Consider the following 112,282-nt stretch of genomic DNA (forward strand, 5'->3'; position numbering starts at 1 on the left):
CGACCAGATAGGCGAAGAGGATGGCCAGCAGCAGCATGCTCAGCAGCAGGCCGGACTCCAGGAAGACCTGGCGCTGCACGTCCGAGCGGAGGTCGTCGGCCAGGGCGACCACGTCGCGGTCGAACTTCGACTCCGCGGTGCGATGCAGGTCGGCGTACGCCACCATCGCCGCGTCCCACTGGTTGGCGTCGAACGGCGCGCCGGCCAGGGTGTCGCTTCTGTTGGTACCGGTTACCCAGCTGCTGTACTGGAGCGCCTCGCGCCGGTCGGGACCGGCGATGGTGCGCAGGTAGAAGTCGGTCTCGGCCTGGTTGGCGACCACATCGAAGCTCTGCTTCGCCTGGGTCTGGCCGGTGGCGCTGGCGATGTAGTCGTTCCGCAGGGTCGCGGTGAATTCCTTGCGGATCAGCGCCAGGTGCACCACGTTCCGCTGCTGGGAGAGGGCCTCCTTGCCACGGGCGGTGGCGGTGGCCGCGCGCATCCGGTCGCTCAGGTTGTTGTCGCCGGCGAGCTGGGTGGCCGAGTCCCGGACAGCGAGGATCCCGTTGATCAGCTCGTCGTAGCTCCGCTGCGCGTCGACGAGCCCCTGCTTGCCGTTGAGCACCTGACTGCGGGCGGCGGGCAGGTCCCTGAGCAACTGGTCGATCTCGTCGAGATGCCCGTCGAGGCTCGACGGCAGGTCCTCGAGCTCGGTCCGCTGGGAGGAGTAGGGCACCCGCGCCTGGTCGACCCGACCGCTCGCCTGGTTGTACGCGTCCTTGAACGGGTCCGCCTGCGCCGGCGGCGCGCCGAGCAGCCGCAGCGCGGCCGTCCGCTCGTCCTGGAGGGTGTCGACCAGCTCCCCGGAGTAGCCGACCAGGCTGGCCAGCTCGCCGGCCCGGTTGGCGTTGTTGAGCGTCTGCAGGTGGTCGACGAGACCACTGGTACCCACGACGACCGTGGCGATGGTCGGCACGATCATGATGAGACCGAGCTTGGACCAGATCGGCATGTCGCGGAGCCGACCGGCCGGCCGGCGCAGCCGCGACAGGAAAGAGCCCGCCGTCTTTGGCCGTTTGCTCACGTCACCGCCCTCGCGATTCAGCGTCCGCGTTGCCCTGGGCAACGCCTAGCGGCCGACCCGGCGGGTCGGACCATCCGAGATTCCATCACGCCGCCCGGCAAAGAGAAAGCCCAGGTTGGCCGTCGCGGACGGTGTGATGAGATGTTGATGCGATTTGATAGCAATCCGTCTGGCCGGAGTCACTGAAGGTAATGAATCACCCCCACCGCGTCGTGCTGCTCGCGGGCCCCTCCGGGTCCGGAAAGTCGTACATAGCGCAGCGAACCGGGCTTCCGGTGCTGTGCCTGGACGACTTCTACAAGGACGGTGATGACCCTACGTTGCCGCGACGAAACGGCCAAGTGGACTGGGAGTCACCGCTGTCCTGGGACGCCGAGGCGGCGGTTGCGGCGATTACCCGGCTGGCCAGGGAGGGTCGGGCGGATGTGCCGGTCTATGCCATCGAGGCTGATCGTCGGGTGGCCACCCGGTCATTTGACGTCGCCGGTTCGCCACTTTTCATCGCCGAAGGCATTTTTGCCGCCGACATCGTCGAGGAGTGCCGGCGACGGGGGGTGCTCGCCGGGGCGTACGCCCTGCGGCGGCCGCGCGGCGCGACCTTCGTCCGCCGGCTGGCCCGCGACCTCGCCGAGCAGCGCAAGGCTCCCCGGGTGCTGATCCGGCGCGGGGTGGCGCTGCTGCGCGCCGAGCCGGCGGTACTGCGCCGGCAGACCGGCCTGGGCGCGGAGGCGGCCCGGGCCCGCCAGGTGCTGCGCGGGGTGGCCGGCCTGCTCGCCGGCCACCCGCACCGCCGGTGATCAGGGCAGCAGCTTGGCGTACGCCGGCTTGATCACCTCGTCGATGATCCGCAGCCGCTGGTCGAACGGGATGAACGCGCTCTTCATCGCGTTGATGGTGAACCACTGCAACTCGCGCCAGCCGTAGCCGAACGCCTCCACCAGCAGGGCCATCTCGCGGGACATCGAGGTGCCGCTCATCAGCCGGTTGTCGGTGTTCACGGTGACCCGGAAGCGCAGGTCCCGCAGCAGCCCGATGGGGTGCTCGGCGATCGACGGGGCGGCCCCGGTCTGTACGTTCGAGGACGGGCACAACTCCAGCGGGATCCGCTTGTCCCGCACGTACGCGGCCAGCCGGCCGAGCGTCGGCTCCGGGCCTGGGGTGATGTCGTCCACGATCCGCACCCCGTGGCCGAGCCGGTCGGCCCCGCACCACTGGATCGCCTGCCAGATCGACGGCAGCCCGAACGCCTCGCCAGCGTGGATGGTGAAGTGGAAGTTCTCCCGCTGGAGGTACTCGAAGGCGTCCAGGTGCCGGGTGGGTGGGAAGCCCGCCTCGGCGCCGGCGATGTCGAAGCCGACCACCCCGGCGTCCCGGTGCCGCACGGCGAGCTCGGCGATCTCCTGCGAGCGGGCCGCGTGCCGCATCGCGGTGAGCAGCGTGCCGACCCGGATCGGCGTGCCCGCCTCGGCGGCCAGCGCGCTGCCCTCGGCGAAGCCGGCCAGCACCGCCTCGACCACCTCGTCCAGGGTCAGGTCCCGCTCCAGGTGCTGCTCCGGGGCGAACCGCACCTCGGCGTAGACCACCCCGTCGGTCGCCAGGTCGAGCGCGCACTCCCGGGCCACCCGGCGCAGCGCCGGGGCGGTCTGCATCACGGCGACGGTGTGCGCGAAGGTCTCCAGGTAGCGCTCCAGCGAGCCCGAGTCGGCCGCCTCGACGAACCAGCGGCCGAGCGCCTCGGGATCGGTGTTGGGCAGCTCGTGACCGACCTCGGCGGCCAACTCGACGATCGTCGCCGGCCGCAGGCCGCCATCGAGGTGGTCGTGCAGCAGCGCCTTGGGAACCTTGACGATGTCCTCGTACCGGATTGTCGCGACCATGCTCAGACCCTAGTCGGCCGCGCCGGATCGGCCGACGGGACCGGCACGGACCGGCGACGGATGTGGCCCCCGCCGGTACGGCGGGGGCGACATCCGCGGCCGTTCCGGCCGGGACGCCCCGCGTCGCCCCGCCGGAGCCGCCGGCATGGCCCGGCCGGCACCGGCCCGGCGCCGGTCAGGGACGCCAGCCGTACACCCGGTCGACGGCGAGCCGGAGCACCAGCCGGCCGTCGGCGACCATCGCCGCCCGGTAGTCGGCCCAGTCGGGGTGCTCGCCGCGGATCCGCCGGTAGACCTCGACCAGTTCCTCGACCGTGGCGTCGTCGGGCGCCGCCGCCGGCGGCGTCAGCACTGCCGTCCCCTCCGCCACCGCGTACGCCCCGCCGTCGGCGGTGGTGACGTGGAAGCTGACCCGGGGGTCGCGGAGGAGGTTGCGCACCTTGGCCCGGCCGGCGGTGGTGGAGCAGCGGATCAGGCCGGGCTCGGCCAGGTAGTCGACGTTGGAGAGTTGGGGACGGCCGTCCCGGCGCAGGGTGACCAGGACGCCCCGGCCGCGCTCGCCGAACAGCTCCCACAGCCGGGCGGTCACGCCGTCACCCGCAGCGGAGCGAGCGCGGTGGCCAGCCGGGCGACCTCGTCGAGCATCCCCTTGGCGGCGGCGTCGCGCCCCGGGTCCGGCACCAGTTCCCCGGCGTCGTCGAGCGCTTGGCGCAGGAACACGGTCACCGCCTCGTTGGCCGGCATCATCTTGAGGGTGGTCACCACCTGCTTGATCATCTGGACCGCGCGCAGGCCGCCGGAGGTCATGCCGTAGCTGACGAAACCGACCGGCTTGTACTGCCACTCGGTGTAGAGGTAGTCGATCGCGTTCTTCAGCGGTGCGCTGAAGCCGTAGTTGTACTCCGGCATCACGAAGACGAAGGCGTCGCCGGCGGCGACCGTGGCGCTCCACTCGCGAGTGTGCTGGTGCAGGTAGCGCCCCTCGGACGGGTGGTGCGGCTCGTCGTGGAAGGGCAGGGCCACCTCGGCGAGGTCGACGAGGCGTACGTCGTCGAAGGCACCGTGCGCGGTGGCGACGGCGGTGAACCAGTCGCCGATCCGGCGGCCCACGCGGCCCGGTCGGGTGCTGGCGACGATGACGGTCAGGCGGGGCATGGCGAGGTCACTCCTGTGGTGGCGGGCTGGCTCTGGGCCGGCACGGTGAACTTCGGGATGAGGTACTGGGCCAGCGGCCCGATGCTGACGGCGAAGAGGACGGTGCCGGGACCGACGGTGCCGCCGAGCGCCCAGCCCAGCGCGAGCACGCCGAGCTCGATGGCCGTGCGGACCCGCCCGATCGGCAGGCCGCGGGCGGCCAGCCCGGTCATCAGGCCGTCGCGCGGCCCGGGCCCGAGGCGGGCTCCGAGGTAGAGGGCCGTGGCGAGCCCGTTGAGCAGGATGCCGGCGACCAGCAGGCCGATCCGGCCGGCGACCGAGGGCACCGGCGGCAGGACGACGAGCGCGGCGTCGGCGGCGAACCCGACCACCACCGCGTTCGCGAGGGTGCCGACCCCGGGGCGCTGCCGTAGCGGGATCCAGAGCAGCAGCACGGCCACGGCGACCAGGTTGACCACCTGGCCGAGGGGTAGCCCGGTCCGCTCGGCGAGTCCCTGGTGCAGCACGTCCCAGGACGCGAGGCCCAGGTCGGCGCGGACCATCAGGGCCACGCTGACGCCGAACAGCACGAGGCCGGTCAGCAGGCGGGCCAACCGGCCCGGCAATGTGGTTGACATGTCACTCACTCTAGGAGCTGGTTGATGACATGTCAACCAGATGGCTACGATGGCCGACATGGAGCAACCACGCTGGCTCAGTGAGCAGGAACAGCGCGCCTGGCGGGGCTACAACCAGATGCGCCGCCTGCTCACCCTCGAACTGGCCCGCGAGCTGATGCGCGACGCGGGGCTGTCCGAGCCCGACTACGACGTCCTCTCCGACCTCTCCGAGACGCCCGACCAGCGCCTGCGGCTCAGCGAACTGGCCGACCGGATGCTCTGGTCGCGCAGCCGGCTCTCCCATCACCTGACCCGGATGCAGCAGCGCGGCCTGGTCACCCGCGAGGAGTGCGCGACGGACGGGCGCGGCGCGATCGTCGTGCTCACCGCCGAGGGCCGGCGGGCGATCGAGGCCGCCGCACCCGGCCACGTGGCGGCCGTCCGGCGGCACCTGGTGGATCTGCTCACCCCCGACGAGATCGCCGCGCTCGACGCGCTCACCCACCGCGTCGTCGACCACCTGACCAGCCTCGACCGGCCACGCGGCTGAGCCGGGGTGGTGCGGGCCCGGCCGGGCCGACGACGGGGTCCGGCCGACCGCCGCCGACGACGCCACGGCGATGCCGACCCGGTGCGCCTGGGCTGGCCGGCGGCTGGCGGCTCGCCGCCCTCGACGGCCGGGTCCGGATCCACTCGCCGCCCTGAGGGCCTACGGTGGTCGACGTGGAACTGCCGTGCGACCAGAGAAGGCGGTCAGCGGGCAACCCAATCGCCGGCCGGCTCAGCCCGTGCGACCGACGGAACGGCCACCGCCGGGTACGCGCGGTGCTGACCTACCTGGACGCCTGACGTGGACGCCCGCATCGTCGACCGGTTGCGCTGCCCGGTCTGCGGCGAACCGCTCGCCGAGGCGACCGCCGGCACCGCCCGCGCGCTGCGCTGCCCGCGCCGGCACAGCTTCGATGTCGCCCGGCAGGGTTACGTGAACCTGCTCGCCGGGCGCGCCCCGCACGCCGGGGACACCGCCGAGATGGTGGCCGCCCGGGCCGACTTCCTGGCCGCCGGGCACTACGACGTCATCTCCGCCGCCCTCGCCGAGGCGGCGACCGAGGCGGTGGCCCGGGTCGCGGCGGCGCCGGACGCCGGGGCGTACCCCCTGGTGGTGGACGCGGGGGCGGGCACCGGCCGGTACCTCGCAGCGGTGCTGGCGGCGCTGCCGGACGCCGTCGGCCTGGCCCTGGACGTCTCGAAGCCGGCGCTGCGCCGGGCGGCCCGGGCCCACCAGCGCGCCGCCGCGGCGCTCGCCGACACCTGGCAGCGGCTGCCGCTGGCCGACGCCTCGACCGCGGTGCTGCTGAACGTCTTCGCGCCGCGCAACGGCGCGGAGTTCCACCGGGTCCTCGACCCGGCCGGGGCGCTGCTGGTGGTCACCCCGGCCGGCGACCATCTCGCCGAGCTGGTCGGCGCGCTCGACCTGCTCCGGGTCGACCCGGCCAAGTCCGACCGGGTGGCGGAGAGCCTCGGCGGCCGGTTCACCCCGGACGGCGGGACCGCGCTGCGCCGGGAGCTGGCGCTGACCGGTCCGGAGGTGGCGACGCTGGTCGGCATGGGACCGAGCGCCTGGCACACCGACCCGGCCGGCCTCGCCGCCCGGGTGGCCGCGCTGCCGGAACCGGTCCGGGTGACCGTGTCGGTCCGGCTGACCGTCTGGCGCCCGACCCCCGGCTGACCCCTGACCCACCCCTCCCGGCACCGCGCCGGCCCGACCCGCCGACGCCGCGCCAACCCGACCGACACCGTGCCGGCGGGCGACAGCTGCCGACCGGTCAGGTGGAGAGGTCGACCTCTTCCCAGCCCGGAGGCTCGTCGTGGTAGGGGCCGCGCAGGATCACCGCCCACTCCAGCGCCCAGCGCCGCTGCCCGATCGCGTTGGCGTCCACCAGGCCCGGCGGCTTCCGGCCGGCCCGCTGCACCTCCAGGTACGCCCAGTCCAGGCAGTAGTGCAGGTCGAGCAGGGCCGCCGCGTCGGCGGGATGCTGCGGCGCGGCCAGGATCCGCGAGCGCCACTGCCCGAAGGTCTCGCCACCGGGGATGTACGGCATCCGCTCCACCAGCCGCTCGTCCACCGGCACCGTCGGGTCGAGCTGCTTGGTCAGCCCGAGCACCCAGGCCAGCGCGAAGAGCGCGTCGTGGTGCAGCACGAACGAGCGGTGGTCGCCCCGGCCGCCGGTGACGAACTGCCATTCCGGCGGGGTGACCATCTCGACCAGGTGCGAGGCGAGCAGCCAGCTCATCGCCGCCTGCGGCGGCATCCCGAAGCAGCGCGCCAGGATCAGGTGCAGCACCGCGATGCGCGCCTCGATCTCGGCCGTCGGGCGTAGCTCGATCTGGTCGCCGGGCTCCCAGACCAGCGGGAACTGCGGCGGAGGCAACGGCAGGCGCAGCCGGGACAGCTCGTCCAGGCTGGCCTCGCGCACCTCTCGGGGGTCGGGGGCAGCAACGATCACGGCCGAAAATTCCTGTCTGCTCGCGACGGCTCAGCGCCGGTGTTCCCCCCTGGCCTGGGAGAATAGCGCTCCCAGGTGACCAGCACCATGCCGGCCGGCGAGCCTGCTCAGCCGATCCGCTCGATCACCAGCGGAGTCGCGGCCGGGGGGTTCGGCGAGATGCGCACCGCCCGCTCCGCCTCCGCCAGCGCCGCCGGGATCCGCCCGGCGTGCTCGGCGCGCAGCTCGTAGAGCGGCTCGCCGGCCCGTACCGGGTCACCCGGGCGCTTGTGCAGCAGCACTCCGGCCGGCACGCTGACCGGGTCCTCCTTGCGGGCCCGGCCGGCGCCGAGCCGCCAGGCGGCCACCCCCATGGCGTACGCGTCGACGGCCGCGACGAAGCCGTCCGCCTCCGCGCGGACCACCTCGACCTCGTTCGCGGTCGGCATCGGCGCGTCCGGGTCGCCACCCTGGGCGCGGACCATCGCCCGCCAGGCGTCCATCGCCCGGCCGTCGCGCAGCGCGGCCGCCGGGTCGGCGCCGGGCAGGCCGGCCGCGTCGAGCATCTCCCGGGCCAGCGCCAGGGTCAGCTCGACCACGTCGGCGGGGCCGCCACCGGCCAGCACCTCGACCGACTCGGTCACCTCCAGCGCGTTGCCGATCGCCAGGCCGAGCGGGGTGGACATGTCGGTGAGCAGGGCGACGGTACGCACCCCGTGCGCCCCGCCCAGCTCCACCATGGTCCGGGCCAGCTCGCGGGCGTCGTCGACCGACTTCATGAACGCGCCGGAGCCGACCTTGACGTCGAGCACCAGCGCGCCGGTGCCCTCGGCGATCTTCTTGCTCATGATCGAGCTGGCGATCAGCGGGATCGCCTCGACAGTGCCGGTCACGTCGCGCAGCGCGTACAGCTTGCGGTCGGCGGGGGCGAGCCCCTCGCCGGCCGCGCAGATCACCGCGCCCACGTCGCGCAGCTGGGCGATGAACTCGTCGTTGGTCAGCGCGGCCCGCCAGCCCGGGATCGACTCCAGCTTGTCCAGGGTGCCGCCGGTGTGCCCGAGGCCGCGCCCGCTGAGCTGCGGTACGGCCGCGCCGCACGACGCGACCAGCGGGGTGAGCGGAAGGGTGATCTTGTCGCCGACGCCGCCGGTGGAGTGCTTGTCGACGGTCGGCCGGTCCACCGCGGAGAGGTCGAGCCGCTCTCCGCTGGCGATCATCGCGGCCGTCCACCGGGCGATCTCGGCCGGGGTCATGCCGCGCAGCAGGATCGCCATGGCCAGCGCCGACATCTGCTCGTCGGCGACCAGCCCCCGGGTGTACGCGTCCACCACCCAGTCGATCTGCCCGTCCGACAACACCCCGCCATCCCGCTTGGTCCGAATGACGTCAACCGCGGTAAAAGCACTCACCTTGAAGTTCCTATCAGTCTTTACGCGAGCGGCCGGCGAACCCCAGCCGATGAGGACGGACGTTTCACCGTGAGTGGGGCCGACCACGGCCGGCAAACCCCAACCGGTAAGGGCGGACGTCTCGCCGTGAGCGGTCCGCGGCGCATGAGCACGACGGGCCGGGGCCGACCGCGCCCGGCGGAGGGATCAAGCCTGACCGCCCGGAGCCGGGCGTGGTCGGCCCCGGCCCTGAAGCCCAGCCCGCCAACGAGCCCGGACCGACCCCCAAGCTCAGCCACCTGGGACCGGACAACCAGGCTCACGCACCGGACCAACGAACCGGGATCTCCAGCGGCGGCTCACCCTCACCCGCCCAGAAGATGGTCCCTGCCGCGTCCACCACCACCACGCGCGGCGTCCGGGCCAATCCCCAGGTGATCGCCTCCGCCGGGTCGTCCCAGCTCGGGCCCTCCTCCAGCACCCCGGTCTCGGCGCCCGCGTCGGTCCCGGCGGACCGCTCCCAGTACGCCGTCCAGACCTGCTGGCCGGCGGAAAGGTCCGGGTGGACGAAGACGCTGCCGCGGCCCCGCCAGGCGGCCAACCGCTCCGGCACGACCGGCACCGGCGTCTCGCCGGTGACGGCCTCCAGGTCCTCCACGCCGAACGCGTGCGGCAGCAGTTCGGCCATCCGCAGCGGCCGGCCCTTCGCCTCGATCAGGCACTCCGGGCCGCCGTTCTCCCAGAGCAGCTGCCGGCACCGGCCGCACGGCATGAGCGGCTCGCCGGTGGCGTCGACGCAGGACAGCGCGACGATCCGGCCGCCGCCGGTGGCGTGCAGGGAGGAGACCACCCCGCATTCGGCGCAGAGCACCACCCCGTACGCGGCGTTCTCCACGTTGCAGCCGACCACCACCCGGCCGTCGTCGACCAGGGCGGCCGCCCCGACCGGGAACTTCGAGTACGGGACGTACGCGTGCCGCATCACCTCGGTGGCGGCGGCCCGCAGCCCCTCCCAGTCGATCTCCATGGTGCGCTCCCGTCAGCCCTTGATGTACGGCTTGCCGTCCGCGGCCGGCGCCCGGACCCGACCGACCAGGCCGGCCACTGCCAGGATCGTCGCCAGGTAGGGCAGCATGGCCAGGAACTGGCTCGGGATCACGCTGTTGATCGCGCCGAGGTAGGTGCCGAGCTGGTCGGCGAAGCCGAAGAAGAGCGCCGCGAGCAGCGCACCGGTCGGGCTCCACCGGCCGAAGATCAGCGCGGCCAGGGCGATGAAGCCCTTGCCGCCGATCATGTTCTTGGTGAACGAGTAGAGCGCCAGCGTGTAGGAGGCGCCGCCGATGCCGGCCACCACCCCGGCGAGCAGCACGTTGCGGTAGCGCAGCCCGAGCACCCGCACACCCAGGGTGTCGGCCGCGGTCGGGTGCTCGCCGACCGCCCGGGTACGCAGCCCCCAGCGGGTGCGGAACAGCGCGATGTGGATCACCAGCACCAGCAGCAGGCCGAGGTAGAGGAAGATGTTGCCGCGGAACAGCGCCGGGCCGAGCACCGGGATGTCCTTGAGCAGCGGGATCTCCCAGTTGGAGAACCGCGGCGCGCTGTTGTACCGCTGCGCGTTGGTCTGCATCAGCCGCTCGTAGAGGAAGCCGGTGATGCCGACCGCGAGCAGGTTCAGCACGATGCCCATGACGACCTGGTCGACCAGGTAGCGGATGGCGAAGATGGCCAGCAGCAGCGAGATGAAGGCGCCGCCGATCGCCGCCGCGACCAGGCCCACCCAGACGCTGCCGGAGATGCTGCCGAAGAGCGCGCCGCTGAAGGCGCCCATCAGCAGCTGGCCCTCGATCGCCACGTTGACCACGCCGGAGCGCTCACAGAGCACGCCGGCGAGCGCGCCGAAGATCAGCGGCAGGGCCAGCACGAACGTGCCGCGCACCATGTTCACCAGCGGCATGAAGTTCTGCCCGGCGGGAGCCGCGGAGACCTGCCAGCAGAGGAAGGAGAGCACGAAGCCGACCAGCCCGATGCCGAGCACCAGGGTGAACCAGCGCTTCGGCAGCCCGGCGAGCATCGCCGCGCCGGCGGCGATCGCGACCACGCCGAAGAGGATCGCGCCGACCGTGCCGTTGATCTTCAACGCGGCGCCGGCGGCGTCCTCGCTCAACGTGAAGCGGGCCGGCTGGTCGGTGGCGAGCGCGCCGAAGAGCACCGCGCTGATCAGGCCGAGGCCGAGCAGGGTCAGGCCGACCTTGCGGGTACGGGTCCAGAAGCCCTCGTCGACCGGGGCGACCGCGATGTCGGGGACAGCCATGGTGGACATGAGTTACCAGCCCTTCGCCAGGCTCGTCTGCAACCGGGCGGCGCGCGCGGCCCGGAGCTGGAAGATCGCCTTCACCAGGGCCGGCGCGGCGATGAAGATGACGATCAGCGCCTGGAGCACGGTGACCAGCTCCAGCGAGATCCCCGAGTAGGACTGCATCCGGTTGCCGCCGGCCTGGAGCGCGCCGAAGAGCAGCGCGGCCAGCGCCACGCCCCACGGCTTCACCCGGCCGAGCAGCGCCACCAGGATGCCGTCGAAGCCGATCTGCGCGACCACCAGCGGGGTCAGCGCGCTGGCGGTGGAGCCGAGCACCATGTTCGAGCCACCGAGGCCGGCCAGGATCCCGGAGAAAACCATGATCAGCACGTACGTCCGGGTGACGCTGATGCCGGCGGTCCGCGCGGCGTCCGGGTTGGCGCCCACCGCGCGCAGCTCGAAGCCGAGCGTGGAGCGGTTGAGCAGCCAGGCGACCGCCCAGGTGGCCAGCACCGCCACCAGGATGCCGGCGTGCACCCGCAGGTTGTCACCGAGCAGCCGGGGCAGCTGGGCGGAGGCGTCCACCGGCCGGCTGATCGCGTCGGTCCGGTTCGGGTCCTGCACGCCGTTCTGCACGATCAGCCAGGTCAGGAAGTACGTGGCGATGTAGTTGAGCATGATCGTGTTGATCACCTCGTGGGCACCGGCCTTGGCCTTCAGGATGCCCGGGATGAAGCCCCAGATCGCCCCGCCGAGGGCGCCGGCGAGCACCGCGACCAGCACGTGCAGGCCGGGCGGCAGCGGCAGCAGGAAGCCGGCCAGCGCGGCCAGGATGACGCCGATGGTGGCCTGGCCCTGGGCGCCGATGTTGAACAGGCCGCCCCGGAAGGCCAGCGCGACCGAGAGCCCGGTGAAGACCAGCGGCGCGGTGTAGGTGAGCGTCTCGGAGATCGGCGCGAGGACCGCCTCCCAGCCGTTGCTGCCGTTCAGCCAACCGGAGAACGCCTCCGGGTCGAAGACGGCGCCCTTGAACAGGTTGGCGTACGCCTCGCTGACCAGCGTCCAGCTGGCGTTGATCGCATCCGACGGCCGGGCGGTGATGTAGCTGTAGGTGGCCAGCACGTCCGGATCCGAGACGATGATCAGGACCGCGCCGACGAGCATCGCGAGTACCAGCGACAGCAGGGTCACCGTGAAGGTGTTGGCGGCCCAGAGGTTGTCCAGGAACAGCCGGCCCAGTGACGGCCGGCCCCCGTCGCCCGGCTGCTTCGGCGTGGTCGCCGTCTCGGCCTGCTCGGTGTTGCCGAGCGCGGTCTGCGCGGCCTGCGCCTCGGTCGCCGGCTCCTTGTCCGGGGAGCCGGAGGGATCTGCGTTCGTCATGCCTTGTCCTCGCTGCCTGGGACCTCGGGGGCCGGAGCCGCCGCGCCGTCCGGGGCCGTGGCGCCGCCAGAGGTGCCGGGGGTGCCGGTCGCGTCGGGGGTGATGCCGGCCATCAGCAGGCCGATCTCCTCGCGCGGGGTGTCCGGGCCGACCACGCCGATGATCCGGCCGCGGTACATCACGGCGATCCGGTCGGCCAGGCCGATCACCTCGTCGAGTTCGCTGGAGACCACCATGACGGCGGTGCCGATGTCCCGCTCGCGGATGACCCGGCTGTGGATGAACTCGATGGAGCCGACGTCGACGCCGCGGGTCGGCTGGGCGGCGATGAAGAGCTTCAGCGGCCGGGACAGCTCCCGGGCCACGATCACCTTCTGCTGGTTGCCGCCGGAGAGCGTGCCGACCGGCGCCTCGGCGGAGGAGGTACGGACGTCGAACTGCTCGATCCGCTCCTTGGCCGAGCGGGCGATCTCGTCCGGCTTCAGCGCCAGCCCGGCGCCGAACGGCGGCTGGTCGTAGATGTCCAGCACCAGGTTCTCCGCGACGCTGAACTCCTTGACCAGGCCGTCGACGCTGCGGTCCTCGGGCACGTAGCCGACGCCGGCGCGGAGCACCTTCTTGGTCGACCAGCCGTGCACCGGCTGCCCGTCGAGGGTGACCGTGCCAGCCAGCAGCGGACGCAGACCCATGATCGCCTCGATCAGCTCGGTCTGGCCGTTGCCCTGCACGCCCGCGATGCCGAGCACCTCGCCCGCGTGCACGGTGAGGTCCACTCCGTCCACCGCGCGTACCTGCCGGTCGTCGTCGACGACCAGGCCGGCGACCTCCAGGACCGGGCGGCCCGGCTCGGCCGGGGTCTTGTCGACGGTGAGCCGGACGCTGCGGCCGACCATCAGCGCGGCCAGCTCGTCCCGGCTCGCCTCCGGCGAGGCGGTGCCGACGGTCCTGCCGCGTCGGATCACAGTGATCCGGTCGGCGATCGCCTTGACCTCGCCGAGCTTGTGGGTGATGAAGACGATCGACTTGCCGGCGGCCTTGAGCGACCGCATCACGGCGAGCAGTTCCTCGGTCTCCTGCGGGGTGAGCACCGCGGTGGGCTCGTCCAGGATCAGCAGGTCGACGTCGCGGGTGAGCGCCTTGACGATCTCCACCCGCTGCTGGATGCCGACCGGCAGGTCCTCGATCACCGCGTCCGGGTCGACCCGGAGGTTGTACCGCTCGGAGACCTCGGCGACCTCGCGCCGGGCCCGGCGCCGGTCCAGCAGGCCGGCGATGCCGCCGCGCACCTGCTCGGCGCCGAGCATGATGTTCTCCGCCACGGTGAAGACCGGCACCAGCATGAAGTGCTGGTGCACCATGCCGATCCCGGCCGCGATCGCGTCCGACGGGCCCTTCAGCTTCAGCGGCTGGCCGTCGACCAGGATCTCGCCCTCGTCGGGCTGGTAGAGCCCGTAGAGCACGTTCATCAGGGTCGACTTGCCGGCGCCGTTCTCGCCGAGCAGGGCGTGGATCTCTCCAGGCTCCACCGTCAGATCGATGTGGTCGTTGGCGACCAGATCACCGAACCGCTTGGTGATGCCGCGCAGTTCGAGTCTCAGCGCAACCTCCTGGAGTGCGAAGCGATGGTGCAGCGTAGCTGCCGGCCGGTCGCGGCGCGGGGCCGGTCGTCGGGTGGAGCGGATCGGCCGCCCCGGCGCCGCGGGTGAAGTCCCGCGGTGCCCGGGGCGGCCGGATCGTGGTGCTGTCCCGCTCGCCGGCCTACCCGGGTGATCGTCTCACCGCGGGTGGCCGGCCGAGCGTCACTTCGGCTGGGCCTTGGAGGTGACCGTGACGGTGCCGGCGGCGATGTCCGCCTTCAGCTTGTCGACCTCGGCCTTCAGCTCCGCCGGAACCTTGCTGTCGAACTCGTGGTACGGGGCCAGCGAGACACCGTTGTTGGCCAGGGTGCCCAGGAAGCCCGGGTTGGCGCTGAGCTTCTCGCCACCGGCGGCCTTCAGCACGGCCTCCTTGACGGCGTCCGGGATGTTCTTGACCACGGTGGTGATGATCGCCGGGCAGTCCGGGGTGCTCTCGCAGCCGTCGACGTCCACCCAGATGGTGTTGTACTTGCCGCCCGAGGCCTTCGCCGCACCGGTGGTGCCGAGGCCGGCGCCGCCGGCGACCGGCATGATGATGTCGGCGCCCTGCGCGACCAGCGCGTCGCTGACCTTCTTGCCCTCGTCCTGCTTGACGAAGTCGTTGGTGAAGGAGCCGTTCTGGGTGGCCTTGTCCCAGCCCAGGACCTTGACGCTCTTGCTCTTGGTCTTGTTGTAGTGGGCCACGCCGTCGACGTACCCGTCCATGAAGATGGTCACCGGCGGGATCTTCATGCCGCCGTAGGTGCCGACGGTGCCGGACTTGGTCATCCCGGCGGCCAGGTAACCGGCCAGGAAGCCGGCCTGGGCGGTATCGAACTGCATCGGGTAGACGTTGCTCTCCGGCAGCTTCGCGTCGACGATGCCGAACTGCTGGTTCGGGTTCGCCTTGGCGATCTTCGAGGTGGCGTCGCCCATCAGGCCGCCGACCGCGAGGATGAAGTCGCACTTCTGGTTCACGTACTGGGTCAGGTTCGGCTCGTAGTCGGCCTCGGCCTTCGACGCCACGTACTTGATGTCGATGTTGCCGTTCTCGGCCTTGGCGGCCTCCAGGCCCTGCCAGGCCGAGGTGTTGAACGACTTGTCGTCGATGCCGCCGACGTCGGTCACCATGCAGGCGCTGTACTTCTTGCCGCCGTCACCGGCGCCGTTGTTCTCCTCGGGGGCCTCGCCACACGCGGCGGCGCTCAGCACGAGCCCACCCACCGCGAGGATCGAGGCGATCCGCATCCCACGCACCGAGCGCAAGACGTCTCCCTTCCATTGCTCACCGCGGGTCGCGCGGTGGCAGCCCATTAGCCGGCCTGGCGACTTGCCGCCGGCGTCCCACGTTACGGACGGGAGCGTACGCCCGCGCCCACCCAACGGCCGACAATCGTGCACGACTGTTGAGTGCCTGTTACCCCTACGTAACCCTGGGGTGGGCCAGGTCACTCTCGGCACCGACGGGTGGGCGTTCCGACGTCGCGAACGTCCGTTTTCCGGGGCCGTCCCCCTGTCGGGGACGTTACCGCCAGAAGACCGCCACCGCCGCGTTGACCAGGGTCAGACCGACGATGGCGAGGAAATGGCCGCGGTTGACCGCCTCTCGCTTGCGGGAGAAGAAGACCATGACGAAGATCAGCAGCGCGAGCACCAACTTGGTAACAAGCTTCGCCGGGTCGGGCTCGTCGCCGTCGCGCAGCGGCGCGGAGAGGCCGATGCCGGTGAGCAGCATGATCACCGAACCCCACAGCATCGACGAGTTGATCCGCAGCCGCCCGCTGACGTACTGGACGATCGCCCCGCCCAGCAGCAGCGCGAAACCGATCAGGTGGACGTAGCGAAGTATCAGTCTCAGAGCTTCCACGGCGACCATCTTCCCCTATCAACGACAGTTTGTAGTAGGGGGCGCGGCGGAGACCGGGCCGCGGGTCAGCCGGCCGCGGCCCGGGCCGGCCGGAGGGCGGCGACCGGCTCGTCGGCCGGCGCGGGTGCAGGCCGGGCCAGTAGCAGCAGGGCGAGGCCGAGCACGGCGTACCCGGCGAGCACGGCCAGCGGGGCGCCGGCCCCGGCGCCGTCGAAGAAGGCCGCCGAGCGCAGCAGCGTGCCGCCGGCGCCGACCGGCAGCCACTGACCCACCGTGCCCCAGGGCTGCGGCAACAGCTCGGGGGCCGCGGCGACCGCCGAGAGCGGGTTGCCGACCAGGAAGACCAGCAGCGCGCCCAGCCCGATCCCCGGACGGCCGAGCAGCGCGCCGAGCCCGGCGACCACGGCCGCGGTGGCCAGCCCGAAGAGCCCGATCACGGCCGCCTCGGCGAGCCAATCGCCGCCGAGCAGGCCGAGCCAGCCGTGCAGCACCGCCACCCCGACCCCGCCGGCCAGCACGGCGTACGCCGCCAGTCCGGCCAGCCGGGCGGCCCGGCCGGTGACCAGCAGGACGAGCAGCACCCCGGCGAGCATGCTGGTCAGCGCCAGCGGCAGGAAGCCGGCGGCGAACCCGGCGCCCCGGGGGTCGTCCGGGTCGGCGGGCACCACCTCGACCACCGGCACCGGTCGCCCAGGGGCGAGCTGGCTGGCCGCCTCGGTGAGCAGTGCCGCCACCGTAGGGCTGGCGGCCGCGGCGGTGTGCAGGGCGATCCCGTCCGGGCCGGCGACGAAGGCGGCGTAGACCTCGCGGTCGCGCAGCGCCCGGTCGGCCGCGGCCGCGTCCGGCAGGGTGGTGACCTCGAACGCGCCGGGCCGGGCGGCGGCGAGCCGGCCGGCCAGTTCGCCGGTTGCGGGCGCGGGGCCGGCGACGGCGACCGGCAGGTCGCGTGGCGCGAGGTGGGCGGCCGGTGCCGCGAACAGCGGTACGAGCAGCGCCTGCACGCCCACCACCAGGGCGGCGGCCAGGACGGCGAGCAGTAACGGCGAGCGGGTACGGGTCGACATGTCCCATCTCCTAAAACGAATGCTCGTTCTCTTTGCGTCCAGGCTCCTCCCGCCCCACTCCGCTGTCAAGAACGAACGCTCGCTTTACGATGTATCCCGTGCCACGTGTCTCGGCCGAACACCTCGCCGCCCGCCGCCGCCAGATCGTCGACGCGGCCCGGCGCTGCTTCCTCCGGGAGGGTTTCCACCGCACCTCCATGCAGGACGTGATCGCCGAGGCGGGCCTCTCGGTCGGTGCCGTCTACCGCTACTTCCCGAGCAAGAACGACCTGATCAACGCCATCGCCGAGGAGGCGGTCAGCGGGGCCGGGGAGGTGCTCGCCGGGTTGGCCCGGCACGACCCGCCGCTGCCGCTGGTCGAGGCGCTGGACCGCGTCCTGACGTACGTGGAGACCCAGCTCGGAGCCGACGGGGTGCTGCGCATCGCGATCCAGGTCTGGGGCGAGGCGCAGCGCGATCCGGCGCTGGCCGCGTTCGTCGCGGAGAAGTACACCGGCTTCCGCAGCCAGTTCGGGCTGCTGGTGCGCCGGGCCCAGCAGGCCGGCGAACTGCCCGCGGGCACCGACCCGGACGCGATCGCCGCGGCGCTCTTCGCCCTCGTCCCGGGCTGGTTCACCCAACGCATCCTGACCGGCGGGCCGGACCGGCGGACCTATCTGGCCGGGGTGCGGGCCCTGCTCGGCGCGACCCCGCTGGACTAGCTGTGCCGCCCCCGCCCGGCCGGGCGGTCAGCGACCCTCGGCGGTCGAGACCGGCCGACCACCCGGCGCCCGCGCGTCGGCTGTCGAGGGCTCCGGGTCCCCGCCGGCCGGCCCCGCCACCTCCGCCGGCCCCGCCACCTCCGCCGGCCCCGCCAATTCCGCTGGCGGCGGCTCGGTGACCGCCGGCTCGTCGCTCCGGTCGGCGCTGACCGCGACCGCCACCCAGCCGGCGCAGCTCAGCGCCGCGAGCAGGACGGCCAGCACGGCGACCCGGGCCGCCGAGGTGCGCAGCCACCAGTCGATGTCGTTCGGCCCCAACGCGTAGGTCAGCGTGAGTGCGGCCAGGTAGTACCCGCAGAGCGCCCACAGCCAGCCGTCCGACCCGAGCCCGGCCCGTCGGCGGTGCCGCCGCAGGAAGAGCGCACCCAGCACCGCCACGGCCAGCGCGCCGGCCGCCACCGGCCCGACCACGTCGCGTAACACCCGCAGGGTCACCCGGAACCGCTCGACCGTCTCCGGGTCCCAGCCGGACACCGCGCCCCGGCCGGCGTGCCCGGTGATGTCGGAGCGGGCACCCAGCAGCCGGGCCAGCAGCGCCCAGCCGACCCCGGCCAGCACCGGAAGCCAGACCAGCCCGACCCGCCGCAACTGGGCCCGGGCCCGCACCGTGGCCAGTACCGCTACCGCGCCGGCGACCACCAGGCCCTCGTTCTTGGCAAGCGCGGCCACAGTGAGCAGCAGCAGGGCCAACGCCGGCCGGCGCAGCGGATCCGCCGCGAGGAGCAGGGCGACCACGGCGCCGGCCGCGGCGGCCGACCAGAGCGGATCAACGTAGCCGCTGGTGAGCGCGTGTGGCGCGGTCGCCCAGGTGGCCAGGCCGACCCCGATGGCGAGCGGCCAGGCGACCGGGGCAGGGGCGAACGCGAGCACCCGTCGCACCAGGTGCACCAGCATGGCGATCGCCGAGAAGCCGATCAGGACCCCGACCGCCTGCGCGGTGCGGAAATCCGGCTCGGCGACGCTCCACACAGCCGCCAGCGGAGCCGAGGCCAGCGGCGGATAGTCGGTGTGCGAGAAGGCGAAGCCGGCACTGCCGATCGCCTCCCGGGCGTACCCGCCGTCGTGCGACAGGTAGCCGGCGCGCAGCCACCAGATGGAGTGCGGATCCCAGCGGACCGCTGGTTCCCCCATGAAGAGCAGCGGCGGGAGCAGCGGGAGGGCGGTCAGCAGCGCGGACGACCAGCCGCCGTACGGCACCGGCTCGCCGGGCCGGCGCAGCAGCCACCACGCCAGCGCCGCCGCCGCGGGCAGCACCAGTGCGAGCCAGAGCACCAGTGGCCCGCCGGCGAGCAGCATCAGGATCACCGCGGCGGTGCTCAGCAGCGCCGACACCAGGGGCGCCAACAGCACGGCGAGGTACGGGCTGCGGAGCAGCGCGTACGCCAGCGGAAACCCGCCGACCAGGAGCGACAGTCCGGCGACGACCGGCGTCATCGCCCGGCCCCCCGCACGACCAGCCGGACCCGCGGGCCGGTCGGCCCGGGTCGCTCCACCACACCGACGCTCACCAGGTGGTCCGCGGCGTCCGGCGTGCCGACGACCAGGCTGCCGGTCAGCGCCGCGAACTCGGCCAGCCGCTGCCGCCACAGGGTCCGGTCGGTGGCCGCCGGCACCGGGTAGACCCGGCTGCCGGGCGGCACCTGGTCGGCGAACTCCCGGCGCAGCGATTCGAAGTCCACCTGGGAGCGCCGGGCCCCCGGGTTGTGCTCGGGGTCGCGCAGGTAGGCGACCCCGTGACCGGTGGCCTGCCAGGCCCCTTCACCGGTCACGACCAGACAACCGACGCCGAGGGTCGCCACGGCGACCCGGACGACGAGGCGACCGACGGCCCCCGCACAACGCTCTCCCGCCATCACGACCGGCCGCGCTCAGTGGGCAGGGGTACCGGTGGGACGGCGGCGGGTGCGCTCGCGGCCGAGGATCCAGAGCGCCTCGACCCCGTCCCGCCAGGTGATCTTCTTGCCCTCCTCGCGGCCCCGGGCCCGGTAGCTGATCGGCACCTCGTACGGCCGGATCCGGCGGCGCAGCAACTTGCCGGTCACCTCGGCCTCCATCCCGAAGCCCCGGGAGCGGATGTCGAGCGAGCGGTAGAGCGCCACCGGCATCAACTTGAAACAGGTCTCCAGGTCACTGATGTAGGAGTTGAACAACACGTTCGCCGCCATCGTGACGCCCTTGTTGCCCATCACGTACCAGAAGCTGTAGGCGCTGTGGCTGCCGAAGGTGCGATTGCCGTAGACCACCGTCGCCCGACCGTCGAGCACCGGGTCGAGCAGCTTGGGGATGTCCTGCGGGTCGTACTCCAGATCCGCGTCCAGGATCACCATGTAGTCGCCCTCGGCGCTGTCGACGGCGGTCTTGATGGCCGCGCCCTTGCCCGCGTTACGCGCATGGGTGATCACCCGTAGTCGGGCGTCGTCGGCCCGACGCAGAATCTCCCCGGTGCCGTCCCGGCTGCCGTCGTCGACCACGACGAGTTCGACCGTGCCCGGGTAGTCGACCGCCAGCGCCTGCTTCACGGCATCCGCCACGCGTGCCTCTTCGTTGTAGACGGGCATGAGGACCGACAACTTCACGGGAATCTCCCAACAACCGACGGCGCTGATGGCACCGGCTCGCGGGTGACCGACAGGAAGGCGTCAGTGAAACAGATTGGACATCGGGTCGCCGCCCCTATGGAAAAAGGACCCATAACGGAAGCGGCGCCCCCGAAGGAATTGCGATCCACGCCGCCGATTCGACCCTGACCAGCGCATCTAGCGAGGGTGAACGATCAGAATCGGTGACACTGGACGGCAGGTTGCACGTCGTTCGGGTAATTGTTGAAGACGTTCGTCCGTTCACTCATTCCGCCGGAACGGCAATTCGCCACGGAGGCGTGCCGAGAAAGTCGGAAATCCGCGATCGGCACCGCCGTCAGAGCCGCCACACCTGGAAGGTCGGGCCGTCACCCGGCAGGGTGCACGCGCCGTCCGCGTCCGGGCGCAGCGCCGGCGCTCCGCCGTAGACGTTCCCGCCGCCCGGCAGGCCGGTCAGCCGGACCGGCGCGCCGGCCGCCCGACGGGCCAGCACCAGCACCGACCCGGTCGGCGCCTCGCGCAGGAACACCAGCGTGTCGGCGTCGACGTACAGCCAGCGCAGCCCACCCCGGCGCAGCGCGGGCTCGGCGTGGCGCAGCGCGATCAGCGCCCGATACGTGGCGAACGTGCCGGCGTCCCAGCGCTCCGGCCGGTGCCACGGCATCGGGGTACGCGACCCCTCGCCGTTGTCGCCGGTCAGCCCCAGCTCGTCCCCCGCGAAGATCATCGGAATGCCCGGCATGGTGGCGAGCAGGCCGGCGGCGACCTCGTGCCGGGCCGCGTCGCCGACCACCGTGCGGATCCGGGCCGAGTCGTGCGAGCCGAGCAGCTGCCACGAGTGCACGTACGACCGCCAGGAGACCAGCGACCGGTAGGAGTTCATGGTGGCGAGCACGGCGTCGGCGTCCCGGCGGGCCACCCCGCCCGGAGTGCCGAGGAAGTTCGGCAGCGGCTGGTCGCCGTGGCGCAGCCAGGACCAGACCGGGTCGGTGAACCCGACGTAGTTCATCGTGCCGTGCCAGCCGTCCCGGTCCAGGTCACCGGTGTGGTCGTGACCGTGCTCGGCCATCAGCAGCCCGTCGGCGCGGGTCTGCGCGACCACCCGGCGCAGCAGCGCCGCCACCTCGTGGGTGTACGCGTCCGCGCCCCGCCGGCCGGTCATGTTCGCCACGTCCACCCGCCAGCCGTCCAGCCCGTACGGCGGGCGCAGCCAGCGGCGCAGCAGCGCGTCGTCGGCGGTGGCGAAGCGCCGGCGCAGCTCGGCGCTGCCCCAGTTCAGCTTCGGCAGCGACTTGACCCCGTTCCAGGACTCGTAGTCCCCGGTCACCTGGTCGAAGTAGTACAGCTCCCGTTCGGCCGCGCGCACGTCCGAGCTGGCGGCGGTGAACCACTCGTGCGCGTCGCCGGTGTGGTTGCTGGTGATGTCGCCGAGCAGCCGCCAGCCCCGGGCCCGTACCGCGTCGGCGAGGCGGACCAGGGCGGCGTCCCCGCCGAGCAGCGGGTCCACCGCGTCGAAGCTGGCCGCGTCGTAGCGGTGGTTGGAGCGGGCCGGAAAGATCGGGGTCAGGTAGACGGTGTTCACGCCGAGCCGGGCCAGGTGGTCCAGTCGTTCGGTGACGCCGTCCAGGTCACCGCCGTAGAACTGGCGCGGGGTCTCCGGGCCGCGCCCGATCACCGGGGTGTCCCAGTCGCACGGGATCGCCCAGTCGGGCAGCGGCCGGCCGTCGGCGGCGGCCGAGCGGGCGAACCGGTCCGGGAAGATCTGGTAGACCACCGCGTCGCGGGCCCAGGCCGGCGGCGGGTCGTACGAGACCAGCCGGAAGTCCCCGTGGTCCGGCACGTCGTGGTCGACCAGCCCGGCGGCGTTCAACCAGCGGCGGTCGCGCGCGCCGGTGAGCAGGAACCGGTAGTTGCTGACCGGGTTGCGCACCTGCACCGCGGCCCGCCACCAGACCTCGCCGCCGGCCGTGCGGTCGACGACCGCCTCGGCGAACCGGGGCTCGCCGTCGCCGGTGGTCCGCACGTGCACCTGGCGGACGTCGGCGCCGGCCGGCACCCGGACGAAGACGTCGACCGTCTGGCCCAGCGACGGCTCCTGCTCGGGGACGTACAGCTCGGACCCGTCGTGGTGCGGCTGGAACGGCATGGTCGGACCTTTCGGGTTGGGTCGGCCGGGGAGAGGAAGGGGCGTCCGCCGCGGCCGGTTTCCCGGCCGCGGCGTTCGGCCCGTGACTGCTCCGGTGTACGTCGACACGACGCCCTTGCCGCAGCTCGCACCGACGCCGGGGGCGTGGTGCGGGGGGCCGCCACTCGTACGGACGGCGCCGGCCCCTCAGCGCAGTGGCACCGCTCGCCGCGCCCACGACGACGAGCGGCCACCCCTGCGGGTCATCCCTTGACGGCTCCGGCGGTGAGCCCGGAGACGATGTAGCGCTGGAGGAGTTGGAACACCAGCACGGTGGGGATCGCGGTGAGCAGGGTGCCCGCCGCGAACATCCCAAAGTTGTTGTTCCGCTCGCCGGCCACCAGGCCGAACATGCCGACCGCCAGGGTCTTCGACTCGGTGTCGGTGAGGAACACGTTGGCGATCATGAACTCGTTGATGGTGCCGATGAAGGAGAGCAGCGCGGTCACCGCCAGGATCGGCGCCACCAGCGGCAGCATGATCCGGAAGAAGACCTGGGCGTGGGTGGCGCCGTCCATGGTGGCCGACTCGTCCAACTCCCGGGGCAGCGTGTCGAAGAAGCCCTTCATCAGCCAGGTGTTCACGCCCAGCGCGCCGCCCATGTAGAGCAGGAACAGTCCCCAGGGCGTGTTGAACCCGATGCCCGGCCACAGGTCGGTGACCGTCGTGAAGATCAGGAAGATCGCCACGATCGCCAGGAACTGCGGGAACATCTGGATCAGCAGCAGGGTGAGCAGCCCGATCCGGCGGCCGGCGAACCGCATCCGGGAGAAGGCGTACGCGGCCAGCGCGGACAGGAAGATCGACACGAAGCTCGCCGTGCCGGCGATCAGCAGGCTGTTGAGGAACCAGTGGCCGAAGGCGGTCCGCTCGAAGAGGTTGCCGAAGTTCTCGAACGACACACCTTCGGTCGGCACCAGTTCGGTCGAGGAGAGCGTGCCGCGCGGGTTCAGCGCCGCGGAGAGCACGAACAGGATCGGGAAGAGGCTGAACGCCACCGCCAGCAACCCGACCACGTGCCGCCAGCCGACCTGGCGGAGCCACTGGCCGCGCCGCCCGCCCCGGGCGTTGCGGTTGGCGACCGGCGCGCCGCCGGCCGTGTCGCCGGCGGCCCGGACACCGCTGAGGGTGGTCACCGGAGCCACCTGCCGATCGCGACAGCGGGGCTCGCAAGCTCACTCCTCGCGCTCACCGGACCCACCTTCCGTTCGCGACTGCGGGGCTCGCAAGCTCACTCCTCGCGCTCACGAGTACACCTCCTCCTGCTTGCGGGTGCGCCGGAAGCTGATCGCCGAGACCGTCGCGACGATCGCGAAGATGAAGATCGACACCGCGGCGGCCATGCCGAACTCGGCGCCCTGCGCGCCGAACGCCAACCGGTAGGTGTAGGTGATCAGCAGGTCGGTGGCTCCGTTGGTCGGGTTGTCGGCCGGGAACGGCCCACCCTCGGTGGTCAGCCAGATCGCGTTGATGTTGTTGAAGTTGTACGCGAACGACGCGATCAGCAGCGGGGAGAGCGCGACCAGCAGCAGCGGCAGGACGACCGCCCGGAACGACTGCCAGGGCGACGCGCCGTCGACCGAGGTGGCCTCGGTCAGCTCGCGCGGGATCGCCTGGAGCGCGCCGGTGGTCACCAGGAACATGTACGGGTAGCCGAGCCAGAGCTGCACCAGCAGCACCGCGGCGCGGGCCGACCAGTCCTGGCCGAACCAGTCCACGCCCAGCCCGAACAGGTTGTTGATCAGGCCGAAGTCGGTGTTGAACATGTCCCGCCAGACCAGCAGCATGGCGAACGACGGCATGGCGTACGGCAGGATCAGCAGCACCCGGTAGAGGTTGGTGCCGCGCATCCGGGGCGAGTGCAACGCCAGCGCGATGCCCATGCCGAGCAGGAAGGTCAGCCCGGTCGAGCCGATCGCGAAGGCGAAGTTCCAGACCAGCGTGCCGAAGAACGGGCCGGAGATGGCCGGCTCGGTGAGCACCCGGGCGAAGTTGTCGATCCCGACGTTGACCTTCCAGCCCTGCGCCAGCCGCTCACCGTCGGCGGCCACGAAGGCGCCGCTGGACTCGTCCGCGGTCCAGATCCTGCCGCTCTCGGCGTCCCGGACGCAGTCGCAGCCCGCGTCGTACGCCCGCATGGCCTTGCCCTCGTAGGCGCGGGTGAGACCGGTGGAGCGGATGGCGCCACCGGCGGTCGGCACGATCAGGTCGGTGATCTCCTGGCTGCGGGCGCCGGCCTGGCCGAAGTTCAACACGGTGTAGCCGTCGGCGGCGGTGACCTTGCCGCCCGGGGCGACGGTGACGTCGGCCGGGTCGAGTCGGCGCAGCCCCTCGGCGTCGCCGACCGAGACCACTCCGGTGGCCGGGTCAGTGACCAGGAAGACCAGCGGGCCGGTGGCCGGGTCGCCGGTGGTGGCGATGGAGAGCGCGTACTCGGTGGAACCGGGCACCTGCTTGACCGAGGCGGTCTGGATGGCGACGACCGCGTCGTCCTTGCTGCCGCGGTGCCCGTCGCCGAAGTTCGTGAAGGCGGTGCTCGCCGTGTAGAGCACCGGGAAGACCTGGAAGGCGATCAGGAAGAGCGTGCCGGGGACCAGGTACTTGGCCGGGACGTGCCGGCGGGTGAGGTAGAGGTAGAACAGTCCGGCGGTGGTGACCGCCAGCAGGGCCAGCCCGGCCCACTTCTCGGCCTCGATGAGCGGGAAGGCCGCCCAGATCGCGATCCCGGCCACCAGGCCGAGCAGGACCACCTTGACCAGCAGACCGGTCACGGTGATCGGCGCGTGGTTCCGCGCGGTACCGGACGAGCGCGGGAGCCCGGAGCCGACGGGCTCCCGGCCCGGGACCTGCTGGGCAGGTCCCGGGCCGGACAGCGGCGTGCTCATTACTTGATCTGGCCGGAGATGGTCTTGCCGGCCGCGGTGATCGTCTTGGTCGGGTCGGCGCCGCCGATGATGGCGGCCTGCGCCTTGCCGAACGGGTCCCAGATCGCGGCCATCGCCGGGATCGCCGGGAGCACCTGGCCGTTCTTGCCGGCCTCCTGGAACTTGGCCAGGTCCGGGTCGGTGCCCTTGACCTGGTCCAGCGCCGCGGTCAGCGCCGGCGGGCGGGGCTCGGCGTTGTACAGCGCCACGGCCAGCTCGGGGGTGGTGACGTAGTTGGCCACGAACTCCTGGGCCAGCGCCTTGTTCTTGCCCTTGGCCGCCACGTAGAAGGACTGGACACCGACGAACGGCTGAGCCTCCTTGCCGCCGGCGAAGCCGGGGACCGGGGAGATGTCGTAGGAGATGTTCGCCTTCTTGGCGTCCGCGATGGCCCACGGGCCGGAGACCAGGAAGGCGCACTTCTTGGCGCCGAAGTTGGCGATCGAGTTCTCGGCGGTGATGGAGCGCTTCAACGCACCCTCACCCTTCTCGCCGAGCGCGGCGATCTTCTTGAACGCCTCGATCGACTCCGGCTTGCCCACGCCCAGGTCCTTCGGGTCGTAGTCGCCGTTGGCCGCAGTGCCGAAGAGGTAGCCGCCGGCCGAGGTGTACAGCGGGTAGATGTGGTACGCGTCGCCGTTCTGGCCGGACTGCAGGCAGAGGATCTCGCTGGCCTTCTTCTCCGCCTTGAGCTTCTTGCCGGTGGCGACCAGTTCCTCGATGGTCTTCGGCGCCTCCGGGGCCAGCGCGGTGTTGCGGATCAGCGCGAGGTTCTCCATCGCGTACGGCACGCCGTAGAGCTGACCGTTGAACGTGACGGCCTTGACGGCGGTCGGGTTGAAGCCGCTCTTCTGCTCGGCGGTCAGCTGCACCGGGTCGATGGCGCCGTTCTGCACCAGGTTGCCGATCCAGTCGTGCGCGCCGACCACCACGTCCGGGCCACTGCCCTGCTGGTGGGCGGTGACGAAGTTGGTCTGCAGGTCCTTGGAGACGGCCTGCACCTCGACGGTGACGCCGTTCTCCTGGCCGAACTTCTCACCGAACGGCTTGAGGGCCGCGGCCCGCTTGTCGTCGGCCCAGATCACCAGCTTGCCGCCGGCGGCTGCCTTGGGGGACTCGTTGGCGGCCGGCTCGTCGCTGCCGCCGCAGCCGGACGCGGCGAGCGCCAGGGCGAAGGCGGCGACCACACCCGCGGTACGGATGCGCATCGGTACTCCTGTCGTCATGGCGGTCCGCCGGGGGAAGGGCGGCCCGCCAGTGGAAACCTCTGTAAGTTCTTGCCAACCGGCGCTAGGGTGCCGCGCCGCTGCTCTCGCATGTTGCGGGGACGTTAGCAAGGCGTTTCAGAGAATGGAAGGGCTTGCAAGAGTGTACGCAAGAACTTGCCAGTGAGCTAAAGTGCCGCCATGCGCGCTCGACTGTCCGACATCGCCCAACAGGCCGAAGTCAGCGAGGCCACGGTGTCGCGGGTGCTCAACGACCGCCCGGGCGTGGCCCCGGAGACCCGGCAGGCCGTCCTGACCGCCCTCGACGTGCTCGGCTACGAGCGCCCGGCCCGACTGCGCAAGCGCAGCGCCGGCCTGGTCGGCCTGGTCGTCCCGGAGTTGGACAACCCGATCTTCCCCGCCTTCGCCCAGGTGATCGAGTCGACGCTGGCGCAGAGTGGGTTCACCCCGGTGCTGTGCACCCAGACCGCCGGCGGCGTCACCGAGGACGAGTACGTCGAGATGCTGCTGGATCGGCAGGTCTCCGGGATCGTCTTCGTCTCCGGCCTGCACGCCGACACCGCCGCCAACCACGACCGTTACCGGGCGCTGATCGCCCGCCCGCTGCCGGTGGTGATGATCAACGGCTACGTGCCCGGCATCGCCGCGCCCTTCGTCTCCTGCGACGACGGCGAGGCCGCCGAGCTGGCGGTGGCCCACCTGGTCGCGCTCGGGCACCGCCGGATCGGCCTGATCACCGGCCCGGACCGGTTCGTGCCGGTGCAGCGGAAGGTGGCCGGTTGGCGCAGCGCGATGAGCCGGCTGGCCAGGCTCCCCGCCGCCGACCTCGACGAGCTGGCCGAGCTGTCGCTGTTCGGTGTGGAGGGTGGCGAGGCGGCCGCCGGCCGGCTGCTCGACCGGGGCGTCACCGGCATCGTCTGCGGCTCCGACCTGATGGCGCTCGGCGCCATCCGGGCGGCCCGGCAGCGCGGCCTGTCGGTGCCGGCCGACCTGTCGGTGGTCGGCTACGACGACTCGCCGCTGATGGCGTTCACCGACCCGCCGCTGACCACCATGCGCCAGCCGGTGGCGGCGATGGCGGTGGCCGCGGTGCGGGCCCTGGTCGACGAGATCAACGGGCACGCCGCCCCGCACTCGGAGTACCTGTTCCGCCCGGAGCTGGTGGTACGCGGGTCGACCGCGGTCGCCCGGGCGGCCGGCGGCCGGCCGGGCAGCGGCGAGGTGAGCGGGCAGCGGCCCGCGCCGCCCGCGCTCGCCGTGCCAGCCTGATCCGGTGATTGGCGTCATTTCTTGCGCAAGGACTGCTTGACTCTTGCAACATCGGAGCGGCATCCTGCTCAAACACCCGTGCGTCCACCGCCACGCCCGCACCGGGTGCCGCTGTCCCGCGCCACAGAACGGGGAACGCCTCGATGACCGCCAGCCACCCCACCCCGCAGACCTCCGACGCCGACTGGTGGCGCTCCGCCGTCGTCTACCAGGTCTACGTCCGCAGCTTTGCCGACAGCGACGGCGACGGCATCGGTGACCTGCGCGGCATCCGGGAGCGCCTGCCGTACCTGCGCGACCTCGGGGTGGACGCGCTCTGGTTGACCCCCTTCTACACCTCGCCGATGGTCGACGGCGGCTACGACGTGTCCGACTACCGCGACGTCGACCCGATGTTCGGCACCCTCGCCGACTTCGACGCCATGATCACCGACGCGCACGCGCTCGGCCTGCGGATCATCGTCGACCTGGTGCCCAACCACACCTCCAGCGCGCACCCGTGGTTCCAGGCCGCCCTGGCCGCCGGCCCCGGTTCCGCCGAGCGGGCGCGCTACCTCTTCGCCAACGGCAAGGGCGAGCACGGCGAGCTGCCTCCGAACGACTGGGAGAGCATCTTCGGCGGCCCGGCCTGGACCCGGGTGCCGGACGGCCAGTGGTACCTGCACCTGTTCGACCCGGCCCAGCCGGACCTGAACTGGCGGCATCCGCAGGTGCGCGCCGAGTTCGAGGACGTCCTGCGGTTCTGGCTGGACCGGGGCGTGGACGGCTTCCGGATCGACGTGGCGCACGGAATGATCAAGGCCGAGGGCCTGCCGGACGTCGGCTTCAGCACGATGACCACCGGCCAGCGCCAGGTGGAGCTGCTCGGCAAGGGCCGGCTGCCCTACTTCGACCAGGACGAGGTGCACGACATCTACCGCGCCTGGCGGCCGATCCTGGACAGCTACCCGGGCGGCCGGATGGCGGTCGCCGAGGCGTGGGCCGAGACGCCGCAGCGGCTGGCCCGCTACATCGGCCCGGACGAGCTGCACCAGGCGTTCAGCTTCGACTTCCTCGATGCGACCTGGTCGGCCGAGTCGTTCCGCAAGGTGATCGACACTGCGCTCGCCGAGGCCACCATCGTCGGCGCGCCCACCACCTGGGTGCTCTCCAACCACGACAAGCAGCGGCACGTCACCCGCTACGGGGACGGCCCGGAGGGGCTGCGCCGGGCCCGCGCGGCCACCCTGCTGATGCTCGCCCTGCCCGGCTGCGCGTACCTCTACCAGGGCGAGGAGCTGGGCCTGCCGGAGGTGCTCGACCTCCCCGACGAGCTGCGCCAGGACCCGGCGTTCCTGCGCACCGGCGAGAGCCGGGACGGCTGCCGGGTGCCGATCCCGTGGAGCGGCGAGCTGGCCCCGTACGGCTTCGGGCCGGCCGGCAGCGAGCTGAGCTGGCTGCCCGCCCCGGAGACCTGGCGGGCCCTGTCGGTCGCCGCCCAGACCGGCGTGCCGGGCTCGACTCTGGAGCTCTACCGCACGGCGCTGCGGATCCGCCGGGAACACCCGGCGCTGGCCGCCGACGCCGGCGAGGTGACCTGGCTGGAGACCGCGCCGGGCGTGCTGGCCTTCAGCCGCGCCGCCGGTGACACCGTGCTGACCTGCGTGGTCAACATCAGCGGTGCCCCGGCCCTGATCGACGGGTACGGCGAGCCGATCGCCGCCAGCGAGGCGCTCACCGGGCAGGGCTCCGGCCATCTGCTCGGAGTCGACGCGGCTGCCTGGTTCGAACGGCGCTGAGCGGGTAACCCGTCATCGACCTGGTCGTCCGTTGTGCCCCGCGCCGACGGGCGGCTGGGCCACCGACCCCTTGTGGTGGGGGGTGAGGTGGCGCCGGCGCCTCGTGGAGTCCGCTCCGCGAGGCGCCGGCGTCCATCGGCGGACGTGTCGCCACTGCCCGCGGGGGTAGGAGTTGCCATGACGGTTCCCCCTCCCGGAGGTGATCCCCCATGGCACGGGTGGCGCAGTACACCCTCGACGTGACGGACGTCGACCGGATGGCGACGTTCTGGTCCGCGGCGCTCGGCTACCGGGTCGAGCAGGGCGGCGACGGCAGCGCCAAGCTGTATCCGCCGCCGGACGCGATCGGCGCGCCCACGGTCTGGTTGCAGGGGTCGGGCACGCCCAAGCGCGACAAGAACCGGCTGCACCTCGACCTGGTCGCCGACGGCGAGCCGGCCGACGAGGTGGACCGGCTGGTGAAGCTGGGCGCCCGGCCGGCCGACGTGGGACAGACCGGCGAGGAGGGCTTCGTCGTCCTCGCCGACCCGGAGGACAACGAGTTCTGCGTGCTGGACGGCCCACCGCGCCGGCGCTGACCGGCGCACCGCCGGGCCGCTCCCGCCCGGGCCGCGCCCCGACAGTCGGCGGTCCCCCGCCGGCGGCCGGACGGCCCGGCCCGGGTCGGTCGCCCCGCCGCGCTCAGGACGCGGTGCCGGTGAGCTTCGCGGCGATCCGGCGGAAGCCCTCCCGCAGCTCGGCCTCGCTCGGCGGGCGGGTCGGCTCGGTACGCTGGTCCGCCGCGGCGGCCGCCTCCAGTTCCTCGTCGATGGTGTCCTCGTAGTCGCCGTAGAGGTCGGCCTCCTCGACCTGCGCGATCTCGTCCTCGGCGGCGATCTGCGCGGCCGCGATCTCGCCCCGGATCTCGTCCGCGGAGACCGCCGGCAGCAGCGGCTCGACCACCGCCATCAGCTGTTCCTCGGCCACCACCGCCTCGGCCAGCGCCAGCGCGTGCGCCCGCTCGTACGGGCCGCAGACCACCGGCTCCCACTCGTCGGCGTCGCCGAGCGGGCCGAAGGTGATGATCCAGGGCAGGCCGAGCATCGGCGAGTCGTCCGGCAGGTCCAACGTCACGAGTGCGCCCACCGGCCCATCATGGTCCGTCCCGCCGGAACCCTGGGCGGCAATCGCTCTATTCACGTTCGGACACGGCCACCTGGGAGCGCCAGCGGGCGGTCCAGTCCTCCCGCAACCGACCCAGCGCCGCGTCGTCCAGTCCGTACGCGCTGTTCGATTCGAGCATCGGTCTTCTCCTGTCGTCGTCAGCCCGGCCGGGCCGCGTCCAGCGCGGCACGGACCAGGGCGAGCGCCGCCGCGGGTGGCACCCCGAGCCGGCCGGCCTGCGCCGCGTAGTCGGCCGCCGCCCGCTGCAACCGGTCCATCGCATCGTCGCGCCCGGGTGCGACAAACGTGCCGTGCCGACCCCGGGTGCGCAGCAGGCCGGCCGCCTCCAGCTCCCGGTAGGCCCGGGCCACCGTGTTGGCGGCCAGGTTCAGGTCCGCCGCGAGCTGCCGGACCGTGGGCAGCCGGGTGCCCACCGGCAGCCGGCCGTCGCCGACCATCTCCGCGAGCTGCCCGCGCACCTGCTCGTACGGCGGCACCGACGAGTCCTGGTCGACGACGATCAGCACCGGCTTCTCCATCCCGCTCATCCGGCCCCGCCCGGGGTGCCGGGATCGGTGTCCACGTCGAGGTCACCCGGCGGCGGGCCGCCCGCCGCGAGGTCCACCACCCGCCCCCGGGTGCTGGTCGCGGCGAGCGCCGCGCCGAACAGCAGCAGCTGGTTGAGCAGGTAGAGGTAGAGCAGCAGGCCCACCGCGCCGGCCACCACGGTGTACGCCGGGTTCCGCTCGGTGCGCACCACGTAGTAGCGCCCGACGGTGTTGAGCAGCGTGATGCCGACCGCGACCAGCAGCACCACCGGGCGTAGCCGGACCCGGCTCATCCGCAGCCGGGGCACGGCGACCAGCAGCAGGGTGGCCAGCACCGCGTTGATCAGCACGCTCAGCACCGCGCTGACCGTGGTGAGGCCGACCGAGCCGGTGCTGCGCAGCAGCCAGCGCAGCAGCGACTCCAACGCGTCGACCGCGGCCACCGAGACGCCGAGCAGCACGAAGACGACGATCAGCACGCCGAGGTCGACCAGCCGGCGGACCACCAGGTTGCCCGGCTGCTGGTTGAAGCCGTACATCAACCGCTGCGACGAGCGGATCGCCTCCACCCAGCCGATCCCGGTGAAGACCAGGATGACCAGGCCGACCACCCCGACCGTGCCGCTGCTCTCGGCGATCTGCACCGGGTCGAGGAACGGCAGGTTCTCCCGGAGGAAGTCGGCGGCGGCCACGCTGACCTCGTCGTTGTCCTCGAGGATCGCGCCGAAGATCGAGTACGCGACCAGGGCGAGCGCGAAGACCGCGAAGAAGCCGTAGTAGGCGATCGCCGCGGCCAGCCGCCCGGCCAGCAGGTCGGCGTAGAGTTCGCCGGCCCGCCAGAGGTGGTCGAACGCGCCGGAGCGGTGGCGCGCGGCCGTCAACCGTCGCCCGATGCCCGCCTCCAGGCGGCCGAACACGTTCACGCGCTCATCCTCGCCGATCCCCGGCCGCCGTGCGGGTAACCGGCCCGCCGCGCGCCCGTCCGGCCGCCGGCCGGGTCAGCCGCCCAGCCGGAAGTCCCGGCGCGGCTGCCACCGGGCCTGCCCGCTGTGCGAGAAGAGGGTGAACGCCTCCACCTCGAACATCGCGGAGAAGTCGGCCAGGTCCTCGTACGCCTTGTCCAGCGCCTCCGGCGCGACGTCCTGCGCCACCGTGACGTGCGGGTGGTACGGAAAGCGGGCTTCCCGGCGCAGCTCGGGGGCGGCGCTGATCGCGGCGGCCAACAACTCGCACTCGCTGATCCCGGCCGCGACCGCGACGAAGACCACCTGGGTCACCGGCCGGAACGTGCCGGTGCCCCGCAGGTGCAGGGTGAACGGCAGGTGGGCGGCGGCGACCGCGCCCAGGTGCCGCTCGACGGCGGGCAGCGTCGCCACCGGGATCTCGGTCGGCCCGAGCAGCGTCACGTGCGCCGGAATGTCCGCGGCCTGCGGGTCGCCGGCCTCGGCCCGGCGTCGGGTCAGCATCGCCCCCCACGGCTCGGGGATGTCCACCGCGACCCCGATCTGGATGGTGTCGTCCACCCCGGGCGCCCCGTTGCTGCCGTCCACGCTTCGCGCCACCCCTCCGACCGCCGAACCCGTACCCGTCGCGCCGCGCGACGCTACTCGCCGCGCACCGGCGGGAAGAAGCCCACCCGCTCGTACGCGGTGCGCAGCGTCGCGGCGGCGACCGCGCGGGCCTTCTCCGCGCCGGCGGCGAGCAGCTTGTCCAGCTGCGCCGGATCGTCGAGGTAGCCGCGGGTGCGCTCCTGGATCGGCCGGACGAAGTCTCCGACCACCTCGGCCAGGTCCTTCTTCAGGTCGCCGTAGCCCTTGCCGGCGTACGCGGCCACCAGGTCGTCGATGCCGCGCCCGGTGAGCGCGGAGTAGATGGTGAGCAGGTTGGCGATGCCGGGCTTGGTCTCGGCGTCGAAGACGATCTCCCGACCGGTGTCGGTGACCGCGGAGCGGATCTTCTTGGCCGACCGGGCCGGGTCCTCCAGCAGGTCGATGATGCCGGCCGGGGAGGAGCTGGACTTCGACATCTTGGCGGTCGGGTCCTGCAGGTCGGTGATCTTCGCGGTGTCCTTGACGATGTGCGGCGCCGGCACGGTGAAGGTCGGGCCGAACAGCGAGTTGAACCGCTGGGCCAGGTCGCGGGAGAGTTCCAGGTGCTGGCGCTGGTCCTCGCCGACCGGCACGGCGTTGGCCTGGTAGAGCAGGATGTCGGCGGCCTGCAGGATCGGGTAGGTGAACAGGCCGACACTGGCCCGCTCGCCGCCCTGCTTCTGCGACTTGTCCTTGAACTGGGTCATCCGGCTGGCCTCGCCGAAGCCGGTGATGCAGCCCAGCACCCAGGCCAGCATCGGGTGCTCGGGCACCTGCGACTGCACGAAGAGCGTGCTGCGCTCCGGATCCAGCCCGACCGCGAACAACTGCGCGGCGGCCAGCCGGGACCGCTGCCGCAGCACCTTCGGGTCGTGCCCGGCGGTGATCGCGTGCAGGTCGACCACGCAGTAGAAGGCGTCGTGGGTGTCCTGCAACGCCACCCAGTGCCGCACCGCGCCCAGGTAGTTGCCGAGGTGGAACGAGTCGGCCGTCGGCTGGATGCCGGAGAAGACACGGGGGCGGGCGGGAACGTCGGACATGCCGGCAATTCTGTCAGCAACGCCCGGCGGCCGTCATGACGGCCCCACGGGTCGGGCGGGGCCGGTCGCGGCGGGCGTGTCGACCTCGCGGCGCTGCTCGGGCAGGCGCACCGCGGAGACGGCGAGCCGGGCCACCCGGCGCCCCTCCAGGGCCAGCACCCGCAGCAGCCACCCGCCGGGCGGCTCCCCCGCCCCGGCCGGGCCGCCGTCCGGCTCGACGGCCACCGGCACCTCGTCGCCGGCCACCGGCAGCCGGCCCAGCGCCGCCATCACGTACCCGCCGACCGTCTCGTACGGGCCGGCGGGCAGGCGCACGCCGGTGCGCTCGGCGAAGTCGGCGAGGTTGAGCCGGCCGTCCACCACCGCGGGCAGGCCGGCGCGCACCGGCTCGGGCGGGCCGTCGTACTCGCCGTGGATCTCCCCGACCAGCTCCTCGATGAGGTCCTCGCAGGTGACGATGCCGGCGGTGCCGCCGTACTCGTCGACCACCACGGCCAGGTGGTGTCCCTCCCGGCGCATCTCGGTCAGCGCGGCGAGCACCCGCTTGCTGCCGGGCAGCCGCTTCACCTCCCGGGTCAGCTCCCCGACGGTGGTGCACGGGTCGACCTCGGGGCGCAGCAGCACGTCGCGCAGGTGCACGAAGCCGACCACGTCGTCGTGGGTGCCGTCGACCACCGGGTAGCGGGTGTGCGGTTCGGCGCGGACCAGCCGGGCCGCCTCGGCGATGGCCAGCCGGGCGGAGAGGAAGACCACCTCGGTGCGGGGCATCATCACCTCGCGGACCAGGCTCGCGCCGGCGACCAGCACCTCGTCGATGATCCGGCGTTCCTCCGGGTCCAGCAGCGTGTTGGCGGCGACCAGGTCGCGCAGGTCGGCCTCGCTGATCCGCTCCCGGCCGGCGGCCGGGCTGGCGCCCAGCAGGTCGGTCACCAGCCGGGTGGCGCCGTCCGCGGCGCGGACCACGACCCGGGCCACCGCCCGGGCGAGCGGGCCCGGTTCGCGGCGCAGCCGCTCCCGCGTCCGCCGCCGGAGCCCGGGACGACCCGCTTCCCGCATGCCTTGGATGGTAGACAGCGGAGGCCGCCGCCACCGGCAGGTGCGCATGTTCGGGTCTGTTTAATCGTGAGAGTTTATGATGGAATGGCGAGCGCGCGGACGCGGAGCGCGGCCCCGACCGGCGGCCGTAGGGTGATCACCACATGGTCGCGGCCACCCGGCCAGGCAGGAGGAGACCGACGTGAAACTGCTCGTCACCGGCGGCGCCGGCTTCATCGGCAGCGTGGTGACCCGGATGCTGCTGGACGCCGGTCACCAGGTGGTCGTCCTCGACAACCTGCGCACCGGGCACCGGGCCGCGCTCGCCCCCGAGGCGACCCACGTCCAGGCGTCCATCCACGAGGCGGCCCGGGTGGTCACCCCCGAGGCCGGCTTCGACGGGGTGCTGCACTTCGCCGCCCTGATCGCCGCCGGTGAGTCGATGGTCAAGCCGGAGCTCTACTGGCACACCAACACCGTCGGCACGCTCGCGCTGCTCGACGCGGTCCGCGCCGCCGGGGTGCCCCGGCTGGTCTTCTCCTCCACCGCCGCCGTCTACGGCAACCCCACCGAGCTGCCGATCCCGGAGACCGCGGTCAAGGCCCCCACCAACACGTACGGGGCCACCAAACTCGCCGTCGACCTGGCGCTCACCTCCGAGGCAATCGCGCACGGCCTGGCCGCCGTCTCGCTGCGCTACTTCAACGTGGCCGGCGCACACCTCGACGGCGACGTCGCGCTCGGCGAACGGCACGACCCGGAGACCCACCTGATCCCGATCGCGCTCGAGGTGGCCGCCGGCCGCCGGGAGAAGCTCCAACTCTTCGGCGACGACTACCCCACCGTCGACGGCACCTGCGTGCGCGACTACATCCACGTCGCCGACCTGGCCCGGGCCCACCTGCTCGCGCTGGACACGGCGACCCCCGGCCAGCACCGGATCTACAACCTCGGCAACGGCAGCGGCTTCACCAACCGGCAGGTCGTCGACGTGGTCCGCGAGGTCACCGGGCACCCGGTGCCGGTGGAGGTCGCGCCGCGCCGGGAGGGCGACCCGGCCGAACTGGTCGCCTCGTCCGCGCTGGCCCGCGCCGAACTCGGCTGGGTGCCGCGGAAGCCGACCCTGCACGACATGGTCGGTGACGCCTGGGCCTTCTACCGCGCCCACGTGCTGGAGCAGCGGTGACCGACGATGTCGCGGCCCGCGCCACCGCCGGCTTCCGGTCGGCGTACGGGGCGGAGCCGGCGGGCCGCTGGGCGGCTCCCGGGCGGGCCAACCTGATCGGCGAGCACACCGACTACAACGACGGGTTCGTGCTCCCCTTCGCGCTCTCCCTGCGTACCGTGGCGGCGGCCGCCACCCAGCCCGGCGAGACCTGGACCGTCTGGTCGGAGCTGACCGGCGAGACGGTCAGCTTCGGCGCCGCCGAGGTCGCCGCGCCGGGCCGGGTCACCGGCTGGGCCGCGTACGTGGCCGGGGTGGTGTGGGCGCTGCGCGAGGCCGGCCACGCCGTGCCCGGCGCCCGGCTGGCGATCGCCTCCGACGTGCCGCTCGGCTCCGGGCTCTCCTCCTCGGCCGCGCTGGAGTCGGCCGTGCTGGCCGCCCTGGTCGACCTGGGCGGGCTGGACCTGCCCGCCGAGCGGCGGCCCCGGTTGGCCCAGCGGGCCGAGAACGCCTACGTCGGCGCGCCGACCGGGATCATGGACCAGTCCGCCGCGATCCGCTGCCGCGCCGGGCACGCGCTCTTCCTCGACTGCCGGGACGAGTCGGTGGAGCACATCCCGTTCGACCTGGACGCCGCCGGGCTCGCCATGCTGGTGGTCGACAGCCGGGCCCCGCACCGGCACGCCGACGGCGAGTACGCGGCCCGCCGCAAGTCCTGCGAGCACGGCGCCGAGCAGCTCGGCGTACCGGCGCTGCGGGACGTCGACGTGGCCGGGCTGGACGACGCGCTGGTCCGCCTCGACGACGACGAGACCCGTCGCCGGGTGCGGCACGTGGTCACCGAGGACCAGCGGGTGCTGGACACCGTGGCGCTGCTGCGGGCCGGCCGGATCCGCGAGATCGGCCCGCTGCTGACCGCCTCGCACGCCTCGATGCGGGACGACTTCGAGATCACCGTCCCGGAGATCGACACCGCGGTCGAGGCGGCGCTGGCGGCCGGGGCGCTCGGCGCGCGGATGACCGGCGGCGGGTTCGGCGGCTGCGTCCTCGCCCTGGTCGACGCCACCGCCGCCGAGACCGTGGCCGCCGCCGTCACGGCCGCGTACGCCGAGCGCGGCTTCACCACCCCCGGACACGTCACCGTGCTGCCCGGCCCCGGCGCCACCCGGCTGGACTGAGCCGCCGCCCGCCCGAACCCCGCTCCCCACCGCGACCGTCCGAACACGACGGTCGGTAGGGTGTGTCCCCGCCGGGCGGACACGACGGACTGGGGAGGCGACGTGGGCGACGCCGGTATCACCGCCCAGGAACGGGCGCTGGCACTGATCCGCGTCGGGCGGCACGCCGACGCGGCACGGGTGCTGACCGACCTGCTGGCCGAGCAGCCCGAACACGTCGGGGTGCTGCTCATGCTGGCCCGCTGCCGCCGGGAGCTGGGCCAGCTCGCGGAGGCCATGCGGGTGGTCGACCGGGCGCTGGGGGTCGCCGTCGCCAAGGAGCACCTGCTCGCCGAGAAGGCCCGGATCCTGTTGGCCGCCGGGCACCCCGGGCATGCGGCGGCCGCCGCCCAGCGGGCGCTGGAGCTGGCCCCGGGGTCGTGGGAGGCGAACGCGCTGCTGGCCGAGGCGCTGCTCACCCTCGGCAACCCGACCCGGGTGGTGGTCGCCCGCCGGTACGCCGACACCGCGCTGGACCTCGCCCGCCACATCCCCGACGTACACCTGCTCGACGCCCGGCTGCACGCCCGGATGGGCCGGCCGCGGGCCGCGCGGGAGGCCTGCCGGCAGGCCCTCGCCCTGGACCCGGCGTACGAACCGGCGCTGCGCCAGCTCGCGCTGCTGGACGCCGCGCGGGACCGGGCCGGGCGGGCCGCCCGCGGCTTCACCGCCGCGCTGGCCGCCGCCCCGCAGAACCCGGGGGCCGCGGCCGCGCACGAGGCGGTCGCCGCCGCGCTGTGCTGGCGGCTGTTCGACCTGCTGGTGCTGGCCACCCTCGGGCACTGGGCGCTGTTCACGGCGATCGCGGGCGCGCTCGGCGACGCGGCCCGGCCCGCCCGGCTGGCCGCCGCGCTGGCGGTGCCGCCGCTGGTCGCCGCGGTGGGCGTGCTGGCCTGGCGACGACAGCCGGCGGCGGTGCGCTGGCAGCTACGCCGGCAGCTCCGCTCGACCTCGGTGGTGCTCTGCCTGCTGCTCACCCTGACCGTGACCGCCGGTCTGGTGGTCGGCAGCAGCGCGCCGGTGCCGGGCGCGCTGCTGCTGGTCCCCGGTTGCGCGGTCTTCGCGTTCCGCGCCTGGCGGCAGCTCAGCCGCCGCGCCGCGCCGGCCGTCCGCTGGCTCGGCTACCGGATCTGGACCCGGCTCGCCGCCCGCACCACCGTGTCGACCCCCGGCGCCGGAGCCGGAACCTCCTGACCGGCGAGCCGGGCCGGTCAGGACGCTTCGATGATCATGCCGGCGCCGACCGTCCGGTTGGTGGTCTCGTCGATGATGACGAAGCCGCCGGTGGTGCGGTTGCGCCGGTACTCGTCGGCGAGCAGCGGGATCGTGGTGCGCAGCCGCACCCGGCCGATCTCGTTGAGCCGCAGCTCGCCGGCCGCCTCGTCGCGGTGCAGCGAGTTGACGTCCAGCCGGTAGTTCAGCCCACGCACGATCGCCCGCGCCGAGCGGGTGGTGTGCTTGATGGCGTACCTGCCGCCGACCTGGAGCGGCCGGGTCTCGTCCAGCCAGCAGACCATCGCCTCGATGTCCTGGGCCACCGCCGGGGCGTTGTTCGGCCGGCAGATCATGTCGCCCCGGGAGATGTCGATCTCGTCTTCCAGGCGTACGGTCACCGACATCGGCGGGAACGCCTCCGCGACCGGCCCGTCGGCGGTCTCCACCACGGCGATCCGGCTGGTGAAGCCGGACGGCAGCACCATCACCTCGTCGCCGGGCTTGAGCACACCGGAGGCCACCTGGCCGGCGTAGCCGCGGTAGTCGGTGACGGTGGTGGACTGCGGACGGATCACGTACTGCACCGGGAACCGGACGTCGACCAGGTTGCGGTCGCTGGCGATGTGCACCCGCTCCAGGTGGTGCAGCAGCGACGGCCCCTCGTACCAGGGCATGTTCGCCGACCGGCTGACGATGTTGTCGCCGCGCAGCGCGGAGATCGGCACCACCGTCAGATCGGGCGCGTCGAGCTTCGCGGCGAACGCGGTGAACTCGTCGGCGATCCGCTCGAAGACCTCCTGCGAGAAATCGACCAGGTCCATCTTGTTGACGCAGAGCACCAGGTGCGGGACCCGCAACAGCGAGCAGAGGAACGCGTGCCGGCGGGACTGCTCCACCAGGCCCTTGCGGGCGTCGACCAGGATCAGCGCCAGGTCGGCGGTGGACGCCCCGGTGACCATGTTCCGGGTGTACTGGATGTGCCCGGGGGTGTCGGCGATGATGAACTTCCGCCGCGGCGTGGCGAAGTAGCGGTACGCCACGTCGATGGTGATGCCCTGCTCCCGCTCGGCCCGCAGGCCGTCGGTGAGCAGCGCCAGGTTGGTGTACTCGTCGCCGCGGGCCGCGCTGACCGCCTCGACGGCGGCGAGCTGGTCGGTGAAGAGCGACTTGGTGTCGTACAGCAGCCGGCCGATCAGGGTCGACTTGCCGTCGTCCACGCTGCCCGCGGTGGCGAAGCGCAGCAGGTCCATGCGACGGGGCTCCGGCCCGCCACCGGTGGCGGCGCGGCCGTCCGTCGGCTTCGCGCCGTCCGGCGCGACGGTCTCGGTGGTCATCAGAAGTAGCCCTCCCGCTTGCGGTCCTCCATGGCGGCCTCGCTGACCCGGTCGTCACCCCGGGTCGCGCCGCGCTCGGTGATCCGGGTGGCGGCGACCTCCTCGATGACCTTCTCCACCGTGTCGGCGTCCGAGCGGACGGCGGCGGTGCAGGACGCGTCGCCGACCGTGCGGTAGCGCACCCGCGCCTTGAACCGCTCCTCACCCGCCCGGGGCCGGAAGAACTCGTTGACCGCGTAGAGCATCCCGTCCCGCTCGACCACCTCGCGCTCGTGCGCGTAGTAGATCGACGGCAGCGCGATCCGCTCCCGGGCGATGTAGTGCCAGACGTCCAGCTCCGTCCAGTTGGACAGCGGGAAGACCCGGATCGACTCGCCCGGGTGGTGCCGGCCGTTGTAGAGCGCCCACAGTTCGGGACGCTGGTTCTTCGGATCCCACTGGCCGAACTCGTCCCGGAAGCTGAACACCCGCTCCTTGGCCCGGGCCTTCTCCTCGTCCCGGCGGGCGCCGCCGAAGAGCGCGTCGAAGCGGTGCTTCTCCACCGCGTCCAGGAGCACCGGGGTCTGGATCCGGTTGCGCATGCCGTCGGCCGACTCGCGCACCAGCCCGCTGGCCAACGCCTCCGGCACGCTCGCCACCACCAGCTGCAGGCCCAGCTCGGCGACCCGCTGATCCCGGTATTCGAGAACCTCGGGGAAGTTGTGCCCGGTGTCCACGTGCATCACGGGGAAGGGGATGTTGGCCGGCGCGAACGCCTTCTGAGCCAACCGCAGCATCACGATCGAGTCCTTGCCGCCCGAGAAGAGCAGCACCGGCCGCTCCATCTCGGCGACCACCTCGCGCATCACGAAGATGCTCTCGGCCTCCAGCGCGTCGAGGTGCGAGACCTGGTAGGCGGGGGCGGTCACGACCGGGACTCGATTCGCTCGCTCATCCGATTCCAGACCTTTCCGGTCGGGTACGTCAGGAAGACGCTCAGGCTACCCCGAATGTCTCTGCAACGCCGCAAGCAACCGGGGAGCGAGATCCGCACGACAGACCAGCAGGTCGGGCAGGCGCGGATCCGCCTCGTTGTATTTCAGCGCAGAACCATCGATCCGGGAAGCGTGCAGCCCGGTGGCCGTCGCCACAGCCACCGGCGCCGCCGAATCCCACTCGTACTGGCCACCGGCGTGGATGTAGGCGTCCACCTCACCGGTCGCCACCGCCGCGATCTTGGCGCCGGCCGAGCCCATCGGCACCAGGTGCGCCCCCACGTCCTCGGCCAGGTCGGTGAGGAAGACCGGCGGCCGGCTCCGGCTCGCCGCCAACCGGATGGTCCGCCGCCCGCCCGCGGCCGCCGCCTCCACCGTCAGCGGCGGGTACGCCGGCGGGTAGTCGGTCGCGAGCACCCGCTGCTGCGCCGGCAACGCCACCGCCCCGGCGACCAGCCCGTGCGGCGTCGGCGCGGTACGCGACCAGAGCGCCACGTGCACCGCCCAGTCCGAACGGCCCTCCTCGGCGAACTCCCGGGTGCCGTCCAGCGGGTCGACGATCCACACCCGGTCGGCGGTCAACCGGGACACCGCCCCGGTGTTCACCTCCGCCGCCCAGGCCAGCCGCGACCCCTCGTCCTCCTCGGAAAGGACCGCGTCGCCCGGCCGCCACTGCGCCAGCTCGGTGCGGATCAGGTCGTGCGAGACCTTGTCGCCGGCCGACTTCAGCGCTCCCGCGTCCGCGAACCCCAGCTCGGCCCGCAGCGCCAGCAGCGCCTGACCGGCCCGGGCGGCCAGCCAGCGGGCGAACGCGCCGTCGATCATCGGAGGACTGCCCATGACTTCCGCTCCCGTCGCCTCGTCCCGTCCCGCGCCGCCCGGCGAGCCGGCGACGACCCGCCGCCGGTCGCGTCACTCGGGCGAAAGGCGCAGACTACCCGCTGGCGACGTCCGGCCCCGGACGCCCGCCCGGCTCACGACCCGTGGTACAGGTTCTGCGTCGGCTCCACGCCGCGGGTGACGACCGACTCCACCACGTCCGCGGCCCGGTCCACCAGGAACTCCAGCTCCTTGCGCTCGACCGCGCCGAAATCCGACAGTACGTAGTCGGCCGGGTCCTGCCGCCCCGGCGGCCGGCCGATGCCGAACCGCACCCGGACGTAGTCCTTGGTGCCCAGCGACTTCGACATCGACCGCAGGCCGTTGTGCCCGCCCTCGCCGCCGCCGCACTTCACCCGCAGCTGCCCGTAGCCGATGTCCAGCTCGTCGTGCACCGCGACCACCTGGCCCGGCGCCACCTTGTAGAACTGCGTCAGCGCGGCCACCGGCCCGCCGGAGAGGTTCATGTAGGTCAGCGGCTTCACCAGCACCAGCTTCGGCCCGCCGAAGCCGAGCCGCCCCTCGGCCACCTCCGCCACCGCGCGCTTGTGCCGGCCGAACTTCGCGCCGAGTCGCCCGGCCAGCAGGTCGGCCACCATGAACCCGACGTTGTGCCGGTTACCGGCGTACTCCCGGCCCGGGTTGCCCAGGCCGACCACCAGCCACGGCCCCGCCTCGTCCGTCACGACCCGCCCCTCCCGCTGTCGCTGCCACCAGACCCGAATACGCCGACAGGCGCCCCCAAACCGCTCGGGGACGCCCGTCGCACGAAGCGAACCGATCAGGCCTCGGTACGCGCCTCGGCGCTCTCCTCGCCCGCGGCGGCCGGAGCTTCCTCGGCGCCCTCGGAGCCCTCGGTGACCTCGCCGACCTCGGCCTCGGCCTCCTCGGTGGCCTCCTCGACCTCGGGCAGGGTGGCCTCGAGCTGCTCGGCGGTCGGCGCGGCGGTCACCGCGGCGACCGGCAGCTCCGGGTCGGCGGCCAGCTCGACGCCGGCCGGCAGCTGAACGTCGCTGGCGGTGACCTGCGAGCCGGCCTCCAGGCCCTCGATCGAGGCCTCCAGGTGGTCCGGCACCTTGGTGGCGTCGGCGGTCACCGAGAGGGTGTCGTGGTCGTGCACGATCAGGGTGTCCTTGGCGGCCTCACCGGTCAGCTGGACCGGGACGTCGACGGTGACCTTCTCGCCGCGCCGGACCAGCAGCAGGTCGACGTGCTCGAAGGTGTCCTTGATCGGGTCACGCTGGATCGCCTTCGGCAGCGCCAGCGCCTGGGTGCCGTCGCTCACCTCGATCGCGAAGAGCTGGTTGGCGCCACCCTTACGGATCGCCGCGGCGAACTCCCGGGCGGGAAGCGCGATGTGCTTGGGCTTCTCGCCGTGGCCGTACAGCACGGCGGGCACCTTGCCGGCCCGGCGGGTACGACGGGCACCACCCTTGCCGAACTCGGTACGGGGCTCGGCGCTGATCTTTACCTCGGACACGGGGAAACTCCTGATGCTTCGCTGCGGCGGCTTGTCGTCTGGCGGTGCTGGGGCGAGGGGCTCGCTGGGGCTCATGCGTCATGAACGACTGCCCGGAGCACCGCGTCGATCACGGTGCCTCCGTGCGGCGCTTGTCAGCGGCCCGCCGGGCACCCTCGCCGTGGCAACCGCACCAGTCTACCCGAGCTGATTCCGTGCTCTCCGGCAGTCCCCAGGTCTCCGCCCCGGCGCCGGCGTCGGCGTGCCGCTCGGCCCGGCCGGGGCTCGTCCGCCGGAGCGCGGAGCGGATCGGCATGGCCGCGGCCCGCGCGCCGGGCGGGACGGGCGGCGGGGGTCAGGGCGTCGCCCCGGCCCCCGCCGGTCGGTCAGCTCAGGCCGCCGAACAGGGTGGTCACCGAACCGTCGTCGAACACCTCACGGATCGCCCGGGCCAGCAGCGGCGCGATCGACAGCACGGTGAGCTTGTCGAGCTGCTTCTCTGGCGGCAGCGGCAGCGTGTTGGTCACCACGACCTCGCTGATCGGGCTGTTCTTCAGCCGCTCGGTCGCCGGGTCGGAGAGCAGGGCGTGGGTGGAGGCGACCACCACGTCCGCCGCGCCGGACTCCCGGAGGATGTCCGCCGCCCGGCAGATCGTGCCACCGGTGTCGATCATGTCGTCGACGATCAGGCAGACCCGGCCCTCGACCTCGCCGACCACCCGGTTCGCCACCACCTGGTTCGGCTTCAGCGGGTCCCGGGTCTTGTGGATGAAGGCCAGCGGGCAGCCGCCCAGCCGGTCCGTCCACCGCTCGGCCACCCGCACCCGGCCCGAGTCCGGCGCCACCACGGTCATCGGCCGGCCCGCGTACTTGTGCTGGACGTACTCGGCGAGCACGTCCATCGCGAAGAGGTGGTCCACCGGGCCGTCGAAGAAGCCCTGGATCTGCGCGGTGTGCAGGTCGACGGTGAGGATCCGGTTCGCGCCCGCGGTCTTGAGCAGGTCGGCGATCAGCCGGGCCGAGATCGGCTCCCGACCCCGGTGCTTCTTGTCCTGCCGCGAGTACGGGTAGAACGGCAGGACCACGGTGATCCGCTTCGCCGAACCCCGCTTCAGCGCGTCGATCATGATCAGGGTCTCCATGACCCAGGTGTTGACCCCGTGCGTGACGGACTGCACCACGAAGGCGTCCGAACCACGCACCGAGTCCTTGAACCGTACGAAGATCTCACCGTTGGCGAACTCGTACGCGTCGGCCGGCGTCGGCGCGACGCCGAGCACCTCGCCGATCTCCCTGGCCAGCTCCGGAAAGGCCCGTCCGGAGAAGAGCATCAGGCTCTTGCGGTTTTCGGCGACGATGCTGCCCATGGCCCGTCTGCTCCCGTTGTGGTCGGTGGTACCCGGCGCGCGGTGGTGGTGGGCCGGGGACTATTCGGTTGCAGTATCTCCCCCGCCGGACGCCGGGCCCACCGCCTCGGCATCACCGTGGATTGCCTCACCTTCGCTTGCGGCACCCGCCCCGCCCGACGCACCCTCCGCTGCCCGCAGCGCCCGCTCGGCCGCCGCCGCAGAGACCGTGCCGGGCCGCTTGCGGGCCACCCAGCCCTCGATGTTGCGGTGCGGCGCCCGGGTCACCCCGAGCGCGCCGGGCGGCACGTCCTGGGCGATCGCGCTGCCCGCCGCCACGTACGCCCCGGGACCCACCTCGACCGGGGCGATCAGGCTGGTGTCGCAGCCGACGAAGGCCCCCTCGCCGACGACCGTCCGGTGCTTGTTCACCCCGTCGTAGTTCACGAAGATCGTCGCCGCGCCGATGTTGGCCTTGGCCCCGATCGTCGCGTCACCCACGTACGACAGGTGCGGCACCTTGGCGCCCTCGCCGACCTCGGAGTTCTTCACCTCGACGAACGTGCCGACCTTCGACTTCCCGGCCAGCCGCGCGGCCGGCCGCAGGTACGCGTACGGCCCGACACTGGCCCCCGGGCCGACCTCGGCGCCCACCGCGTGGCTGCGCAGCACTGTCGCGCCCGCGCCGACCACGGTGTCGATCAGGGTGACGTCCGGCCCGACCACCGCGCCGGTGCCGACCACCGTGCCGCCACGGAGCTGGGTGTTCTGGTCCACCACCGCGTCCCGGTCCAGCGCGACGGTCACGTCGATCCAGGTCGTGTCCGGGTCCAGCAGGGTCACACCGGTCCGCATCCAGGCCTCGTTCACCCGGTCGCGCAGCAGCCGGCGCAGCCCGGCCAGCTCGACCCGGTCGTTGCAGCCCAGCGTCTCGACGTGGTCGGCCGCGACGTGCACCGCCACCGGCTCGCCGGCCGAGACCAGCAGGCCGAAGACGTCGGTGAGGTACTCCTCGCCCTGGTCGTTGTCGGTGGAGAGCTTGCCCAGCGCGTCCCGCAGCCGGGCCGCGTCGAACGCGTAGATCCCGGCGTTGATCTCGCGGATCGCGCGCTGCGCGGCGGTGGCGTCCCGCTCCTCGACGATCCGCTCCAGCCGGCCCTCGTCGTTGCGGACGATCCGGCCCAGGCCGGTCGGGTCGGGCACCTCGGCGGCGAGCACGGTCGCCGCGGCGCCCGCACCCTCGTGCGCCGCCACCAGCGCGGCCACCGTCTCCGCACGGAGCAGCGGCACGTCCCCGTTGATCACGACGACGGTGCCGGTGGCGTCCGGCGCCGCGTCCAGCGCGATCCGGACCGCGTGCCCGGTTCCAAGCTGCTCGGCCTGGAGCACCGGGGTGGCCTCCGGGGCGACCTCGGTCAGGTGGCCGCGCACCTGGTCGGCGCCGTGCCCGACCACGACCACCGTGCGGTCCGCGCCGAGCGGCGCGGCGGCGGTCAGCACGTGGCCGAGCAGCGTACGGCCGAGCAGCGGGTGCAGCACCTTGGGCAGCGCCGACTTCATCCGCTTGCCCTCACCGGCGGCGAGCACGACGACGGTGCGGGTGTGGGGCTGGGACACGACGCGGCTCCAGTCGGGACGACGGACAGTCTCGCGGCCATGCTAACCAGACGTCGTCCGCCGACGAGTGGAAGCTCCCGGGAGAGGACTCGAACCCCTACAATCAGGACCAAAACCTGACGTCCTGCCATTAGACGACCCGGGACGGTCTGAAACGGGCAAACCAAACAGCCCGCCGATCCCCTACACCTTAGCGTCCCTCCCCCGTGGCGACATCGCTCATTCCTTTCATGATCCCTTCGATCTTCCAGTAGAGCCGGCTCGACTGCGGGACGTAGACCGTGAGGCATCCCCGATACTCCGCACCGACGTTCTGTCGCGTCGTCCCCGGTCGGTGGCGCTTGAGCGAGGACCGCTGGAACTCCTCGGGCGGCACCCCGACCAGGTCGGCCCACCAGCGCACCGCCGCCGCCTCGTCCGCGGTCTCGTGAATGTGGACCCGGAACCGCAGGGCATCGCGAGCGACGCCGAGCGCCTCGACGAACCGCACGAACAGCAACACCAGCATCGGGTCGCTGTTGACGAACTTGAGCCGGCAGTCGTTGGGCCGCCAGGGTTTCGCCTTGGCGCCCTCACACCAGTAGATCGCCGCGCCGACCAGGATCAGCTCGCGGTAGCGGAGCCGCTTGACCCAGGCGGCGACCTTGGCCACCGTCTCGGCCCGCGCGGCGTCCCGGACGGTGCGGTACTCGCCCCACTGCGCGTCGGTCATCACCTTGGAGTGCGCCCGCCGCCGCGCCCTCGCCTCGTCGGAGTCGCGATCGAGCGGGAGGTGCCGCACCCACAGATAAGCCGTCGAGGGGGCCACCCCCACCCGCCTCGCAATCTCTGGGACGCTGCGCCCCTGCCGGCGCAGGCGGAGTGCCGCCTCGTAACGCGGCAACGACGATCGGCGAGGGCTGGGGTGCGCCGGCCCGGCGGCGAGCGGATCGGCCATGACCAGCAGGTTAGAACGCACGTACGACGTTCTCACCCATTCATTCCCGGAACTCTCCCGTGCGAACCGCGGTGCCTCAAGTTACGGTGACGTAGGCGTAACTTTGCGATCTTGCCCGACCCCTCTGCGAGGTGCCATGTCGACCGCTCTGCTGGACCCGAACAACGCCGCCGGCCCGAAGCCACTTACCCAGGGCGCCCAGTCTCCAGGCATCCTGGTCGCCCTCTGGGCGTTCGTCGTGATCCCCTTCGTGGCCCTGATCGCCGCCGTCCCGGTCGCCTGGGGCGGCTGGTTGAGCTGGACCGACGTCGCCATCGCGCTGGTCTGGTACGTGGTGTCCGGGCTCGGCATCACGGTCGGCTACCACCGCTACTTCACCCACGGCTCGTTCAAGGCCAAGCGGTGGCTGCGGATCGCCCTGGCGGTCTCCGGTTCGCTGGCGGTGCAGGGCGAGATCATCCAGTGGGTCGCCGACCACCGCCGCCACCACGCCTTCTCCGACCAGGAGGGCGATCCGCACTCGCCGTGGCGGTTCGGCGAGAGCCTCGGCGGGCTGGCCCGCGGCATGTTCCACGCCCACGTCGGCTGGCTCTTCGGCCGCGAACTGTCCAACCGGGAGCGCTTCGCGCCGGACCTGCTGGCCGACCGGGACATCAACCGGGTGGACCGGCTCTTCCCGCTGCTGGTCAGCGTCTCGGTGCTCGGCCCGGCGCTGATGGGCGGCCTGCTCACCTGGTCCTGGCAGGGCGCGCTCACCGCGCTCTTCTGGGGCGGCCTGGTGCGGATCGCCCTGCTGCACCACGTGACCTGGTCGATCAACTCGGTCTGCCACGTCTACGGTGAGCGCCCGTTCGCGGTGCGCCAGGGCGACCGGGCGTCCAACTTCTGGCCGCTGGCCATCCTGTCCTTCGGCGAGAGCTGGCACAACCTGCACCACGCCGACCCGACCAGCGCCCGGCACGGCGTGCTGCGCGGACAGGTGGACATCTCGGCCCGGGTGATCTGGCTGTTCGAGAAGGTCGGTGCGGCGTACGACGTGCGGTGGCCGAAGCCCGAACGGATCGCCGCGAAGCTCGTCAAGCCGGTCGCCGAGCGGTAAACCGGGCGGTGCCGGTGCGGGTTACCTGGCAGTATTGCCGGGTGACCGAGCGAAACGCTGGCTCCATCCCACGACAGGGCGTCACTGAACGCCGGCGAGGTGACGACATGGCGGACGCCGCGGGCAGGGATGCGAGCGCCGGCCGGCGGCGGGCGGTGCCAGCGGCGGCGGGCAAGACCACCTCGCGGGTACGCATGTCGGCGGCCCAGCGCCGGGAGCAGTTGATCTCGATCGGCCGGCAGATCTTCGCCGAGCGCGGGTTCGACGCCACCTCGATAGAGGAGGTGGCGGCCCGCGCCAAGGTCTCCAAGCCGGTGGTCTACGAGCACTTCGGCGGCAAGGAGGGGCTCTACGCGGTGGTGGTGGACCGGGAGGTCCGCGCCCTGCTGGACCGGATCACCACCGCGCTGACCGCCGGGCATCCGCGGGAGCTGCTGGAGCAGGCGGCGCTGGCCCTGCTGACGTACATCGAGGAGGAGACCAGCGGGTTCCGGGTGCTGGTGCGCGAGTCGCCGCTGATGTCGGCGACCGGCAATTTCAGCAGCGTGATGAACGACGTGGCGCACCAGGTGGAGCACATCCTGGGCGCGGAGTTCTCCAGCCGGGGGTACGACCCGAAGCTGGCCGAGCTCTACTCGCAGGCGCTGGTGGGCATGGTGGCGTTGATCGGCCGCTGGTGGCTGGAGGTGCGCAAGCCGCGCAAGGAGACGGTGGCCGCGCACCTGGTGAACCTGGCCTGGAACGGGTTGTCGCACCTGGAGGCCAAGCCGGGCCTGATCACGGTGCGGGGGCGCTGACCGGCCTCAGGGCCGGCGCAGGTGGGTCTCGTGCACCGGGTGGTTCCGGTGCTGCCGCAGCTCCTCGGCGTGCTCGTCGGTGCCGACCTTGTCGTACAGGCCGGTGCCGAGCAGGAGCAGGCCGAAGATCATCGACACCACGACGGTGGACATCGAGAAGTTGAGGAAGTTGGCCTCGGTCTGCAGCACGGACATCATGAGGATGCTGGTGACCAGGAAGATGACGCCGGCGGTCAGGTTCATGTAGTGGCCGAGGTTGCCGCGCCGGGACGCGCCGACGATCAGCACGATCCCGAACACCACGGAGGCCAGCGAGAACGCGAGGTTGGTGCGGAGCCCGAGCGCCCAGTCGCCGTCGCGCGCGAAGAGCGGGCCACCCCAGGTCAGGGCGACGCCCCAGACGCCGAAGACCAGGATGTAGAGCCCCACCAGCCCGGCCAGGACCCGGTAGATCGGTCGCGCCGGGTGGTTCACCGGAAAGTGCACCATCGCCCGTCCTCCGTCCGAATGGCAACAATTCACCAGGATTGTCACCCGGGGCGCCGGCACCTGTCCGCCGAACCGCCGGCCACACCCTCGGCCCGGCACGAACGAGAGCGGGCCCGGACGAACCGGGCCCGCGGCAGGGAGGAGGGATCAGAGGACGAGACGCGCCTTCTCGAACGCCTCGCGCTCCTCGTCGGTGCCGACCTTGCCGTACATCCCGACCATCAGCAGCACCAGGCTGAGCACCATCAGCACGATGACGGTTGCGACGCTGAAGTTGAAGATGTTCGCCTCGGTCTGCAGGAACGCCAGCCCGGCCAGGCTGACCGCCATCAGCAGGTACGCCAGCCACTGGTTGAGCACCACGTCGATGTTGCGGCCGATCGCGGTGCCGGCCAGCACGGCGAGCCCGAGCAGGACGCTGATCAGCGAGAAGCCGAGGTTGGTGCCCTGCCCGATGGACCGGGTGTCGTCCTGGGCGAGGACCTCGTTGCCGGCGCTCGCGATGATGCCGAGCACGCCGAAGACGACCAGGTACAGACCGGTGAGCCCGCCGATCGCCCGGTAGATCGGCCGCGCGGGGTGGTTGACGGGGGTGTGGGCCATGTCTGAGTCTCCAACGCCGTTCGGGTGAGGGTTCGCCGACGATTGTCCCGCACGTCGAGATGTGACGCCGCACACGGGTGCCGCGTGCCGGGCACCCGCCCGCGGCGGGGCCGGTCAGCTCGCCGGGATCTCGTCGGCGAGGGTCAGCCACGTCTCCTCGGTCCGCTCCCGCTCGGCCCGCAGCTCCTTGAGCTGGGCGTCGAGTTCGGCGACCTTGGCGTAGTCGGTGGCGTTCGCGGCGAGCTGGTCGAGCAGCGCCGCTTCCTTCTGCTCCAGCTTGGCGACCTGCCGTTCCAACCGGGCGAGTTCCTTGCGGGCCTGCCGGGCCTCGGCGGCGGACATGCCGGTGGCCGCGGCGGCCTTCGGCTGGGCGGGCGCCGCGGTCTCGGCCGGGGCGGCCCGGCCGGCGGCGCGGGCCAGGTACTCGTCGACGCCGCCGGGCAGGTGCACCAGCCGGCCGTCGCCGAACATCCCGTACGCGGTTTCGGTGACCCGTTCGATGAGGTAGCGGTCGTGGCTGGCCACCACGATGGTGCCGGGCCAGGAGTCGAGCAGGTCCTCTAGCGCGGCCAGGGTGTCGGTGTCCAGGTCGTTGGTGGGCTCGTCGAAGAGCAGCACGTTCGGCTCCCCGGCGAGCAGCCGGAGCATCTGCAGCCGGCGCCGCTCGCCGCCGGAGAGGTCGCCGACCGGGGTCCAGAGCCGCCGGTCGTCGAAGCCGAAGATCTCGGCGAGCTGGGCCGCGGAGATCTCCCGGTCGCCGAGCTGGACCCGCCGGGCGACCTCCTCGACCGCTTCGAGCACCCGCAGCTGGCTGGGGAGTTCGGCGAGTTCCTGGGAGAGGAACGCCGGCCGCACCGTGGAGCCGGCGGCGAACCGGCCGCCGTCGGGGCGGGTGACGCCGGCGAGCATCCGGAGCAGGGTGGTCTTGCCGGCTCCGTTGGCGCCGAGGATGGCGATCCGGTCGCCGGGCCCGACCTGCCAGGTGACGCCGTCGAGGATGGTCTTCGGGCCGGCGTGCAGGGTGACCTGCTCCAGGTCGTACACCTGCTTGCCGAGCCGGGCGGTGGCGAGCTTCTGCAGCGACATGGTGTCGCGCGGCGGTGGGACGTCGGCGATCAGCGCGTTGGCGGCCTCGATGCGGAACCGCGGCTTGGAGGTGCGGGCCGGCGCGCCGCGGCGCAGCCAGGCGATCTCCTTGCGGAGCAGGTTCTGCCGGCGGGCCTCGGTGGCGGCGGCGACCCGCTCCCGCTCGGCCCGGGCCAGGGTCCAGGCGGCGAAGCCGCCGTCGTAGGAGCGGACGGCCTGGTCGGCGACCTCCCAGGTGGTGGTGCAGACGGCGTCGAGGAACCAGCGGTCGTGAGTGACCACGACGAGGGCGCCCTTGCGGCCGAGCAGGTGCCGGGCCAGCCAGTCGACGCCGCCGACGTCGAGGTGGTTGGTGGGCTCGTCGAGGATGAGCAGGTCGGATTCGCGCACCAGCAGCGCGGCCAGGGCGACCCGGCGGCGTTCGCCGCCGGACATCGGGCCGACCGGCTGTTCCAGGCCGAGGTGCGGCATGCCGAGCCCGTCGAGGATGGCGCGGACACCGGCGTCGCCGGCCCACTCGTGCTCGGCGCCCATGCTCTCGCCGAGCCAGGCGGTGCCGAGCACGACGTCCCGCACGGTGGCGTCGGGGGCCAGCTGGAGGCTCTGCGGCAGCCAGGCGACCCGCAGGTCGCGGCGGTGGGTGACCCGCCCGTCGTCCGGTTCCTCCTGCTTGGTGAGCAGCCGCAGCAGGGTGGACTTGCCGGCGCCGTTGAGCCCGACGACGCCGATCCGGTCGGCGTCGTCCAGGCCGAGCGAGACGTCGGTGAGCAGCGGCCCGGCGGCGCCGTAGCCCTTGGACACCCGGTCCAGGTTGACGATGTTGGCCACTACCCACCTCCCATGATCAAGGCGTCCCGGGTGCGGGACGCCTGCGACAGTTGAGGGTACGCGGGTGCCGCGGCCGTCCGGCCGGGCGTCGGGCCCCCTGTCGGTCAACCGGTCCCCGCTTGCGCTTGTTCCGTCCGGCCGGAAGGCGGCGTCCGCCGGACAGCCGGGCGGCGGCCGGCCGGGACGGGTGCGCTGGCGGTGGGTGGTTCAGACGATGCGCGCCCCGGCGACCGGTCCGTGGGCCACCCGGGCCTCCCGGCACACCCCGGCGGCCGTCAGGTCGGCGGCGATCCGATCGGCGTGCGCCTCGTCGGTGGCGAGGAAGACGCAGGTCGGCCCGGAGCCGGAGACGATGCCGGCGAGCGCGCCGGCCGCCTCGCCGGCCTTCAGGGTGGCGGCGAGCGACGGGCGCATGGCCAGCGCGGCGTCCTGGAGGTCGTTGCCGAGGGCGGCGGCGAGCACCCGCGGGTCGCGCTGGCGCAGCGCGGCGAGCAGCGCGTCGGTGCTGCCGAGCGGGGGGCGGGCGGCGCCGGCCTCGCGGAGCCGGTCGAGTTCGGCGTAGGCGGCCGGGGTGGAGAGCCCGCCGTCGGCGATGGCCACCACCCAGTGCCAGGAGGTGGGGCGGGCCAGCACCGGGCTGACCGCCTCGCCCCGGCCGGTGCCCAGCGCGGTGCCGCCGTGGATCAGGAAGGGCACGTCGGAACCGAGGTCGGCGGCGATGCCGGCGAGTTCGTCGCGGGACAGCCCGGTGCCCCAGAGCGCGTCGCAGGCGACCAGTGCGGCGGCGGCGTCGGCGCTGCCGCCGGCCAGCCCGCCGGCGAGCGGGATCTGCTTGCGCAGGTGCAGCCGGGCGTGCGGGAGGACGCCGGCGTACCCGGCGAGCGCGTGGGCCGCCCGGATCACCAGGTTGGAGTCGTCCAGGGCCAGCTCGCCGGTGCCCTCGCCCTCCATGGTGAGGGTGAGCGTGTCGCCCCGGCGGGCGGTCAGCTCGTCGTGGATCGAGATGGCGTGGTAGACGGTGTTCAGCTCGTGGTAGCCGTCCCGGCGCAGTGGACCCACCCCGAGGTGCAGGTTGACCTTGGCGGGCACCCGTACCCGGACCGGCCCGCTGGCGCCCCGCCGCCGCGGGTCCTCGTCCTCCGGTCGCCACGCCTCGGTCACGGGACGTCGTCCCGGACGCGCGGGCGGACCTCGAACGGCTTTTCCACGATCTGCTCCTCGGCGCAGTGGCGGCCGGGCTCGCGCCGGCTGCCGACCAGGGGGTACGGGTACACGTGCACCGGCCCTCGGCGGACCCGGCGCCAGCCTACTGGGCGTTGGGTGCGGCGGCCGGAGCCGACGCGGCGATGGCGGCGAACTGCTCCACGGTGAGTGACTCTCCGCGTGCGCCGGGGTCGACCCCGGCCGCGGTGAGCGCGGCGGCGGCCCGGTCGGCGCCGCCGGCCCAGCCGGCCAACGCGGCGCGCAGGGTCTTGCGGCGCTGCGCGAACGCCGCGTCCACCACGGCGAAGACCCGCTCCCGGGGCACCTCCGGCCGGGGCGGCTCGCGGCGGGTGAAGGCGACCAGCCCCGAGTCGACGTTCGGCACCGGCCAGAACACGTTCGGCGGCACCCGACCGGCGGCCCGGGCCGTGGCGTACCAGGCGAGCTTGACCGACGGCACGCCGTACACCTTGGTGCCGGGACCGGCGACCAGCCGGTCGGCCACCTCCTTCTGCACCATCACCAGGCCGTGCCGCAGGCTGGGCAGCTCGGCGAGCAGGTGCAGCACCACCGGCACGGCCACGTTGTAGGGCAGGTTCGCCACCAGCGCGGTCGGCGCCGGGTCGGCCAGTTCGGCGGCGCCGATCCGCAGCGCGTCGGCCCGGTGCACGGTGAGCCGGCCGGCGTCCGGGCCGGCGTGCCGCGCGGCGGTCTCCGGCAGGGCCCCGGCCAGCACCGGGTCGATCTCGACGGCGTGCACGTGCGCGGCGACCGGGAGCAGGGCCAGGGTGAGCGAACCGAGGCCGGGGCCGACCTCCAGCGCCACGTCCTCCGGGGCGAGCCCGGCGGCGGTGACGATCCGGCGGACGGTGTTCGGGTCGTGCACGAAGTTCTGGCCCAGCTTCTTGGTGGGCGCGACACCCAGCCGGGCGGCGAGGTCCCGGATCTCCGCCGGGCCGAGCAGGCCGCCCGGCCCGCGCGGCGGCTCGACGCCGGCCGGGCTCACCACGGGCCGAAGACCCGGTCGCCGGTGGCGGAGATGGCCGCGCAGAGCTGGTCCAGGTCGGCGCCGGTGGTGGCGGCGAGCGACCGGACGGTCAGCGGGATGAGGTACGAGGCGTTGGGGCGGCCCCGGTGCGGCATCGGGGTGAGGTACGGGGCGTCGGTCTCCACCAGGAGCTGGTCCAGCGGGGTGAGCGCGGCGGCCTCGCGCAGGGCGCCGGCGCTGCCGAAGGTGACCGTGCCGGCGAAGCTGAGCAGGTAGCCGCGGCGGACGCACTCGGCGGCGAAGTCGGCGTCGCCGGAGAAGCAGTGCAGCACCACGGTGTCCGGCGCGCCCTCGTCGTCGAGGATGCGCAGCACGTCGGCGTGCGCGTCCCGGTCGTGGATGACCAGCGCCTTGCGGTACCGCTTGGCGATCGCGATGTGCGCCCGGAAGCTCTCCTCCTGGGCGGCGCGGCCCTCGTCGCCGGTGCGGTAGAAGTCCATCCCGGTCTCGCCGACGCCGCGGACCCGGTCCCGGGCGGCCAGCGCCTCGATCTCGCGCAGCGCCTCGTCCAGGTCGCCGAGCCGGGGCGCCTCGTTGGGGTGCAGCGCCACGGTGGCCAGCACCGCCGGGTACCGCTCGGCGGTCTCCGCGCCCCAGCGGGAGGAGTCCACGTCCACCCCGACCTGCACCAGCCGGTCGACGCCGACCGCGGCGGCGACCGCGACGGCCGCGGCGACCGGGTCGTCGGCGGGCCCGCCACCGGGTACGCCGGCCTCGCTGACGGTGATGTCGAGGTGGGTGTGGCTGTCCAGCACCGGGCCGGGCAGCGGCTCGGGCGCGGGCGGGAACTCCCCGGCGCGGCGGGCGGCCCGGGCGCGGCGGGATTCGGCGCGCCCGCTCGTCTCTTCGGTTGGCTCGGTCATCACCCAAAGGATCACACACCGGCCGGGGCCACCCGACCGCCACCTGATGTTCACCTCGGCTACCCAGGGCGACTCTACGGTCGCGGGGTGGATAAGCGGACGGAGCGCAGCGGAGTGCCGGCATGAGCGAGCGTCAGCGAGCGAATCATCGACTCAGCGCGGGGGTGCCTCATGGCGGCACGGAGCGCAGCGGAGTGCCGGCATGAGCGAGCGTCAGCGAGCGAATCATCGACTCAGCGCGGGGGTGCCTCATGGCGGCACGGAGCGCAGCGGAGTGCCGGCATGAGCGAGCGTCAGCGAGCGAATCATCGACTCAGCGCGGGGGTGCCTCATGGCGGCACGGAGCGCAGCGGAGTGCCGGCATGAGCGAGCGTCAGCGAGCGAATCATCGACTCAGCGCGGGGGTGCCTCATGGCGGCACGGAGCGCAGCGGAGTGCCGGCATGAGCGAGCGTCAGCGAGCGAATCATCGACTCAGCGCGGGGGTGCCTCATGGCGGCACGGAGCGCAGCGGAGTGCCGGCATGAGCGAGCGTCAGCGAGCGAATCATCGACTCAGCGCGGGGGTGCCTCATGGCGGCACGGAGCGCAGCGGAGTGCCGGCATGAGCGAGCGTCAGCGAGCGAATCATCGACTCAGCGCGGGGGTGCCTCATGGCGGCACGGAGCGCAGCGGAGTGCCGGCATGAGCGAGCGTCAGCGAGCGAATCATCGACTCAGCGCGGAGGTGCCTCATGGCGGCACGGAGCGCAGCGGAGTGCCGACATGAGCGAGCGTCAGCGAGCGAATCATCGACTCAGCGCGGAGGTGCCTCATGGCGGCACGGAGCGCAGCGGAGTGCCGGCATGAGTGTCCTGCCCCAGGCCGGTGGGGACGCCGGTCAGCGGACCGGGCTGCGGGTGGCGTACGGCGGCGCGGTGTACCCGGCCGAGGAGATCGCCCGGGGTGCGGCGTACGAGTTGTTCAGCGCCGACGAGGTGGCCGGCTTCGAGCGGTCGCCGCGGCCGGGCAGCGCGCTGCCGTGGCGCCGGTTCGTGCACGTCACCGAGGTGAGCGCGGTGTACGGGGCGCCGGTGCCGGCCGAGGAGCCGGAGGCGCCGCTGATGCTGCCGGCGCACCGGGAGCACGGCTGGGCGCAGGTGCAGCAGTTGAGCCAGCAGCCGGCCGCGGCCGGCGACCCGGTGCTCGCCGCGGTGCGCGGCTCGGCGGTGATCCGGCGGGGCACCCGGATGGTGAAGGTGCTCTCCCCGGGGCAGCTCGCCGGTCACCTGCGGGGCTGGCTGCCGCACGGGTTCTGCTACCGGGAACACGACGTGGCGCACCTGCGCGGCGCGGCGGCCACCGCGGTGCTGCGTACCGACTCCGACAGCGGGCCGGGCGACGTGACGTACGTGCTGCGCTGGCGGGCGGCCGACCCGGGCGACTACGCGGCGCCGGTCGGCGCGGCGCACCGGGGGCTGACCGCGCTGCCGCCCCGGGACCGGCTGGGCCCGCCGGTGCTGGGCACCGGGTTCGTGCCGAGCGGCAGCCAGCTCGTCCCGGAGTTCGTCACCCGGGACTTCGCCGACCTGCCGATGCCGGCGAACGCCACCCTGCTCGCCTACCCGGCCGAGGGGGTGGAGGTGGTGCTCTACAGCTACCAGGCGGAGCAGCGGGGCTGGCTGCGGATGGTCGGCCCGCAGTGGCGGCACCTGCTCGCCGCGGTGCCCGGGCTCTCCCCCGACCAGGAGTACCTGCCGACCGGCGAGGTGCCCCGCTCGACCCAGTTGGTCGGCGCGTACGCCGGCGGCGAGTACGAGGCGGTGGCCGACCTGCCCGGCGGGTTCCGGGTGCTGGCGATGACCCGGGCCGCCCGCTACCCGGTCGACGCGGTGGCCCGGCGGCTGCGCCACGCCCGTTGGCGGGGGGTGGACTGCCTGGTGCTCCGGGAGGAGGCCGGCTGGCTGCGGATCCGGCTCCGCCGGCCGGATCCGGACGCGGTGGTCGCGACCGGGGCGCAGTGCCAGGAACGGGGCGTCTACGAGACCTGGGCGCCGGCCGCCGAGGTCACCGACGACCGGGTGGTGGACCTGCCCTATCAGCTCTGACCGGAATACCGGCCCACGCCGTGGGAATGCGCCGAGCCGACGACGAGCCCGGAGTTCAGGAGTGAGCATGCCCTTCATCACGGTGGGTACGGAGAATTCCGCCCCGATCGACCTGTACTACGAGGACCACGGCAGCGGCCAGCCGATCGTCCTGATCCACGGCTTTCCGTTCAACGGAGCGACCTGGGAGAAGATGAGCGGCCCGCTGCTCGCTGCCGGCTACCGGGTGATCACCTACGACCGGCGTGGCTTCGGCAACTCGGCGCAGCCCGGCTTCGGCTACGACTACGACACCTTCGCCGCCGACCTCGACGTGTTGATGACCGAGCTGGACCTGCGCAACGCGATCCTGGTCGGGCACTCGATGGGCACCGGCGAGGTGACCCGTTACCTCGGGGCGTACGGCTCGAACCGGGTGGACCGGGCGGTGCTGATGGCCCCGCTGGCACCGTTCCTGCTGAAGACGGCGGACGACCCGCAGGGTGTGGAGAAGAGCATCTTCGAGGGGTTCCAGAAGGCGATCATCGACGACCGCTTCGCCTTCCTCACCCAGTTCTGCAACAACTTCTTCAACTGGGACGAGAACAAGGGCAAGGTGGTCAGCGAGGAGGCGTACCGGGCGCACTGGGAGATCGGCGCGCGGGCCTCGGCGAAGGGCACCCACGACTCCGTGGACGCCTGGCAGACCGACTTCCGCAACGACGTGCCGAACATCGACGTCCCGGTGTTGATCATCCAGGGGGACAGGGACAACGTGCTGCCCTACCCGGTGACCGGGCAGCGCCTCGCGCCGATGCTGCGCGACGGCAAGCTGGTCACCCTGGCCGGGGCCCCGCACGGCACTCCGTGGACGCACCCGACCGAGGTGAACAAGGCGATCATGGAGTTCATCGGCGCGCCGGCGATGGCCCGCGCCTGACCACGTACGCGGCGCGGCCCCGGGGACTCCCCCGGGGCCGCGTTCCGGGTACGCCGGCTCAGCCGCCGAGCCGGGCCAGTTCCTCGTCCACGATCGACGGGTCGAGCTTGCGGAAGACCGGCTTCGGGGCGGCCAGCGGCCGGCCCACCGCCAGCGACACCGACTCCCAGCGCGCGCCGACCGTGTAGTCCCCCGTCAGCACCGGGTACGCCGGCCCGCCGTCGAGGTCCTCGACCTCCTCGATGACCGGCATCGGGGCGTGCACCCCGGTGCCGCCGAGCAGCTCGTGCACCTTCTGCGCGGAGTGCGGCAGGAACGGGGTGAGCAGCGTGTTGGCGTCGCTGACCACCTGGAGGGCGACGTGCAGGATGGTGCCCATCCGCGGCTTGTCCGCCTCGTCCTTCAGCTTCCACGGGGCCTGCTCGGAGAGGTACCTGTTGGCCTCGGCGACCACCCGCATCGCCTCGCCGATGGCCTGCTTCTGCCGGTGCCGGGCGATCAGGTCGCCGACCGTGGCGAAGCCGGCCCGGGCCACCGCGAGCAGCGCCTCGTCGGCCTCGGTGAGCCCGGCCGGGTCGACCGGCGGGATCGCGCCGAAGTTCTTCGCCGCCATCGAGATGGACCGGTTGACCAGGTTGCCCCAGCCGGCGACCAGCTCGTCGTTGTTGCGGCGGAGGAACTCGGCCCAGGTGAAGTCGGTGTCGTTGCTCTCCGGGCCGGCGGCGGCGATGAAGTAGCGCAGCGCGTCGGCGTCGTAGCGCTCCAGGAAGTCCCGGACGTAGATGACCACCCGGCGGGACGAGGAGAACTTGCGCCCCTCCATGGTCAGGTACTCGCTGGAGACCACCTCGGTGGGCAGGTTGAGCCGCCCGAGCTGGCCCGGCTCGCCGTCGCGCAACCCCTCGCCGGAGTAGCCGGCGAGCAGCGCCGGCCAGATCACCGAGTGGAAGACGATGTTGTCCTTGCCCATGAAGTAGTAGGCGCGGGCGTCCTTGCCCTCCCCGTCGGCGGACCACCACTTCCGCCACGCCTCCGGGTCGCCGGAGCGGCGGGCCCACTCGATGGAGGCGGACAGGTAGCCGATCACCGCGTCGAACCAGACGTAGATCCGCTTGTCCGGGCGGTCCCGCCAACCCTCCAGCGGGATCGGCACGCCCCACTCCAGGTCCCGGGTGATGGCCCGGGGCTGGAGGTCGTCGAGCAGGTTCCTGGAGAAGCGCAGCACGTTCGGCCGCCATCCCTCGCGGGTGTCCAGCCACTGCCGCAGCACGTCGGCCAGGGCCGGCAGGTCGAGGAAGAAGTGCTCGGTCTCCACGAACTCCGGCGTCTCGCCGTTGATCTTCGAGCGGGGCTCGATCAGGTCGATCGGGTCGAGCTGGTTGCCGCAGTTGTCGCACTGGTCGCCGCGGGCGCTGGCGTAGCCGCAGATCGGGCAGGTGCCCTCGATGTAGCGGTCGGGCAGGGTCCGGCCGGTGGACGGGGAGATCGCCCCCATGGTGGTCTTGGGCACGATGTAGCCGTTGCGGTACATCCCCTCGAACAGCTCCTGCACCACGGCGTAGTGGTTGCCGGTGGTGGTGCGGGTGAACAGGTCGTAGGAGAGGCCGAGGCCGTGCAGGTCCTCCACGATCACCCGGTTGTAGCGGTCGGCCAGTTCGCGCGGGGTGACCCCCTCGGCGTCCGCCTGCACCTGGATCGGGGTGCCGTGCTCGTCCGTGCCGGAGACCATGAGCACGTCGTGGCCGGCCATCCGCATGTACCGGCTGAAGACGTCGGAGGGAACGCCGAAACCGGAGACGTGGCCGATGTGGCGCGGGCCGTTGGCGTACGGCCAGGCTACCGCCGCGAGAACGTGACTCATGAGCAGCAAGCCTAGTGACCCGGGCGGCGCGGTCGCGAACCAATAGGGCTCCGCGGGTCGGCGGTCCGGCCGGGCCACCTCGACCATTGGTCCGATTTGTCCCCGACACGCGCCGTGAACTGCCAATACGCCTTCCGGCCCCGGTGTCCAATGAACGTCGTGACTGGCAGCCGAGCGACCCACGACCGTGACGATCGTCCATCCGGCCCGGCCGTCGGGGACGCCCGCCGGGACTCGGTCGGGCCGCCACGGGCCGGCGCCGTCGCGCCGCATCCCCGGCCGGAGGCCAGCCCGGCGGCCCCGGCCGCCGACGACCCGACGGCCGGGCCGCCCGTCGAGGTCGAGCCCACCACCGGGGCGCCGGTGGACGCCGTCCCGCGCCGGGTTCCGGTCCGGCAGCCGAACGGGGGGCGGCGCCGGCGCGGCCGGCTCTCCGACGGGGGCGACGACGAGTTCTGGGCGCCGATCGAGGAGGTGCACTGGGACGGCACCCCGATCCGGCCGGACCCGGCGCCGGACCGGGACCGGCCGGCGGGCGACGCCGGGAGCCGGACCCGGCGGGCGGACCGGACGCCGCGCCCTCCCGACCCGCCGCGCGGGCTGGCCGTGCTGGTGGGCCTCAGCCTGGCGGCGGCGTTCTTCGCCTGGGTCAGCGCCGGGCCGTTCTGGGTCGCGCTCGGGCACGCCACGCCGGGCACCGTGGTGGTGGTCGACTGCGCCGGTGACGGGCTGGGCCAGCGCTGCCGGGGCATCTTCACCGCCGTCGAGGGGCGGTACGTCGCGCACGGCGTGCGGGTCAGCGGGGTGCCGGCCGGGCGCACCGCGCCGGGCTCGACCCTCGCCGCCCGGATGACCGGCCCGGACGGCGGCACCGCGTACGCCGACCACGGCGTCGGGGCCCACCTGCGCTGGCTGCTCGGGCTGCTCGCGGTGGCCGGCTGCGCGGCCGGGACCGCCCGGTGGACCGGGGCCACCCGGCTCGCCGACCCCCGGCAGCGTCGCTGGGCGGTGGCCGCCGCCGCGGCCGGCCCCGCGCTGATCACCGCGGGCTTCCTGGTCTTCGCCTGGTAACCGCCGCGGGCGGCGCTGCCGGCCGCACGCGGCGCGGACCCGCCCGTGCCGGTACGGCCGGCGGTGTCGACGCGGCCCCGGCCGCGGCGTCGACCGCCGGTCCTAGGCGTGCACCACCGTGTAGACCTCGCGGCGGCGCAGGCCGAACTCGGCGGCCACCTCGGTGATCGCGTCCCGGCGGGTCAGGCCGGCGGCCTCCCGGGCGGCCACCGCCGCGCGCAGTGCGTCGTCGTCCGGGCGTTCCGGGGCCACCTCGGGAGCGCCCCCCACCACCAGGGTGATCTCGCCCCGGGGCTCCTCCTCGGCGGCCCACCGGGCCAACTCGCCGAGCGGGCGGCGGATCACCTCCTCGTACGTCTTGGTCAGCTCGCGGCAGAGCGCGGCCGGCCGGTCGGCGCCGAACGCCGCGGCCAGGTCGGCCAGCGCACCGGCGATCCGGTGCGGCGCCTCGAACAGCACCAGCGTGCGCGGCTCGGCGGCGAGCGCGCGCAGCCGGGACCGGCGGGCGGCCGGGGTGCGGGGCAGGAACCCCTCGAAGCAGAACCGGTCGCTGGGCAGCCCCGACAGCGCCAGCGCGGTGGTCACCGCGCTGGGCCCGGGCGCGGCGGTCACCGGGACGCCGGCGTCCAGGGCGGCCCGGACCAGCCGGTAGCCGGGGTCGGAGACGCTCGGCATGCCACCGTCGGTGACCAGGGCGACCAGGTAGCCGGCGGCGAGCACGTCGACCAGTTCCGGGGTACGCCGCTCCTCGTTGCCCTCGAAGTAGGAGACGATCCGGCCGGGCACGCTGACGTCGAGGTCGCGGGCCAGCCGGGTGAGCCGGCGGGTGTCCTCGGCGGCGACCACGTCGGCGGAGCCGAGCACCTCGCGGAACCGGGCGGAGGCGTCGGCGGGGTTGCCGAGCGGCGCGCCGAGCAGGACCAGGCACCCGGTGTCGGACATTTCACCCACGATTGACGCTCCTTCATCGACGGCCGTACCGATATCGGAGACGACGGGCGTCACCGGGCACCTCCGGAGCCTACGATCGCCGGGTGACGAGTGCGTCGACAGCACAGAGCTCGGGTCGGACCGAAGCGGAGCCGACGGCGGCCGGCGGCGACCCGGGGCGGACGTCGCAGGAGGCGGGCGGCGGCGTCCCCGGCGTGGTGCGCCGGCGGCTGGCCACCGTCGACGCCCGGCTGGACGAGCGCTCCTGGCTGGCCACGGCCGTGGTCGTGGCGATCGCGGCGATCCTCCGCTTCGTCGGCCTGAGCGGCCCGAACGGCAAGATCTTCGACGAGGTCTACTACGCCCGGGACGGCTGGGGCCTGGTCGACAAGGGCGTCGAGTGGAACTACAAGGACGGCGGCCCGTCGTACGTGGTCCACCCGCCGCTGGGCAAGTGGCTGATCGGGCTCGGCGAGTGGGCCTTCGGCTACTCCGACGCCGAGCACAACATCTCCGTCCCCGGGCACCTGGTCACCACCGCGCCGGAGTTCGGCTGGCGCTTCTCCGCGGCGGTGGTCGGCACCCTGTCGGTGCTGCTGCTGGTGCGCATCGGCCGGCGGCTGTTCCGGTCCACCGCGCTGGGCTGCGCCGCCGGCCTGCTGCTCGCCCTGGACGGCTTCCACCTGGTGCTGTCCCGCACCGCGCTGCTCGACATCTTCCTGCTCTTCTTCGTGCTGGCGACGTTCGGCGCGCTGGTGCTCGACCGGGACGCGCGGCGTCGCCGCTGGGCCCGGGCGCTGGACGCCGGCCTGGACCCGTCCCGACCGGGCCGGGCCGGGCGGCCGGACACCGGCTGGCGGGACTGGCCCTGGTGGCGGCTGGCGGCCGGGGTGCTGTTCGGCTGCGCCTGCGCGGTGAAGTGGAGCGCGCTGTACTTCCTGCCCGCGTTCGCGCTGCTGGTGCTGCTCTGGGAGGTCGGCGTACGCCGCTCCGCCGGGGCCCGCCGGCCGTGGCGGGACACCCTGCTCGACGAGCTGCCCTGGCTGGTGCTGGCCGGGGTGCTGATGGTGGCCACCTACCTGGCCACCTGGACGGGCTGGTTCCTCAGCGACGACGGCTACTACCGGCTGGCCGAGCGCTACCCGAACGCCCCGCTCAGCGACACCCCGGTCGTCGGGGCGCTGAACAACCTGTTCCAGTACCACAAGGCCGCGTACGGCTTCCACACCGGCCTGGACGACCCGCACAAGTACCAGTCGTGGCCGTGGCAGTGGCTGCTGCTGGGCCGGCCGGTGGCCTTCTACTGGTCGGGCGACGGGGCCTGCGGGGCGCCGAGCTGCGCGTCGGAGATCCTGCTGCTCGGCACGCCGCTGCTCTGGTGGTCGTTCCTGCCCGCCCTGGTGGCGCTGGTCTGGCTGGGGGTTGCTCGGCGGGACTGGCGGGCCGGGGCGATCCTGCTCTGCGTGGCCGCCGGGCTGCTGCCCTGGTTCTGGTTCGCCCTCGACGGCCGGACGATGTTCTCCTTCTACACCGCCCCGGCGCTGCCGTTCCTGGTGCTGGCCGTGGCCTACGTGCTCGGCGCGATCGTGTCGCCGGCCGGCCCGCCGGGTGAACAGGTGGCCGTCGACCCGGAGGCCAGCCGGGACCGCCGGCTGGTGGGCGGCGTGATCGCCGGCGGGTACGTGCTGCTGGTCGCGCTCTGCTTCGCGTACTTCTACCCGATCTTCGTCGGGAAGCTGATGACGTACGCGGAGTGGTCGGCGCGGATGTGGCTGGACGGTCGCTGGATCTGAGCGCCGACATCGCCGGTGAGCACGGGAAACACCCCCCGCACATAGATGCGCGCCCCGATCGCCTGCCACGGGGGAAGCGGGCGATTGGGGCGCGCATGAAGAGCTTAACCACCGCGCACCACCGGCACAACGGGTCGACTTGGGTCAGATTTCCGACGGATGCGCCGCCGGACACATGGTTTACATCCGACAGACGGTGATGCGTCGCTTTCGTGCCCCATTGCCCAACATTGACGCCCCTCGATCGCCCTCCGGCGATCCGCGGCGAGCAGCGGACAGCGGGGCGGCCGGACCCGCCGGCGTCACCAGGATCTGGACTGGCGCGGCAGCCAGCCGGTGAACCTCCGCTGCAGGATCCGCTCCGGAATGCCCCGCAGGTCCTGCGTCGCGGCGGCGAGGCAGGACCCGAGATAGACGGCGAGGGCCGGACGCTCACCCCGGTACTCCTCCAGCAGGCGACGCTGCTTCGGGGCGCACGGCCACTCGCCGCCGCAGGTCTCGCAGGTCCAGGCGGGTACCACCGGCAGGTGGTCGTTGCCCGGGTCAGATGCACCACCGTTCATGACGGCACGGCCCTTTCCGGTCCGAGGACGACGACGCGCGGATCGCCGACCTCCGTACAGTTCGGACGGACACCGGATGCTCCCCAGTCGGCACTGCGTGTAGCGCCGGCGACTGCCGCCGCGTTACACCGTGCGGTAGGTTGCCGAGTCGTGGTGAGGGTGGGGCACTTCGCGGTCCGGGCGCCGGCCCGGCCGGCACGCCGGCAGCGTACTGCGGTTGGCCGCGATGCGTGACCTGCTGCCGGTCGCGGTGGCCGTGGCGGTGGCCGGCCCGGCCGACTGGACCGGCCAGCTGCTGCCGGCCGAGCGGAACTGCCTCGGCGGGCGGGCGGTGGAGACCCGCCGCCGCGACTTCACCGCCGGGCGGGTCTGCGCCCGGCGGGCGATGGCCGCGCTCGGGCTCTCCCCCGCCGCCGTACCGTCGGCCGCCGACCGGTCGCCGGTCTGGCCGGCCGGGGTGGTCGGCACCATCACGCACACCCGCGGCTACTGCGCCGCCGCGGCCGCGCGGGCCACCCAGGTCCGCTCCGTGGGCATCGACGCCGAGCAGCACCGCGAGCTCAATCCGGGCGTACGCCGGTTGATCTGCCTGCCCGAGGAGGACGAGCGGTGCGCCCGGCTGCCCGCCGGCACCTTCTGGCCGGCGGTGCTGTTCAGCGCGAAGGAGACCGTCTACAAGGTCTGGCACCCGGTCGTCGGCACCTGGCTGGATTTCCACGACGCCCTGGTCACGCTCGACCCGGAGGCGGGGACATTCACCGCCCGCATCGCGCCGGCCCGCGTCGACGCCGCACCGGTGGCCGCTCCGGCCCGGATCACCGGCCGGTTCACCGTGGACGACGGGCTGGTCCGGACCGCGGCGGTCCTGCTGCCCTGATCGCTGACCGGCAGGGCGGATCATCGACCCGAACAGGGGACCACCGGCGGGCACCGGGCACGGAAGGATGCAGGGTTGTTTGCGCACGGTAGCGTCAGGCAGTTCTCGATCGTCGTCAGGTGCCTAGGAGTACGGTGAGCCACCCCCAGCCCCCATACGGGCCGCAGGATCCCCACCAGCAGAACCCCGAGCAGCAGCAGCCGTACCCGCCGACGGCCCCGATGCCGCAGTTCCCCGCCGACCAGGGCGGTTACCCGCCGCCACCGCCCGCCGCGCCGCAGCCCGGCGACCCGTGGGCCCCGCTGCCCCCGGTGTCCGGCGCCCCGCAGCCGCCGGTCTCCGGCGGGGGCGACCCGTGGGCCGCGCCGCAGCCGCCGGTGTCCGGCGCTCCGCAGCCGCCGGTCTCCGGCGAGCCGTGGGCCGCGCCGCAGCCGCCGGTCTCCGGTACGCCCCAGCCGCCGGTTCCCGGTCAGCCGTGGGCGCCGCCGGTCTCCGGCGCGCCGCAGCCGCCCACCTCGGGCGTCCCCGGCGCCTACGGGATGCCGGCGCCCGGTGCGCCCGGCTACCCGCTCGGCGCGCCGCAGCCGGTCGCGCCGAACGGCGGCAAGAAGAAGAAGACCGTCCTGATCATCGCGATCGCGGCGGTCGTGCTGACCCTGCTCTGCTGCGTCGGCGGCATCGCCGCGATCGTCGCCGGCGCGGACAAGGCCGCCGACGAGGTGGCCGAGGCCCTGCCCACCCCGCTCACCACCGGTGCGCCCGGCCTGCCCAGCGGCGCGCCGAGCGCCTCGGCCGGTGGCGAGACCGACGGCGAGACCTTCAACATGAAGCCCGGTGACACGCTGGTCCTCTCGGACAACGAGGGCACTGTCGAGATCACCGTCACGAAGTTCACCACCGCGACCAAGGGCTGCCGTTCGTACGCCCCGAAGCCCGACAAGGGCCTCTACCTGATCGCGCACGTGACGGCCACCGTGACCAAGGGCAAGGGCTCGATCAACCCGTTCTACTTCGAGTGGGTGGCCTCCGACGGCACCACGGTCAACGGCCTGGCCAGCGCCCTGTCCGGCTGCGGCGACACGCTCAGCTCGGGCAACAACCTGCGGGCCGGCAGCAAGCGGACGGGCACCGTGGTGTTCGACGTGGCCGACAAGAACGGCGCACTGGAATACCAGCACCGGTTCGAGGCCGCCGGCTCCTGGAAGCCGTAGCCCGAGCGTCCGACCTGGAGGGCCGGCCCCGATCGGGGCCGGCCCCCGGCGTCGGCCGGTTCTCGCTGCCCCGAAGCGGGGCCCGTCCGGACAGGGGGCGATTGCCGCAATGGGCATCGACGACGACTACACCGACAGGCACGCCGGCCGTCCGGCGGCCGGGCAGCGGTCGGCGGGTGGGCGCGGCCGAGGTGTCGCCGTGCTGGCCGCGATGGCCACCGTTGTGCTGGGGCTCACCGCTGGTTGCGGCCAGCGCGCCGGCGCCGAGGGGACATCCGCGCAGCCCACCACGGCGGCGGCCACACCCGACGGGGCAGGCCTGGTGCCGTGGGTGTCGGCCCTGGTGGCCCGCAACGGCACCGCAGTCACCGTGTACACCGGTCCCGGCGACGCCAAGTGCTCGGAGCTCTACGAACCGCGCGCCACGGTCACCGAGCAGGACGGCGCCCAGGTCGTCGTCGCGGTGCGCGGCCGCGTCATCGAGTCGGTCGACTGCGCCGCCAGCGGCAGCGCCGTACCGCTGGTGGTGTCGCTGCGGGCGCCGCTCGGCGACCGCGCGCTGCGCGACGCCGCCACCGGTACGCCGCATCCCGTCTACCACGAACGCGACCTGCCCGACCTGACCGCCGACCGGCGGTGGAGCCCGTACGAGTCGCACTGGATGTCCACCGACGAGGGCTGGCACCGCGGTTACAACGGCCCCAACGGCTCCGGGCTGCTGCTGAGCGCGCAGCCGACGGCCGCGGTGTCCCGGCCCGAGGCCGTCGCCACGGTACGGATCGGCTCGCGCGACGGCGGCGTCACCGGCCAGGAGGGACGGTGGTGGACGCTGTGGTGGGAGGCCGGCGAGGTGACCTACTCGCTGCGGTTGATGCCGCGCGAGGGCGGCTCGTTCACGCTCGCCGAGTTCGAGCGGGAGCTCGCCCGGCTCAAGTGGAGCTGATCCCCTGACCCGCGGTTCGCCGCCCGCGGCGGGTTTCCCCCGGCGCCGGGCGGGGACCCGGGTCCGAGGGGCGGAGTCCCCGCGATCCGCCCGGATGGACAGGGAGGCGACATGAGCTTCGAACGGGCGAACGACCGGGTCGAGCAGGTGGCCGGCCCCGCCAAGGCCCAGCTGGGCGACATGAACCAGGACGAACGGGCACAGGCGGAACGGGTGATGCAGCGGGACCGGATCCGGGGCAAGCAGCCCGGCGAGCACGTCCAGGAGGACGCCCGGGACGTCCGGGAGGATTTCTCCGGCTGAGTCCGGTCGGGCGTGCCCGACCCGTCCAGGGCCGTCTCCCACGAGGAGACGGCCCTGGCCCTTGCCGCCGCTCCGTGCGGGAAGCGGGCGATTGGGCGCGCACGTCGGCGAGCCGGGCCACCTGCCACCGGTCGCGTCCCCCTACCGACGGTCAGCCCACCACCAGGTCGAGGGCGGCGATCTGCGCGGGATCGGCGACCACCTCGATGCCGATGATCCGGTCGGTGACCACGAAGCTGAGCACGATGTGGACGCGGCCGTCGAGGACCACCGCCGCCCCCGGCGCGGCGTCGACGACCGCCGGCACGGCACCCTGCGCCCGTCCGGAGAAGAAGGCTGCCACGACGGCGGAGCCGTGTGCCGCGTCGGTCCCGCCCCGGCGGACGGCTGCCGCGTCGAAGCGCAGGACGACGTGCGGATCGAGCAGGGTGAGCAGGTCGTCGAAGCGCCCCTCCCGGGACGCGGCGAGGAACGCCTCGACGATGCCGCGCTGCCGGGCCGGGTCCGTCTCCGGCGCCGCTGGTCCGCTCTGCACCCGGCGGCGGGCCCGACTGGCGACCTGCCGTACGGCGGCCGGGCTGCGGTCGACGACGGGCGCGAGTTCGTCGAACGAGACGGCGAACATGTCGTGCAGCACGAAGACCAGCCGTTCGGTGGGGCCGAGAGTGCGCAGCACCACGTCCAACGCCCGGCCGACCGACTCGGTCAGCAGCGCCTCCCGCTCCGGATCGACCTCATCCGGATCGGCGCGGCCCGGCTCGTCGGCGACCACGTCCGCGGACTGTTCGTGCCGGCTGGCGCTGGAGCCCAGCCGATCGAGGCAGACCCGGCCGACGGTGGTGGTGAGCCAGCCCGGCAGGTTGTCGATGCCCTCGGCGTCGACCCGGCTGAGCCGCAGCCAGGTGTCCTGGACCGCGTCCTCCGCCTCGGCCGGGGAGCCGAGCATCCGCCGGGCCACCGCGCGCAGGCGCGGACGGTGCTCCTCGAAGCGTTGGGCCAGCAGTTCGGTGTCGCTCATCGCCCCCGCAATTCCGGCCGGTGCTCCGACCTTGGCGTGACCGCTGTCACAACTGTCACGCCGCTCGTCCCGCTGTCGACATCTCGGGGACGGACGAGAGCGACCCGGCGACGAACGCCGGCGAGCGTAACAGGAAGGACCGGACGAGATGACCGTGCAGGCCCGTATACCGAACCCCGCAGGACTGCTCCCGGACGCGGTGAAGGCGATCAACCTGCTCTACAAGGCGGCGCACTCCGCCGGCGTCCCCGCCGGCACGCTGGAGCTTGTCCACCTGCGCGCCAGCCAGATCAACGGATGCGGCGCCTGCGTGGACTCCGGTGCCCGTAGTGCCCGCAAGGCCGGCGAGACCGAGGAACGGCTGTTCGCGGTGGCCGCCTGGCGGGAGACGCCGTACTTCACCGACGCCGAGCGGGCGGTGCTCGCGCTCGCCGAGGCCGCGACCCGGCTCGCCGACCGGGCCGACCCGGTCTCCGACGAGGTGTGGGCGGAGGCGGCGCGCCACTTCGACGAGAAGCAGCTGGCCGCGGTGGTGCTCTGGGTAGCCACCACCAACTTCTTCAACCGGTTGAACGCGACGACCCGCCAGCCCGCACCGCAGAACTGGGGCTGACCGGACACCGGCGGCAGCGCGTACGGCGGTCGCGGGATTGAAGGCCGGGCGTGGCCTAGGCGGTCGCGGGACCGCCGCCACCTCGGGTCGCCGGCTCTCCGTGTCGGCACGAGCGGCGGCCGGATCGTGGTAGAACTGACCGCGATGAGGGTGCGTATCCGCCCAAGCCGGACATGTTGACACGCGTCGGGGCCGGCCGGCTCGGGGACGCCAGCATTCCTCGCTCGGCGACCGTCCTGGAACTGCTGTTCGACATCGTCTACGTGTTCGCGCTCGCCCGGCTCGCCGGGCGGGTCGCGGACGACCTCACCTTCCTGCGGCACTCGCTGCTCTCCGAGGCGGGCCAGACGGTGCTGTTCTTCACCGCGATGTGGATGGTCTGGTCCCTCAACGCGCTGATGACCAGCTCATACGACCCGCGCCGCGCGGACATCCAGATCCTGCTGCTGGCCTCGATGTTCGGCACGCTGGTGCTGGCGGTCTCGTTGCCGCAGGCGTTCGGCGAACGAGGCGTCGTCTTCTCCGTGACGTACGTCCTCATCCAGGTGGGCCGTCCGCTCTACCTGACCCTGGCCCTTCGCGGCGATCCGCGGTGGCGGGCGCCGGCCCGGGTGCTGAGCTGGCACGTGCTGTCCGGCGTGTTCTGGATCGCCGGCGGGATCAGCGGCGGCCTCGGCCGCGGCGTCTTCTGGACCGTCGCCCTGGCCATCGAGATCCTCGGCTTCGCGATGAGCTGGCCCGCGCCGCGGCTCGGCTCCACCCGGCCGAACTACCCGACGACGTCCTTCGAGCACCTGGCCGAGCGGTACAACCAGTTCTTCATGATCGCCCTCGCCGAGGTGGTGCTCGAAACCGGCGCGGCCATCGGTTTCCCGGGCTTCTCCGTCAAACGGAGCGCCGTACTCGTCGCCGCTTTCCTGACCGTCGTGGCCTTCTGGCGGATCTACTTCTACCACGGCGGGTCGCGCGATCCGGTGACCTCCGGCCGTCCCACGGAGACGGCGATGCGGCTCTCCGAGTGGTCGAGTTTCGGGCTGCTGCTCGTCGCTGGCGGGGTGATCTGCACCGCCGTCGGCTTCGGCCAGGTCGTCGAGGACCCGGCCCCGCCGATCGACTGGGCGCTGTTGGCCGTCATCTTCGGCGGGCCGGCGCTCTTCCTGGTCGGGCGGTCCTCCCTCGACCCGCCGGTCCGGAGCGGGCGGCGCTGCCGGGCGCTGTCCCTCGGCGTACTGGCGCTGGCCGTGGTGGCTCCGGTCATGCTGCTGCTCCCGCCGATCGCCGCGGCACTCGCCGTCGCGCTGGTCATGACCGGGGTCGCCGTCCTCGACGGGCTGGTGCACCACCCGGGGCCGGAGACGAACCCGGCGTTCTGAGGTCGTCAGCTGGCCTGGGAGGCGGTCGGCTGCGCCGGCCAGAACGGCCACTCCTCGAACGATCTACAGCGCCCGTCCTCGGCGAAACGCATGATCCACAGGTCGCGGTACTCCTGGTGGACCGGGTCGCCGTAGCGGACCTCCAGCCGTGCCACCGCCGTGTCGCCATCGACCGCGACGATCTCGCTCGCCATCCGGAACACCTCGTCCGGGCCGGCGCGCTCGGCCTCCCACATCCTGCCGATCGCCGGCAGGCCGACGACCGGGGTCCGGTACGGGCCCTGCTGGTAGCTCGCGTCCTCGGTGAAGATCGTGGCGAGCGGCTCCGTCCCCGGCGTCCGCCACGCCCGCTCGTACGCCCGAAGCCAGCCCGTCACCCGCTCCCTGTCCACGAGCCTCAGCTTGCCACCCGATCGACCACTGGGCCGCGGGGATCGAACCCTGCCGTGCGGACCGACCCGGAATCCATCCGAGCCGGGCCGGCTGCGGGTTCCGCCCGGCTGCCGGGGAGATCGGGCGGCCACCGCGGTACGGGATCAACCCGTCGGGCCGTCACCGCCGCCGCGCTCCGCGCTCTCCCCCGTCGCCTGCTCCCGTTCGGCCATGAACACCGTCACCCGCCGGACCGCCTCTCGAAAGCCCAGGTAGACCCGGCCGTCCACGCGGTCCTTCCCATAGCGGCGCAGAATCGCCAGGACGTCTTCCGCCGGCAGGGCGAAGTCCTCCACGCCGAGCAGCTCGTAGGTGCACCGCCCATCCTGCTTACGGGCGATACGACCACGGATCGTCGCGCCAGGGACCAGCCGGATCGTCAACCTGGGGTCCTGCCAACCCTCGCCCGCCTTCTCCACCGTCAGCAACTCGACCGATTCCCAGCTCAGTCGGGTCGTGGCGCCCCGGAGGCGAAGGGTCAACCCGTGTTCGTCGACGTGGATGTAGAACGACCAGAGGAGGCTGCCCAGGGCCGCGATGCCGCAGATGAAGAAGATGGCCGCACATACGCGGAAGGGCCCGGTGTTGGTGTAGCGGCCCTGCGCCTCACCCCATGTCGCCGCCAGCCAGCCGCCGGCCCCGGTGACGACGATGAAGAGGTAGAAGGCAAGCAGCTTCGCCGTGTTGCGCTGCAGCCGCACGCCCTCGTCCACCCGACCATCATGGGACTGGCCGGCAACCGCCTCCCGGTCCGACGTCCACCGGCGGGGTGCGGTGGCTGCTGCCGCGTCACGCGCCCGACGCCACCGCGGGCCGGTCGTCAGGCGCGGCCGCAGGCGGTCCGCGAGCTACCCGAGCGCCTGCCGGGCGGCCTCGCCCATGGGATCGTCGCGGGTGGGCAGCCCCTGGATGGTCGGCAGCACCTCCTGCTCGAAGACGCCGTACAGCCGGCGCAGTTCCCCCGCCGGATGTTCGGCGTCGTCGACCCGCACGTCCCAGAGCGGATACGGCTGGTCGCCGATCACCGTCACGGTCGCCGACCGGGCGCCATGCCGGTCACCGCCGGCCGCCTCGCCGGCCTCGATGGCCAGCACGAGCCGCTCCGCCAGGTCAAGGTCCCGGCTCTCCGCGAACACCCGAACGATCTCCGCGAGCGTCTCCGGGCCCACCAGGCGGTTGCCCTGCACCGCGTAACCCGGCCCGGTGAGGTGCCCCGCCCAGTCCCGGGTACGCGAGCCGGTGAAGGCGTGCGAGCGAGCCTGGCAGTCGACCATGCCGACCTGCCGCACCTCCCGACCCGGGTCCCGGGCCAGCAGCTCGGTCAGCACGTCCCGCGGCGAGCGGCCCTCGGCGAGCAGCGGCAGGCCGTCGTAGGCCAGGAACGGGTTGACGGTGGCCTGGGTCGCCACCGCACCAGCGCCGGAGTGGACGTGGGCGACGAGCTTGCCGACCGCCGGTCTGGCCGTCAGGGCACCCACCCCGAGCCGGCCGGTACGCGGACACCGCGCCGCGATCGAGAAGGTCACGGTGGGAGATACCCGGACGAACACCCGGCATGCCCTCCCACCCGGAATCGGCCGTTCGCGTCGTTCAACCCGGAAAGAGCCGCAGGAATCCCCCTTGCGCAATGGTCAAGAATCGTTGACCATTGCTCACGTGCCTATCGATGATCTCCCCGAGACGTTTCACGTCACCACCGCCGAACAGCTACGCGCCATTTCCAGCCTCGCGCGTCACCGGATCATGGCCGTGCTCCGCTTCGAGCCCGCGACGATCACGCAGATCGCCGAACGAGTGGGCCTCGCGAAGGGGAGCTCGAGCTACCACATCCGACTGCTCGAACGGGCCGGCCTGGTGAAGGTGGTGCGAACGCGGAAGGTGCGGGGGGTCACCGAGCGGTACTACGCCATGGCCGCGCGGACGATCGTGCTGCCGGATCCGGGCGAGGGAGGGCCGGACGTGCTGATGCGGCACGCGGTGGCGGACCTGGAGGCAGCGCCGCGGGATGGCGAGCGGCACGTACGGATGGCGCACCTGCGGCTCACCGACGAGCAGTTCGCGGAGCTGGGGGCGCGGTTGGCGGCGCTGGCGGACGAGTACCGGGAGCTGTCGGATCCGTCGCTGCCGGACGCGTCCCTCGTCTTCGCGCTGTTCCACCCGGCGCGGCGCGAGAAGGCCGAAGGGGACGCCAAGTGACCTCAGACGCTCAGAAGTTGCCGACCGGGTTCGGACGGCTGTGGGCTGCGCAGACGGTTTCCTCGCTCGGCGACGGGGTGTCGCACGCCGCGCTGCCGCTGCTCGCGTTGACGTTGACGCGGGACCCGATGGCGCTCGCCGTCGTCACGGCCGCCGGGACGCTGCCGTGGCTGCTCTTCGGGGTGCTGGGCGGTGCGCTGGTGGACCGCTGGGACCGCCGGCGCACGATGTGGGTCATGGACGCGGCGCGTGCGGTCCTGCTCGCGATACCGGCGGCAGCGGCCGCGCTCGACGTGCTGAGCATTCCGCTGCTCGCGGCCGTCGCCTTCCTGCTCGGCCTCGGCGGACTCTTCTTCGACACGGCCGCCACGGCCTATCTGCCGGATCTGCTCGGCCGCGACCCCGCGCTCCTGGAGCGAGCCAACTCTCGCTTGCGCGGAGCCCAGACCGCCATGTCCGGCTTCGCGGGGCCGCCTGCGGGCAGTGCGCTGCTCGCGCTGGGGCGGGCGGTTCCGCTGCTCGCCGACGCGGTGTCGTTCGCGCTCTCCGCACTGCTCGTACGGTCGCTGCCCGCCGTGCCCCGGCCCGTACCGCAGGTCCGTGAGTCGCTGCTGCGGCAGGCTCGGGCCGGGGCCTCGTACGTCTTCCGGGACCGGTTGCTGCTCGGGCTCGCGCTGCGCCCGGCGGTCGGGAACGTCGCCTTCCTCGCCGTGGGGACCGTCCTCGCCCTCTTCGCGCACGAGCGTCTCGGCATCGGCGCCTTCGGCTTCGGCCTGCTCCTCACGGCGGAGGCCACCGGCGGTCTGCTCGGCGCGGGCATCGCCTCGTTCCTCGGCCGACGGCTCGGCACCGGCACCGCGCTCACCTGCACGGCCGCAGCCGAGGGGCTCGCCATCCTGGGCCTTGCCGCCGCCCCGAACCCGTACGTCGCAGGCCTCGCGCTCGCCGTCTGCGGAGCGGGTATGGGCGCCACGATGGTGCTCGGCCCCTCCCTCCGGCAGGCGGTCGTCCCCGCCCACCTGATGGGCCGGGTCGCCTCCACGTCCCGCATGCTCGCCATGTGCGCCGCTCCGTTCGGCGCCTTTCTCGGCGGCTGGCTGGCCACCACCTACGACGTACGCACTCCGCTCTACACCGCCGCCGGCCTCCTCCTCGCCATGACCGCCGTCACGTCGACCATGACCAGCAACCGCCGGGTCGAGGCGGCGCTACGTAGTTCTCGCGACCGGGAGAGCCCGGCAACGGACAGCCGCCCCGCCCGGGTGACCGACGCAGTCGTCTCCGCCTGATCGGTCCCCTCACCAGTTTCGAAGTCACGACTGCCGGAAAGGCAACAGATGCTCTACACGACCGCACACGTCGTCACCGACCGCCCCCACCGCTACATCAAGCAACTGGTCTCCCACATGGGGCGCAAGGTGCCCACCGAACTCGACGCGGACCGCGGGTCCATCAGGTTCAGCATCGGCAGCTGCCTGCTCGTGGCCTCGACCGGCCACTTCGACATGATCGTCAAAGCCGGCACGGCGGACGCCGTCGCGGCGGTGGAGGACACCATCACCGGCCACCTGCTGCGATTCGCGACCAAGGACACGCTCACCGTCGACTGGCTGCCCTTGGTGCGCCCCGCCGCGACCGAGGACGATGCCGCTCTCCTCGCCCTCGACCGTGCGGCGTGGACCGCCGGGTCGGGGCTTCCCTCCACCCGGGTCGAGGAGCGAACGGCGTACTTCAACGAACGACGGAAGCCCGAGACCCACCTGGTCGCCGCTCTCGGCGGCCAGGTCATCGGCACCGTGAGTGTCCACCGGACGAACCCGTTCCCGGAAGGGGCGCACGTCTTCGGCCTGTGGAACCTGTTGGTAGCCGGGCAAGCCCGCCGCATGGGTGTCGCCTCAGCCCTGCTCTCGGCCGCCGAACGCCGTGCCGGCTCACAGGGCGCGAGGAAGATCGGACTGCGCGTCCTGGCGACCAACACCGGCGCCATCCGGCTCTACGAACAGCACGGTTACGCCGTCGAAGGTCGATACGTCGACGAGTTTCTGATCGACGACGCTTACGTCGATGACATCAGCATGGGCAAGCGCCTGACGCCGACCTCGCAAGGGTCTGTCTGAACGACGATGCTCGGTTGCCGCATCGCGTTGATTCGTCGGCCGCAGTAGCTCGCGGTCAGCTTCATCGATCCTGCGGTCGACGACCGCTTCTCGCCGCTGTGCAACATCAAAAAGGCCGTCTCCCGCGACGGGAAACGGCCTTTGAACTGGGTGGAGCTGAGGGAATTTGAACCCCTTACACCCACCCTGGCGAACGAACATCATCAATCGGACCGATCGACGCTCTGACCAGGGAACGAATTGCCAACGCTTGCCGACGCTTGCCACCCCTGGTCACTCTCGGTTGGGCCAGAATTGGTCCCGATGATCTTCATCGGCGGTCAAGCTCCTCGGAGATCGAGGCCGCTAGCCTCTGACGCCGCTCCTCCACCCGCGGCTTGATGTCCGCCCCGATCCGCTTCCAGATGTCGGCCGAGTCGATCGCGCTCGAGCGGCCTCTATCCTCGGTCCGTTCGGCCGCTCTCAGCTCCTGGTCGGCAAGGTTCAACTCCTGCACCGCCGACCGCCAGTCCCGATACCGCTCCCGCACGACAGGTGAACCGTGCACATCCAGGAGCGCCTGAACTCGAGCCTGCTCCTCAATGGTCGGCAACTCCGGCTTCGGGTCGCCCGCCATCTGAAAGAACTGCCGGGTAAACGTCACCCAAAGATCTACGCGGCCCACAAGGTCCATGACCTCCTCGTAGGTGCGGACGATGCGCTCCTGCCGCCTCTGCTCGTACGACATCCGCCATTCGTGCTCGTGGCGGCGTTCGGTCTGTTCAGCCTCGTGCTCGTACCGGCGCTCGTCACGCCGTCGGCCGAGCCAGTTCGACACCAGTCCACTCACCAGGCCGCCGAGCGCCGCAAGGCCACCGCCAGTCAGCAACGCCATGATCGTATTCACGGAACACATGGTGACCTTCGAGCGCACACCCCGCAAGGCCACTGCAAGGGGGAGCAGGCGCTCGCACAATGGGGGTACCTGCCGTCGCTCAGCTCCACACGCCGCCGCTGGCTTAGAGAGATTGAGTCCCGTTGCTACCCTGCTACGGGGTGATTCTATGGGTATGCGGGACTCGCTGTTTCTTGCTGCTTTTACCGGCCTCCTTACGGGCTGGGTCGGGTACATAACAGCCGGACGGCGGTGGCGACAGTCAGAGCGCAGGTCGGTATACCGTGAGTATTTGATTGCGGCCCATGAAATGATGGAAGCATTCCATGCATTCGAGAAGGCATGGAATGCCAACCCTGAAGAGATGCCCCAGTTGCTCTACGAGTCGCTGACCGAGAAGAAAAGGGCGCTAGAAGCGAAGGCCCAGGATATCAGATTGATCAGCCCCATGAAGGTCTGTAATGCGGCAGACGGCCTGGTCCTGAGCGTGCACGACGTCATGGACGAGGTCGTCTATCTTGAAGACGATGACGATTACGAGATGAAGAGTCCACCGTCATACGAGTGGTTCCATGAACGACGCTGCGAACTCCTTCAAGGCCCCGATCATTATGAACTGGACGAGTTCATCAACCTGGCGCGAGCAGATCTAGGTGCCCAAAGCCGTTTTTGGCGCTTGCGAGGAGAAAGCACAAGCTACCGACGGGGAATCCCCGCGTGGGTCAAGTGGACCCTTTTGCCCACCCTTCCAATAATCGGCAAGCCATACTGGCGATGGCTCAATCGGCGGTTCGATGAGAGAATGCGCAAGAGCGATCAGGATTGGGCTGCCAGGAGGCACGAGCGGCAGGCACAAGCAAAGGCAAGGGCGCTTGCAACTCACCCTGGCAACGACTAAGCGCACCATCCGCGCCGCTTGATCTGCCCGGCACCCCTGGCTTTGCCCCCTAGCCATCCCGTCGGCCTTCGTCCGCACTCGGTGGAGTGGGTGGGGCCTGCCCGGTCAAGGTGGAGCACACCACCGTCTGAACGACCTTGACCGGGCAGGCCCCACCCACTCGGCTTTGCCCGGACGGAGGTTGTCGGGATGGCGCCAACCATCCCAGAGTGCCCGAGCGCCCCGCCGGAGGCACTGCTCCTGTGCTCGGTCGAACTGAAGCCCCGGCAACTGCCATCGATCATGGCGGCCCGGGGCTTCGTCATATGTCGCGCCGCCGGCGGGCTGGAACCGACGCGCTGGCGGCCGAAGGCCAGAGGCGCGGCGGCGGGCCATCGGCCCGGCCCAGGTTCGGCGGCGCGAGCGGCCTGCGAAGCGGGCCGCCTTGATCTCGTACAGAAAGTTCTCACACGGATCTCGTCAATGGACAGAGTAAATGTGAGGATCAGTCCATGTCCGAGCCAGTGCCTGCGCGCCCGCGGCGTGAGACCCAACGGGTCATGGTCTGCCCACACTGCGACATCCCCGCAATCCAGGAAATCAAGGGTCAGGTGGTCGTCCCTCCCGACAACCCGGACGATCCAAACTACCCGGACTTCGAATACACCCTACTTTGCTGTACCAATTGCCGAGAAGCCTCCCTACAGGTCCGCGAACATTGGGTATTTGATACACCCAATGAGATTCCTAAGTTTGTTTACCCAGCTCGTCGCCAACTCAGTACCGATGTACCTGCGGAATTGCGACGCGAATTCGAGGAGGCTCGAACATGCTTCGAAGCGAAGGCATATACGGCGACCGTGGTAATGGTTCGGCGAACGCTTGAGGGAATCGGCGTTGACAACGACATTAATGATCGACCGCTAGCTCGGCAGATCGAGAGAATGAAGACCGAGGGCTTGATCGATAACAGTATCGCCGAGTGGGCGGACAGCTTGCGAGCACTGGGCAATCAGGGCGCGCACTTCACTGGACGGCAAGTTAGCCGAGAGGACGCTAACGACGCTTTGGACTTCGCAGAGGCGCTCTTGGATCACATCTACGTCTACAAGAAGCGGTTCGAAGAGTTCCGAAAGCGAAACGAGGCAAAGCCTGCGTCCCCGCCGGTTAGATCATAGCCACCTCCAACCGTCTCGTCTCATTGCGATGGTGAAGGCATCCGAGCGAGCCGCACAGCACCGGCGTCTGCCGTATTCGGCCTGATCCTCACACGGGCGGTTGGGTAGCCGCTTCGCCGGTCTGCTCCCGCCACTGGCCGCCGTCGGCCTGAACGAGACGCCGCACCATTAACCGCGCCTCGTCCTCCGTGTCGAACTCCCAGCGGAGAACCTTGCCCGTCTCCGAGTCGCCTGCGCGGGCGATTACGTGCCATCGAACTTCGCGGGTGAGCCACACGTCACGACGTGTGAGCCGACCCCACACCCCGTTCCACCAACGTCCCGCTAGCTCCCGCGCCACGAGGTGATCGTACATACGTGCGATTCACCCTCGCTCCTTCTGGCACAGCTCAGCGCGGACATGGACACCGCACCATGCCGGCAGGTCGGCCGACCAGACCCGCCACCCGCCCCTGTCCTTACGTACTTCCCACCGCCACGGGTGCGCCGTTCCGTCGAGGATTGTTGTCTCTTGCCACCACACGGCCCGGATTTGCTCTACGACGGTTGCGCGGTCATCGCCCTGGTGCTCAACGACGCTCCGACCAACCGCCTCGATCTTGGACGGCGGCCGACCCGTGCGGGTCATCTCGGCGCGGTAGTCGCGCCACTGGGCAAGCAGTTCGTCGTGTCGTGGCTTGGCCAGGACCCGTGATAGCCCGAGCTGCTCACCCGCGCTGAGCTGCAACCGCCAGACGGCCACGGCTGCCTCCGGTGAGGATTCGCCCCGCTCGGCCTCGACCTGCTTCCGCACGGCCCAAGACGCTGGTATCGCCACCACCCCGCCGCAGAGAATCACGGCCAGGGCCAGCAGCACCCACGGCCACCGCCGCGCCGGCCTGCCTTGCCCTACCGTTCGGTGGGGTCGCCATCCGGGTAGCTCCTCCCCCATAGTCATCCGTGCACCATACGAAGCGACGCGGGAAGATCCAAGCCCGCCATCATCTCTGACCTCAGGCCAAATCTGTCCCGCGCCGAAACAGTTGCTATGTGTGCGCCGGTTCAACTCGGTCGCTGTAACGCCGCTAGAGTACGACCCCGCTCCTCAATCAGGCTCATGCGTAGCTTCCACTCCACCGGCTCTGTATGAGAAGCGCCCGCGGTCACCTGTCCGGGCCACTTGCGGTACAGCAACCCGACTTCACCAACAAAGTAGCCGGTACTTACGACGCTCGCCGCGATCAGCATTCCAGTGTCGTCCGATCCAGGAACCGACATCCAACCGCCCAGGGCGACTAGAAGGTCCCGGCGAATACATATCGTCGTAGGGTGTACAGGGAGTCGATAGTTGTGTTCCTGCCAATGCCTGAGGACGAGACCCGGCGCTAGAGGCCCCTCCGGCGGGTCGTTCTCGAAACCTACCGTGGACCCATCAGGCAGCAGATCGAGCACCCGCGACGTTACCCACTGCACCTCGGGGTTCTCCGTCATCACCTGGATGTCGCGCCCCAACACTCCCGGCGTAAGGATGTCATCCTGGTCGAGGTTCTTCACAAGGCTTCCACGCGCGCGGGCGAGGCCCAGATTTCGCGTGATGGCGACACCGCTGTGACGGTTGCGGCTAATCGACACACGCTCGTCCTCGGGCAGGATCGAGCATGCGGCGTCCGTCTCGCCGTCCTCCTGCACGATCCACTCCCATGCCCACCCTTCCGGCATTCGTTGCTCTTGAAGCGAGCGGTACGCGGCCAAAAGCTGCTCGGGTACGGGCTTGTAGACGGGCGTAATGATGCTAATAACGCTCACCGCTGGCCCTCCTTCTTCCAAGGCGCAAGAGTGGTCGTGTAAACGAATTCCGTGCGGTCGCCTGGCAAAACCACGTCGGACACTTCAACTATGGCTCCGGTCGTAGAGACGGAGACTTTTCGAAGGCAGAAGACAGAAACTCCCGGGCGTAGGTCCAGTTCTTCTACCTCTTCTGGCCCTGGTGGTCGCGTGGTGATGTGGTCGATGATGCACTCAAGCTCGATGCCGATTGTGTAGAGCTGGTGCTGTGTTCCGCCCGGCCACGGCTCGTTGCTTTCCTCTAGCAACGCAGGGTTCTCAGCGGCCTGGTCGTAGGGCAGGTAGCTCACTATTGCGCTGATTGGCGCTCGCTCCTGCCGGGATTTCGTGCTGTAGCGGCGTCGGAGAAGCTTGGCACCGACCGGGAGCTTGAAGGTGGCGGCTAGATCCTCGTCCGCATGTACGGTGTCGTACCGCGCACTGAACTCCAAGTCGCTCATGGTCAGCCCGGTGTCCTTCTCGGTGGCACCGGTACGCCCGCGCTGGGCTTCGGAGAGAAGCACACGATCTTTCTCCCACTGATACCGCTCCGGGGTTCGGCGAACGCGCTGCCGTGGGGCACGCACGTACGTGCCGCGTCCATGGATCCGGTCAACTAGGCCCTCGGACTCAAGGACGTCCAAGGCTTGCCGCACGACCGGCAGACTCACGCGGTAGTCGGCGACGAGCTGCTGTTCGCCCGGTAGCTGGTCCCCCGGCCCGAGTTCTCTAGAGCGGATCTTCTCGCGTAGCTCGTTGGCTATGCGCTCGTACTTGGCCGCCATCTCGCTCCTCTCAACCTCCTCAGCTTAGGTCTTCATGAACTCTTGACGCTGCCGCCTCCGCGTCATACCGTCAACATGTCTTCATGAAGACGTGAAGACAGATCGGGCGGTCTCCCAAGGTGGGTGCGCCCCTGTTGCGAAGGAGTCAGTCATGGGACGTCTGCTGCTGGACACCTCGCGGGTGTCGTACGAGGTCGCGGTCAACCCGGTGCCGAAGCTGGACCAGAACGGTCAGCAGAAGTTCGACCGGGAGTCGAAGAACCCGATGTGGACGGTGCAGCTCTACGCGCTGTCCGAGGGTGCCGCTGAGGTCATCAACGTGACGGTCGTCAACCCGGTGATGCCGGCGGTGACGGTGCGTCAGCCGGTCGTGCCGGTGGACCTGGAGGCGCTGCCCTGGGTCAACGACCGGGACGGCAAGGTCCGCTCCGGTGTGGCGTTCCGGGCCTCGGCGCTGACCGCGATGGACACCGCCGCCGTCTAGCGGCGGGCGTGTCAATCGGCTCCACACAACGTGAAGTGGTGGACACGGGGTCGCCGTTGATTGGCGTCGTCTGCGACCCCGCGTCCTGTCCCAACAAATCCGGTCCCTACTAGGGAGGACTTGTCGTGTCCAAGTCTACGTCTCGGTCCCCGTTCGGCTGGTCGAACCGTGGGGGCAACGCTGTCACTGTCATCGAAGCTCCGGTCGCCCGCTCGTATCGTCGTCGGGCCACGATCGCGTTCTGGGTCATCCTCGGTGTGGTCGGCCTGCTGGCCGCCACGGTGGCCTCGCACTACCTGCACCCCATCGTGGGCGCCGTGCTCGGCGGCGTCATCGGCGCTGCCTGCGGCGCGGTCGCGTTCGCGCTGATCGTGGCGTGGCCGGTTCTGCGGGTGTTCTGGCACTGGCTGACCGAGATCGTGCTCGGTCTGGTCGCCGTCTACGGCTGGACCTGGGTGATGCAGTCCACCCCGATGTGGGGTCGCTGCTCATCGTCGTCCTGGTCGTGGGCCTGCCGGCCGCGATCGGCCCGATCCGCCGCCGCATCCTGGCGTGGTCCTGGTGTCTGATCGTGCGGCACCGACTGCGGATGTGCTTCGCGGCGTTCATCGCCACCAACCGCTCTGGTTCGCTGCCGCTGATCCTGCTCGCCCGGCCGACCCCGGCCGGGGAACGGGTCTGGGTGTGGCTGCGTCCCGGCCTTTCGCTCCGCGACTTGGAGCAGGAGGGCCAGGTGCAGAAGCTCGCCGTGGCGTGCTGGGCCAACGAGGTCCGCGTCATACGCGCCTCCCGCCGCTACGCGGCGCTGATCCGCGTGGACATCACCCGCCGCGAACCCCTGGCGGCAACGATCGTGTCCCCGCTGCCGGACTACGTCCCCACCGACGTGCCAGCCAATGCTCCCACCTCCCCGGGCATGCCGCCTGTCGGCCTCGATCTGCCCGACGTGCCGGACGAGCCGGTCACCACGACCGCCGACACTCCCCGGCCGCGCATGCCGCGCAACAACCCCACCACCACGACGAGCCCGACCGACGGGTTCGACCCCTCCGACTACGCCTGACACCTCAACCGGGACGGCGCGGACCAAGCACCCCTGACGGGTCGAGCGTCCGCGCCCCCTTCCCAACCCCCGCCCGCATTGACACGTACGTGTCAACCGACCTCGGGAGCCCGCCATGGACCTCACCGACACCATCGAACTCCCCGCCAACCCGACCGCCACGGTGCCGGTCGGCGCTGGCCTGTCCATCTTCGATCCGGTGTTCCTCGGCATCGACGAGTTCGGCCAGGCTGTGTACCTGCCGATGATCTACCGGAACATCCTCATCGGCGGTGAGCCCGGCGCGGGCAAGTCGAGCCTGCTCAACACCATCGTCGGGCACGCGGCCCTGTGCCCGGACGTGCGGCTGTGCCTGCTCGACGGCAAGCAGGTCGAACTCGGGCTGTGGGAAGACGCCTGTGACGTGTTCGTCGGCCCGGACCTCGCCTACGCCATCCGCACCCTGCGCCGGGTGCAGACGGTGATGGACAACCGCTACGCCTTCCTCAAGGCCCGCCGTCGCCGGAAGATCGGCCCGAACGACCTGTTCGGTCAGATCCTCGTCGCCTGCGACGAGATCGCCTACTTCTCCGCCACCGCCGGCGACAAGAAGGAACAGGAGCTGTTCGCCGCGCTGCTGCGCGACATCGTGGCCCGTGGCCGCGCCGTCGGCATCATCGTCGCCGCCGCCACGCAGCGGCCGTCTTCGGACATCATCCCGACCTCGCTGCGGGACCTGTTCGCGTGGCGGTTCGCTGGCCGCTGCACCACCGACGTGTCCTCCGACATCGTGCTCGGGCACGGCTGGGCCGCCCGCGGCTTCTCCTCCAACACCATCGACCCCAACAACCAGGGCGCCGGCCTGCTCATCGCTGAGGGCGGCATCCCGGCCCTGGTCAAGGCCGCCTACATGACCGACGCCGACATCATCCGGGTCGCCGACTACGCCGCGTGGACCCGCCGGCACAGCGGCCTCATCACCCCCGCCGAGGGGCAGGCCACCGACATGAAGGCGGCGGCATGAAGACCACGACCGCTGTTCCGACCCGAGTCCTGGACCTGGTGCTCGTCGGCACCGGCGAGGACATCGCCGCCCTGACCGCCATCGCCCGCAACGCGGGCACGCTCATCTTCCGATCCGCACCCACCGCCGCCGACGACGGCCGGCAGCGGGTGTTCCTCCGGCTCCACCTGCACCACCGATAGAGGAACGGCCGACAGACCGGGACCAGCCCTAGGAAAGCGAACCCGGCCCGTCGGCCACCAACCACCGCCCACGAAAGGACGTGGCCGCCATGAACCCTACCCAAAACCAGCACCACATCCCCGGCGCGCTGGCCGACCTGAGCCCGGCCGACATCCTGCGCTGCGCCGCCCGCTACCTCGAACTGCACGGCTGGACGCAAGGCGTCTACTACCGGGTCACCCACGACACTCCGTTCCCGCCGGCCTGCGCTGCCGGTGCGATCGGCATGGCCGCTCACGGCCGCTGCATCTTCCTTCCGCACGACGAGAAGGCGAAGCCCGGCGTCCGCGACTACACCCGCGCTCTCGACGCCCTGTCCGACTTCCTCGACCTCAACGGCGACACCGGCCACACCGACCCGTTGGACTGGAACGACGACCCTCGGCGCACCGCCGAGCAGGTCATCACCACCCTGCGCGCTGCTGCCGACGACTACGACTGGACGCACGCCACCGAGGACGACCTCGAAACCTACGCCGATGCCTGCGTGTGGGCGGAAAAGCGCCCCACCCGTGAGGGCTTCCTCGCCTGGCTCGGTGCCCGATGACGCCCCGACTGCGCGCCCTCATCACCGCCACCGCTATCAGCGCCGCCGCGACCGCCGGCTACCTCACCGCCCGTCACAGCCTGCGGGCTGAACTCGCCACCGTCCGGCACACGGCTACCCATGACCCGCTGACCGGCATCCACAACCGCGCCGGCCTCACCGCCGCCGCCGACACCCTCATCCGCACCGCCCACACCACCTCCCGACCCGTCGCGGTCGTCCTGGTCGACCTCGTGGGCTTCAAGAAGGTCAACGACACCCACGGCCACGACGCCGGGGACCACATCCTCACCACCGTCGCCAACCGGCTTGCCGGCATCGCCGGCCCCGCCGGCATCGCCGCCCGCCTCGGCGGCGACGAATTCGCCGTCATCACCACCGGCCCCGCCACCCGGCGCGGCGACGCCGCAACCTGGCTGGCCGACTGGCTCACCCACATCCACACCCGGCTGACCACCCCGGCCAGCTACGACAGCCGCCCGCTGGCTGTCGGCGCGACTCTCGGCGCGGTCCTGGCCGATCCCGGCCACCCCGCCGCCGTGTGGCTGCACCGGGCCGACCTGGCCATGTACGCCGCCCGCGCCAACTGCCGGACGACCGCCGTCTTCACGGACACCACCGACACCCCCGCCGAGCTGCGGGCGACCGATCGGCCCCGTGACCTGGCCCGTCCCACCAGTCCTCTCGCTGCCGCCCCGACCACCTGGAGGGCCGCATGATCACCGCTGTCGACATCACCGACGTGACACGTACGTGTCAAAACGCTGTCTCCACCGCCGCGCTCATCACCGCGCTTGAGTCCGCCTGGGCCGCCATCCGCGATCGGCACCCCGAGATTCCAGCCGCCGTCATCGTGGTCGGCTCCGGCTCCCCCACCAAGCCCAATCAGGGCATGAAGTGGGGCCACTTCGCCGCGCTGCGCTGGCAGGCCGGCGATGCCCAACTCCCCGAAATCCTCATCTCCGGCGAGGGCCTGACCCGCGAACCGGAAGCCGTCTTCACCACGCTCCTGCACGAAGCAACCCACGCCCTGGCCGACGTCCGGGGCATCCAGGACACCTCCCGGCAGGGCCGCTGGCACAACAAGAAGTTCTCGACCCTGGCTGCCGAGCTCGGCATGTCCACCACCAAGGACGACAAGCTCGGCTATTCGCCCTGCACCCTGACCGACCTCACCAAGGCCCGCTACCGCTCGGTCATCGCCGACCTCGCCGACGCGCTGCGCTTCTACCGCCACCCGGAACCGACCGGGGAAGGCAAGTCCCGCACGAACAACAACAACGGCGTCCCGTGCGAGTGCGAGTGCCCCCGCAAGCTGCGCATCTCCAAGGCGGCCTTCGAAGAGGGGCCGATCGTCTGCGCCGTCTGCGGCGCCGCGTTCCTGCCCGAGGGCATCGACCGCGACACCTACGAACACCCCACCTTCGCCACCTCGACCACCGGCCTCGGTGACGAGGGTCAGGCCGACGACGACTCGGAGGACGACGACCCGATGGTCTTCTACGACCCGACCGGCGAGCGCTTCGGCCTGCCGACCTACCCCTTCAAGTTCGCCCCCGACGGGCTGCTGACCCGTCGGCAGCTGCGCGCCCGACAGCTGCGCCCCGGCGGCCAGGAACCCGCCGCGCAGATCCTCTGGCGTCGCGGTAAGCGCGTCGCCTACCTGTTCCGTCTCGACCTGGCGGTGCCCAAGCGGACCGCCACCCCGGCGCAACGCGCCGCCATCGACACGGCGCTCACCGCCCGGCGTACCTGCCCGGACTGCCGGCAGGTCAAGCCCTACTACATCCCCCGCCGCACCGGCTCATGCCTCGACTGCACCTCCGAGGTGACCTCATGACCACGACTACTCGACCCTCGCGCGGCTGGTCGTACCTCGGCCTGATCCTCGGCGGACTCGTGTCCGTCGCCGCGAACATCGCTCACTCGTTCATCGCCCCCGAGGGGGCACCGGAGGACTGGACGCCGGAACCCGGCGCGGTCGTCTCCTCGATCGTCTGGCCGCTGTTCCTGTTCATCGCCATCGAGATCCTCGCTCGCACGCCCTGGCCGACGGGCTGGGGTTGGAACGTGCTGCGCTGGGTCGGGCTGCCGCCCGTCGCCCTGGTCGCCGCGTTCGTGTCCTACCGGCACCTGTCCGGACTGCTCGACCACTACAACGAGGAAACCCTCGTCGTCTGGTTCGGTCCCCTCGCCGTCGATGGCCTGATGCTCATGGCCACCGCCGCTCTACTCGCCACCGGAAAGCGCACCGCCCGGCCCACCGAAACCGTCCCGGCACTGGTGCCGGCCACCACCGCTGAGGCGTCGTCGTCTGACATCCCCGCCTCACCGCTGGTCCGCCCGGCCGCCGCGACCCCGGCCACCAACCCCGCACCCGACACCGACAACGAACCCACCCGCGAACCGATCACCCCGTCCACCTTTGGCGAGGACACCACGACCGTGACGACGGTCAAGCCCACCCCGGACACCACCGACACCGACACGACCCCGGCACCTGCGGCGCCCGCGCCGGCCATGACCGGCCCGCCGCCTGCGCTGCTGTCCAACGCCCGGATCGTCGCCAGCGCACACGAGAAGGCCCACGGTGAGCCCATCACCGCCGGCCAACTCGCCGTGCGGCTGCGCGTTCCCACCGGCACGGCCGCCGACCTCCTGACGGCCCTCAACACCCAACCGACCATCAACAACCATCAGCACAACGGCACCGCCGTGGGAGCCACCGCGTGACCTCCTCGACGCTGCCTCTCGCACCCGGGACCACTACGGTCCCGGGTACGGGAGCCTCCGCCGAGCCCACCGCCGGCTACTGGCCCTGGGCCACCCCCACCCGCACCCCACCGCCCGGCGACGGCTGGGTACGCGGCCACGACCCCCGCACCGTCGCCTCCGGCCGCGCCCGCGCCCAGGACCCCGACTACCCCGAATGGCTCAACCACGTCCGCGCGGCCTCAGCGTGCAAGCACCCCATCCGCCTCGCAGGGCAGATCCACGTCAACGATGCCGACGGCAACCGCATGGCGACGATCGACACCGAGGACATGCCCGACGGCGCCATCTACACCCCCTGCGGCAACCGCCGCGCCGCCGTCTGCCCGTCCTGCGCCGAGGTCTACCGCCGCGACACCTACCACCTGATCAAGGCCGGCCTCCAGGGCGACCGGTGGGGCCTGCCGCCCCTGCACGAGCACATCGCCATCTTCCTGACCGCCACCGCCCCCTCGTTCGGGCCGGTGCACCACCGGGTCGTGAAGGTTCACGCCGCGGACTGCCGCAAGAAAGACGGCTGCACCTGCCGGTCGTCGGTGTGCCACCCGTTCGGCCACGTCTGCCCCCACGGGGTGGACCTGCGCTGCGGCCAGCGCCACAAGGCCGGCGACGCCCACCTCGGACAGCCTCTCTGTCTGGACTGCTACGACCACACCGGCCAGGTCGTCTGGAACCACGAGGCACCGGAGCTGTGGCGGCGCACCATCCAACAGGTTGACCGGGAGCTACGCCGCCTCGGCCGCGCTCATGGTGTGGAACTGCGCCGCCGGTACATCAAGGTTTACGAATTCCAGGTACGCGGCGTCATTCACTACCACGCCTTGATTCGCCTCGACGGCTACAACCCCGACTGCCCGCAGGCGATCGTGCCCCCGCCCCGGATCATCACTCGGGACCTGTTCGAGGAGGCGGTCCGGGCCGCGTTCGTGAAGACGGCCTACACCTCGTCACCACACCCTGCCAACGGCGGGCAGGGCTGGCACATCGCGTGGGGCGACAAGGGCCTGGACCTCAAGCACGTCAACGCCCCCGGCCACGAAGTCAACCTCGCCCAGATCACCGGCTACATCGCCAAGTACGTCACCAAGAGCACCGAGGTGACCGGCCTCAACCTCCGCCGCGTCGACGACCTCTCCGTCGAAGTCCACGGCAACCCCGGCACCCACCTCGGACGGCTCATCCGCGCCTGCTGGGACCTGGGCGAGCACCCCGACTACACCCGGCTTCGCCGCTGGGCGCACCAGTTCGGCTACGGCGGCCACATCGCCACCAAAAGCCGCGCCTTCTCCGTCACCCTCGGCTTCCTGCGCATGCAGCGCACCATCTGGCGACGCACCGAAGGCCACCCCCACACCTGGGACGACGAACAAACCGAACGCGTCATCTACGAACTCGGCTACCACGCCACCGGCTGGATCACCACCGGAGACGCACTCCTCGCCAACACCGCCGCCGCCATGGCCCGCGCCCGACACCAAGCCGGCCTCGACGCCCTGGCCGACGAGCTGGCAGCCCACCGGACCGCCGCCCGACCCCTGGCCGCTTGACACGTACGTGTCAACGCCTGCGAACCCGTTCCTTGACAACTCCACAGCGACCGACCAGCACCCACCCCGGCCACCTGGAAGGAGCACGGCATGCCCGCACGCCCCCGCCCCCTGGTCGCGGTCCGCCTCATCGGGCCGACCGCCTCCGTCACCGCCCACGCCGCCACCATCGCGGCCCAGCTCGCCGCCTACTACGGCCGCGAGCACGTCACCTGCCGCACCAGCACCCGCCCCGCCGGCTACAGCGGCGAAAGCCGCGCCTACATCACCATCACTCGAAAGGAGCCCCGATGACCGCACCCGCGCTACCCGAACCCCTCTGGGAGATCGAAGACGTATCCGCCTACCTCCGGGTCCCCGTGCAGACCCTCTATCAGTGGCGAAAGCGCAAGTACGGTCCACCCGCCGCCCGCGTCGGCCGGCACCTGCGCTACGACCCCGCTGCGGTCCGCGCCTGGTTCGCCGACCAGTCGAAGGCGGCCTGACATGGCCCACATCGTTGACCGCTGGTACCGCACGGTCGTCGGCCCGGACGGGAAATCCCGCCAGGTACCAAAGCCGGAATGCGGGCAGGGAATGCGCTACCGCGTCCGGTACATCGCCCCGGACGGCAAAGAGAAATCACAGTCGTTCCCCGACAAGAAGAAACGCGAGGCGCAAGCGTTCCTCGCCCAGGTCCAGGCCGACATCCTCAAAGGCACCTACGTCGACCCGGACGCCGGCCGCACCACCTTCAAGCAGTACGCGGATGACTGGCTCGCCGCAGCAACCACCGACGTACTCACCCGCGACCGCATCGAATACGAACTACGGCTCCACGTCTACCCGACCTTCGGAGACCAGCCGATCGCATCCATTCAACCGGCCACGATTCGTAGTTGGGCGCGCAAGCTACAGGAGACCGGGTTGGCGGTGAGTTACCGCCGGGTCCTTTTCACCGACGTGTCGATGATTTTCAACGCGGCGGTTGATGACCGGAAGATCGTGAGCAACCCGTTCGCGGTCAAGAGCATCCGTCGGCCGAAGCTGGCACCTACCAAGGTCGTGCCTTGGTCCGTAGCTCGCTTGGCCGCCTTCCGGGAGAAGGTCCGGTCCCGGTACCGGATAGCGGTGGACCTGGGCGCGGGCTGCGGCCTCAGGCAGGGCGAGATATTCGCTGTCAGCCCAGGGGATCTCGACTCGACCCGCCCGGTTCTGCACGTCACCCGCCAGATCAAGCTCGTGCGCGGTCAACTGATCTTCGCGCCGCCGAAGGGCGGCAAGTCGCGGCAGGTCCCGTTGCCGGGCTCGGTGGCCGGCAGGTTGAAGCGTCACGTCCAGGATTGCCCGCCGGTGGCGGTGACTCTGCCATGGGGAACCTTGACCGGCGAGCTGCGGACCGTCGAGCTGTACCTGACGACGCCGGCCGGGACCGCGTTGAGCCGCTCGATGTTCAACTCCGGCGTCTGGAAGCCCGCGATCCGTGCCACCGGCATCCCTGACGACCGGCACAACGGGATGCACGTGCTCCGGCACACTTACGCCTCGGTGCTCCTGGATGCCGGGGAGAGCATCAAAGCGCTGTCGGCCTACCTGGGTCACGCCGATCCCGGCTTCACCCTGCGGACCTACACCCACCTGTTGCCCACCAGCGAGGACCGAACCCGCCGAGCCATCGACAAGGCGCTCGGCGAGGTCCAGGCGGCCGACGACGAACCGGGAGTCGTTGACGGCCTGGAAACGGCATGATCATGGCTCGGCGGCCCTGTGAGCGGCTAAAAACGCAGGTCAAGCGCCATTCCGGCGCTACTTCCAGCGGAAGTGGACGAAGAGGCGGCCGAAGTTCTTCGAGTCCTTCTCGACCCGGTGGTAGAGCTGCTTGACGTCCTTCTGGTCGAGGAACCGCAGCACCCGCTTCTTCAGCTGGCCGGAGCCCTTGCCGGGGATGATCTCGACGAGGGTGGCCTTCTTCGCCACCGCCTCGTCCATGATCCCGCGCAGCGCGCGGTCGATGTCGTGGCCGGAGTTGAAGATGTCGTGCAGGTCCAGCTTCAGCTTCACGCCGCACCCACCGGCAGGTCAGGTCCCATGGGGTCGATGGTAGGCCGCGCCGCGGCGGCGGACCCGGGCGCGGCTGCGGCGGGCGGCGGAGACAGGTCGGGGCAGCCCTGTCGAGCTGCCCCGTCCATGCGACCACACCCCGGGCTCGTCGCCCGGTCTCCACGTCACCGACCGCCGGCCACCCGGGTCTCGACCCGGCGCAGGGCGGTGCGGTAGTCGTCGTTGCCCGAGTGCATCGCCGCCGCGATGCGCAGGTGCCGCAGCGCGTCGGCGGGCCGGTTCAGCCGCTCCAGCGTCCGGCCCAGCACGTGGTGGGCGTAATGGTCGCTGGGGTCCCGGTCGACCAGTTCCCGCAGCTGCTCCTCGGCCCGGTTGAGCTGGGCCGACTGGAAGTAGGCGCGGGCCAGCAGCTGGCGGACCGCGGCGTTGCCCGGCTCGGCCTCGACGATCGGTTCGAGCAGCCGGGCAGCTCCGGTCGGGTCACCGGCTTCGAAGAACAGGTTCGCCCGCCGGTACTCGGCCAGAAGATCCATCGCACCCACCCCCTCGTGTCACGCCGCCACTGAAGTCGACGCTGGCACAACACCGGCCGGACCGCGACTGTTCCCCGGCCGGCCGCCGTCAGAAAGCGGCGTCGTGCCGGCAGGCGGCTCAGGCGGTGGCGTCGTGCCGGCCGGCGGCCAGCTCCCAGGCGCGGACGCCGCCGACGATGCCAGCGCTGTTCGGCACCACCACCACGTCGTCGCCCATCCGGGCCAGCTGCTCGGGTCGGATCAGCCGCGAGTTGCCGCCGCCGAGGTAGAGCCGGTCCCAGCGGAACACCGGGCGCAGCCCGTCCACCACCTGCCGGATCCGGCGGGACCAGAACGCGTCGCCGAGCCGGCGCCGCTCCGGCTCCCCCACGTACGTGTCGTAGGTGGTGCCCCAGCGCACCGGGGCGTGCGACAGCTCCAGGTGCGGGGCGAGCACCCCGCCGTCGAAGAGCGCGCTGCCCAGCCCGGTGCCCAGGGTCAGCACCAGCTCGCAGCCGGTCCCGGCGACTACCCCGGCGCCGTGCACCTCGGCGTCGTTGAGCACCAGCGCGGGCACCCCGAACGCCTCAGCGAGGGCGGTCCGCGCGTCGTACCCGGACCACTCGGCGAGCAGCTCGGGCAGGACCTTGCTGCGCGGGCCGGACCGGGTGACGTAGTGCGGGGTGGCCACCACCACCCCGTGCCGGATCATGCCGGGCATCCCGACGGTCAGCCGGTCCGCCGCGGGCAGCCGGGCGCCCAGGCCGAGCAGCGTCTTCACGAAGAGCGCGGGCGGCAACGGGTACGGCGTGGGCACCCGCAGCGGCCGCGCCCGCATCGTCCCCGCCTCGTCGAGGACGGACGCCTTGATCCCGCCGCCCCCGCAGTCGATCGCCAGAGTGGTCACCACGCCGAGCAGTGTGCCCGCTCCACCCCCGAACTCCCGCACCGATCTTGCACTTTGTGCCCGACACATGCGGCTTTCGCGCCGAGATGTCCGGGCACAAACTGCAAGATCGCCGAGTGGGGGGCGCGGGAAAGCGGGGATGGGAGGGATGCGGGGCGGGGTAGGGTGGCGGGCTGATGAGCGCGACGATGATCGTCAAGGGGCTGGCCGCGGGGCACGGGGACCGGGCGCTGTTCTCGGGGTTGGACCTGGTGGTCGCGCCCGGGGACGTGGTGGGCCTGGTCGGGGTGAACGGGGCCGGCAAGTCGACGCTGCTGCGTACTCTCGCCGGTCTGCTGCCGGTGGAGGCCGGCAGCGTCACGCTCAGCCCGCCCACCGCGACCGTCGGGCACCTGCCGCAGGAGCCGGAGCGCCGCGCCGGCGAGACGGTCCGCGGCTTCCTGGCCCGGCGCACCGGGGTGACCGGCGCGCAGGCCGCCCTCGACGCGGCGACCGAGGCGCTCAGCGCGGGCGCTCCCGGGGCCGACGACGCCTACGCCGAGGCGCTGGAGCGCTGGCTCGCCCTCGGCGGCGCCGACCTGGACGAGCGCGCTGAGCAGGTGGCCGCCGAACTGTGCCTCGCGGTCGACCTGGAGCACCCGATGACCGGGCTCTCCGGCGGCCAGGCGGCCCGGGCCGGGCTCGCCTCGCTGCTGCTCAGCCGCTACGACGTCTTCCTGCTCGACGAGCCGACCAACGACCTGGACCTGGCCGGACTGGAGCGGCTGGAGCAGTTCGTCACCGGGCTGCGGGCCGGCACCGTGCTGGTCAGCCACGACCGGGAGTTCCTCACCCGCACGGTGACCCGGGTGCTGGAGCTGGACCTGCCGCAGCAGCAGGTCAACCACTTCGGCGGCGGCTACGCGGCCTACCTGGAGGAGCGCGAGGTGGCCCGCCGGCACGCCCGGGCCGACTACGAGGAGTACGCCGAGACCCGCACGGCGCTGGAGGCGCGGGCCCGCACCCAGCGGGCCTGGATGGAGAAGGGCGTCAAGAACGCCCGGCGCAAGGCCACCGACAACGACAAGATCGGCCGGAAGTTCCGGGCCGAGGCGACCGAGAAGCAGGCCGCGAAGGCCAAGCAGACCGAGCGGCTGATCGAGCGGTTGGACGTGGTCGAGGAACCGCGCAAGGAGTGGGAGCTGCGGATGGAGATCGCCGCCGCGCCCCGCGCCGGCGCCGTCGTGGCCACGCTCCGCGATGCGGTGGTACGCCGGGGAGGCTTCACCCTCGGGCCGGTGAACCTCCAGATCGACTGGGCCGACCGGGTCGCGGTGACCGGGGCGAACGGCTCCGGCAAGTCCACCCTGCTGGCCGCCCTGCTCGGCCGGCTGCCGCTGGACTCCGGGCAGGCCAGCCTCGGCCCCGGCGTGGTGGTCGGCGAGGTGGACCAGGCCCGTGGACTGTTCCTCGGCGACGCGCCGCTGATCGACGCGTTCCGAGCCGCCGTACCGGAGCTGTCGCCGGCGGACGCGCGGACCCTGCTGGCCAAGTTCGGCCTACGCGCCGGGCACGTGCTCCGCCCGGCGGCCACGCTTTCGCCGGGCGAGCGGACCCGGGCGGCGCTGGCGCTGTTGCAGGGGCGCGGGGTCAACCTGCTGGTGCTGGACGAGCCGACCAACCACCTCGACCTGCCCGCCATCGAGCAGCTGGAGTCCGCGCTGGCCAGCTACCCCGGCACGCTGCTGCTGGTGACCCACGACCGGCGGATGCTCGCCGCGGTGGCGACCAACCGGCGGCTGCGGGTGGACGCGGGGCGGATCGCCGAGGATTGATCCGTGCCGGCCGGCGGCCGCCGGGGGAGAATGACCCCATGCTCAAGTGGGAGTACGCGCTGCTGGTCCGTCGACGCCAGGCCGCCACCAACGACATCGGCTGGGAGGTCGTCTTCGTCTGGTACGGCCCGGACGGCTCGATGGTCGACGTGACGCTCTACGGCGACACCGCGCTGGCCCACCTGAACCGGGCCGGCGATCAAGGCTGGGAGCTGGTCGCGATGAGCGAGGACCCGTCCCTGCCCGGCAACAACGAGTTGCACCGCTACCACCTCAAGCGGCCCAAGCCGGCCGCCCCGCCGCCCCGACAGCGGATGCGGGTCGGCGGTCGGCAACGCCGCACCGTCACCGGCTGACCCCGCCCCGGACACCCGGGCCCGGCCGGCGGCCTGCGGCCCGCGCCACGGCGGCCCGTGGCCTGGCGGCCCCGCAGCCGTGCGCAACGGCCCTGCCGCCCCTTAGCCCTGCGGCCCTAGCCTGTGGCGACGTCGCGCAGCCCGGCCGAGCGTTCGTGGCTCGGGGCGGTGCGACCTCCGAGCTGCCGCCCGGACGAGGGCGATACCTCAGAGTCATCTTGATGACTCTGAGGTATCAGCGCGACACGGACATGCCCTCCTCCCGGCACCCGGATCGTCCGGCGCCGTCCCGGCACGCCAGCCTCCGTCGCAGCGCGCCAGCCTCCGTCGCAGCGCGCCAGCCTCCGGGTCGCGGTTCCCTCGGACCGGCCCGGTTGGGGTCTGTCCGTCCGCCTCGGATCGCGCCTAGGGCGCCGTGCCCCTATCCCGGACTGGTCGCGGAGAGCGGCGGCCAGGCATACCGGACGTAGATGCGGGTAACGGGCGGCCGGAGGTGGACCGATGGTCGCGATGGCACCGACTCCGCCCTCGGCCGAGCGGCTGCGGGCGGTCGACGGTTTTCTCACCGAGGCGTGGGCGGAGCAGGTCCGGCACGACGACCGGCTGCGTGACCTGGCGGTCGAGGTGCGCTTCGACCGCGGGGTGGCCCATCTCAGCGGCGAGGTCGCCGAGCCCGCCCAGCTGCGCCTGGTCCGGGAGCTGGTCGGCCGGCTGGCCGGGGTGTTCGGCGTCTGGTGCCGGGTGCGGGTCGGCGGTCGGGACCCGGTGGTGGTCGACCTGGGCTGCGGCGCCACCAAGCAGTGGCCGGGCAACCTGGGGCTGGACATCTACCCGGCGCCCGGGGTGGACGCGGTGGCCGACCTCTCCGGATCGCTGCCGCTGGCCGACGCCTCGGTGGACGTGTTCTTCGCGGTGCACATCCTGGAGCACCTGATCGACTTCCTGCCGCTGGTGGACGAGTGCCACCGGGTGCTCCGGCCGGGCGGCGTGCTGCACGTGATGAGCCCGTGGTGGGGCCACGTGAACGCGGTTGCCGACCCGACGCACGTCCGGCTGCTCGACGTACAGACGATCAAGGGGATCTGCCTTCAGCGCCCGCCCGGCACCCCGCGCTGGTACCCGCTGCACGCCGGCTGCGACGGCGCCTCCATCTTCGCCGACCTCACCCCCCTACCCCCCGACGCCGACCCCCCACCCACCACCCACCTCTCCCGCTTCTTCGCCTAACCCAGCCGCCCGGGAGCCCGGCGGCGATCATGAAGTTGTTGACGTGACACGCCGGGCGCAGTGGCAACAACTTCATGATCAACCAGGTGGCCGGCCCGGGGGGAGGGTTAGGGGCCGAGGGTGGATTCTCGGGGGGTCAGGTGGTAGGGGGCGGGAAGTTCTCGTGGTGGGGCGGTGGGGTCGGAGTCGAGGCGGTTGGCGAGGAGTTCGACCGCGAGGCGGGCGATCCGCTCCTTGTCTGGCGCGATGGTGCTGAGCGTGGGGATGGAGAACCGGCCGTCCTCGATGTCGTCGAAGCCGGCCACCGCGACGTCCTCGGGCACCCGCAGGCCGGCCTCGTGCAGGGCGCGCAGGGCGCCGAGCGCGAGGGTGTCGTTGAAGCAGAAGACCGCGTCGGGGCGTACGCCGGAGGCCAGCAGGCCACGCATCGCGGCCGCGCCGTCGGCGCGGTGCCAGGCCGGCGCGGGCGCCACCAGGCGCTCGTCGTAGTCGATGCCGGCGTCGGCGAGCGCGGCGGTGTAGCCGGCGAGCCGGAGCCGGGCGCTGACGCCCTCCGGGGTGCGCTGCGAGCCGATGGCCGCGATCCGGCGGCGGCCGAGCCCGATCAGGTGGGCGGTCATCTCCCGGGCCGCGGCCACGTTGTCGATCACCACGTGGTCGGCCGGGCCGTGGTCGACCCGCTCGCCGAGCAGCACCATCGGGGTGCCGTCGAGGCCGGTGAGGTCCTCGGCGGCGAGCGCCAGCGGGCTGAAGATCAGGCCGTCGATCAGGTGGTCGGTGATCCCCGAGGCGACCACCCGCTCCTGCTCACGCCCGCCGCCGGTCTGGTCGATCAGCACGGTCCAGCCCAGCTCGGCGGCGGCGGTGACCACGTGCCGGGCCAGTTCGGCGAAGTACGGGATGTCCAGCTCCGGCACCGCCAGCGCGATCACGCCGGTGCGCCCCTTGCGCAGGTTGCGGGCGGAGAGGTTGGGCCGGTAGTTCAGCTCGGCTATGGCCTCCTCGACCCGCGCCCGGGTGTCCGGCCGTACGTGGACGTAGCCGTTGACGACGTTCGAGACCGTCTTCACCGACACGCCGGCCCGCTCCGCGACGTCCTTGAGCCTGTGCCGCACTGACTTCCTCCCCGAGTTGCTGACCGCACTTTACCGTGTCACGACCGCATTACAGCCTCTTTACAACGTTGCTTACAACGTTGTAGAAACCAGGGATACCCGGTGACCGCGGTCACTGGGCACCGGCAACAGGAAAGGTGGCACCCCTTGCGGACCGCGCAGCTCACCATCGACCCGGCCTTCGCGATCGGACCGGCCGACCGGCGCCTCTTCGGCTCGTTCGTCGAGCACATGGGCCGGTGTGTCTACGGCGGGGTCTACGAACCCGGGCACCCGAGCGCGGACGCGCGGGGGCTGCGCGGCGACGTGCTGGAGCTGACCCGTGAGCTGGGCGTCTCGGTGGTCCGCTACCCCGGCGGCAACTTCGTCTCCGGCTACCGCTGGGAGGACGGGATCGGCCCGGTCGGCGACCGGCCGCGCCGGCTCGATCTGGCCTGGAAGACCATCGAGACCAACGCCTTCGGCCTGGACGAGTTCATGACCTGGGCCGCCGAGGCCGGCGTCGAGCCGATGATGGCGGTCAACCTGGGCACCCGGGGCGTGCAGGAGGCCTGCGACCTGCTCGAGTACGCCAACCACCCGGGCGGCACCCAGCTGGCCGACCTGCGCCGCAAGCACGGCGCCGAGGAGCCGTACGGGGTGCGGCTCTGGTGCCTCGGCAACGAACTGGACGGCCCGTGGCAGGTCGGCCACAAGACCGCCGACGAGTACGGCCGGCTGGCCGCCGAGACCGCCCGGGCGATGAAGATGATCGACCCGTCGATCAGCCTGGTCGCCTGTGGCAGCTCCAACCGGACCATGCCCACCTTCGCCTCCTGGGAGGCGACCGTGCTGGAGCACACCTACGAGCACGTCGACTACATCTCCGCGCACACCTACTACGACCCGTCCGACGGCGACCGGGCCAGCATCCTCGCCTCCGCCGTCGACATGGACAACTTCATCCGCGAGGTGGTCGCCACCGCCGACCACGTGGCCGCCAAGCAGCGGCACCGGCGCAAGCTCAAGATCTCCTTCGACGAGTGGAACGTCTGGTACCAGTCCCGCCTCCAGGCCGACCTGGACCGGCGCGGCTGGGTGGAGGCCCCCGCGCTGATCGAGGACGACTTCACCGCCGTCGACGCGGTGGTCGTCGGCGACCTGCTGATCACCCTGCTCCGGCACGCCGACCGGGTCGGCGTGGCGTGCCAGGCGCAGCTGGCCAACGTGATCGCCCCGATCCGCACCCGCACCGGCGGGCCGGCCTGGCGACAGAGCATCTTCCACCCGTTCGCGCTGACCGCCCGCTACGCCCGGGGCACCGTGCTGCGCACCGAGCCGGTCTCCCCCAGCTACGAGACCAAGCGGTACGGCGACGTGCCGGTGCTGGACACCGTCGCCGTGCGGGACGAGGAGACCGGCGAGCTGACCGTCTTCGCCGTCAACCGGGACGACACGGACCTGGAACTCCAGCTCGACCTGCGCGGCCTGGCCGGTCTGTCCGTCTCATCCCACCTGAGCCTCGCCGCCGGGGACGACCCGTCGGCGACGAACACCGAGGCCGAGCCCGACCGGGTGACGCCCCGGCAGTTGAACACCCCCACCATCGACGGCGGTCGGTGCTCCGTGCGCCTGCCGGGCGTCTCCTGGAACGTGCTGCGTTTCGCCCCTGCCGGCGCCTGACGTCGGACCAGCCCTGACCAGGCACAATTTCACCCCGTCCCCCAAGGAGAGATACCAGCCATGATGCAGAACGACATGAGCCGGCGGCGGCTGCTCGGCCTCGGGCTCGGGCTCGGCGCCGCGGCCACGCTGACGCTGGCCGGCTGCGGCGACGACGACGCGTCCGGCCCGGCGGCGGGCAACGGCGGCAAGGACTACACCGGTCCAAAGGTCGACCTGAAGCTCTGGAACGGCTTCACCGGCGGCGACGGCGACATCTTCAAGGCCCTGGTGAACCAGTTCAACACCGAGCACCAGAACATCGCCGTGTCGATCGCCACCTACCAGTGGGACGACTACTACAACAAGCTGCCCGGCGCCGCCTCCAGCGGCAACGGCCCGGACATCGCCGTCATGCACATGGACCAGCTCGCCACCTTCGCCGCCCGCGGCGTGATCACCGAGCTGGACGACGTGGCCAAGACCCTGGAGCTCTCCGAGGGCGACTTCGCCCCCACCGTCTGGCAGGGCGGCCTCTACAACAACAAGCGGTACGGCATCCCGCTGGACATGCACCCGCTCGGCTTCTACTACAACAAGGGGGTCATGCAGAAGGCCGGGTTGGACCCGAACAAGCCGCCGACGACGAAGGATGAGTACACCGCCGCATTGACCGAGCTGAAGAAGTCCGGCGTGCAGGGCTTCTGGGTCAGCCCGTTCCAGTTCACCGGCGGCATGACCTTCTACTCGCTGGTCCACCAGTGGGGCGGCAGCGTGTTCGACGCCGAGGCCACCAAGGCGGTCTTCAACTCCGACCAGGCCGTCGAGGCGTGCACCTGGCTGGTCGACCTGATCAAGCAGGGCCACTCCCCGGCCAACGTCGGCCAGGATGCCGACTACCTGGCGTTCAAGAGCGGCAAGAACGCCTTCAACTGGAACGGCATCTGGCAGATCAACGACCTGAAGAAGAGCCCGGAGATCCAGTGGGGTGTCGCGCCCCTGCCGCAGATCGGCAGCAAGCCGGCGGCCTGGGCCAACTCGCACAACTTCACCATCGTCAAGCAGCGGGCCAACGACGCCAACAAGGTCTCCGCGGCGAAGGTCTTCATCAACTGGCTCAGCCAGCACTCCCTCGACTGGGCCAAGGGCGGCCAGGTGCCGGCCCGCAAGACGGTCCGGGACAGCGCCGAGTTCAAGGCGCTCACCGAGGTCAACGCGCTCGCCCCGGAGCTGGAGTACGCGGCCTTCCCGCCGGCGGCCCCGGGCCTCGGCGAGGTCATGACCACCTTCTACAACTCCTTCAACGAGGCCGCGCTGGGCAAGAAGTCGCCCAAGCAGGCGCTGGACGACGGGGCGGCCAAGGCCAACAAGCAGCTCGAGGACAACCGCAAGAAGTACGGGAGCTGATTCCCCGTGGCGGACGTGATCGAGGTCGGGGCGGCGCGTGGTGACGCGCCGCCCCCGGCGGCCGGCACCGCCCGCCGGGGCGCCTCGGCGCGCCGGACCGGTCGGCTGACGCCGTACCTCTTCCTCGCCCCGTACCTCGTGCTGTTCGGGGTCTTCGGCCTGCTGCCGATCCTGCTCGGCGTCTGGCTCAGCGTGCACCAGTGGGACTTCCAGCTGCCCAACCGGCCCTTCGTCGGGCTGGACAACTACCAGGAGCTCTTCTCCAGCGACTCGGCCGTCTACGGCGACTGGTGGCAGAGCGTACGGGCCACGGCGATCTTCACCGTGTTCTCGGTGCCGCTGCTGGTGGTGGTCCCGCTCGGGCTGGCGCTGCTGCTGAACCGCTCGTTCCCCGGCCGGACCTTCTTCCGGGCGGTCTACTTCGCGCCGTACGTGCTCGGCGTGGCGGTGATCGGCCTGCTCTGGCGGTTCCTGCTCGACGCCAATCTGGGCCTGGTCAACCGGCTGCTCGGCGCGGTCGGCCTGCCCTCGGACACCCCGTGGGTGACGGACGTGCCGTGGGCCTGGGTCTCGCTGGTCGGGGTCACCGTCTGGTGGACCTCCGGCTTCAACGCGGTGATCTACCTGGCCGGCCTGCAGGACATCCCGGCCGAGCTGTACGAGGCGGCGAAGGTGGACGGCGCCAGCGCCTGGGAACGGTTCCGGCACGTCACCCTCCCCGGGCTGCGTCCGGTGCTGCTCTTCGTGATCACCACGACCGTGCTCGCCTCGGCGAACGTGTTCGGCCAGTCGTTCCTGATCACCCAGGGCGCGCCGGGCACCGAGACCCGCACGGTGGTGTGGTTCATCGTCGAGGAGGGGCTGCGGGACAACGACGCCGGCCGGGCCGCCGCGATGAGCATCGTGTTCGCCCTGATGCTGGCGGTGGTGAGCATCGCCAACTTCCGCCTCTTCCGCTACCGGGAAGACTGAGGGGACCGCCATGACGACGCCCATCCGCACCGCCGTCGACCGGCGCGCCGGCGCCACCCGCGCCCCGGGCACCGCGCTGCGACACGGCGCTCTCTACGCCACCCTGGTGGCGCTCGCCCTGGTCTTCCTGACCCCGCTGGTGTGGATGGTCATCACCTCGCTGAAGACCTACACCGGCGCCCAGCAGATCCCGCCCACCTGGCTGCCCGATCCGGTCTCCGGGTACGGCTACGAGCAGATCGTGAACAACTCGGCGAACCCGGTGCTGCGCTGGTTCCTCAACAGCATGCTGGCCGCCACGCTGCACGCGCTGCTGGTGCTGGTGACCGCCTCGATGGCCGCGTACGCCCTGGCCCGGATGCGGTTCCGCGGCCGGGGGGTGAGCTTCGCGCTGATCGTCGGGACGCTGTTCATCCCGCCGACCTCGCTGATCATCCCGAACTTCCTGATCGTCGACACGCTGGACTGGATCGACACCCTCACCGTGGTGATCGTGCCGGGTGCGGCGAGCGCGTTCGGGGTGTTCTTCCTGCGGCAGTTCTTCCTCTCCCTGCCCCGGGAACTGGAGGAGGCCGCGGTGCTGGACGGCGCCAACCAGTGGCAGATCTTCGTCCGGGTGGTGCTGCCACTGTCCAAGCCGGCGCTGGCCACCCTGGCGGTGCTGTCGTTCCTGACCAACTGGAACGACTTCCTCTGGCCGATCTTCGTGCTGTTCAGCCCCGAGAAGCTCACCCTGCCGCCGGGCCTGGGCCTGCTCCAGGGCGCCTACGTGACCGACTACCCGGTGATCATGGCGGGTGCGGTGCTGGCCAGTGTGCCGGTGCTGATCCTCTTCGTGTTCGCCCAGCGGCACATTATCCAGGGTGTGTCCCGCAGCGGCCTGAAGGGATGACCGCCCGCTGGCGCGGCGCGGCGGCGGCGTTCGCCGCCGCCGCGCTGCTCGCCGCCGGCTGCGGCGGCGGCGGCGATCCGAGACCCACGACCACCGGGAGCGACCCGAGCATGTTCACCAACCCGGTCGTACGCACCGACGCGCCCGACCCGCAGGCGATCCAGGTGGGCGACACCTGGTACCTGTTCCATACCAACGCCGGCGGCCGGAACGTCCCGGTGCTCAGCTCGCCCGACCTGGTGGACTGGACTCCGGTCGGCGACGCGCTGCCCGAGCTGCCCGGCTGGGCGGACGCCGGAAAGACCTGGGCACCGGAGGCGATCCAACTCGCTCCGGACCGGTTCCTGCTCTACTACACGGTGGCCGGGCGCGAGTTGGGCCGGCAGTGCGTCGGGCGGGCGGTCGCCAGCACGCCGCAGGGGCCGTACCGGGACGACTCGACCGGGCCGCTGATCTGCCAGGCGGAGCTGGGCGGTTCGATCGACGCGAGCCCGTTCCGGGACACCGACGGCAGCCTGTGGCTGCTGTGGAAGAACGACGGCAACGCCATCGGGGTGGACACCTGGCTCTGGTCGCAGCGCCTCTCCGACGACGGGCTGAGCCTGGTCGGCGAGCCGACCAGGCTGCTCAAGCAGACCGAGCCGTGGGAGGGCACCCTGATCGAGGGCCCGTTCCTCCACCGCCAGGACGACCGGCTGTTCCTCTTCTTCGCCGCCAACGCCTACGACCGGGCCGAGTACGCCGAGGGCTACGCGGTCTGCGAGTCACCCACCGGCCCCTGCGTGAAGGCCGCGGAGAACCCGATCCTGAAGACCAACGAGGTGGCCTCCGGCCCCGGGCACGCCTCGATGGTGGTCAAGGACGGCCGCACCTGGCTGCTGTACCACGCCTGGCCGCCCGGCCAGGAGGGCAGCATCGACCCCGGCCGCCAGGTCTGGCTCGACGAGATCACCTGGCCCAACGGCAAGCCCCAGGTCAACGGCCCCACCGCCGAGCCACAGCAGAAGCCCTGACCAGAGACCCGCAAGGCAGGCCGGCCAGCAGGCAGAGCAGCTTGAAGGCAGGCCGGTCGGAAAGCAGAGCAGCCAGCAGGCAGGCCGGTCAGAAGGCAGAGCAGTCAGCAGAGAAACCGACAGCGCGGCACCTGACCCGATCGGGCGCCGCGCTGTCGCGTACACCAAAGGAAAGCTGACGCCAAGAGAAGCGTGACCACCCCGGGGCGGCCGACCACCGCAGGGTTTCCGGGGAGCCCGGCCCGCGGAGGGATCAAGCCTGACCGCCCGGAGCGGGCCGGGCTCCCCGGAAACCCCCACCAGAGATCACACGGGAGCACGCTCGGGTTCCGGCGAGGACGAAAGACGGGCCAGACGGTTCCGCCGGTACCCGTACCCGAAGTAGATGACCGCACCGAGCAGCATCCAGGCGCCGAACCGCAGCCAGGTCTCCACCGACAGGTTGAGCATCAGGTAGAGGCAGGCCAGCGCCGAGACGATCGGCAGCACCGGGGAGAACGGCACGGTGAACGGCCGGTCCAGGTCCGGGCGCTTGCGGCGCAGCACCGGCACCGCGATCGACACCAGCACGAACGCGCAGAGCGCGCCGATGCTGACCAGGTCGGCCAGCGCGGACAGCGGCAGGAAGCCGGCCAGCAGCGCGACGGCGACGGTCATGATGGCCGAGATCCGGTACGGGGTGCCCCAGCGCGGGTGCACCTTGGCGATCGACGGCGGGATCAGCCCGTCCCGGCTGATGGCGAAGCCGATCCGGCCCATCGCCACCAGGTCGACCAGGATGACGCTGGTCAGGCCGGCGACCGCGGCGATGGAGACGAGCACCGCGGCCCAGCCGGCGCCGACCGACTCGAACGCCGCGGCGATCGGCGCGCCCCGGTCGATCTCGGTGTACGGCAGCATGCCGACCACCACCAGCGAGACGCCGATGTAGAGCACGGTGGAGACCAGCAGCGTGCCGAGCAGCCCGAGGGTCAGGTCCCGGCGCGGCCGGCGGGTCTCCTCGCCCAGGTTGGCCACCGCCTCGAAGCCGGTGTACGCGAAGAAGACCACCGCAGCGGCGCTGAGCACGCCGACGAACCCGAAGATCGACGGCTCCAGCCCGAACAGCGCCTGGGTGACCGGCTGCTTGATGCCGTCCTCGCCACCGCCGGCGGGCTCGGCCGGCGGGATGAACGGGGTCAGGTTGGCGGCCTTGACGAAGAACGCCCCGGCGAGCACCACGAAGACGCAGATGCCCACCTTGACCAGCACCAGCAGGTTGGTCACCCGGGCGGACTCCCGGATGCCGACGATGGCCACCACGCCGAGCAGCAGCACGATCGCGATCGCGCCGAGGTTGACCACGCTGCCGTCCTCGGCGAACCAGGCCGCGGGCAGGTCGAACAGTTCGGCGAGGTAACCGGACCAGCCGCGGGCCACCACCGCCGCGCCGAGCGCGAACTCCAGCAGCAGGTCCCAGCCGATGATCCAGGCGACGATCTCGCCCATCGTCGCGTACGCGTAGGTGTAGGCGCTGCCGGCGGCCGGCACGCTGGAGGCCAGTTCGGCGTAGCAGAGCGCGGCGAGCAGCGCGACCACGCCGGCGATGGCGAAGGAGATCACCACGCCGGGGCCGGCGCTGTCCCGGGCCTCGATGCCGGTGAGGGTGAAGATCCCGGTGCCGATGACGATGCCGATGCCGAAGCCGGTCAGGTCGACCGCGCCGAGCCGCCGTTTCAGCCCGGGTCCGCCGTCGCCGCCGTCGGCCGCGCTCTGCGCCTGCACGTCCTTGATCGGTTTGGTACGCAGCACGGACACGCGGTCACCCCTCCCACCGTGCCGACCACCACGGTGGCGGCCGGTGACCGCCGTCGGTACCCAGAGCGGATCCCCGCCAACCGCCATCCATCGGGCCAACCCGGTCAGCACGCCAGGTGTGCGCCCGATCACAGGCAGGAACGTGACGTCCCGGCGCAGACGGGCGCCTATCCGACGGACGGACCGTTCCGGCGTGGACCCCTTGCGCCCGGCATGCCTGGTGTGAAAATTTTCTACCAGCGGCAGATAGCCGACGGCGAATCTTGCCGAGGGCCGCCGCGACCAAACCTGCCACGGGATTCCCGACGAAGGGACACACCGCATGAAGGCAACTCGGCTCGGAGCCGCCGGGCTGACCGCGGCACTGCTCGGCGCGCTCGTCGCCGGCACCCCCGCGCACGCCACCGAAGCGGCGGCGACCGACGTCTCCGCCACCACCACCTGCGTCACCGACCCGGCCACGCCCAAGCGGCAGTTCCGGGCCATGTGGATCGCTTCCGTCACCAACATCGACTGGCCCACCAAGGCGTCCTGGACCGCACCGGACCAGATCGCCGCGCAGAAGGCCGAATACCTGGGCTGGCTGGACCTGGCCGAGCGGCTGAACCACAACGCCGTCGTGGTCCAGGTCCGCCCGACCGCCGACGCGTTCTGGCCGTCGCCGCACGAGCCCTGGTCGGAGTACCTGACCGGGGTACGCGGCAAGGACCCGGGCTGGGACCCGCTGGCCTTCGTCGTCGCCGAGGCGCACAAGCGGAACCTGGAGTTCCACGCCTGGTTCAACCCGTACCGCGTCTCCATGCCGGCCCCGAGCGGCGCCGGCGCGGACATCAACCAGCTCGCCCCGAACCACCCGGCGCGGGAGCACCCGGAGTGGACCTTCGCGTACCCGCCGGCCGGCGTCGCCGGCAGCCGGCTCTACTACAACCCCGGCATCCCCGAGGTCCGCGAGTTCGTACAGACCGCGATGATGGACGCGGTCAAGCGGTACGACATCGACGGCGTGCACTTCGACGACTACTTCTACCCGTACCCGAGCGGCACCCACCAGGTGCCCGACGACGCGACGTTCGCGGCGTACAACCGCGGCTTCACCAACAAGGCGGACTGGCGGCGGGACAACATCAACCTGCTGGTCCAGGAGATGAACGCCAAGATCAAGGCCGAGAAGCCGTGGGTGAAGTTCGGCGTCAGCCCGTTCGGCATCTGGCGTAACAAGTCCGCCGACCCGCTCGGCTCGGACACCACCGGCAGCCAGTCGTACGACATCATCTCCGCCGACACCCGCAAGTGGGTCAAGGAGGAGTGGATCGACTACGTGGTGCCGCAGCTGTACTGGTACATCGGCCAGTACCCGGCCGCCGACTACGCCCGGCTGGTGCCGTGGTGGGCCGACGTGGTGAAGGGCACCCGGGTGCAGCTCTACATCGGACAGGCCGACTACAAGAGCGGTGACCCGGTGTACGGCTCGTTCTGGATGAACCCGCAGGAGCTGTCCAACCACCTGACGTTGAACCGGGAGCACCCCGAGGTGCTGGGCAACGTGCACTTCTCCGCGGTCCAGGTCCGGGCGAACCGGCTCGGCGCCACCGACATCTACGCCGCCGAGCACTACTCCCGCCCGGCGCTGATCCCGACCATGTCGCACCTGCCGGCCAAGCCGCTGCTCATGCCGGTGGTCACCGGGTCGGCCCGGGAGGACGCCGGGGTCCGGCTGCGCTGGCGGCAGCCGGCCGACGGGATGGGCCCGCTCGGCACCGCCACCTCGTACGCGATCTACCGCTTCGACGGCCTCGACCTGGCCGGCAAGTGCGACGTCGCGGACGCCGCGCACCTGGTGGACACCGTCCGGGCCACCCCCGGCGCGGTGCAGTCCTGGGTGGACACCACTGCCGAGCCGGGCAAGCGCTACACGTACTACGTGACCGCGCTCGACCGGCTGGCGAACGAGAGCCCGCTCAGCCCGCCGCACGTCGTACGCTGACCCACCCACCGAATGCCCCGGGCGTCACCCGACGCCCGGGGCATTCGTCTGTTTCAACTGATGTCACCAATAGTTCGCAGCGATACAAGATCCGGGGCGGACGCTTCATCGACACTAATCGACACCCGGTAACCCGCCGGTAACACGAGTTCCGCACACCCTCGCGGAGGTCCGTCATGCCCCGTCGTCTCGCCACCCTCCTCGCCTCGGGCGCACTCGGTCTGCTGGTCGCGCTCGGCATCGCCAGCCCGGCCGCCGCCGTCACGCCGCAGCAGAAGCTCTCCGTCCTGTCCAGCTGGACCCAGACCAGCGCCACCAGCTACAACTCCTGGAACGCCGCCCGGCTGAACAAGAGCGCCTGGGCCGAGTACGCGTTCGACTGGTCCACCGACTACTGCTCGTCCAGCCCGGACAACCCGCTCGGGTTCACCTTCAACCTCTCCTGCTACCGGCACGACTTCGGGTACCGCAACTACAAGGCGATGGGCCAGTTCCCGGCCAACAAGTCCCGCCTGGACAGCGCCTTCTACGAGGACCTGAAGCGGGTCTGCGCCAGGTACAACTCGGTCGTCCGGCCCGCCTGCTACAGCCTGGCCTGGACCTACTACCAGGCGGTCAGCATCTTCGGCTCGGTCGCCGCCGTCCAGCAGGCCGACATCGACCGCGCCGCCCGAATGAAGGCCGACGCCGAACGCCGCGCCGCCGCCCGCTCCTGACCCGGTGGCCCCCCGGTGATACCCCGTGATCAAGGGGTTCACGTCAGATCCGGGCCGGATCCTGACGCGAACCCCTTGATCAACTGTGTCGTGGGGTGGGGCGGGGCGGGCGGGTCAGGCGTGTTCGGTGTGCGGGGTGGGGTGGCGATGGGGGTCGGCCGGTGGGCGGCGGGGGGACGGGGTCGGCGCGCCGGTGGTGAACCGGATCGAGTCCGCCGCCAGGTCGGGGTGCTCCACGCCGAGCGCGAGCGCCGCCGCCTCCTCCAGGCCCAGTTCGGCCCCCTCGCCGTACGCGTCGTCGAAGGCCGCGTCGCCCAGTTCCCCGCGCAGCTGCGCCTGCCGCTCCGCCCAGTACGGCCCGTAGATGCCCGGGGTGGCGCGCAGGCTCGCCCGGGTGGCCTGGGCCGCACCGAAGAGCCGGGCCGCGGTCAGCGACTCGCCACCTGCGGCGCACCGCACCGCCACCGCGTTCAGCGTGTCGCAGGCCCGGCCGTGGAAGCCGTGGCTCATCCGGGACCGGAGCGCCACCAGCAGGTGCTCGTGCGCCGCGACCAGGTCACCCCGGGCCAGGGCGACCATGCCGAGCAGCATGTCCACCGAGCGCCGGCCCCGCTCCACCGGGCGGGCCGCCTCGACCGGGCGGACGGCACCGAGCAGCTCCGCCGCCTCGTCCAGCGCGCCCCGCCGCCAGAGCAGCTCGGCCAACCCGAACACGGCGAACAGCGCGTCGCCCAGCACGTCCTGGCCGTGTGCCCACTCGATGACCTCCCGGCAAACCCGCTCGGCCTCGACGAACTGTCCCATGTCGACCAGTGGGGCGGCCCGGCCGGCGAGCACCCGGGCCAGCAGGCCGGCGTCGCCGGCCTGCCGGGCCGCCGCCTCGGCCCGTTGCGAGAAGCGCAGCTCCTCGGCGAACTCGCCGTCCGCGCCGGCATGCAGCGAGTGCATGTGGTATGCCGCCGCCAGCTCGTCCTCCGGGATCGCCTCGCCGGTCTCCGCGATCCGGCCGTAGAGCCGGAACAGCCAGAGCCGCCCCTCCCGGGCCAGGCCCCGCTCCCGCCACCACTGGTCCAGCCCACCGGCCAGCCGCAGGCCGGCCCGGGCGCTGCCACCGGTGGTGCACCAGCGCAGCGCGGCGCGCAGCTCTCCGGCGAGCGGATCGAGGGCGTACAGGGACAGGGTGACCGGCCGGCCGTCCGGGCCCAGGTGGGCCCGTTCCAGCGCGTGCGTCGACCAGGCCACGTGCCGGTCCCGGGCGGCCTGTTCCTCGCCGGCCTCGGCCAGCCGCCGCGCCGCGTACGCCCGGATCGGGTCGAGCATCCGGTAGGTGCTGCCCGCCGCGTGCGGCTCGGCCAGCACCATCGACTTGTCCACCAGCACCGAGAGCGGGTCGAGCGGGTCGTCGCCGAGCAGCCACTCCACGGTGGCCAGGTCCACCGGGCCGGCGAAGACCGCCAGCCAGCGCAGCAGCCGGGCCGCCCGCGGCCCCAGCGTCCGGTACGACCAGGTGACCGTCGCCTGCATGGTGAGGTGCCGCTCGGTGGCCGACCGCTGCACCGCCCGGCTGGCCGGGGTGGGCGGCGTGGCGCCGGCCGCCGCCGCGACCAGGTCCACCGTGTCCTGCTGGTTGCCCGTCCAGCCGCGCTCCACCGGAGGCGGCTCCGGGTCGTCCCGGCCGGCGTCGAGGGTGCCGAGCACGTCGTCGAGGCGCTCGGCGAGCTGCCCCACCGAGAGCACCCGCAGCCGGGCGGCGGCCAGCTCGATGGCGAGCGGCAGGCCGTCCAACCGCTGCACCACCCGGCGCAGGTCGGCCGATTCGGCCGGGTCTGGCTGCCGGCCGCCACGGGCCGCCGCGGTCCGGTCCAGCAGCAGCGCCACCGCGTCGCTCTCCGCGCCGTCGGCCGGCGGGTCGACCGAGAGCGGCGGGATCCGCCAGACCACCTCGCCGGGCAGGCCGAACGACTCCCGGCTGGTCGCCAGCACCCGCACGCCCACCCCGCCGGCGAGCAGCCGGGAGATCACGTCGGCCGAGGCGGCCGGCTGGGCGTCGCAGGTGTCCAGCACGACCAGCGTCCGGCGGGCGGCGGCGTACTCGACCAGGGTTTCCACCATGGGCCGGCCGGGCTCCGGGCGCAGCCCGAGCACGGCGGCGATCGCGAACGCCACCAGCCCGTACGCGCCGGCCAGCGGCAACGGCACCAGCAGCGCCCTCTACGACGTGCGCGGCGTGATCACCCAGCTGACCCTGGCCCGGGACTCCTCCGGGCGGGACCAGCGCGGCTTCTTCCTGCAGAGCCGGGCGGACGCCACCGACGGCGACCCGACCAGCTCCGACGGCATCTTCGTGTTCATGGGCTCGTTCACCTCGCTGATCGGCGGCTACGTGCCGACCGTCGGCGACGAGGTGGTGCTCCGCGCCCGGGTGTCGGAGTACTTCACCATGACCCAGCTCTCCAGCGCCTCGCTGGTCCGCCGGATCGTCTCCGGGGTCGACGTGGACACGGCCGTCGCGGTCACCGACGCGGTGCCCCCGGCCGACCTGGCCGCGGCGGGCCGGTTCTGGGAGCGGCACGAGGGCGCCCGGCTGCGGGTACGCGCCGGCAGCGGTGCGGTGAGCGGGCGGGACGTCTTCGCCTCCACCGCCGACGCCGAGCTGTGGGTGGTCGACCGGGACGACCCGCTGCTCGACCGCGCCGACCCGTACGCCCGCCGGGTGTTCCGCGACGCGCACCCGCTGGACAACGACCCCACCCGCGGCTTCGACGACGGCAACGGGCAGCGGATCATGCTGGGCAGCATGGGCGTGAAGGGCGCCACCGGGGACAGCGGCGCGCTGCTGCCGCCGGCGCACACCTTCGACACGCTGAGCGCCGACGCGGTCGGTGGCCTCTACTACTCCTTCGAGAAGTACGGCGTGCAGGTCGAGCGGGCCGAGTTCGCCGCGGGCACCGACCCGTCGACGAACCACCCGCCGCAGCCGGCCAACCGGTCGGAGGAGGTCGCCGTCGCGACCTACAACGTGGAGAACCTGTACGACTTCCGGGACGACCCGTTCGACGGCTGCGACTTCGCCGGCAACGCGGGGTGCACCGGGGTCAGCCCGCCGTTCGACTACGTGCCGGGCAGCGAGCAGGAGTACCGCGACCAGCTCGCCGCGCTCGCCGACCAGATCACCACCGACCTGCACAGCCCGGACCTGATCCTCGTGCAGGAGGCCGAGGACCAGGACATCTGCGCCGTCGCCGACGGGCAGCTGAGCTGCGGCAGCACCAACAACACCGACGGCGCGCCGGACAGCCTGCAGGACCTGGCGCTGACCATCGCGGCGGCCGGCGGTCCCGCCTACGCCGCCGCGTACGACCGGACGGGCGCGGACGGCCGGGGCATCACCGCCGCCTTCCTCTACCGCACGGACCGGGTGTCGCTGGCCGAGGCCACCGCGGCCGACCCGCTGCTGGGCTCGGCGCCGACCGTGCAGTACCGCGCGCCGGGGCTGGCCAGCAACGCGGACGTGCAGAACCCGAAGGCGCTCAACGCGGTGCTGCCCGCCGACGTGGACACCTCGACCGGCCGGGACGGCAACAACGTCTTCACCCGCGCCCCGCAGCTCGGCAAGTTCACCGTGGCCGCGGCGCCCGGTTCGGCCGAGCGGTTCACCCTCTGGGCGGCCAGCAACCACTACTCGTCGGGCCCGGACAGCCGGGTCGGGCAGCGGCGGGAGCAGGCCGCGTACGGTGCCGCCATCGTCGCCGCGATCGAGGCGGCGGACCCGCACGCCCGGGTGGTGTACGGCGGGGACCTGAACGTCTTCCCCCGCCCCGACGACCCGATCGCCACCGCCGACCGGCCGACCCCGTCGGACCAGCTCGCCCCGCTCTACGACGCGGGTCTGCGCAACCTCTGGGAGGACCTGCTCGCCGACGTGCCGTCGTCGGCCTACTCGTACAGCTTCGAGGGGCAGGCGCAGACGCTGGACCACCTCTTCGTCAACGAGGCGCTGCACCGGGACCTGGTGCAGATGCGGGCCGCGCACATCAACGCCGACTGGCCGGCGGCGCACGCCGGTGACGGCACCCGCGGTTCCAGCGACCACGACCCGCAGGTGGCCCGGTTCCGCTCCCGGGCCACGCTGAGCGTCGGCGACGTGACGGTGGCCGAGGGCGACAAGGGCACCACCCCGCTCACCTTCACCGTCACCGTCTCCCGGCCGCTCTCCCAGCCGGTGCTGCTCTGCGCCGCGACCATCGGCCTCACCGCCCGGTCCGGCCAGGACTACGACCCGTACGTCGGCTGCCGCACGCTGGCCGCCGGGCAGACCTCGCTGGCCTTCCCGGTGACCGTACGCGGCGACCGGAAGGCGGAGCCGGACGAGAAGCTCACCCTGGTGGTGGCCGGCGTGCCGGGGCTGCGCCTGGCCGACCCGATCGCCACCGGCACCATCTCGAACGACGACTGACCCGGTCGGATCGGCAGACGACGGCCCGTCGGCCAGGCTCGCGCCTGGCCGACGGGCCGTCGGTCATCTGGCCACCGACGGTGCGGCAGGGCCGGGAACGAAACGGCGGGCACGAGCCGGGAACGGATCCGCGGCGCCGGACGTGTACCTGGCATGGGTAGGAACGTGGCACCGCCGGCGCGACCACCGGACGATCTCGTTCCCGCGCGACCGGAGCCCGAACCGGACCTGCCCTTCGAGCCGTTCTACCGGGCACACGTCGACCGGGTCCACCGCGCGCTGGCGCTGGCCACCAGGGACGACGGGCTGGCCCGGGAGGCGGCCGACGAGGCGATGGCGCGGGCGTACGCGCGGTGGGACCAGGTGCGCCGGCTCGACAACCCGGCGGGTTGGGTGTTCCGGGTCGGGCTGAACTGGGCCACCTCCTGGTGGCGCAAGGTACGCCGGGAGCGGCCGCCGGCCGCCGACGAACGGCACCCGTCCCAGGCCGGACCCGACCCGGCGGCGCTGGCCGCCCGGTCGGCCCTGGACGGACTGCCCACCGCGCAGCGCACCGTGATCGTCTGTCGGATCCTGCTCGACCTCTCCACCGCCGAGACGGCCACCGTGCTCGACCTGACCGAGGGCACGGTGAAGAGCAGACTGTCCCGCGGGCTCGCCGGGCTGCGCGCCGCGCTGGCCGAGAAGGAGTGACCATGCCCGCCGTACCGGAGGACTTGATCGAGGCGGTGCACCGGGCCGCGCAGACGACCCCGCCCCACGCTGCCGACCTCGCGAACGTGCACCGCCGCCGGCGCGCCCGACGCCGCCGGCGGGCGGCCGCCACGGCCGGCGGACTCGCGGCACTGGTGGCGCTCACCGGTGGCGCTCTCCCGATGCTGGCCGATGCCCGGTCCGCACCCGCGCCGGCGACGCCGTCGCGAACCTCCGCGGCCCCCGCCACCAGC

At 72.1% G+C, this 112,282-nt stretch carries 110 protein-coding genes, 1 tRNA gene and 2 pseudogenes (2 of these 113 running past the window's edge); 53 read left to right on the plus strand and 60 right to left on the minus strand.

All coding sequences use genetic code 11. The features are described 5' to 3' along the window. Positions 1-1,063, minus strand: the beginning of a protein-coding gene (locus GA0070609_RS25170) for a sensor histidine kinase (RefSeq protein WP_088996080.1). It extends 2,492 nt beyond the left edge of the window; only the first 1,063 of its 3,555 coding nucleotides appear in the window; it begins with the start codon at positions 1,061-1,063; its stop codon lies beyond the left edge, outside the window. A 341-nt stretch (positions 1,064-1,404) separates the two neighbouring features. On the opposite strand from GA0070609_RS25170, the gene GA0070609_RS25175 reads away from it, so the two are divergent. Continuing rightward, a complete protein-coding gene (locus GA0070609_RS25175) occupies positions 1,405-1,860 on the plus strand; it encodes an ATP-binding protein (protein WP_231928410.1) in 456 nt (151 codons plus the stop codon). Here GA0070609_RS25175 and GA0070609_RS25180 read toward each other — a convergent pair whose 3' ends face one another. The 4 genes from GA0070609_RS25180 to yczE form a co-directional block, all read right to left on the minus strand. After that, positions 1,861-2,940 (minus strand): adenosine deaminase, encoded by a 1,080-nt coding sequence (locus GA0070609_RS25180; RefSeq protein WP_088996082.1) that lies wholly within the window; start codon positions 2,938-2,940, stop codon positions 1,861-1,863. A gap of 175 nt (positions 2,941-3,115) precedes the next feature. Further along, positions 3,116-3,529, minus strand: a complete 414-nt coding sequence (locus GA0070609_RS25185; protein ID WP_088996083.1) for a PPOX class F420-dependent oxidoreductase — start codon at positions 3,527-3,529, stop codon at positions 3,116-3,118. Then, positions 3,526-4,095 carry an NADPH-dependent FMN reductase gene (locus GA0070609_RS25190; RefSeq protein WP_088996084.1) on the minus strand — a complete coding sequence of 190 codons (570 nt, stop codon included), beginning with the start codon at positions 4,093-4,095 and terminating at the stop codon, positions 3,526-3,528. The genes GA0070609_RS25185 and GA0070609_RS25190 overlap by 4 nt, the downstream gene beginning before the upstream one ends. Next, positions 4,083-4,712 (minus strand): membrane protein YczE, encoded by a 630-nt coding sequence (gene yczE / locus GA0070609_RS25195; RefSeq protein ID WP_088996085.1) that lies wholly within the window; start codon positions 4,710-4,712, stop codon positions 4,083-4,085. The genes GA0070609_RS25190 and yczE overlap by 13 nt, the downstream gene beginning before the upstream one ends. Before the next feature lie 58 nt (positions 4,713-4,770). Here yczE and GA0070609_RS25200 point away from each other — a divergent pair, with 58 nt between their 5' ends. Both GA0070609_RS25200 and GA0070609_RS25205 read left to right on the plus strand, forming a co-directional pair. Beyond that, positions 4,771-5,244, plus strand: a complete 474-nt coding sequence (locus GA0070609_RS25200) for a MarR family winged helix-turn-helix transcriptional regulator (RefSeq protein WP_088997953.1) — start codon at positions 4,771-4,773, stop codon at positions 5,242-5,244. Positions 5,245-5,544: 300 nt separating this feature from the next. Further along, positions 5,545-6,423: a putative RNA methyltransferase gene (locus GA0070609_RS25205; RefSeq protein ID WP_088996086.1), complete on the plus strand. Its 879-nt coding sequence runs from the start codon at positions 5,545-5,547 to the stop codon at positions 6,421-6,423. A 97-nt stretch (positions 6,424-6,520) separates the two neighbouring features. Here the strand turns inward: GA0070609_RS25205 and GA0070609_RS25210 are convergent, their stop codons facing one another. The 9 genes from GA0070609_RS25210 to GA0070609_RS25250 form a co-directional block, all read right to left on the minus strand. Then, positions 6,521-7,201, minus strand: coding sequence for a DUF4272 domain-containing protein (locus GA0070609_RS25210; protein WP_088996087.1), 681 nt, complete (start codon positions 7,199-7,201; stop codon positions 6,521-6,523). Between the two features lie 107 nt (positions 7,202-7,308). Further along, on the minus strand, positions 7,309-8,589 hold the full coding sequence (locus GA0070609_RS25215) for a thymidine phosphorylase (RefSeq protein ID WP_088996088.1): 1,281 nt from the start codon (positions 8,587-8,589) through the stop codon (positions 7,309-7,311). A 298-nt stretch (positions 8,590-8,887) separates the two neighbouring features. Beyond that, positions 8,888-9,595, minus strand: coding sequence for a cytidine deaminase (locus tag GA0070609_RS25220; protein ID WP_088996089.1), 708 nt, complete (start codon positions 9,593-9,595; stop codon positions 8,888-8,890). Between the two features lie 12 nt (positions 9,596-9,607). Then, entirely contained in the window at positions 9,608-10,888 is a 1,281-nt protein-coding gene (locus GA0070609_RS25225) for an ABC transporter permease (protein ID WP_088996090.1), read from the minus strand. 3 nt (positions 10,889-10,891) lie between these two features. Then, positions 10,892-12,244, minus strand: coding sequence for an ABC transporter permease (locus tag GA0070609_RS25230; protein WP_088996091.1), 1,353 nt, complete (start codon positions 12,242-12,244; stop codon positions 10,892-10,894). Next, the gene (locus GA0070609_RS25235) at positions 12,241-13,875 is read right to left on the minus strand and encodes an ABC transporter ATP-binding protein (RefSeq protein ID WP_088996092.1); all 1,635 of its coding nucleotides are present in this window, start codon (positions 13,873-13,875) and stop codon (positions 12,241-12,243) included. Before GA0070609_RS25235 ends, GA0070609_RS25230 begins: the two co-directional genes overlap by 4 nt. Positions 13,876-14,043: 168 nt before the next feature. Next, positions 14,044-15,108: a BMP family lipoprotein gene (locus tag GA0070609_RS25240; RefSeq protein WP_088996093.1), complete on the minus strand. Its 1,065-nt coding sequence runs from the start codon at positions 15,106-15,108 to the stop codon at positions 14,044-14,046. Between the two features lie 277 nt (positions 15,109-15,385). Then, positions 15,386-15,727 (minus strand): hypothetical protein, encoded by a 342-nt coding sequence (locus tag GA0070609_RS25245; RefSeq protein ID WP_088997954.1) that lies wholly within the window; start codon positions 15,725-15,727, stop codon positions 15,386-15,388. A 65-nt stretch (positions 15,728-15,792) separates the two neighbouring features. Next, positions 15,793-16,791, minus strand: a complete 999-nt coding sequence (locus GA0070609_RS25250; RefSeq protein ID WP_088996094.1) for a hypothetical protein — start codon at positions 16,789-16,791, stop codon at positions 15,793-15,795. 98 nt (positions 16,792-16,889) lie between these two features. On the opposite strand from GA0070609_RS25250, the gene GA0070609_RS25255 reads away from it, so the two are divergent. Then, positions 16,890-17,492 (plus strand): TetR/AcrR family transcriptional regulator, encoded by a 603-nt coding sequence (locus GA0070609_RS25255; protein WP_197700186.1) that lies wholly within the window; start codon positions 16,890-16,892, stop codon positions 17,490-17,492. A 27-nt stretch (positions 17,493-17,519) separates the two neighbouring features. Here the strand turns inward: GA0070609_RS25255 and GA0070609_RS25260 are convergent, their stop codons facing one another. The 7 genes from GA0070609_RS25260 to GA0070609_RS25290 all read right to left on the minus strand — a co-directional run bounded on the left by GA0070609_RS25260 (position 17,520) and on the right by GA0070609_RS25290 (position 26,448). Next, positions 17,520-18,986, minus strand: coding sequence for a hypothetical protein (locus tag GA0070609_RS25260; RefSeq protein ID WP_088996096.1), 1,467 nt, complete (start codon positions 18,984-18,986; stop codon positions 17,520-17,522). Beyond that, positions 18,983-19,321, minus strand: a complete 339-nt coding sequence (locus GA0070609_RS25265; protein WP_157748295.1) for a hypothetical protein — start codon at positions 19,319-19,321, stop codon at positions 18,983-18,985. Before GA0070609_RS25265 ends, GA0070609_RS25260 begins: the two co-directional genes overlap by 4 nt. Before the next feature lie 99 nt (positions 19,322-19,420). Then, positions 19,421-20,128, minus strand: coding sequence for a glycosyltransferase family 2 protein (locus GA0070609_RS25270; RefSeq protein WP_088996098.1), 708 nt, complete (start codon positions 20,126-20,128; stop codon positions 19,421-19,423). A 340-nt stretch (positions 20,129-20,468) separates the two neighbouring features. Continuing rightward, complete coding sequence (locus GA0070609_RS25275) at positions 20,469-22,277, minus strand: glycoside hydrolase family 13 protein (protein WP_088996099.1); 1,809 nt, start codon at positions 22,275-22,277, stop codon at positions 20,469-20,471. 242 nt (positions 22,278-22,519) lie between these two features. Beyond that, positions 22,520-23,332 carry a sugar ABC transporter permease gene (locus GA0070609_RS25280; protein ID WP_231928921.1) on the minus strand — a complete coding sequence of 271 codons (813 nt, stop codon included), beginning with the start codon at positions 23,330-23,332 and terminating at the stop codon, positions 22,520-22,522. A 228-nt stretch (positions 23,333-23,560) separates the two neighbouring features. Continuing rightward, entirely contained in the window at positions 23,561-25,201 is a 1,641-nt protein-coding gene (locus GA0070609_RS25285) for an ABC transporter permease subunit (protein WP_088996100.1), read from the minus strand. Beyond that, complete coding sequence (locus GA0070609_RS25290) at positions 25,201-26,448, minus strand: sugar ABC transporter substrate-binding protein (protein WP_088996101.1); 1,248 nt, start codon at positions 26,446-26,448, stop codon at positions 25,201-25,203. The genes GA0070609_RS25285 and GA0070609_RS25290 overlap by 1 nt, the downstream gene beginning before the upstream one ends. A gap of 198 nt (positions 26,449-26,646) precedes the next feature. Here GA0070609_RS25290 and GA0070609_RS25295 point away from each other — a divergent pair, with 198 nt between their 5' ends. From GA0070609_RS25295 to GA0070609_RS25305, 3 genes are all read left to right on the plus strand, one after another. Then, positions 26,647-27,735 carry a LacI family DNA-binding transcriptional regulator gene (locus GA0070609_RS25295; RefSeq protein ID WP_231928411.1) on the plus strand — a complete coding sequence of 363 codons (1,089 nt, stop codon included), beginning with the start codon at positions 26,647-26,649 and terminating at the stop codon, positions 27,733-27,735. A gap of 143 nt (positions 27,736-27,878) precedes the next feature. Then, a complete protein-coding gene (locus tag GA0070609_RS25300) occupies positions 27,879-29,513 on the plus strand; it encodes a glycoside hydrolase family 13 protein (RefSeq protein ID WP_088996102.1) in 1,635 nt (544 codons plus the stop codon). 209 nt (positions 29,514-29,722) lie between these two features. After that, positions 29,723-30,091 carry a VOC family protein gene (locus GA0070609_RS25305; RefSeq protein ID WP_088996103.1) on the plus strand — a complete coding sequence of 123 codons (369 nt, stop codon included), beginning with the start codon at positions 29,723-29,725 and terminating at the stop codon, positions 30,089-30,091. Positions 30,092-30,194: 103 nt separating this feature from the next. On the opposite strand, the gene GA0070609_RS25310 is transcribed toward GA0070609_RS25305, so the two are convergent. From GA0070609_RS25310 to GA0070609_RS25335, 6 genes are all read right to left on the minus strand, one after another. Further along, positions 30,195-30,638, minus strand: coding sequence for a hypothetical protein (locus GA0070609_RS25310; protein WP_088996104.1), 444 nt, complete (start codon positions 30,636-30,638; stop codon positions 30,195-30,197). Between the two features lie 176 nt (positions 30,639-30,814). Beyond that, positions 30,815-31,195, minus strand: a complete 381-nt coding sequence (locus GA0070609_RS25315) for a GntR family transcriptional regulator (RefSeq protein ID WP_088996105.1) — start codon at positions 31,193-31,195, stop codon at positions 30,815-30,817. Between the two features lie 5 nt (positions 31,196-31,200). Further along, positions 31,201-32,127 (minus strand): YihY/virulence factor BrkB family protein, encoded by a 927-nt coding sequence (locus tag GA0070609_RS25320; RefSeq protein WP_088996106.1) that lies wholly within the window; start codon positions 32,125-32,127, stop codon positions 31,201-31,203. Between the two features lie 75 nt (positions 32,128-32,202). Next, the gene (locus tag GA0070609_RS25325; protein ID WP_088996107.1) at positions 32,203-32,766 is read right to left on the minus strand and encodes a 2'-5' RNA ligase family protein; all 564 of its coding nucleotides are present in this window, start codon (positions 32,764-32,766) and stop codon (positions 32,203-32,205) included. Positions 32,767-32,807: 41 nt separating this feature from the next. Continuing rightward, a complete protein-coding gene (trpS, locus tag GA0070609_RS25330) occupies positions 32,808-33,833 on the minus strand; it encodes a tryptophan--tRNA ligase (protein ID WP_088996108.1) in 1,026 nt (341 codons plus the stop codon). 33 nt (positions 33,834-33,866) lie between these two features. After that, positions 33,867-34,889 carry a hemolysin family protein gene (locus GA0070609_RS25335; protein ID WP_088996109.1) on the minus strand — a complete coding sequence of 341 codons (1,023 nt, stop codon included), beginning with the start codon at positions 34,887-34,889 and terminating at the stop codon, positions 33,867-33,869. 181 nt (positions 34,890-35,070) lie between these two features. Between GA0070609_RS25335 and galE the strand changes: the two genes are divergently transcribed. The 3 genes from galE (at position 35,071) to GA0070609_RS25350 (ending at position 38,444) form a co-directional block, all read left to right on the plus strand. Then, the gene (galE, locus tag GA0070609_RS25340) at positions 35,071-36,054 is read left to right on the plus strand and encodes a UDP-glucose 4-epimerase GalE (RefSeq protein ID WP_088996110.1); all 984 of its coding nucleotides are present in this window, start codon (positions 35,071-35,073) and stop codon (positions 36,052-36,054) included. Beyond that, positions 36,051-37,211 (plus strand): galactokinase, encoded by a 1,161-nt coding sequence (galK, locus tag GA0070609_RS25345; RefSeq protein WP_088996111.1) that lies wholly within the window; start codon positions 36,051-36,053, stop codon positions 37,209-37,211. The genes galE and galK overlap by 4 nt, the downstream gene beginning before the upstream one ends. 102 nt (positions 37,212-37,313) lie before the next feature. Next, positions 37,314-38,444 (plus strand): tetratricopeptide repeat protein, encoded by a 1,131-nt coding sequence (locus GA0070609_RS25350; RefSeq protein ID WP_172899403.1) that lies wholly within the window; start codon positions 37,314-37,316, stop codon positions 38,442-38,444. Between the two features lie 17 nt (positions 38,445-38,461). On the opposite strand, the gene GA0070609_RS25355 is transcribed toward GA0070609_RS25350, so the two are convergent. The 9 genes from GA0070609_RS25355 to GA0070609_RS25395 form a co-directional block, all read right to left on the minus strand. Beyond that, positions 38,462-39,799 (minus strand): sulfate adenylyltransferase subunit 1, encoded by a 1,338-nt coding sequence (locus tag GA0070609_RS25355; protein ID WP_088996113.1) that lies wholly within the window; start codon positions 39,797-39,799, stop codon positions 38,462-38,464. Further along, on the minus strand, positions 39,799-40,707 hold the full coding sequence (cysD, locus tag GA0070609_RS25360; protein ID WP_088996114.1) for a sulfate adenylyltransferase subunit CysD: 909 nt from the start codon (positions 40,705-40,707) through the stop codon (positions 39,799-39,801). The genes GA0070609_RS25355 and cysD overlap by 1 nt, the downstream gene beginning before the upstream one ends. 72 nt (positions 40,708-40,779) lie before the next feature. Further along, positions 40,780-41,613: an inositol monophosphatase family protein gene (locus GA0070609_RS25365; protein WP_088996115.1), complete on the minus strand. Its 834-nt coding sequence runs from the start codon at positions 41,611-41,613 to the stop codon at positions 40,780-40,782. Between the two features lie 134 nt (positions 41,614-41,747). Then, entirely contained in the window at positions 41,748-42,338 is a 591-nt protein-coding gene (pth, locus tag GA0070609_RS25370) for an aminoacyl-tRNA hydrolase (protein WP_088996116.1), read from the minus strand. A 95-nt stretch (positions 42,339-42,433) separates the two neighbouring features. Further along, complete coding sequence (locus GA0070609_RS25375) at positions 42,434-43,132, minus strand: 50S ribosomal protein L25/general stress protein Ctc (RefSeq protein ID WP_088996117.1); 699 nt, start codon at positions 43,130-43,132, stop codon at positions 42,434-42,436. Between the two features lie 365 nt (positions 43,133-43,497). After that, complete coding sequence (locus GA0070609_RS25380; protein WP_088996118.1) at positions 43,498-44,478, minus strand: ribose-phosphate diphosphokinase; 981 nt, start codon at positions 44,476-44,478, stop codon at positions 43,498-43,500. 60 nt (positions 44,479-44,538) lie between these two features. Beyond that, positions 44,539-46,074: a bifunctional UDP-N-acetylglucosamine diphosphorylase/glucosamine-1-phosphate N-acetyltransferase GlmU gene (gene glmU, locus GA0070609_RS25385; RefSeq protein ID WP_088996119.1), complete on the minus strand. Its 1,536-nt coding sequence runs from the start codon at positions 46,072-46,074 to the stop codon at positions 44,539-44,541. A gap of 74 nt (positions 46,075-46,148) precedes the next feature. Further along, a tRNA-Gln gene (locus GA0070609_RS25390) sits at positions 46,149-46,219 on the minus strand. 45 nt (positions 46,220-46,264) lie between these two features. Then, complete coding sequence (locus tag GA0070609_RS25395) at positions 46,265-47,011, minus strand: helix-turn-helix domain-containing protein (RefSeq protein WP_157748296.1); 747 nt, start codon at positions 47,009-47,011, stop codon at positions 46,265-46,267. Between the two features lie 136 nt (positions 47,012-47,147). Between GA0070609_RS25395 and GA0070609_RS25400 the strand changes: the two genes are divergently transcribed. Beyond that, positions 47,148-48,110, plus strand: a complete 963-nt coding sequence (locus tag GA0070609_RS25400; protein WP_088996120.1) for an acyl-CoA desaturase — start codon at positions 47,148-47,150, stop codon at positions 48,108-48,110. Positions 48,111-48,217: 107 nt separating this feature from the next. Further along, positions 48,218-48,907, plus strand: coding sequence for a TetR/AcrR family transcriptional regulator (locus GA0070609_RS25405; RefSeq protein WP_088996121.1), 690 nt, complete (start codon positions 48,218-48,220; stop codon positions 48,905-48,907). Between the two features lie 6 nt (positions 48,908-48,913). Here GA0070609_RS25405 and GA0070609_RS25410 read toward each other — a convergent pair whose 3' ends face one another. The 7 genes from GA0070609_RS25410 to GA0070609_RS25435 all read right to left on the minus strand — a co-directional run bounded on the left by GA0070609_RS25410 (position 48,914) and on the right by GA0070609_RS25435 (position 55,039). Further along, complete coding sequence (locus GA0070609_RS25410; RefSeq protein ID WP_088996122.1) at positions 48,914-49,396, minus strand: DUF4383 domain-containing protein; 483 nt, start codon at positions 49,394-49,396, stop codon at positions 48,914-48,916. Between the two features lie 147 nt (positions 49,397-49,543). Continuing rightward, positions 49,544-49,999, minus strand: coding sequence for a DUF4383 domain-containing protein (locus tag GA0070609_RS25415; RefSeq protein WP_088996123.1), 456 nt, complete (start codon positions 49,997-49,999; stop codon positions 49,544-49,546). Positions 50,000-50,113: 114 nt separating this feature from the next. Then, entirely contained in the window at positions 50,114-51,913 is a 1,800-nt protein-coding gene (locus GA0070609_RS25420; RefSeq protein ID WP_088996124.1) for an ABC-F family ATP-binding cassette domain-containing protein, read from the minus strand. Between the two features lie 207 nt (positions 51,914-52,120). Continuing rightward, positions 52,121-53,074, minus strand: a complete 954-nt coding sequence (locus GA0070609_RS25425) for a 4-(cytidine 5'-diphospho)-2-C-methyl-D-erythritol kinase (protein ID WP_088996125.1) — start codon at positions 53,072-53,074, stop codon at positions 52,121-52,123. Next, on the minus strand, positions 53,071-53,193 hold the full coding sequence (locus GA0070609_RS34950) for a hypothetical protein (RefSeq protein ID WP_269459262.1): 123 nt from the start codon (positions 53,191-53,193) through the stop codon (positions 53,071-53,073). Before GA0070609_RS34950 ends, GA0070609_RS25425 begins: the two co-directional genes overlap by 4 nt. A gap of 26 nt (positions 53,194-53,219) precedes the next feature. Then, positions 53,220-54,122: a 16S rRNA (adenine(1518)-N(6)/adenine(1519)-N(6))-dimethyltransferase RsmA gene (gene rsmA, locus GA0070609_RS25430; RefSeq protein ID WP_088997957.1), complete on the minus strand. Its 903-nt coding sequence runs from the start codon at positions 54,120-54,122 to the stop codon at positions 53,220-53,222. After that, positions 54,119-55,039, minus strand: coding sequence for a TatD family hydrolase (locus GA0070609_RS25435; protein WP_393343508.1), 921 nt, complete (start codon positions 55,037-55,039; stop codon positions 54,119-54,121). Before GA0070609_RS25435 ends, rsmA begins: the two co-directional genes overlap by 4 nt. 830 nt (positions 55,040-55,869) lie before the next feature. Here GA0070609_RS25435 and GA0070609_RS25440 point away from each other — a divergent pair. Both GA0070609_RS25440 and GA0070609_RS25445 read left to right on the plus strand, forming a co-directional pair. Then, positions 55,870-57,111, plus strand: coding sequence for a hypothetical protein (locus GA0070609_RS25440; protein ID WP_088996127.1), 1,242 nt, complete (start codon positions 55,870-55,872; stop codon positions 57,109-57,111). Between the two features lie 67 nt (positions 57,112-57,178). Further along, complete coding sequence (locus tag GA0070609_RS25445) at positions 57,179-58,030, plus strand: alpha/beta fold hydrolase (protein ID WP_088997958.1); 852 nt, start codon at positions 57,179-57,181, stop codon at positions 58,028-58,030. A gap of 58 nt (positions 58,031-58,088) precedes the next feature. Here GA0070609_RS25445 and metG read toward each other — a convergent pair whose 3' ends face one another. Continuing rightward, the gene (gene metG, locus GA0070609_RS25450) at positions 58,089-59,891 is read right to left on the minus strand and encodes a methionine--tRNA ligase (protein ID WP_088997959.1); all 1,803 of its coding nucleotides are present in this window, start codon (positions 59,889-59,891) and stop codon (positions 58,089-58,091) included. 150 nt (positions 59,892-60,041) lie between these two features. Here metG and GA0070609_RS25455 point away from each other — a divergent pair, with 150 nt between their 5' ends. After that, positions 60,042-60,962 (plus strand): hypothetical protein, encoded by a 921-nt coding sequence (locus GA0070609_RS25455; RefSeq protein ID WP_231928412.1) that lies wholly within the window; start codon positions 60,042-60,044, stop codon positions 60,960-60,962. A gap of 102 nt (positions 60,963-61,064) precedes the next feature. Here GA0070609_RS25455 and rsmI read toward each other — a convergent pair whose 3' ends face one another. Then, positions 61,065-61,904 carry a 16S rRNA (cytidine(1402)-2'-O)-methyltransferase gene (gene rsmI, locus GA0070609_RS25460; RefSeq protein WP_408630679.1) on the minus strand — a complete coding sequence of 280 codons (840 nt, stop codon included), beginning with the start codon at positions 61,902-61,904 and terminating at the stop codon, positions 61,065-61,067. Positions 61,905-61,996: 92 nt separating this feature from the next. Between rsmI and GA0070609_RS25465 the strand changes: the two genes are divergently transcribed. After that, a complete protein-coding gene (locus GA0070609_RS25465; protein ID WP_088996129.1) occupies positions 61,997-63,685 on the plus strand; it encodes a dolichyl-phosphate-mannose--protein mannosyltransferase in 1,689 nt (562 codons plus the stop codon). Between the two features lie 302 nt (positions 63,686-63,987). On the opposite strand, the gene GA0070609_RS25470 is transcribed toward GA0070609_RS25465, so the two are convergent. Continuing rightward, complete coding sequence (locus GA0070609_RS25470) at positions 63,988-64,248, minus strand: hypothetical protein (protein WP_088996130.1); 261 nt, start codon at positions 64,246-64,248, stop codon at positions 63,988-63,990. Between the two features lie 226 nt (positions 64,249-64,474). On the opposite strand from GA0070609_RS25470, the gene GA0070609_RS25475 reads away from it, so the two are divergent. The 4 genes from GA0070609_RS25475 to GA0070609_RS25490 all read left to right on the plus strand — a co-directional run bounded on the left by GA0070609_RS25475 (position 64,475) and on the right by GA0070609_RS25490 (position 67,582). Further along, the gene (locus GA0070609_RS25475) at positions 64,475-65,125 is read left to right on the plus strand and encodes a 4'-phosphopantetheinyl transferase family protein (protein ID WP_088996131.1); all 651 of its coding nucleotides are present in this window, start codon (positions 64,475-64,477) and stop codon (positions 65,123-65,125) included. 134 nt (positions 65,126-65,259) lie between these two features. After that, on the plus strand, positions 65,260-66,336 hold the full coding sequence (locus GA0070609_RS25480) for a DUF4352 domain-containing protein (protein ID WP_088996132.1): 1,077 nt from the start codon (positions 65,260-65,262) through the stop codon (positions 66,334-66,336). A gap of 109 nt (positions 66,337-66,445) precedes the next feature. Further along, positions 66,446-67,279 (plus strand): hypothetical protein, encoded by an 834-nt coding sequence (locus tag GA0070609_RS25485; RefSeq protein ID WP_088996133.1) that lies wholly within the window; start codon positions 66,446-66,448, stop codon positions 67,277-67,279. A 111-nt stretch (positions 67,280-67,390) separates the two neighbouring features. Further along, positions 67,391-67,582 (plus strand): general stress protein CsbD, encoded by a 192-nt coding sequence (locus GA0070609_RS25490; RefSeq protein WP_088996134.1) that lies wholly within the window; start codon positions 67,391-67,393, stop codon positions 67,580-67,582. 151 nt (positions 67,583-67,733) lie between these two features. Here GA0070609_RS25490 and GA0070609_RS25495 read toward each other — a convergent pair whose 3' ends face one another. After that, on the minus strand, positions 67,734-68,600 hold the full coding sequence (locus GA0070609_RS25495) for a sigma-70 family RNA polymerase sigma factor (protein ID WP_088996135.1): 867 nt from the start codon (positions 68,598-68,600) through the stop codon (positions 67,734-67,736). 148 nt (positions 68,601-68,748) lie between these two features. Between GA0070609_RS25495 and GA0070609_RS25500 the strand changes: the two genes are divergently transcribed. Both GA0070609_RS25500 and GA0070609_RS25505 read left to right on the plus strand, forming a co-directional pair. Further along, positions 68,749-69,213, plus strand: a complete 465-nt coding sequence (locus GA0070609_RS25500) for a carboxymuconolactone decarboxylase family protein (protein WP_197700187.1) — start codon at positions 68,749-68,751, stop codon at positions 69,211-69,213. Between the two features lie 173 nt (positions 69,214-69,386). Then, positions 69,387-70,586, plus strand: coding sequence for a low temperature requirement protein A (locus GA0070609_RS25505; protein WP_088996136.1), 1,200 nt, complete (start codon positions 69,387-69,389; stop codon positions 70,584-70,586). A gap of 5 nt (positions 70,587-70,591) precedes the next feature. Here the strand turns inward: GA0070609_RS25505 and GA0070609_RS25510 are convergent, their stop codons facing one another. The 3 genes from GA0070609_RS25510 to GA0070609_RS25520 all read right to left on the minus strand — a co-directional run bounded on the left by GA0070609_RS25510 (position 70,592) and on the right by GA0070609_RS25520 (position 72,544). Next, entirely contained in the window at positions 70,592-70,963 is a 372-nt protein-coding gene (locus tag GA0070609_RS25510) for a nuclear transport factor 2 family protein (RefSeq protein ID WP_231928413.1), read from the minus strand. Between the two features lie 159 nt (positions 70,964-71,122). Beyond that, a complete protein-coding gene (locus tag GA0070609_RS25515; protein ID WP_088996138.1) occupies positions 71,123-71,731 on the minus strand; it encodes a hypothetical protein in 609 nt (202 codons plus the stop codon). 135 nt (positions 71,732-71,866) lie between these two features. Further along, a complete protein-coding gene (locus GA0070609_RS25520; RefSeq protein WP_088996139.1) occupies positions 71,867-72,544 on the minus strand; it encodes a DUF1028 domain-containing protein in 678 nt (225 codons plus the stop codon). Positions 72,545-72,659: 115 nt separating this feature from the next. On the opposite strand from GA0070609_RS25520, the gene GA0070609_RS25525 reads away from it, so the two are divergent. From GA0070609_RS25525 to GA0070609_RS25535, 3 genes are read left to right on the plus strand one after another with little or no spacing between them, the layout of a single operon-like run. After that, positions 72,660-73,214 (plus strand): ArsR/SmtB family transcription factor, encoded by a 555-nt coding sequence (locus tag GA0070609_RS25525; protein ID WP_231928414.1) that lies wholly within the window; start codon positions 72,660-72,662, stop codon positions 73,212-73,214. After that, positions 73,211-74,503, plus strand: a complete 1,293-nt coding sequence (locus tag GA0070609_RS25530) for an MFS transporter (protein ID WP_088996141.1) — start codon at positions 73,211-73,213, stop codon at positions 74,501-74,503. The genes GA0070609_RS25525 and GA0070609_RS25530 overlap by 4 nt, the downstream gene beginning before the upstream one ends. 48 nt (positions 74,504-74,551) lie before the next feature. After that, positions 74,552-75,331 (plus strand): GNAT family N-acetyltransferase, encoded by a 780-nt coding sequence (locus GA0070609_RS25535; protein WP_088996142.1) that lies wholly within the window; start codon positions 74,552-74,554, stop codon positions 75,329-75,331. A 310-nt stretch (positions 75,332-75,641) separates the two neighbouring features. On the opposite strand, the gene GA0070609_RS25540 is transcribed toward GA0070609_RS25535, so the two are convergent. Beyond that, on the minus strand, positions 75,642-76,217 hold the full coding sequence (locus GA0070609_RS25540) for a hypothetical protein (RefSeq protein ID WP_157748297.1): 576 nt from the start codon (positions 76,215-76,217) through the stop codon (positions 75,642-75,644). A 280-nt stretch (positions 76,218-76,497) separates the two neighbouring features. Between GA0070609_RS25540 and GA0070609_RS33410 the strand changes: the two genes are divergently transcribed. Both GA0070609_RS33410 and GA0070609_RS25545 read left to right on the plus strand, forming a co-directional pair. Further along, on the plus strand, positions 76,498-77,103 hold the full coding sequence (locus GA0070609_RS33410; protein ID WP_157748298.1) for a hypothetical protein: 606 nt from the start codon (positions 76,498-76,500) through the stop codon (positions 77,101-77,103). A gap of 491 nt (positions 77,104-77,594) precedes the next feature. After that, on the plus strand, positions 77,595-78,260 hold the full coding sequence (locus tag GA0070609_RS25545) for a DUF4145 domain-containing protein (RefSeq protein ID WP_088996144.1): 666 nt from the start codon (positions 77,595-77,597) through the stop codon (positions 78,258-78,260). Between the two features lie 364 nt (positions 78,261-78,624). On the opposite strand, the gene GA0070609_RS25555 is transcribed toward GA0070609_RS25545, so the two are convergent. The 3 genes from GA0070609_RS25555 to GA0070609_RS25565 all read right to left on the minus strand — a co-directional run bounded on the left by GA0070609_RS25555 (position 78,625) and on the right by GA0070609_RS25565 (position 80,848). After that, positions 78,625-79,116, minus strand: coding sequence for a hypothetical protein (locus tag GA0070609_RS25555; RefSeq protein WP_088996146.1), 492 nt, complete (start codon positions 79,114-79,116; stop codon positions 78,625-78,627). Between the two features lie 185 nt (positions 79,117-79,301). Then, positions 79,302-80,045: a glycosyltransferase family 2 protein gene (locus tag GA0070609_RS25560; protein WP_088996147.1), complete on the minus strand. Its 744-nt coding sequence runs from the start codon at positions 80,043-80,045 to the stop codon at positions 79,302-79,304. Continuing rightward, a complete protein-coding gene (locus GA0070609_RS25565) occupies positions 80,042-80,848 on the minus strand; it encodes a GntR family transcriptional regulator (RefSeq protein WP_088996148.1) in 807 nt (268 codons plus the stop codon). The genes GA0070609_RS25560 and GA0070609_RS25565 overlap by 4 nt, the downstream gene beginning before the upstream one ends. 151 nt (positions 80,849-80,999) lie before the next feature. Between GA0070609_RS25565 and GA0070609_RS25570 the strand changes: the two genes are divergently transcribed. From GA0070609_RS25570 to GA0070609_RS25625, 13 genes are all read left to right on the plus strand, one after another. Next, the gene (locus GA0070609_RS25570) at positions 81,000-81,332 is read left to right on the plus strand and encodes a hypothetical protein (RefSeq protein ID WP_088996149.1); all 333 of its coding nucleotides are present in this window, start codon (positions 81,000-81,002) and stop codon (positions 81,330-81,332) included. 125 nt (positions 81,333-81,457) lie between these two features. Continuing rightward, positions 81,458-81,901: a hypothetical protein gene (locus GA0070609_RS34615; RefSeq protein ID WP_231928415.1), complete on the plus strand. Its 444-nt coding sequence runs from the start codon at positions 81,458-81,460 to the stop codon at positions 81,899-81,901. 2 nt (positions 81,902-81,903) lie between these two features. Further along, positions 81,904-82,395: a hypothetical protein gene (locus GA0070609_RS34620; RefSeq protein ID WP_231928416.1), complete on the plus strand. Its 492-nt coding sequence runs from the start codon at positions 81,904-81,906 to the stop codon at positions 82,393-82,395. A gap of 115 nt (positions 82,396-82,510) precedes the next feature. After that, a complete protein-coding gene (locus tag GA0070609_RS25580) occupies positions 82,511-83,398 on the plus strand; it encodes an FtsK/SpoIIIE domain-containing protein (protein WP_088996150.1) in 888 nt (295 codons plus the stop codon). Beyond that, positions 83,395-83,580: a hypothetical protein gene (locus GA0070609_RS25585; protein WP_088996151.1), complete on the plus strand. Its 186-nt coding sequence runs from the start codon at positions 83,395-83,397 to the stop codon at positions 83,578-83,580. Before GA0070609_RS25580 ends, GA0070609_RS25585 begins: the two co-directional genes overlap by 4 nt. Positions 83,581-83,669: 89 nt before the next feature. Then, positions 83,670-84,167, plus strand: coding sequence for a DUF6197 family protein (locus GA0070609_RS25590; protein ID WP_088997962.1), 498 nt, complete (start codon positions 83,670-83,672; stop codon positions 84,165-84,167). Further along, positions 84,164-84,886, plus strand: a complete 723-nt coding sequence (locus GA0070609_RS25595; protein ID WP_088996152.1) for a GGDEF domain-containing protein — start codon at positions 84,164-84,166, stop codon at positions 84,884-84,886. The genes GA0070609_RS25590 and GA0070609_RS25595 overlap by 4 nt, the downstream gene beginning before the upstream one ends. Before the next feature lie 773 nt (positions 84,887-85,659). Continuing rightward, entirely contained in the window at positions 85,660-86,007 is a 348-nt protein-coding gene (locus GA0070609_RS25600) for an RRQRL motif-containing zinc-binding protein (protein WP_088997963.1), read from the plus strand. Next, the gene (locus GA0070609_RS25605; protein WP_088996153.1) at positions 86,004-86,900 is read left to right on the plus strand and encodes a DUF2637 domain-containing protein; all 897 of its coding nucleotides are present in this window, start codon (positions 86,004-86,006) and stop codon (positions 86,898-86,900) included. Before GA0070609_RS25600 ends, GA0070609_RS25605 begins: the two co-directional genes overlap by 4 nt. Then, complete coding sequence (locus tag GA0070609_RS25610) at positions 86,897-88,486, plus strand: replication initiator (RefSeq protein ID WP_088996154.1); 1,590 nt, start codon at positions 86,897-86,899, stop codon at positions 88,484-88,486. The genes GA0070609_RS25605 and GA0070609_RS25610 overlap by 4 nt, the downstream gene beginning before the upstream one ends. Positions 88,487-88,576: 90 nt before the next feature. Continuing rightward, positions 88,577-88,780, plus strand: a complete 204-nt coding sequence (locus GA0070609_RS25615; protein WP_088996155.1) for a hypothetical protein — start codon at positions 88,577-88,579, stop codon at positions 88,778-88,780. Continuing rightward, positions 88,777-88,971 carry a helix-turn-helix domain-containing protein gene (locus GA0070609_RS25620; protein WP_088996156.1) on the plus strand — a complete coding sequence of 65 codons (195 nt, stop codon included), beginning with the start codon at positions 88,777-88,779 and terminating at the stop codon, positions 88,969-88,971. Before GA0070609_RS25615 ends, GA0070609_RS25620 begins: the two co-directional genes overlap by 4 nt. A 1-nt stretch (position 88,972) precedes the next feature. Further along, positions 88,973-90,214 (plus strand): tyrosine-type recombinase/integrase, encoded by a 1,242-nt coding sequence (locus tag GA0070609_RS25625; protein ID WP_088996157.1) that lies wholly within the window; start codon positions 88,973-88,975, stop codon positions 90,212-90,214. Between the two features lie 57 nt (positions 90,215-90,271). Here GA0070609_RS25625 and GA0070609_RS25630 read toward each other — a convergent pair whose 3' ends face one another. The 3 genes from GA0070609_RS25630 to GA0070609_RS25640 all read right to left on the minus strand — a co-directional run bounded on the left by GA0070609_RS25630 (position 90,272) and on the right by GA0070609_RS25640 (position 91,948). Further along, entirely contained in the window at positions 90,272-90,526 is a 255-nt protein-coding gene (locus GA0070609_RS25630) for a Smr/MutS family protein (protein ID WP_088996158.1), read from the minus strand. Positions 90,527-90,690: 164 nt separating this feature from the next. Continuing rightward, positions 90,691-91,059 carry a tetratricopeptide repeat protein gene (locus GA0070609_RS25635; protein ID WP_088996159.1) on the minus strand — a complete coding sequence of 123 codons (369 nt, stop codon included), beginning with the start codon at positions 91,057-91,059 and terminating at the stop codon, positions 90,691-90,693. A gap of 118 nt (positions 91,060-91,177) precedes the next feature. Further along, complete coding sequence (locus tag GA0070609_RS25640) at positions 91,178-91,948, minus strand: ROK family protein (RefSeq protein WP_088996160.1); 771 nt, start codon at positions 91,946-91,948, stop codon at positions 91,178-91,180. 173 nt (positions 91,949-92,121) lie between these two features. On the opposite strand from GA0070609_RS25640, the gene GA0070609_RS25645 reads away from it, so the two are divergent. The 3 genes from GA0070609_RS25645 (at position 92,122) to GA0070609_RS25655 (ending at position 95,342) form a co-directional block, all read left to right on the plus strand. Next, positions 92,122-93,759 carry an ABC-F family ATP-binding cassette domain-containing protein gene (locus GA0070609_RS25645; RefSeq protein WP_088996161.1) on the plus strand — a complete coding sequence of 546 codons (1,638 nt, stop codon included), beginning with the start codon at positions 92,122-92,124 and terminating at the stop codon, positions 93,757-93,759. Positions 93,760-93,797: 38 nt separating this feature from the next. After that, entirely contained in the window at positions 93,798-94,115 is a 318-nt protein-coding gene (locus GA0070609_RS25650; RefSeq protein ID WP_088996162.1) for a hypothetical protein, read from the plus strand. 501 nt (positions 94,116-94,616) lie between these two features. Next, the gene (locus GA0070609_RS25655; protein ID WP_088996163.1) at positions 94,617-95,342 is read left to right on the plus strand and encodes a methyltransferase domain-containing protein; all 726 of its coding nucleotides are present in this window, start codon (positions 94,617-94,619) and stop codon (positions 95,340-95,342) included. A 107-nt stretch (positions 95,343-95,449) separates the two neighbouring features. Here the strand turns inward: GA0070609_RS25655 and GA0070609_RS25660 are convergent, their stop codons facing one another. After that, the gene (locus tag GA0070609_RS25660; protein WP_088996164.1) at positions 95,450-96,457 is read right to left on the minus strand and encodes a LacI family DNA-binding transcriptional regulator; all 1,008 of its coding nucleotides are present in this window, start codon (positions 96,455-96,457) and stop codon (positions 95,450-95,452) included. Positions 96,458-96,604: 147 nt separating this feature from the next. Between GA0070609_RS25660 and arfA the strand changes: the two genes are divergently transcribed. The 5 genes from arfA to GA0070609_RS25685 are packed head-to-tail and all read left to right on the plus strand — an operon-like array spanning position 96,605 to position 102,382. Next, entirely contained in the window at positions 96,605-98,119 is a 1,515-nt protein-coding gene (arfA, locus tag GA0070609_RS25665; protein ID WP_088996165.1) for an arabinosylfuranosidase ArfA, read from the plus strand. Between the two features lie 60 nt (positions 98,120-98,179). After that, complete coding sequence (locus GA0070609_RS25670; protein WP_088996166.1) at positions 98,180-99,505, plus strand: ABC transporter substrate-binding protein; 1,326 nt, start codon at positions 98,180-98,182, stop codon at positions 99,503-99,505. Positions 99,506-99,511: 6 nt separating this feature from the next. Beyond that, positions 99,512-100,477, plus strand: a complete 966-nt coding sequence (locus GA0070609_RS25675; RefSeq protein WP_088996167.1) for a carbohydrate ABC transporter permease — start codon at positions 99,512-99,514, stop codon at positions 100,475-100,477. Positions 100,478-100,487: 10 nt separating this feature from the next. Further along, positions 100,488-101,369, plus strand: a complete 882-nt coding sequence (locus GA0070609_RS25680; protein ID WP_231928417.1) for a carbohydrate ABC transporter permease — start codon at positions 100,488-100,490, stop codon at positions 101,367-101,369. Next, positions 101,366-102,382, plus strand: a complete 1,017-nt coding sequence (locus GA0070609_RS25685; protein ID WP_088996168.1) for a glycoside hydrolase family 43 protein — start codon at positions 101,366-101,368, stop codon at positions 102,380-102,382. The genes GA0070609_RS25680 and GA0070609_RS25685 overlap by 4 nt, the downstream gene beginning before the upstream one ends. 306 nt (positions 102,383-102,688) lie before the next feature. Here GA0070609_RS25685 and GA0070609_RS25690 read toward each other — a convergent pair whose 3' ends face one another. Then, positions 102,689-104,179: an amino acid permease gene (locus tag GA0070609_RS25690; RefSeq protein ID WP_088996169.1), complete on the minus strand. Its 1,491-nt coding sequence runs from the start codon at positions 104,177-104,179 to the stop codon at positions 102,689-102,691. Positions 104,180-104,501: 322 nt separating this feature from the next. Between GA0070609_RS25690 and GA0070609_RS25695 the strand changes: the two genes are divergently transcribed. Further along, positions 104,502-106,163 (plus strand): glycoside hydrolase family 10 protein, encoded by a 1,662-nt coding sequence (locus GA0070609_RS25695; protein ID WP_088996170.1) that lies wholly within the window; start codon positions 104,502-104,504, stop codon positions 106,161-106,163. A 176-nt stretch (positions 106,164-106,339) separates the two neighbouring features. Then, positions 106,340-106,879: a phospholipase gene (locus GA0070609_RS25700; RefSeq protein WP_088996171.1), complete on the plus strand. Its 540-nt coding sequence runs from the start codon at positions 106,340-106,342 to the stop codon at positions 106,877-106,879. 114 nt (positions 106,880-106,993) lie between these two features. Here the strand turns inward: GA0070609_RS25700 and GA0070609_RS25705 are convergent. Then, positions 106,994-109,051, minus strand: a pseudogene (locus tag GA0070609_RS25705) (ATP-binding protein); the annotation flags it as partial. Here GA0070609_RS25705 and GA0070609_RS25710 point away from each other — a divergent pair. The 3 genes and pseudogenes from GA0070609_RS25710 to GA0070609_RS25720 form a co-directional block, all read left to right on the plus strand. Then, positions 109,041-111,335: pseudogene (locus GA0070609_RS25710) on the plus strand (lamin tail domain-containing protein); the annotation flags it as partial. The pseudogenes GA0070609_RS25705 and GA0070609_RS25710 sit on opposite strands and share 11 nt — an antisense overlap. A 153-nt stretch (positions 111,336-111,488) precedes the next feature. Then, positions 111,489-112,028 carry an RNA polymerase sigma factor gene (locus tag GA0070609_RS25715; RefSeq protein ID WP_088996172.1) on the plus strand — a complete coding sequence of 180 codons (540 nt, stop codon included), beginning with the start codon at positions 111,489-111,491 and terminating at the stop codon, positions 112,026-112,028. Between the two features lie 2 nt (positions 112,029-112,030). Continuing rightward, positions 112,031-112,282, plus strand: the start of a protein-coding gene (locus GA0070609_RS25720) for a hypothetical protein (protein WP_088996173.1). It continues 900 nt past the right edge of the window; the window shows 252 of its 1,152 coding nt (coding positions 1-252); its start codon is at positions 112,031-112,033; its stop codon lies beyond the right edge, outside the window.

The sequence above is a fragment of the Micromonospora echinaurantiaca genome (assembly GCF_900090235.1).
GTDB lineage: Bacteria > Actinomycetota > Actinomycetes > Mycobacteriales > Micromonosporaceae > Micromonospora > Micromonospora echinaurantiaca.

Bases quoted from the DNA above. Each gene is read 5' to 3' on its own strand.
- GA0070609_RS25180 (WP_088996082.1), bottom strand. From the start codon at position 2,940: ATGGTCGCGACAATCCGGTACGAGGACATCGTCAAGGTTCCCAAGGCG.
- GA0070609_RS25190 (WP_088996084.1), bottom strand. From the start codon at position 4,095: ATGCCCCGCCTGACCGTCATCGTCGCCAGCACCCGACCGGGCCGCGTG.
- yczE (WP_088996085.1), bottom strand. From the start codon at position 4,712: ATGTCAACCACATTGCCGGGCCGGTTGGCCCGCCTGCTGACCGGCCTC.
- GA0070609_RS25200 (WP_088997953.1), top strand. From the start codon at position 4,771: ATGGAGCAACCACGCTGGCTCAGTGAGCAGGAACAGCGCGCCTGGCGG.
- GA0070609_RS25220 (WP_088996089.1), bottom strand. From the start codon at position 9,595: ATGGAGATCGACTGGGAGGGGCTGCGGGCCGCCGCCACCGAGGTGATG.
- GA0070609_RS25225 (WP_088996090.1), bottom strand. From the start codon at position 10,888: ATGTCCACCATGGCTGTCCCCGACATCGCGGTCGCCCCGGTCGACGAG.
- GA0070609_RS25230 (WP_088996091.1), bottom strand. From the start codon at position 12,244: ATGACGAACGCAGATCCCTCCGGCTCCCCGGACAAGGAGCCGGCGACC.
- GA0070609_RS25240 (WP_088996093.1), bottom strand. From the start codon at position 15,108: ATGCGGATCGCCTCGATCCTCGCGGTGGGTGGGCTCGTGCTGAGCGCC.
- GA0070609_RS25250 (WP_088996094.1), bottom strand. From the start codon at position 16,791: ATGTCGACCCGTACCCGCTCGCCGTTACTGCTCGCCGTCCTGGCCGCC.
- GA0070609_RS25260 (WP_088996096.1), bottom strand. From the start codon at position 18,986: ATGACGCCGGTCGTCGCCGGACTGTCGCTCCTGGTCGGCGGGTTTCCG.
- GA0070609_RS25275 (WP_088996099.1), bottom strand. From the start codon at position 22,277: ATGCCGTTCCAGCCGCACCACGACGGGTCCGAGCTGTACGTCCCCGAG.
- GA0070609_RS25285 (WP_088996100.1), bottom strand. From the start codon at position 25,201: ATGAGCACGCCGCTGTCCGGCCCGGGACCTGCCCAGCAGGTCCCGGGC.
- GA0070609_RS25290 (WP_088996101.1), bottom strand. From the start codon at position 26,448: ATGCGCATCCGTACCGCGGGTGTGGTCGCCGCCTTCGCCCTGGCGCTC.
- GA0070609_RS25295 (WP_231928411.1), top strand. From the start codon at position 26,647: ATGCGCGCTCGACTGTCCGACATCGCCCAACAGGCCGAAGTCAGCGAG.
- GA0070609_RS25300 (WP_088996102.1), top strand. From the start codon at position 27,879: ATGACCGCCAGCCACCCCACCCCGCAGACCTCCGACGCCGACTGGTGG.
- GA0070609_RS25305 (WP_088996103.1), top strand. From the start codon at position 29,723: ATGGCACGGGTGGCGCAGTACACCCTCGACGTGACGGACGTCGACCGG.
- GA0070609_RS25315 (WP_088996105.1), bottom strand. From the start codon at position 31,195: ATGGAGAAGCCGGTGCTGATCGTCGTCGACCAGGACTCGTCGGTGCCG.
- trpS (WP_088996108.1), bottom strand. From the start codon at position 33,833: ATGTCCGACGTTCCCGCCCGCCCCCGTGTCTTCTCCGGCATCCAGCCG.
- GA0070609_RS25335 (WP_088996109.1), bottom strand. From the start codon at position 34,889: ATGCGGGAAGCGGGTCGTCCCGGGCTCCGGCGGCGGACGCGGGAGCGG.
- GA0070609_RS25355 (WP_088996113.1), bottom strand. From the start codon at position 39,799: ATGACCACCGAGACCGTCGCGCCGGACGGCGCGAAGCCGACGGACGGC.
- GA0070609_RS25365 (WP_088996115.1), bottom strand. From the start codon at position 41,613: ATGGGCAGTCCTCCGATGATCGACGGCGCGTTCGCCCGCTGGCTGGCC.
- GA0070609_RS25380 (WP_088996118.1), bottom strand. From the start codon at position 44,478: ATGGGCAGCATCGTCGCCGAAAACCGCAAGAGCCTGATGCTCTTCTCC.
- GA0070609_RS25395 (WP_157748296.1), bottom strand. From the start codon at position 47,011: ATGGCCGATCCGCTCGCCGCCGGGCCGGCGCACCCCAGCCCTCGCCGA.
- GA0070609_RS25400 (WP_088996120.1), top strand. From the start codon at position 47,148: ATGTCGACCGCTCTGCTGGACCCGAACAACGCCGCCGGCCCGAAGCCA.
- GA0070609_RS25405 (WP_088996121.1), top strand. From the start codon at position 48,218: ATGGCGGACGCCGCGGGCAGGGATGCGAGCGCCGGCCGGCGGCGGGCG.
- GA0070609_RS25410 (WP_088996122.1), bottom strand. From the start codon at position 49,396: ATGGTGCACTTTCCGGTGAACCACCCGGCGCGACCGATCTACCGGGTC.
- GA0070609_RS25415 (WP_088996123.1), bottom strand. From the start codon at position 49,999: ATGGCCCACACCCCCGTCAACCACCCCGCGCGGCCGATCTACCGGGCG.
- GA0070609_RS25440 (WP_088996127.1), top strand. From the start codon at position 55,870: ATGAGTGTCCTGCCCCAGGCCGGTGGGGACGCCGGTCAGCGGACCGGG.
- GA0070609_RS25445 (WP_088997958.1), top strand. From the start codon at position 57,179: ATGCCCTTCATCACGGTGGGTACGGAGAATTCCGCCCCGATCGACCTG.
- metG (WP_088997959.1), bottom strand. From the start codon at position 59,891: ATGAGTCACGTTCTCGCGGCGGTAGCCTGGCCGTACGCCAACGGCCCG.
- GA0070609_RS25455 (WP_231928412.1), top strand. From the start codon at position 60,042: ATGAACGTCGTGACTGGCAGCCGAGCGACCCACGACCGTGACGATCGT.
- rsmI (WP_408630679.1), bottom strand. From the start codon at position 61,904: ATGTCCGACACCGGGTGCCTGGTCCTGCTCGGCGCGCCGCTCGGCAAC.
- GA0070609_RS25470 (WP_088996130.1), bottom strand. From the start codon at position 64,248: ATGAACGGTGGTGCATCTGACCCGGGCAACGACCACCTGCCGGTGGTA.
- GA0070609_RS25475 (WP_088996131.1), top strand. From the start codon at position 64,475: ATGCGTGACCTGCTGCCGGTCGCGGTGGCCGTGGCGGTGGCCGGCCCG.
- GA0070609_RS25485 (WP_088996133.1), top strand. From the start codon at position 66,446: ATGGGCATCGACGACGACTACACCGACAGGCACGCCGGCCGTCCGGCG.
- GA0070609_RS25490 (WP_088996134.1), top strand. From the start codon at position 67,391: ATGAGCTTCGAACGGGCGAACGACCGGGTCGAGCAGGTGGCCGGCCCC.
- GA0070609_RS25495 (WP_088996135.1), bottom strand. From the start codon at position 68,600: ATGAGCGACACCGAACTGCTGGCCCAACGCTTCGAGGAGCACCGTCCG.
- GA0070609_RS25500 (WP_197700187.1), top strand. From the start codon at position 68,749: ATGACCGTGCAGGCCCGTATACCGAACCCCGCAGGACTGCTCCCGGAC.
- GA0070609_RS25505 (WP_088996136.1), top strand. From the start codon at position 69,387: ATGTTGACACGCGTCGGGGCCGGCCGGCTCGGGGACGCCAGCATTCCT.
- GA0070609_RS25535 (WP_088996142.1), top strand. From the start codon at position 74,552: ATGCTCTACACGACCGCACACGTCGTCACCGACCGCCCCCACCGCTAC.
- GA0070609_RS25545 (WP_088996144.1), top strand. From the start codon at position 77,595: ATGTCCGAGCCAGTGCCTGCGCGCCCGCGGCGTGAGACCCAACGGGTC.
- GA0070609_RS25565 (WP_088996148.1), bottom strand. From the start codon at position 80,848: ATGGCGGCCAAGTACGAGCGCATAGCCAACGAGCTACGCGAGAAGATC.
- GA0070609_RS25570 (WP_088996149.1), top strand. From the start codon at position 81,000: ATGGGACGTCTGCTGCTGGACACCTCGCGGGTGTCGTACGAGGTCGCG.
- GA0070609_RS25580 (WP_088996150.1), top strand. From the start codon at position 82,511: ATGGACCTCACCGACACCATCGAACTCCCCGCCAACCCGACCGCCACG.
- GA0070609_RS25585 (WP_088996151.1), top strand. From the start codon at position 83,395: ATGAAGACCACGACCGCTGTTCCGACCCGAGTCCTGGACCTGGTGCTC.
- GA0070609_RS25590 (WP_088997962.1), top strand. From the start codon at position 83,670: ATGAACCCTACCCAAAACCAGCACCACATCCCCGGCGCGCTGGCCGAC.
- GA0070609_RS25595 (WP_088996152.1), top strand. From the start codon at position 84,164: ATGACGCCCCGACTGCGCGCCCTCATCACCGCCACCGCTATCAGCGCC.
- GA0070609_RS25600 (WP_088997963.1), top strand. From the start codon at position 85,660: ATGGTCTTCTACGACCCGACCGGCGAGCGCTTCGGCCTGCCGACCTAC.
- GA0070609_RS25605 (WP_088996153.1), top strand. From the start codon at position 86,004: ATGACCACGACTACTCGACCCTCGCGCGGCTGGTCGTACCTCGGCCTG.
- GA0070609_RS25615 (WP_088996155.1), top strand. From the start codon at position 88,577: ATGCCCGCACGCCCCCGCCCCCTGGTCGCGGTCCGCCTCATCGGGCCG.
- GA0070609_RS25620 (WP_088996156.1), top strand. From the start codon at position 88,777: ATGACCGCACCCGCGCTACCCGAACCCCTCTGGGAGATCGAAGACGTA.
- GA0070609_RS25625 (WP_088996157.1), top strand. From the start codon at position 88,973: ATGGCCCACATCGTTGACCGCTGGTACCGCACGGTCGTCGGCCCGGAC.
- GA0070609_RS25635 (WP_088996159.1), bottom strand. From the start codon at position 91,059: ATGGATCTTCTGGCCGAGTACCGGCGGGCGAACCTGTTCTTCGAAGCC.
- GA0070609_RS25645 (WP_088996161.1), top strand. From the start codon at position 92,122: ATGAGCGCGACGATGATCGTCAAGGGGCTGGCCGCGGGGCACGGGGAC.
- GA0070609_RS25650 (WP_088996162.1), top strand. From the start codon at position 93,798: ATGCTCAAGTGGGAGTACGCGCTGCTGGTCCGTCGACGCCAGGCCGCC.
- GA0070609_RS25655 (WP_088996163.1), top strand. From the start codon at position 94,617: ATGGTCGCGATGGCACCGACTCCGCCCTCGGCCGAGCGGCTGCGGGCG.
- GA0070609_RS25670 (WP_088996166.1), top strand. From the start codon at position 98,180: ATGATGCAGAACGACATGAGCCGGCGGCGGCTGCTCGGCCTCGGGCTC.
- GA0070609_RS25680 (WP_231928417.1), top strand. From the start codon at position 100,488: ATGACGACGCCCATCCGCACCGCCGTCGACCGGCGCGCCGGCGCCACC.
- GA0070609_RS25685 (WP_088996168.1), top strand. From the start codon at position 101,366: ATGACCGCCCGCTGGCGCGGCGCGGCGGCGGCGTTCGCCGCCGCCGCG.
- GA0070609_RS25695 (WP_088996170.1), top strand. From the start codon at position 104,502: ATGAAGGCAACTCGGCTCGGAGCCGCCGGGCTGACCGCGGCACTGCTC.
- GA0070609_RS25700 (WP_088996171.1), top strand. From the start codon at position 106,340: ATGCCCCGTCGTCTCGCCACCCTCCTCGCCTCGGGCGCACTCGGTCTG.
- GA0070609_RS25715 (WP_088996172.1), top strand. From the start codon at position 111,489: ATGGGTAGGAACGTGGCACCGCCGGCGCGACCACCGGACGATCTCGTT.